This window comes from Kitasatospora sp. SC0581 (assembly GCF_048159585.1).
GTDB lineage: Bacteria > Actinomycetota > Actinomycetes > Streptomycetales > Streptomycetaceae > Kitasatospora.
Genome location: NZ_JBLRWA010000010.1, coordinates 53,020 through 164,762 on the forward strand (window position 1 = coordinate 53,020; position 111,743 = coordinate 164,762).

The following is a 111,743-nucleotide window of genomic DNA, read 5'->3' on the forward strand; positions in this document are numbered from 1 at the left end:
CGCCGGAGGCGTCCTGGGCCTCGGTGATGCCGTCGGTGAGCAGCACCAGCACCCCGTCCCCGGGCAGCGTGAAGCGCCGCTCGGGGCGCGGTTCGCCGGTGGCGGCCAGGGAGGCGAGGCCGAGCGGGAGCCCGGCGTCCAGGGGGACGGGCTCCACCCGGCCGTCGGGGCGCAGCAGGTAGGGGGAGAGGTGGCCGCAGTTGACGGCCCGCACCTCGGTGGCGCGGCCCTCGTCGTCGGTGCCCCCGTCGTTGCTGTCCGGGGCGCGGACGCAGAGCACGGTGGCCGTGACGAACCGTTCCTGCTCGCCGCTCTGCTCCGCGTAGGCGTTGTGCCGCTCCACCGCCGCCTCCAGGGCGTCGGCGACGGCGGTCAGCCGCGGCTCGCGGAAGGCCGCCTCCCGGAAGGCGCTCAGCACCGCGAAGCCCGTCCCGATCGCGAGCAGGCCCTTGCCCTGGACGTCGCCGACCAGCACCCGGGTGCCGTGCGGGGTCTCGGCGACGTCGTACAGGTCGCCGCCGACCATGGCGTCCTGCTCCAGCGGCCGGTACAGCCCGTCCAGGCGCACGTCCGGGGTGGTGACGGGCAGCGGGCGCAGCAGCTGGCGCTGGAGGGCGACGGCGACCTGCCGCATCCGCGACAGCTGCCGCTCGCGCCGCACCCGCCGCGCGCACAGGCCGATCACGGCGGCCTCGGCGGCGACCACGCCCAGCAGGGTGCCCAGGCGGGCCGGCAGGTCCCCGGGCGGGAACAGCACCGAGTGGGCCACCACCACGGCGGTCACCCACACCGAGGCCGCCACCGTCTGGGCGACGGTGCCCAGGCCCGCCAGCAGCGCGGGCAGGAACACCAGCAGCAGCACCAGGCGGGCACTGGTGCCGCTGACCGCCTGGACGAGCAGCACGGCGACGGTCGCGGCCAGCACGCCGAGCACCACCGCCCGGTTGCCGGGCGCGCGCGGGGCGGTGGGCTGCTCGTCCTCGCCGTCCACCCCTGTCGCCCTCTCCGCCGTCCGGCCCCCGCTCCAGGGTGGTCGGCGCGGCGGGGCGGGCGCGAGCGGGCTGCGCCGGGCGGGGGACGGGGTGGACGGATCGGCCGGGCGCCGTCTGTCGGTGGCAGTCGGTACGGTGGCCGGTGTGTCGTCCCCGTCCTCGACCCCGTCTTCTACCTCGTCCCCGTCCGCGGGCCGCGTGCCGCTCGACGACCTCGTGCGGCTGCGCCGGGCCCGGGACCGGATGGACCGCGAGTACGCGCAGCCGCTGGACGTGCCGGCGCTGGCCCGCACCGCGCTGATGTCCTCCGGCCACTTCTCGCGCAGCTTCCGCGCCGCCTACGGCGAGACCCCGTACACCTACCTCATGACCCGCCGGATCGAGCGGGCCAAGGCGCTGCTGCGGCGCGGGGACCTGAGCGTGACCGAGGTCTGCATGGCGGTGGGCTGCACCTCGCTGGGCTCCTTCAGCACCCGCTTCACCGAGCTGGTCGGGCAGAGCCCCAGCGCCTACCGGGCCCGCGACCACGAGCAGGGCGCGGCGATCCCGGCCTGCGTCGCCAAGATCGGCACCCGCCCGGTGCGGCGCGCGGAGGCCAAGGAGGCCAAGGAGGCCAAGGGGGCGAAGGGGAACGGGAGCGACGGCGGCCCCGGTGCTCCCGTAGCGTGACGGGCATGAGCATCGAACTCGCGCAGTGCTTCATCGCCGTCGACGACCACGACCGGGCGCTCGCCTTCTACCGCGACGTCCTCGGCTTCGAAGTGCGCAACGACGTCGGCTTCGAGGGCATGCGCTGGGTCACCGTCGGCTCGCCCGACCAGCCCGGCGTGGAGATCGTCCTGGAGCCCCCGCTGGCCGACCCGCACGCCTCCGAGGCCGACCGCCGGGCCGCCGCCGAACTCCTCGCCAAGGGCCTGCTGCGCGGCGTCATCTTCCGCACCGACGACTGCGACGCCACCTTCGAGCGCATCCGGGCGGCCGGCGCCGAGGTCCTCCAGGAGCCGATGGACCAGCCCTACGGGGTGCGCGACTGCGCCTTCCGCGACCCGTCGGGCAACATGCTGCGCTTCAACCAGCCGCGCACGGCGTAGCCGGGCGGGGGCGTGGGGCCTGAGGCTCAGGCGGTCCGGGCGGGCAGCGTGCGGGCGGGCAGCGGGTAGTCGGGCAGGGCGATGTCGCCGGCCTTGGCGAACTGGGCGGCCAGCACGGGGCGCAGCGGCCAGCGGCCCATCCAGCGCATGGAGGCGGCGCGCAGGCGGATCGCCAGGGCGCTGTCCGGGGCGTAGCCGCGCAGGCCGCCGGGCGGCAGCTCCTGGGCCCGGGTGGCGTAGGGGCGCATCAGCTCCTCGTAGCGGGCGAAGGCGGTGCGGAAGTCGCCTGCGGCGGCGGCGAGTTCACCGGCCAGCAGGTAGGCGCCGACCAGGGCGAGGCTGGTGCCGAGGCCGGTCAGGGGGCTCGGGCTGTACCCGGCGTCGCCGAGCAGGGCGACGCGGCCGCGGCTGTAGTGGTCGAGGTGGACCTGGCCGAAGGAGTCGAAGGCGAAGTCCCCGGCGGTGCGCATCCCGGCGAGCAGCCGGTCCACCTCCCAGCCGGCTCCGGCGAAGCGCTCGGCGAGCAGGCGTCGCTGGGCGGCGGTGTCGCGGCGGTCGTAGGCCGCGGGCGCGCGGCGCAGGCCGAGGGAGGCCTTGACCTCGCCGGGCAGCCGGCCGGGGCGGGCGCCGGCGACCAGGCCGCCGGGGGCGTTGTACATCAGGAACCAGCCGTCGAGCTCGCGGGCGAGGGCGGGGTCGTGGACGGTGAACCAGGCGTGGCAGCCGCCGAGCGGCCGGTAGTGGGCGCCGTCGGTGCCGTCTGGGCCGTCTGGGCCGTCGCCGTCGCCGGGGCGGAAGGCGAGGCGGCGGACGGCGGAGTGCAGCCCGTCCGCGCCGACGACCAGGGCGAAGCGGCGGGCGGGGGCGTTCTCGAAGGTGACGGTGACGCCCCCGGCGTCCTGGTCGAGCGCGGTGACGGTGTCGTCCCAGAGGTACTCGACGCCGTCGGTGGCCTCGCGCAGCAGGTCGGCGAGGTCGCCGCGGAGGATCTCGATCTCGGAGACGATGCCCTCGCCGTCGAACAGCCCGACGGGTATCCGGGCGGTGGCCCGCCCGCGCCGGTCGACCAGGGCGATGCCGTGCTGCTCGACGCGCAGCGCGCGGGCCCGCTCCATCAGCCCCATCCGCTCGATCACGGTGCGCCCGGCGCCGCGCAGGTCGACGGCCTGCCCGCCGGGGCGCGGGCCGGCGGCGCGCTCGACGACGGTGGGGGTGAAGCCGTGGCGGCGCAGCCAGTAGGCGAGGGCGGGGCCGGCGATCCCGGCGCCGGAGACGAGGACGTCGGTGCCGGGGCGGTCGGCGGCAGGGACGTCGGTGGCGGGGGCGTCGGTGCCCGTCGGGTGGTCCAGGTGTTCCATGCCGCCGAATGTACGCCGTACGCGTCGGCGCCAACAAGCCTTGCAGTGGGGCTATTTGAGGAGGGTGCACTAGTGCGGTGGGGTGCTCCGGGGCAGGTCCGGCGGCGCGCGGGGGCGTTCGTGCGGGCAGACGGCCCGACGGGTGCACTAGTGCGGCACCATGGTGCGATGGAGAGCACTCGACAGACAGTCAGTTCCGGCTCGCCCCTCGAACCGCGGATCGGCTTCTCCCGCGCCGTGCGCAAGGGCAACCACGTCGCGGTCGCGGGCACCGCCCCGATCAGCGAGGAGGGCACGACGGTCGGCCAGGGCGACGTCTACGCCCAGACCGTCCGCTGCCTGGACATCGCCGAGGCCGCCCTGCGGGAGGCGGGCGCCACCCTCACGGACGTCGTACGGACCCGCGTCATGCTCACCGACATGAGCCAGTGGCGGGAGGCCGCGCGCGCCCACGGCGAGCGCTTCGCGCAGATCCGCCCGGTCACCACCTTCGTGGAGGTGTCGCGCTTCATCGACGAGCGCTGGCTGGTGGAGGTCGAGGTGGACGCGGTGATCGGCTAGCCGGCGGGGGCGGCCGGCGGGCCGGGGCGGCCGGGGCCGGGGCCGAGGTCGTCGGGGCAGGGGCGGCCGGGGCGGAATGAAAGGCGGGACGGGTGCTGTTGTCGCTGGTCGAGATACCCCCACCCGTATTTTTTCGGGCCTCCGGACCTCCCCGGCGCCCGAGAACGGAGCACCACGTGAACCGCCCCGCCGAAGCCGTACGGCCCGCCGCCCCGCCCCCCGACGCCCCCGGCAGCGGCGGCGCCCCCGAGAACGGCCGACCCGGGCCGCTCGGCCGCCTCGGGGTGTGGTCCACCCGGCACTTCAAGGCCGTCCTGGTCGGCTGGCTGATCGTCGTCATCGGCCTCGGCGCCTTCGCCCCCAAGGTCACCAGCGCGCTGTCCGGCGCCGGCTGGCAGGCCGACGGCTCCCAGTCCGTCCAGGTCCGCGAACTCGCCGAGCGGCACTTCGCCGGCAACGCCTCCTCCGCGATCCAGATCGTCGTCGCCGCCGACCGCCCCGTCACCGACCCGGCCGTCCAGAAGGTGATCACCGAGGCGCACGACCTCGCCGCCGCCGACCCGCGGGTGTCCACCGTCGTCACGCCCCAGCCCGGCGCCACCATCAGCCCCGACGGCCGCACCGCCGTCCTGCTCGCCGGCGCCGCCGCCTCGCCCGACGACATGGTCCGCGCCGCCGACGACCTCAAGGGACCGCTCGGCGCCCTGTCCACGGACGGCGTCAGCGTCCACGCCACCGGCGCCTCCGTCCTGTGGAGCGACTTCAACAAGGCCAACCACGACGCCATGATGAAGTCCGAGGTCATGTCCTGGCCGGTCACCCTCGCCATCCTGGTGCTCGCCTTCGGCTCCCTCGTCGCCGCCGGACTGCCCCTGCTGCTCACCATGGCCGGCCTCGCCGCCTCGGCCGGCTCCCTCGTCCTGATCAGCCACCTCTTCCCGGTGTCCGTCTGGGCGATGAACTTCGCCATGATGTTCGCCCTGGCCCTCGGGATCGACTACGCGCTCTTCCTCGTCATGCGCTTCCGCGCCGCCCGCCGGGCCGACGGCCGTTCCGCCCGCCGCGCCGACGAGGGAGCCGTGCGCGCCGTTGCCGAGACCATGGACACCGCCGGCAAGGCCGTCCTGCTCTCCGGCGCCACCGTCCTGGTCAGCCTCTCCGCCGTGATGCTCGTCCCCTCCCCGGCGTTCCGCTCGATGGCCGGCGGCATCATGCTCGCCGTCCTGTTCGTCCTCGCCGCCACCCTCACCCTGCTGCCCGCCGTCCTCGGCCGCCTCGGCCACCGCGTCGACGCCCTCTCCCTGCCCTGGACCAAGTCCACCCCACCCGCCTCCCCGCGCTTCGCCGCCTGGGGCGAACGCCTCTGGAAGCACCCGCTGCGCTACGGCGCCCTCGCCCTCGCCGCGCTGATCGCCCTCGCCGCCCCCGTCATCGGACTGCGCACCGCGATGCCGTCCATCACCGTCCTGCCCGAGGACGCCAGCGCCCGCGCCGGCTACACCGCCGTCCAGCAGGCCTTCGGCCCCGGCGCCCCCGGCACCCTGCAGATCCTCACCCCCACCGACCGCGCCGCCGAGGTCGCCGCCCGGGTCGCCACCACCCCCGGCATCGCCGCCGCCATGCCCGCCCAGGCCGCCGCCGACGGCTCCGGCTGGTCGATGATCCAGGCCGTGCCCACCGTCGACCCCTCCAGCCCCGACCTCTCCGGCACCGTCCACACCCTGCGCGCCGAACTGCCCGCCGACACCATGGTCGGCGGCGCCGCCGTCGAGAACCTCGACCTGCAGCACCTGCTCACCGAGAAGACCCCGCTGGTCATCGGCGTCGTCATGGCCCTCGGCTTCCTGCTGCTCCTCGCCGCCCTGCGCGCCCCGCTGATCGCCGCCCTCGGCACCGCCGCCAGCCTGCTGTCCACCGGAGCCGCCTTCGGCGTCGCCCGCCTGGTCTTCCAGGACGGCCACGGAGCCGGCCTGCTGGGCTTCACCCCGCAGGGCTTCCTGGACGGCTGGGCACCGGTGTTCTTCTTCGCGATGATCTTCGCCATCGCGATGGACTACACCGTCTTCCTCCTCGCCTCCGCCAAGGAGCACTACGAACGCACCGGCGACCCCAAGGCCGCCATGACCGGAGCCCTGGCCCACTCCGGCCGGGTCGTCTTCGCCGCCGCCGGCGTCATGGTCGCGGTGTTCTTCACCTTCGCCCTGTCCGGCCCGCTCCCGCCCAAGGAGATGGGCATCGTCCTCGGCACCGCCGTCCTCCTCGACGCCGCCCTGGTCCGCCTCGTCCTGCTCCCCGTCCTGCTGCGCCTGACCGGGCACGCCGCCTGGCACACCCCCCGCTGGCTGGACCGGGTGCTGCCGCGGATCACCTTCTCGCACGGCTGACGGCCCGCCCGTCCCCGCGCGGCCCCTGCCCCCCGGCGCACTGCCGGGGGGCAGGGGCCGACCGTTGCCGCCACCGGGTACCCGCTTCGAGCCGCCGGTCCGGCGTCAGGCTCAGGGTGCGGGCGTGGGCGTGGGCGTGGGGGACGGCCCGGCGGTCGGGGTGGGGGCGGTCAGGGCGTGGAGCAGGTCCTCGCCGAGGGTGAGGCCGGTGGCGGAGTGGTCGGGCAGCCCGTAGTCGCCGTACCAGTCGGCCGGGGCTTCGGGGTGCGGGCCGCTGACCGCGACCCGGCCCCGGCCGTACGGGGCGACGGCGGCGGCGGTGCGGCCGTTGGGGTAGCGGGCGAGGACGTCCGTGCCCGGGCCGTCGACGTCGAAGTACGGGCCGTCCTGGAAGTACATCCGCTGCGGGCGGCCGCGCCACAGGACGTCGACCAGGCCGTCCTGTTCGTCGGTGACGGTGGCGTCCGGGGAGCGGATGTACTCGCCGGAGTCGCCGGGCAGGAGGTCGAAGCCGGGGTCGCCGGCCAGGTAGCCGCCCATGCACAGCCCCAGGTAGCGGCCGCCGCCGCGCACGTAGGCGCGCACCAGCTCCGGGGAGAAGCCCGGTTCGCGGGCCAGCAGGTCCCACGCGGTGCCCACCTCCTGCCCGTTGGTGCCGCCCGGCTGCACGTACACCGCCGCGTCGGCCAGCGCCGCCGGGCCGAACCGCACCCGCTCCTCGGGCCCGATGAACCGCACCGCGAACCCGGCCCGCTCCAGCAGCCCCCGCGCCGCCTCCGGGCACCCGTCGCAGGCGGCCGGCCCCCGGTACACCAGCGCCGTCGGCCGCTCCTCGCCCCGTTGCGGCAGGGACCTCTCCGCCGGCTCGCCGCCGCACCCCGCCGTCACCAGCACCGCCGCCGCCACCAGTCCCAGCACCCGCCCGACCCGCACTCCCGCCACCCCTCCCGAAGGCCCCGCGCGGCCGCCCCTCGCCGTCCGCCGTGACGACGCTACGGCCCGCCGGGCGCGCACCGGGCGCGCGCCCCCCGATCGGGCGAACCCGCGCGGCCGGGGTTGACGCGTGGCGGTGCGGAGACACCGATGGCCCCCGCGCCGCCCCGAGGGCACAATGACCTGGTCCGACGGGCGGGAGGGGACCCATGGGGAAGACGGACGGCTTGCGGGGCGGGCGCGGACGGGCGGCCGGCGCGCTGCTGCTGCGCGGCCTGCTCGCCCTGCTGGGCCTGGCGGTTGTGGCGATCGGCTTCGTCCGGTTCGACGCCGCGTACGACGCCCGCGGCGCCTACCTCGACGCACCCGCCTGCGGGGCCCGGGCCGCCGGGCCGCAGGAGGACTGTCTGCGCTCGGAGAGCGGCCGGGTGACGAGGAAGTGGGCGGACCCGGGCAACGACTCGACCTCGTACGGGATCGCGGTGGCGCGCGAGAACGGGCCGAGCGACACCTACCCGGTCAGGGAGTCGTTCTACGACGCCGTGGACGTCGGCTCCGTGGTCGAGCTGAGGCTCTGGCACGGCCGGGTCGCCGACATCGCCTACCAGGGCCGCCGCACCGAGCCGCCGAGCACCCCGTGGCTCGCCATGACCGGGGTCGCGCTGCTGGTCGGCGCGGGCACGACGCTGCTGGTCCGCGGCCTGACCGGGACGTTCCAGAGCGAGGGCGACTGGCGGGTCCCGCTGGGAACCGCGATCTCGCTGTTCCTCGCCACCGGGTTCGGCGGCGCGCTGATGCTGTCCCAGCACTGGCCGTGGGGCCTGGCGATGGCCGTGGCGGCGGCGGCCTGGCTGGCCGCCGCCGCCCTCGCGGTGGTGCTGGCGCTGCTCTGAGCACACCCGCCGGACGGGTGCGGTGATCAGAGGGAGGCGCTGATCGAGGTGCCGGTGTGGTTGCCGGGCACGGCGGTGAGGTCGAGGTACTCCGGGGCGGTCCAGGTGCCGTCGCCGTGACGGGAGGTCAGCAGCACCCTGTTGTCGGCGGTGGTGACGGCGAACCGGGCGTCGGTGTCGACGGGCGCGGCGCTGACGCTGGTCCCGGCGGCGCCGGCGAGGGAGTCGAACGGCCGCCAACTTCCGTTCGCGTAGCGCACGGTGTGGTACTGCCCGCCGCTCGTGACGACGGCGACGTCGAGGTCCCTGTCCTGCGGGGTGACGGCGACGCCGGTCACCGGCGCGGTGGCCCCGGCGGCCCCGGCGACCGACGTCCAGGAGGACCAGGCCCCGGACGCGAAGCGACGGGTGTGGGAGACCTTCCCCCCGGACACGGCGGCGATGTGCAGCTCCCCGCCGCGGACGCCGGCGGTGGCGATCGACGTGATGCCGGTGAGCGGCCCGGTCTCGTCGGTGACCACCCCGAAGACGCTCCACCGGCCGTTCGCGGGGCGGCTGCTGTGCAGGAGCCGCCCGTTCGCCACGACGACGATGTGCAGGGCGCCGTCCACGTTGGCGATGGAGACCTGGGTGATGCCGCCGAGGTCGGCGACGGTGGTGTTGAGGTCGACGAACTTCTGGCCCCAGCCGCCGTCCAGGTTGTGGACGGCGTAGTGCAGGTGCCCGTCACCGCCGAGCGCGAGGACGTGGGTGTCGCCGTCGATGCCGACCGAGGAGACGGCGCGCACACCGCCGATGTTCCCGGCCGCCGCCTGGACGTCCTCGTACGGCGTCCACGAACCGTCGTAGAGACGGGTCGTGAGGTACAGGTCGGCGTCGCCGCGCACCAGGGCCCGGGTCTTCCAGCCCCAGGACCTGGCCCGCACCTGCTGGACCCAGCCGGAGACGTCGTCGACCCGGGCGCCGTACGCGCCGGTGCGGGTCTCGCCGGCGGGGGCGCCCAGGCAGCCGCCCTGCCAGGAGCGGGAGGCGACGGCCACCAGCTCGGCCCTGCCGCCCGTCTCGCGGACCACCGGGGCGCCGGTGTCGCCCTTGCAGACCGCCGCGCCGCCCGTGCCGGTGACGCCGAGGCTCGTCGCGCTCACCGTGTCGAGCGAGAACGCGCCGGTGTGCAGCTTCAGCGGCGCCCACTCGTCCTTGGTGCGCCCGTACCCGGGCACCCGCAGCGGCTGCCCGGCGGCGGGGGCGGTGGAGGCGGCCGCGATCGGGGCGATGCCGTCGACGGGCGTCGCGAGGCGGGCCATGACCAGGTCACGGCCCTGGTACGGCACCAGCTCGGAGACCTCGGACGTCTTGCCGCCGGAGGTGGTCAGGTCGGTGCGGCCGACGGTGGCGGTGGTCTTCCACTTCGGCGCACCGGCGGCCGGGGCCTGCGGCTGCGCCGGGTCGTCGGCGAAGCAGGAGGCCGCGGTGAGCACCCAGTTGCGGTCCACCAGGGCGCCGGTGCAGGTGCGCAGGCCGTCGCCGATCGCCAGGCGGGCGGTGTAGGCATAGGAGCCGTCGGCGGCGGCGTCGCCGACCACGGCGCCGGCCGGCGCGCAGGTGCCCAGCACGCCGGCGGCGGTGGCCGCGGCGAGTACGCCGGTGCGCCAGGAGCGGGACGGGGTCGTGCGGGGCATGGGGATTCCTCTTCGGGTGAGTGGGTGACCGCTTGTCGGGGCCGCGGGGCCGCCGTCGGCTTCGCGCCGGCGGCCCGGGCGGGGTGTGCGAGGGGTGTGCGAGGTCTGCTACCGGCCGGGGACGGCGATGCCCTGGGTGGACTTGCCGCTGCCGCTCCAGTCGCCGGTGACCGGGAACCCGCCGTCGCCGTAGGAGACGGAGGCGGCGGATCCGTCGGCGGTGGCGCCGCGGAAGCGGAAGACGCTGCCGGCGGGGTGGTAGACGCCGACCTGGGTGGTGCCGCTGCCGGTCCAGTCGCCGGCGACGGGCGTGTCCCCCTTGTCGCCGAACGTGAACGTGGTGTCGGCGTCGCCGTCGTGGTCGGAGTTCACGAGGTAGAACGTGGCGGTGTCGGGATTGAACAGCCCCGGGGTGTCGTAGCCCTTGTGCGTCCAGTCCCCGGCGATCGGCTTCCAGTTGCCGCCGTCGCCCAGCATGAAGGTCGTCACGGTGCCGTCGTGGTGGCGCAGCCGGAACTCCGCGGTGCTCGGGCGGTAGGTCCCCACCTCGCTGGTGCGGCCGCCGTCCCAGCGGCCGACCACGGGGACGTCGCCCGGCTCGCCGAACGGGAGGTCGATCGTGGCGGGGCCGCCGTCGAGCGAGTTCGTCAGGTGGAAGCGGGCGGTGGTGGGGTCGTAGGCGCCGGGGGTGTCCCCGCCGACGCCGTCCCAGTTGCCCGTCAGCGGGATCATCGGGCTCTTCCCGAAGTCGAACGTGGCCCGGGTGTTGACGTTGGACTGCGCGGAGTCGGAGAGGAACCAGCGCAGGACGCCGGGCGCCTGGGGCGGCATCGTGCCGGAGCGGAGGAACCTGATCCAGTCGGCGAGGTCGTCGGTGCGGGCGCCGACGGCGCCGTCGCGGGTGGCCTCGGCGCTGCCGAGGCAGCCCTTCTGCCAGGAGGTGCTGCCGACGGCGACGAGCTGGGCGGTGCTGCCGGTCCCGCGCAGGGCCGGTCCACCGGTGTCGCCCTTGCAGAGGGCGGCTCCGGCCGGCGCGGTGCCGGTGATGGCGATGCCGGTGGCGGTGACGCCGTTGACGCCGAAGGCCGCGGTGTGGAGCTTGTCGGGCACCCAGTCGGCCTTGGTGCGGCCGTAGCCGGCGACGCGCAGGGTCTCGCCCGGGGCGGGTGCTGTGGTGGCGACGGCGAGCGGGGTGATGTCGGTGACGGGGGTGGCGAGGCGGGCCATGACCAGGTCACGGTCGGTGCGGGGGACGAGCTCGGCGATGTCGCGGACCTGGCCCGTGGTGGTGGGGTCGGTGCGGCCGACGGTGGCGGTGGTCTTGAGGGTGGGTGGGCCGGCGGGAACGGTTGTCGGCTGGGCGGGGTTGTCGGCGAAGCAGGAGGCGGCGGTGACGATCCAGTACGGGTCGATCAGGGCTCCGCTGCAGGCGCGTTGGCCGTTGCCGATGTCCAGTTTGGCGGTGAAGGCGTAGGAGCCGGCGGGCGCGGCGTCGCCGCTGACGGCGGGTGCGGGCGTGCCGGACAGCAGGCTGCCGGCGAGGACGGCGGCGGTGAGCGTCCCGGCCGTCCATGCGGAGCGCGGGTGCGAGCGGAGCATGGGGTGGTTCTCCAATCCTGGACCTGACGGCGTCTCGGACGGGTACGTCACGGGTGCGCTCAACCGGTCGCGGTCAGCCCGTCGTGGGGATCTGGCCGACGACGGACCAGCCGGACCAGGCCCCGTCGCCGGCCTTGGTGGCATGGGCCATGACGCCGTCGGTGCCCTGGCCGAAGACCTCGGCGGTCCGGGTGTCCGGGTTGTAGACCGCGGCGGGGGAGCCGCCGAACTTCCAGCTGCCGGTCATGGTCCAGGCAGACCAGCCGCCGGCGCGGCTCCACGTCGCCCGGTACATGGAGGCGTCGGTGCCGGTGGCGAACAGGTCGAGGGTGTTGGCGAGCGGGTTGTGGAGGACGGCGGGGGTGCCGGCGAACTTCCAGTCGCTGGGGCCGATCACGTACCAGCCGGACCAGCCCTCGCCGTTGGTGTTGTAGAGGTGGGCCATGGTGCCGTCGGTGGTCAGGGCGAAGACCTCGGCGGTCCGGGTGTCCGGGTTGTACACGGTGGTGGGGACGCCGCGGAACTTCCAGGTGCCGGTCATGATCCACGGTGTCCAGCCGCCGGCCCGGTTCCACGTCGCCCGGTAGATGGACCCGTCGGTGCCGGTGGCGAACACGTCGAGGGTGTTGGTGACCGGGTTGTGGACGACGGCCGGTACGCCGACGAAGGCGCCTCCGGGGTTGAGGGTGAACCAGCCGTGCCAGCCCGCCCCTTCGGTGTTGTAGAGGTGGGCCATGACGCCGTCGGCGCGCAGGGCGAAGACCTCGGCGGTCCGGGTGTCCGGGTTGTAGACGGTGGTGGGGGAGCCGCGGAACTTCCAGTCGGCGGTCATGATCCACGGTCCCCAGCCGGTGGCTCGGCTCCACGTCGCCCGGTAGATGGACCCGTCGGTGCCGGTGGCGAACACGTCGAGGGTGTTGGTGACCGGGTTGTGGACGACGGCCGGGGAACCGGTGAACCGCGCGCCGTCGCCGAGGACGTACCAGCCGGACCAGCCCTCGCCGTTGGTGTTGTAGGCGTGGATCATGGCGCCGTCGCTGCGCAGGGCGAAGGTCTCGGCGGTCCTGGTGTCCGGGTTGTAGACGGTGCTGCGGCCCCCGGAACGGGCGGCGACCACGGCGGACCAGGCGGAGACGGCCTGCTGGATCCAGCCCCCGAGGTCGTCGACCCGGGTCTCGTACGCGCCGGTGCGGGTGGTCGCGGGGGCGCCGAGGCAACCGTTCTGCCAGGAGCGGCTGTTGACGGCGGCGAGCTCGTAGTGGTCGCCGACCTTGCGCAGGGCGGGGCCGCCGGTGTCGCCCTTGCAGACGGCGGCGTCCGCGGGGGATTTGGCGGCGATGGCGAGGCCGGTCGGGTCGACGGCGCCGACGGTGAAGGCGGCGCTGTGGAGCTTGTCGGGCACCCAGTCGGCCTTGGTGCGGCCGTAGCCCGTCACCAGCAGGTCCTCACCGGCGGCGGGGGCGGTGGTGGCCACGGCGAGCGGGGTGATGTCGGTGACGGGGGTGGCGAGCCGGGCCAGGACGAGGTCGCGGTCGGTGCGGGGGACGAGCTCGGCGATGTCGCGGACCTGGCCGGTCGTGGTGGTGAGATCGGTGCGGCCGATGGTGGCGGTCGTTCGGAGCGCGGGCGGGCCGGCGGGGACGGTTGTCGGTTGGGCGGGGTTGTCGGCGAAGCAGGCGGCGGCGGTGATGATCCAGTACGGGTCGACCAGGGCGCCGGTGCAGGCGCGCTGGCCGTTGCCGATGTCCAGCTTGGCGGTGAAGGCGTAGGAGCCGGCGGGCGTGGCGTCGCCGCTGACGGCGGGGGCTGGCGTGCCGGACAACAGGGTGCCGGCGAGGGCGGCGGCGGTGACCGTCCCGGCCGTCCATGCGGATCGTGGGCGTGAGCGAACCATGAGGTGGCTTTCCTTCGTCTGCCGGGCGGTGGCGGTGGCGGTAGCGCCGGGGAAGCGCGGACCGGGGGTCACGCTGTGGCGGTGATCTCCAGCAGGCTGAACAGGCGCCCCTGCGGGTCCGTGCTCTCGCCGACCGACGTCCAGATGTTCTTCTTCACGTCGAAGGACTTGTTCTCGGTGCCCGTCCGCATGTCGAGGCGTACGGCGTAGTCGTTGCCCATGACCATGAAGACGGAGGGGATCTCAAGGCTCAGTCGGCCGGTCGGGCCGCTGACCTGGAAGCAGAACTGGCCGTTGCCGACCGGGTCCGTGACCGCGTTGCCCCGAGCGCGCACCTGGATCAGGCCGGGCCGGCCGTCGCAGGTGACGAGCAGGATGTGGCCGTCGCCGCCCTTCAGCCTGATGCCGCGCTCCTGGAAGATCTTGTCGGCGTTCGGGTAGGCGAAGTCCTCGACGGCCGGAGGCGGGGTGTCGTCCGCAGCGGCGGCCCCGGCGGTGCTCGCGGTTCCGGCGGGCACGGGGGCGGCACCGACCGTGGTCAGACCCGTCAGGGCGACGGCACCGGCGACGGCGCCGACGGTCAGGCAGCGAATCAAAGGCTTCATGCTGGTGGGGCCTCCTCGTGCGGAATTCCACGGGCAAGGGAATGGTGTGATCGAAGTAAACGACGCATCGACCCGGGCCTGCGCAGGGCGCTTCGCCATCGGATCGGAGGCCTATTGGTATCACGGTTGCCGAGTTCCGTAAAAGGGTCGGGTTCGAGCCAATATTGCGGGCGGAGTGGCCTGCGGCGATCCCCTTCGGAATCCGCAAGCTCGGCCGCATGACCCTCTTGAAACGTCTCTGACCAGCTACTTCTTCAGCTCGACGGCCCGGCGTGCTCGATCCGTGGCATGGCTCGTGAATTCAGTATCGGGCCCGTGGGTTCACGACCTGTGCGACAGTTCGACAGGTTGTTGTAGACGGTTCCGAAAAGGCTTCAAATTCCAGTCGAAAAGCACTCAAGGAATTGAGGAGAAATGGTCGATAAATTATCCGGGACCATGTCCCCGCCTATGCGCCTCCGGCGCGCCCGGCTGACCGCGGTGACGGCGCTGTCGCTGGCCATGGCGGTCTTCGGCACGACGGTGGCAGCGGCGGTCCCCGCCGATCCCGGACCGGCGCCGCTGCCCGCGGGCGCGCGTGCCCAGGTGGTCGAGGCGTGGATGGCCGGCGGGTCGGCGGTCAGGGACGCCGCGGCCGCCGCGCTGGTCGGCGGCGATGCCCAGATCGGCGACTTCCTGGCCACCGGCCTGCGGCGGGCGACCGCCGAGGACGAGCGCTTCGCCGTCCTGAAGATGCTCTCCTTCTCCGGTGCCGGGGTGCGGGCCGCCGCCCAGCAGGCGCTGAGCGGTACGGACGAGCAGCTGCACCAGTTCGTGCTGACCGGCTATCAGGCCCCCCTGAAGGAGGACCAGACGGTGGCGACCGTCGCCACCACCAACACGGGTGGCCGTGCGGTCCAGGAGGCGGCACAGAAGGCGCTCAACGACGGTTCTGCCAAGGCGCTGACGGACTTCCTCGGCACGGGTCTCGCCCGGGCCCGCAAGGAGGACGACCAGGTCCAGGTCGCCAGGGTCATGGCGACCGGCGGCCCCGAGGTGCAGAGGCTCGCGCAGCGGGCCCTGAGCGGAACTGCCGACGACATCGCGGACTTCCTGGAGAGCGGGCTGGAGCTGGCCCGTGCGCGTGACCAGGAGACCCTGACGATCAGCCAGCTGGTCGAGGCCGCGACGGAGGCCGGCAAGCGGGCCAAGGCCGAGACCGACGCGGCCAAGGCGGCGGGTGAGCGCGCGCAGGAGGCTTCCCGGCTGGCCAAGGAGGCCGCGCAGAAGGCCGCCCTGGAAGCCGAGGCGGCCAAGAACGACCTCGTGAAGGCGGGGCAGGCCGCGAACCGCGCGGCCGAGGCGGCACAAGGCGCGGCCAACGCCGCGCGGACCGCGATCCAGGCCTCCAGTACGGCGGTGGCCGCGGCCCGGACGGCGGCGAACGCGGCCCGCGGCGCGGCCAGCGCCGCGGCGGCCGCCGGCCAGGCCGCCACGCGCGCCTACCAGGCCGCCTCGGCGGCCCGCCAGGACGCCGGCCAGGCGCAGGCCGCCCGCAACGCGGCGCAGGCCGCCCGGGACGCGGCGGCGGGAGCCCGCAGCGCCGCGGACGCCGCCGCGAGCGCGGCCGTCTCGGGCGCGCAGGCCGGGCTCTCCGCGAGCTCCGCGGCCAGCGCTGCGCGCAACGCGGCGGACGCTGCGGACGCGGCGAGTTCGGCCGGGGTGTCCGCCGGCCAGGCCACGGCGCAGTCCCGGCGGGCGTCGGAGGCGGCCGCACTCGCCCGCAGCGCCTCCGCCTCCGCCGACGCGGCCGCCAAGCGGGCCAACTCGCTGGCCTCCCGCGCGGCTTCGGCCGCGAAGGACGCGCAGGCGGCCGCCAACGGGGCCGCCACCCACGCGGAGAACGCCGCGAAGGCGGCGGACGAGGCCGCCAACCAGGCGGGCAACGCCCAGGACTGGGCGAACAAGGCCACCGAGCACGCCAACGCGGCGGTGGCCGCCGCGAAGGTGGCGAGCGACGCCGTGGCGGTGGCCCAGAACGTGGAGAAGCTCGCCCGGGAGAGCGAGCAGGAGGACCTCGCGGCCGACACCAAGCTGGGTGTCGACGAGGCCACCGCGCTCCGCAAGGACGGCCAGGAGGAGGCACGGTCGCGGGAGACCGCCATGACCCAGGCGGCAGCCGTCGACGAGGCCACCCGGCAACTGGTCGCCAAGGCCGCCGACCCGGCGGTCGACACCGCGACCGCGGTCGCCGCGGGCCGCAAGGCCGCCGTCAACCTGCTCTCCAGCAGCGGCGCGTGGACCAGCCGGGCCGCGCAGAGCGCGCTCTCCGGTACCGACCGGGAGGTGGTCGACTGGGCCGTGTCGCAGTACCCGAAGGCTCTGCGGCAGGACGACCGGGAGAAGGCGCTGCTGTTCTCCACCCTCGGCGGCCCCGGCCTGGCGGAGGCGGCGCAGCGGGCGCTGGCCGCCGACAGCCCGGCACAGATCCAGGCCTTCCTCACCCAGGGTGTCTACGACGTCCAGGCCGACGACAACCGGATCCGGATCCTCAAGCTGATCGACAACGCGGGCAAGGCGGTCACCGCCGCCGGGAACAAGGCCCTGAGCGACCCGTCACCGAAGGCCCTGACCGACTTCCTGGCCACCGGCTACTGGTCGGCCAAGGCCGAGGACGACCAGGTGGCCGCAGCCACCGTCATGGGACGGGGCGGCCCCGTCGTGGCGGCCCTCGGACAGGTCGTCCTGTCCGGACCGGACTCGATGCAGAGCGACTACGTCGCCTGGGGACAGTACCGGGCGGCCCAGAAGGACCAGGACACCGCCGCCCACGTCGCGGCGGTCCGGGCGCTGATCGCGAGTGCCGCCCAGATCGCGGCACAGGCGAACCAGGACGCGGCCGAGGCGTCCGCGGTCGCGGCCCGGGCCCGTTCGGCCGCCGAGGAGGCAGGCCAGTGGGCCGACCGGGCCCGCACGTCGGCCTCGCAGGCCAAGGGCTACGCGGACGAGGCCCGCAACAGGGCCGCGGAGGCCACGGCCTCGGCCTCGGCCGCGGCGTCCTCCGCCCAGCAGGCGAAGACCGCCTCGGCCACGGCGAGGACGGCGAGCCGGCAGGCCAACTACTCCGCGAACCAGGCCGCGGTGTCGGCCCACAGCGCGGTCGCCTCGGCGGCCGGCGCCGCCGCGTCGGCCGCCGAGGCCAGGGGCTCGGCGCTGGCCGCCGGCAAGAGCCAGGAGGAGGCCGCCCAGGCCGCCAACGAGGCCGGGAGCATCGCGGTCCAGAAGCGGGCGCAGGAGCAGGCAGCGGAAGCGGCCAAGGCGGCGGAGCAGGCCCGGCAGAACGCCGCGAACCACGTCAATCCCGCCGACAACCCGGGTAACGACAGTGTCCGGCCGCTTCTGGGCCCCGGCGGCTCCAGCCCCGGCGGCATGGACGGCGCACTCGAGATCATGATCCGCGAGTACGCCCAGTACACCGGCGACCTGAGTACCTGGTTGGGGGCTGCGTCGGCGGCGGTCCTGGTCACTCCGGCCTTTAAGATTTCCCCCGTCCTCTCCCTGGCGTCGTTCGCCACCGGCGGGGTGAGTGTCCTGCTGACCGGGATCGGGCACGGCTGGACCAGCAAGCCGTTCCAGTCCTCCCTCGCCTATTTCGGGCTCAACACCGTCATCGCCACACAGGGCAAAGTGGTCGAGAAGTTCGCGAAACTGGGGCCGAAAGTGGCGGACAAGGGAGCCCAATTCGTCATCGGGACAGGATCGGCTGTCATGAACCTCGTCGCCTCGGATCCCTGGGAGCGGCTCCCCGGCTGGCCGTACTTCTGAGCGCCCGTGCGGCGGTGGCTCCGGCCACCGCCGCACGTCGCCGCGTACCCGGGCGGCGGTCGACGCCCGGCCGCCGCTCCGCCCTCGCCCTACCGGCCGCGCCGCAGCGCCCCCGGCACCGCCGACAGGTCCTGCTCGGCGATCTCCGGGTGCGCCAGCAGCACCTCGCGGGCCGCCGCCAGCACCGGGCCGCCGCCCGCCAGGGCGAGGTCCTTGGCGGCCAGGCGGACCGGGAAGTCCGACCCCGTGCCGAACGCCCGGGTCGCCACCCCCGCGAGCGGCCCGGCCGACAGCACCTCCCGCGCCTGCTCCTGCGGAACGCCCAACTCATCGGCCACCGCCAGGACTTCGCCCAGGACGGTGACGGAGGCGACGATCGCGCCGATCACCACCACCTTCAGTGCCGCGCCCGCGCCCGGGCCGCCGCAGCGCCGTACCCGGCCCAGGTGCTTCAGGACCGGCTGCGCGCGGTCCAGGTCGGCGTCCTCGCCGCCCGCGAAGACCGTCAGGTCGCCGGTGGCCGCAGGGCCCGTGCTGCCCATCACCGGGGCGTCCACCAGGGCGACGCCGTCCGGCAGTTCGGCGCGCAGGGCGGCGGTGGCGCGCGGACCGATCGAGGACATGTCGATCCACAGGGTGCCCGGGGCGAGGTCGGCCGTGAACCGTCCGGCCAGCTCGGCGACGGCCTCCGGGTCGGACAGCATGGTGACGACGACGTCCGCGCCGCGCACGGCCTCCGCCGGAGTGGCGGCCTCGGTGGCCCCGGCCCCGGTGAGGTCACCGGCGCGGCCGGGGGAGCGGTTCCAGACGGTCAACGGGTAGCCGGCGTCGGCGAGTCGGCGGGCCATCGGCAGGCCCATCCGGCCCAGTCCCAGAAAAGCGATCTTCTCCATGGCCGCCACGCTAGGCAGCCACGAGCCAGGCGACAAGCGAATGTCCCGCATGGTAGTCATGCGGAATGGACATGGCTTGGCTGGACGTCTTCCGCACCGTCGCCCACCTGGGCTCCTTCACCGCCGCCGGCGAGCGGCTGGGCTTCACCCAGTCCGCGATCTCCCGCCAGATCGCCACCCTGGAAGCCGAGTTGGGCACACCGCTGTTCGACCGGCTGGCACGCGGGGTGCGGCTCACCGAGCACGGCCGGGCGCTGCTGCCGCACGCCGAGGCGATGCTGGAACGGCTCGACACCACCCGGCGCGACCTCGTCGCCCTCACCGAACTCACCGCCGGACGCCTGCGGGTCGGCGCCTTCGACAGCGCCAACGCCGCCCTCGTCCCCGGCGCCCTCGCCGCCTTCCGCGCCGCGCACCCGGACGTGGCGATCAGCCTCACCGAGGGACTGGCGGCGCACCTGCTGGACCTGCTCGCCGAGGGCGCGATCGACCTCGCCCTGGTCGCCTCGTACACCGAACCCGCCGACACCGGCGAGCAGTTCGACTTCCGGCCGCTCATGGACGACCCGGTGCTCGTCGCCCTCCCGCGCGGCCACCGCCTCGCCAGGCGCCGCCGCCTGCGCCTGGCCGAACTCGCCGACGAACCCTGGATCGCCGCCCGCCGCCACGCCGAGTCCACCCTCCTCGCCGCCTGTGTCCGCAGCGGCTTCCAGCCCCGCATCGAGTACACCGTCGCCGCCTGGACCGCCAAACTCGGCCTGGTGGCCGCCGGGTTGGGCATCACCCTGATCCCCTCCCTCGCCGCCCGCGTCACCCGCCCCGGCATCGCCCTCATCCCGCTGCACCCCGACGACACCCCGGTCCGGCAGGTCTACACGGTCACGCGGCGCGGCCGGCGGGTGCCCCCGGCAGCCGAGGCCTTCGCGGCCCTCCTGCGCGAGGGCGCCGGCTAACGGCGCGCGGCGAGGACGGCGGTCAGGGCGCTGACGGCCGGGCCGCCGAGGAGCAGCACGGCCGGGTGGCGGGGCCGGGACTGCAGGGTCAGGCGGAAGCCGCCGACGCGGAACTCCAGGAACGGGCGAGGGGGACGGGAACGCTGCTGTCGGCGCATGGGGATCTCCGTGGATGGGACGACTTCTCGGTACAGCGCCCATCACAATGGTCTGCACGGTGGTTGCGTCAGGTCGCAACCGGAACTTGCGGTGGGAGAGCGCAACTTGCCGAGGGCGCAACACGAAGACCGGCACGGGGTGCCCGTGCGGAGGGGACTGGCCCCGCTGGACGAGCGGCTGTCGGAGCCGGAGCGGCTCTGTGCGGAGCGCCTGCGCGAGTTGCGAGAGCGGATCGGCCTTACCTCGGAGGAGTTGGCCGACCGGCTGAGCGGGGACGGGATCAGCATCGACAGCACTCGGCTGTCGAAGTTCCTCAACGGCCGGGAGGTGCCCCGCCGGGAGATCGCGGCCCGGCTCCACCTTCTGGTGGCCGAGCGCGAAGGTGTACCGGTCGACGCCGACGAGCTTGCGCGGACCCGGTCGGCCATGTACGCGGCGGCGCGCGTCCGCAGTCCGCTCCAGGCCCGGGAGTTCGAGCTTGCCACGGCCCACGAGGACCTCTGCCGCCACCGTGCCCGGACGGTCCAGGAGCTGGCCGACCTCCGGAACGAGCTCGAAGACGAGCGCAAGCGGCGGAAGGACGCAGAGGCCGCGTTGGAGAACCTCGGCATCCGCAGCCGGGAGGAGGCCCGCATGCTGACCGGGGAACGGGACGCGGCGCTGGACCGCATCGCCCAGCTGGAGAACCAGATCCGGCAGGCGGGGGCCGTGCTCAGGCTCCGTGAGAGGGATGTCGCGGCCCTCGACCAGCTCATGTCCGCAACAGACACCGAACTGGTGCTGTGGGAGATGGGCGGCCCGGGTGGTCTGACGGGGATCCGTGCGGCGGTCGTCTGCCTGCGGGACGCCGACGAGGACGCGGCCGCGGACCGCCTCATCGAGCGTATCGCGTGCGGCTACTCCGTGCGGGACGTCATGCGTCTCGTCGCCGAGTTCGAGGCCATGCGCCGCGTCTACGACAGCACCGGTGTCGAACGAGCGCTTGCCCGGTTGCGAAAGCCCGTCGACCTCTTCCACTGGCTCTCCGGCGAGGGCCGCGAGAGCAAGGCGCGGTCGGATGTACTGACGGCGGTGGCTTCGTTCGCGCCGGTCGAGCACCTGGTGCGGATTCACAAGGCCTGCGTGGAACATGGAAGTTCCGAGCTGGACCAGGCGCTGCGGAAGGCCATGGTCGCGGAGCGGCGAGCGGTCCCGGAGGACATCGACGACGTGTGGGCCGAGGACCTCCGGAAAGGACTGGCCGCCCTGAACGAGTGGAGGGCGACCAGTCCGTAGCCGCCCTTCCTCAGCAGACGGTGTCCGCTGCCGGCAGCGCCCCCGTCGACAGGTAGGCGTCCACCGCCGCGTTCGCGCACGGGCTGTAGCCGTTGAGGGTGAGGGTGTGGACGCGGCCGGGGACGGTGACCAGGCGGGAGCCGGGCAGGCGGGTGTGGAGGGCGAGGGCGCCCTGGTAGGGGGCGTGGGTGTCGCCGGTGGCGTGGAGCTGGAGGGCGGGGACGGCGTTGCGGACCTCGACCGGCGGCTCCAGCGGGGCGCCGCGCCAGGAGGCGCACGGGACGGGGCCGTTGTAGACCGGGCCGAAGACCGGCTCGGTGGCGCGGGAGCGTTCGACGGCGTCGCGGTACCACGCGGCCGAGCGCGGCATCGCCACGTCGTCGCACACGATGGCGACCGTGGACGACAGGCCGGCGCCGGCCTCCGGGCCCGGGGCGAGGAGCATGGTCAGCAGCTGGTGCAGGGCCGGGCCCGCCTGTACCGGCCGGCCGTCGGCGGCGTCCAGCAACTGGCGCAGCGCGTCCGCGTATTCGGCGCTGTCGCGGTCGTCGCTCTGGAAGACCGCGAGCAGGACCGGCAGCAGGGCGCCGTCGAGCCGGTAGCCGTCGACGGCGATCGGCGCCGCCTCGGCCCGGCGGACCAGGCCCTCGACGGTGGACCGCACCGCCGCCGGGGTGGCGCCCAGGTGGTGGGCGGCGTCGCGCGGCGCGGCCCAGGCGGCGAAGTCGTCCAGGGCGCGCTCGTTGGCGCCGCCCATGTCCTGGAACGCCCCGATGCCGTACCGGGCCGGGTCGAGGGCGCTGTCCAGCACCAGCCGGTCGACGCGCCGGGGGAACAGCTGCGCGTACACCGCGCCCAGCATCGCGCCGTAGGACTGCCCGAAGAAGGAGGTCCGCTGCTCGCCCAGCGCGGTGCGCAGCACGTCGACGTCCCGGGCGGTGTTGCGGGTGGTCAGGTGGGGCAGCAGGTCCGGGTACTTGCTCCAGCAGGCGTCCGCGTCGGCCTTGGCCAGGCGCCAGGCCTGCTCGAAGCCGGCCTGGCCGGTGCCGGTCGAGCGCAGCCAGGTGCCGCGCGTGAGGCCGCAGTTGGGGCCGCCGGCGCCGACCCCGCGGGGGTCCATGCCGACGAGGTCGTAGGCCGCCGCCGTCCCGGGCGCCAGCTGCTCCCGCAGCGCGGCCGGCATGTCCAGCCCGCGCTCGCCGGGCCCGCCGGGGTTGGTCTGGAGTATCCCGCGGCGCTTGGCGGGGTCGGCGGAGCGGATCCGGGAGACGGCCAGGGAGAGGGTGCGGCCCCGCGGCTCGCGGTAGTCCAGCGGGACGGTCAGGGCTGCGCACTCGGCGCCGGCGGCGGCCAACTGCGGTTCCTGGCAGGCGGACCAGGCGAGCGGCTGGCGGTGGAAGCGCTCCAGCGGGTCGGCGGCGGGGGAGGCCGAGGACGCGGGGGAGGCGGGGGCGGCCGCGCCGAGTACGGCGGCCGCGGACAGGGCGAGGGCGGCGGCGAGCGCCGGTGCGGTCTTCATGTGGGCCACCCTAGAAGGGAGTTGACCAGCGCAGGGCCCCGGGTCCTGGAACTGCCTTGACCTCAAGGCGGCTTGAGGTCCTACGGTCGGCCGTGTCCTGACGACCAGGTGAAGGAGCACCGGACATGACGATCAAGACCTACGAACCGCAGACCATCGCCGCCCAGCCCATCGGGGCGTGGACCGGCGAGCTCTTCCGCCGCCTGGTGGTGGACGGCCTGCGCGTGCAGCTCGCGGTGGAAGGCCTCACCCAGCCGCACTGGTGGACGCTCAACCACGCCGCCGGCCGGCCCGGCGGGTGGACCCGCAGGACCCTGGCCGAGCGGCTCGCCCCGTACGACGACCAGGGCACCGTCTTCGACGCCGTCTTCGACGACCTGATCGCCCGCGGCTGGCTGACCGAGGACGCCGACGGGGCGTTCACCCTGACCGAGGAGGGCGAGGCCGGCCGCCTGCGCGCCCGCGAGCGCAACCTGGCGGTCAGCGAACGCGCCCACGAGGGCATCGGCACCGAGGAGTTCGTGACCACGATCAACGTGCTGCGCCGGATGGTGGCGAACCTGGGCGGCAACGGGAACCTCCCCGACTGACGGCGCCCGGGCGGCACGGGGGAGGCCGAGGACGCGGGGGAGACGGGTCGGCAGGAGGAAATTGACCCATGGAAACGGTCGCTGATTGCCACCTGATCGTGGGTCTTTCCGGCCATAGGTTGGTCACATGACGACGACGAAGAACACCGCCCCCGCCACCACCGCCGCCCCCGTGCTGACCCGCTGCGCCGAGGCCGAGATCTGCGCCGACCCGAGCTCCACCATGACGCTGCTCGCCGACTCGGCCCCGGGCGAGGGCGGCTTCACCGTCTACCGCTCCACCTTCGCCGCCGGCGCCCCCGGGGCGCCCGCGCACTTCCACACCCGAGCCTGGGAGCTGTTCTTCGTGATCGGCGGCTCGCTGCGGGTGCTGGTCGGCGAGGAGGTCACCGTGCTGGGCGCGGGCGACTTCCTGGCCGTGCCCCCGCACACCCCGCACGCCTTCGCCGCCGCCCCGGGCTCCGAGGCCGACGTGCTCTGCGTGTTCGCGCCCGGCATGGACCGCTTCGACTACCTGCGCCTGCTGGGCAGCGTCATGCGCGGCGAGACCGCGCCGGGGGCGATCGCGGCCTCGTCCGAGCGCTTCGACAACCACTACGTCGACAGCCCCGCCTGGCGCGCGGCCCTGGCGGGCGACGGCGCCTGAGACCCGCGGGCGGCCCGACGGGCCGGGGGCGCTCGACGGGCCGGGGCTGCCCGGGTGTGGAACGGTGGAAGACCGGAAGTGTCCGGCTGCGAGAGGAGTGGCCATGTCGTCGAAGCGCCGCCGCAAGAAGAAGGCCAGGGCCAAGCACGGGGCCAACCACGGCCGCCGCCCCCAGTGCTGAAACGCGGCTGAACGGGTGAGGGTGCCCGGACGGGCCCGGCCGGCCGCCCGGCACCCTCCGCTCGGAGCCGACCGCGCTCCGCGAAGCCGACCGGCACGCCCCGCTCAGAGCCGCCCGCGCCCCGCGAAGCCGCCGCGCGCCACCTTGTGGTACTGGCAGTAGTCGACCCAGCCCGCGCCGAAGGCCAGCTCCAGGACCACGCCCCGCCCGTCCGAACGGGCCTCGTCCAGCAGCCGCGCCGCGTCCGCGTCCGGCGGGGTCTGCTCCAGAGTGAACAGCCGGTTGGGGTACGGGCCCGCCGGGATCGGGTCCCGGGGCGGGATGCCGGGCCGGTCCCAGACCAGCGTCGCGCCGGGGCTGGACAGGCAGGGGGAGTCCATCCGCCAGCCGTTGGCGTCGACGCCGCCGTCGCGGTACCAGCGCAGCGCGTGCTCCAGGCTCCCGTGCGGGTCCGGCCCCTGCCCGTTGGCCTGCCACTCGGCCACGTTCGCCGCCTCGATCCGCCGCAGGACGTCGAGGACGTCCTCCCGGACGACGAAGTAGGCGCGGGCGTGGATCCGGCAGACCAGCAGGGTGTCCCGGGGGTGGTCCAGGCCGTAGGTGGACGGGCGGGTGGACTGGTCCAGCACCTGGGTCAGCAGGTGCTCGACCCCCTCCACCGCCCCCAGCGCCTCGACCAGCGCCCGGATCCGCTCCCGCTCCGCCGCCCGGGCCGCCCGCGCCGTCGGTGAACCGATCAGCCTGAGCTTGCGCCGCTCGGTCGGCCAGTGGTGCGCCCGCAGCGACTGCATGCCGTTGAGGAGCGGGTTCACCAGCATGACGACGAGGTACACGAGGCTCGTCGCCACGTCCTTCAGCAGCTTCTTCACCGGCAGGGATCCTCTCGGGTCGCGCGCGTCCGCGCCCACACCCTGGCCCGCCCGCGCCGCGGCCCGCAATCCGCCCCCGTACTCAACTCCCCAGCGTGCCCGAGCCGTTGCCGAGCGCGAGCGCGAGCGCGAGCACGAGCACGAGCACGAGCACGAACGCGACCGCACGCCGTCCGCCGCCGCCCGGACCGCGTTCGGACGGCGGCGGGACGCTGCCGCTACTTGGTGCAGGTCACGTCGGCCTCCGGCAGGCGCCCGCCCGCCAGGTAGGCGTTGACCGCGTCGTCCACGCACGCGTTGCCGTACGTCCCGTACAGCCCGTGCTGGTCGGCGCCCCGCAGGGTCAGCAGCCGCGAGCTGGGCAGCAGCCCGTGCAGCGCGACGCCGTCCCGGTAGGGGGCGCGCGGGTCGCCGGTGGCGGAGAGGATCAGCGCCCGGGCGTCGCGGCGCACCTCGGTGGGCGCCTCGCGCGGGGCGTCCAGGAAGGCGCACGGGGAGATGTTGTCGAGCAGCGGGCCGGACAGCGGGTAGCGGGCGCGGTCGCGCTCGATCCGGCGCCAGTACTCCTCGGGATCGCGCGGCGCCGCACCGTCCGCGCACAGGATGGCCTGGGAGACGCTGCCGGCCTGCGAGCCCTGCGGGGTGAACAGGAAGTGCAGCAGGGCGGTGGTCTCGGCCGAGGGGGTGACCGGCCGGCCCGCCGCGGCCTCGGCGAGCACCGCCATCAGCTCGGCGAGGCCCGCCCGTTCCGCGTCGGAGTCGCCCTGGAGGTTCCCGAACACCAGCAGCGGCACCCGGGTGTCGTCGAGTTCGAAGGCGTCCGTGCCGGTGCCGAGGACGAGCGGGCGCGCCGAGGCCGCCCCGACCGTCCGCAGCACCCCGGCGACCACCTCCTCGCGGGTGCGGCCCAGCCCGTAGGTGTCGTTGCGCCGCGCCGCCCAGTCCGCCCAGTCGGCGAACGCCCGCTCGTTCGCCCGCACCATGTTGGGGAGCAGCTCCGGCCCGACGTGGTCCGGGGCCAGCGCGCCGTCCAGGACCACCCGGTCGAAGCGGCCGGGGAACATCTGGGAGTACACCGTGCCCAGGTAGGTGCCGTAGGAGAGGCCGAGGTAGGAGATCCGCCGCTCGCCGAGCGCGCCCCGCACCACGTCCATGTCCCGGGCCGCGTCGCGGGTGCTCGCGTGCGGCAGCAGGTCCCCGGCCGCCGAACGGCACCGGGCCGCGAGGTCCCGCTGGAAGGAGACCTGGCGCTCGAAGGAGGCCCGGGTGGTCCCGGCGGAGGTGATGTTGTAGCCGATCGGCCAGTCGCAGTCGAGGGGGGCGCTGCGGCCGGCGAAACGCTGGTCCAGCCCGACGATGTCGAAGCGGGCGGCGGTGTCCTTCAACGCGGCGTGCACCCTCGTCGGCGCGCCGAGCGTCGGACTGCCGGGGCCGCCGTCGTTCAGCAGCAGCGTCCCGATCCGGTGGCGGGTGTCGGTGGCCTTGATCCGGGAGAGCGCGAGGGTGACGGTGCGTCCGCCGGGGTCGCCGTAGTCGAGCGGCACGGTGACCTCCGCGCAGCGGGCGCCGGCCTTCTCCAGGTCGGCGCCCACCTGGTCGTCCGGGCCCTGGACGCAGCTGTGCCAGTCGGGGCGCTGCTGGTAGTAGCGGTCGAGCGCCTGGGCGGTGGCGGCCTGGGCGGGGACGGTCGCGGCGGCCGTGGTCAGGGCGGCGAGGGCGAGGCCGGCCGCGAGGGTGCGGCGGCGGGCGCGCGGCCCGGCGGGGCGTGGTTCGGTGCGGTGTGGCTCGGCGGTGCGGGGGCGTGGTTCGCTCATGACGTCTCCTCGGCGGTGCGGGGCCCGGCGCGGGCCGTGGCGAAGGCAGGGGTCGTGACGACGATCGCGGTACCGGCGGCCGTGTCTACGGAGGACACCTGCACCTGTGCGAGCTGACGGTACGTCAAAAAACGGACGCCGGGGACCGGATGGTCAGTGTCCACGGCATTGACATCCCCGCCCGCCCGAAGTGGAGGTGCTCCCGTCCGGCCCGCCGTCGCCGGGCGGGCCGGACGGCGGGCGAGGCCGCTGTCGGTGGCGTGTCCTACGGTGATGCCGTCGGCGGGTACGCGGTGCCCGCCCGAGCACCGCCCGATGGAGACGACGATGACCCGCACCACCCCGAAGCGCGCCGTGGACCTGGAGCAGCTGTTCCCCGAACTGGTACCGCTGCGCCGCGACGCCGTACGCCTCCACCCGCGCGCCGGCAGCCCGTCCGCGGCCGAGAGCTCGGTCGGCGGGCCGCCGCTGTGGCCCGCCGACGAGCCGTGGCCGCTGTGCCCGAGCACCAGCCACCCGGGGGAGTGGGGCGGGCCCGCCGCGGAGGGGCCGGTGCCGCTGGTCCCCGTCGTCCAGATCCACCGCCGGGACGTGCCCCAACTCGCCTTCCCCGCCGGGACGGACCTGCTCCAGGTGCTCTGGTGCCCGTTCATCATCGGCCGCTGCCCGACCGCGACGCCCCTGGTGCGCTGGCGGAGCTCCGAGGAGGTCGGACCGGCCCTCGCCGCCGTGCCGCCGACCGTGGGCACCGCGCCGAAGGACAGCATCCCGGCACCGTGCGTCCTGCACCCCGAGCCGGTGGTCGACTACCCGAGCTGGGACATGCCGGAGGACCTGGGCCCGGAACTGCGCGTGCGGATGGAGGAACTGCGGGCCCGCACCGGCCTGCGGTACGGCTACCACCTGGCCGAGGCGCCGGGGATCAAGCTCGGAGGGTACCCGGGCTGGACCCAGGAGCCCTGCTGGCCGGACTGCCCGACCTGCGGGCGGACGATGGAGCACCTCCTGACGGTGAGCAGCTGGGAGTACGACGGTCAGTCGTACCGCACCTGGCTCCCGCTGGAGGACCGGGACGTCGAGACCGGCGAGGAGCGCCGGGACGCCGACGGCGGCCGCGGGGCGCACAGCCCCGCCGGGCTGATGATCGGGGACGCGGGCGGGGTGTACGTCTTCGAGTGCCGGTCCTGCCCGGATCGCCCGGTGGACCACCACTGGGACTGCTCCTGAGGCGCCGCCGCCTGCCCGCCGGACCGGACGGGCAGGCCGGAGCCCTTCGCCGGGCCTAGGTCTTCGGCCCGTTACGCCGTCCGTGGCGTCCCGCCTACGGTCCTTGCCGTGGATACGACGAACACGACGGATACGACCGGCATTCTGGACGAGGCGCTCCAACGACTGCACGCCTCCGGGCCCGAGCGGCTCGGACGGCTCACCAACCACGCGCCGATGGCCGTCGAGGCCCTCGCCGCCCACGGACAGGCACGGTCCGTGCACCGCTGGCTCGACCTGTACGCGCGCAAGCTGGAGGACTTCCCGCCGCGCGTCGAGCCGGTCACGGCCGCCAACTGGCGTGCGGCGCTCGGCGATCCGAGCCGCGCGGCCGACTGGATCGACCACTTCGAGGGCCAACTCGCCGACCACCCCTGGCGCGAGGTGCTCGCCCGCTGGTGGCCCCGGCTGCTGCCCGGCCTGTACGGCGGCTCCACGCACCCGGTGATCCGGGTGGGGCACGCCGTGCGCACCCTGCTGTCCGGCGGCGAGGCCACCGGGCCCCGGCTGGCCGAACTCGCCCACGGCCTCGGCTACTGGGCCGCCCGCCACCGGCCCGTCGCCGCCCTCGCCACGCTGCCCGGCGCGCTGTCCGGCGCGGCCGCCGCCCTCGACGCGGTGGTGCCCATCGCCCTCCAGGACGGCGGCTTCCCCGCCCGGCTCGACCGCGTCACCGCCCTGCCGGCGTGGGCGGCCGGGGTCACGCGGCCGCAGGAGGCGGCCGACCGCCTCGCGGAACTCGTCCGGGCGGCGACCCACCGCTACGCCGCCTACGGGCACGGCGAGGAGACCATGCTCGTCCACGCCGCCACCGCGCCCAACGCCGTGCTGCGCGCCCTGCCCGCGCTCCCGCCGGACCTGTGGCCGGCCGGCCTGCGGGCGGCCTGGACGGCGTCGGCGGCCGTCACCGCGATGTACGCGCCGACCGAGCCGGCGGCCTGCACCCCGCCGGGCACCCTCACCCCCGAGGAGGTCTTCGAGCGGGCCCTGGCGCACGGTGACGAGCACGTGATCAAGCTGGCGGACACCGCCCTCGACGTCGGTGACGCCCCCGCCCTGGCGGCGGCGCTGCGCGCGATGGAGCTGAGCGCCCCGCTGGGGTGAGGCGGGCGCGGGGCCGGACGCGGAAAGGAAATCGGTACCGGGGCGCGTCGTCGGATCCGGCGGCTTGAACGTGTACACCGGGGCGGCAACTCCCCGATGGCGCATGCCCTCCGACCCTCCGGCCCCGTCGACCCCCTCCGACCCCGACGGCTCCGACGGCCCCGCCCCGGGGCGTCCGGCACCCCACCGCAGTCCCGCAGGACGGCATGCCCTCCGAAGAACGGCGCCGCCACCGGGTGCTCCGCAACCGCGCACCCCACCACCTTCACCGCGAAGGAGTCCTGACCATGCGGAAGCTCATCGTCGACCTGGTCGAGCGCACCGTCGCCACGTACGCCGTGGCGTTCCTCGGCCTGCTGCTGGCCGACAAGTTCGACCTCACATCGATCGGCTCGCTCAAGGCGGCGGCGGTCGCGGCGCTGCCCGCGGCCCTGACCGTGCTCAAGGGCGCGGTGGCCACCCGCATCGGCGACCCGGACTCGGCCGCCCTGCTGGGCCGCAGCAACCGCGAGTAGCCGGCCCGGCATAGCAGGGGGCGGGGCGCTATCGGGCGCCCCGCCCCCTGTCGTTGATGTCCGGTCAGCTCTCGGCCGGGAACTCGTCCCCCCGGATCGCGGTGATGAAGGAGTCCCAGGCGGCGGCCGGGAAGAGGAGGGCCGGGCCGTGGGGGTCCTTGGAGTCACGCACAGGGACGAGACCGGGAAATCCGGGGGCCACCTCGATGCACTCGCCCGCGTTGTCCCCGCTGTAGCTGCTCTTGCACCACTGCGCCCCGCTCAGCTCGGCGTTCCGCATACCGGTATTCCTCCGTTACTTCGGTCATGAAGGCATGGGAGTCGTCGACCGAGAGTACAGACCCGCGGACAAGGTCGAAGTCCCGGCGGGCCTCCTGCACGATCGAAGGGGCGTCGCTGAAGTGCCCTCGGTACAGGCTCTCCGAGTAGACCCACTCCTTCCCGTCGGGCAGCTCCAACAGCACCACCGATGTGGTCGGCAGCTTCCGCGTCCTGCAGGAGAACGGCGCTACCTGGATCAGAATGTTGGACCGTTCCCCGACGGAGAGGAGGTGCTCCATCTGCCTTCTCATGGTGCCCGGTCCACCGATGACGCTCCGGATCGCGCTCTCATGGAGCACGACGATCATTGACGGCCCGTTGTCGACCAGGTAGCGGTCCTGCCGACTCAGCCGAGCCTCCACCCGCTCGGCCAGCCACTCCGGGTTGTTCCGGGCATCGCCGAGGCGAAACATCTCGTAGGCGTACTCCTCGCACTGAAGCAGCCCGTTGATCCGCATGTACTGGAGCACCCGGGCGGCCACGGCCTCCGCTTCCAGCTCGACGTACTTCTGGAACCAGTCGGGGTGCTCGATGTCCGCATGCCAGTCCACCCGCTCCCAGAGCCGCACCAGCAGGCCCCTCATGCCGAGCAGCTGGTCGGCTCGTTCGACGGTGTCCCTCGGCATCGAGCGCTTGCCGCTCTCGTACCGGGTGATCACCGTTCGGTGGCAGTGCAGGAGTTTGCCCAGTCCTTCCTGCGTGTAGCCCGCCAAATCGCGCGCGAAGCGGAGTGCTTCGCCGAACATCACCGCCGGGCTCGACGTGAGACCGTTCTCCAGACGCCGATGTGGCATCCCAAATCCCCTCAGGTACTGCGGGTTCCGCACTCCGGTGTGATCGTCACCGTAGTCCCGGCATCCTCCGGGTTGTTACCGGAATGCGGTCTTTTGCTTGCACAGCGTCATGGCGCGCGCCCCCGGCGTGCGCCCTTGCCGCCGACCGCTGTTCGGACGGGACGGGCCCGGTCCCCGACAGGCGTGTGCGGGAAGCCGGCCGGGCCGGCTTCCCGCACCGAGGGTGCTCGCGTTCCTCACCTGTGCCGTGGGGCGGTCACTGGTGCCAGTCGACCGTGGAGATGGCGCCGAGATCGCGCGCGACCGTGGAGAGCGGCTGGATGTAGGTGTACGGCCTCGGCGCGCTGCCGGGGGTCGAGCCGCCCGTCACGGTGCCGACGGCGCTGGTGCCGTAGAGGGCCGCGCCTCCGCTGTCACCGTAATCCGACTGCATTCCGGCGACCTTGACCTGGCGGGTCGAGGTATAGGTCTCGTTGCCTATCGTTGTGGTGTAGGTGGAGATGCCGTCGACGAATGTGCCGCACCTCCAGCCGCTCGCCACGCCCGAGGCGCAGATGGTCCCGCCATCGACGATCTGGTTGTCCGCGCTGCGGATGTAGTCGTTGTAGACGTTGTAGCCGTTGGACGTCTTGACCGCGCTCCCGCCGGGGGTCCAGCCCCGCGGGTTGTCCATCGCGATCAGCGCGTAGTCCGAGGCGGGGAACTGCCGGTCGGCGATGTGGCCGATCCGGGTGTTGCCCTGGTTGTCCGGCCAGCTGTCGTCGCGCCGGACCGCCGGGTTCGACTGCCCCAGCCAGCAGTGGCCGGCGGTCACCAGGTAGGTCACACCGGCCTGCTTGATCATGATTCCGGCCGAGCAGGTGCCGGTGTTGTTCTCGTCCCGCAGGCCGTCGCCCCCGACCAGGCCGGTCCGAGCGTAGGCGGTCCCCTGGTGGGTGGTGACGCTGACCTTCGCACGGTCGGCGTCGGTGATGCCGGCCGTCCGCAGCATCGCCTCGGCGTCCGTGCCGGCCGGCACGTCCAGCACGACACGGTTGGTCCGGCTGTCCAGGGACCAGGAGCTGTCGCCCGGCGTCAGCTTCTTCTCCGCGGCCGCGTCGAGCCGCTCGTGCACCTCCCGGAGTTCGGCGGTGGTGTAGGCGGCGCGCTGCGGGATGATGCCGGCGGCCCGGGCCGCGCGCTCCCCCTCGTCGTCCAGCACGTTGGCGTGGACCTCGCCGTCCATCACGTCGAGCCACACGCCCGCGGCCCTGGCGCCCTGGCTGTCGCGGAACGCCCGGGCGGTCTTCGACAGCCCGCCCTCCGCGGCGAGGCGCTGCGCCACCTGCTGCTCGGGGAGCCCGAGTTGCTGCGCCAGCGCGTGGGCGGCGCCGCCCGGGGCGGCCGGGGGCGTCAAGGCGACGGTTCCGGTGGCCGAGGCCACGGCCGGGCTCTGGGCCGCGGCCGGTGCCAGGGTCACCCCGGCGAGCAGGAGCGCGGCTCCGGCCCTGGCGAGGGTCTTCCTGGAGACCTTCATGGTCTTCTCCTTCGTGCGGATCGAACGTGTTGAGGTGAGAGGGGATCGAGCGGGCGCCGGGCCACCGCTCAGGCGAGGATGTTCATCTGCGAGGACATCAGCCGGTACTGGCCGGAGGCGTAGTCGTAGGAGACGTAGCCGGTCCAGTACGCGCCGACCAGCGAGTCGGTGAGCTCCCGGGTGAAGGTGTACGAGGTGCCGTACGAGGCCCACTGCCAGGCGCCCGAGACGTAGGAGTTCACGCCGCACTTGTCCGGATCGCAGTTGTACAGCCCGACCCAGTCGTACTTCCCGACCGGGTTGCCGTTGTAGTTCCAGCCGATCGTGACGACCTGGGTCTCCTTCACGTGGACGGCGGCGGCCCAGGTGCCCGGCGCGGACTGGGCCGCCGCGGCGCCCTGGGCGGGCAGCGCGCCCAGCAGGGCGAGGGCCAGCGCCGCCGCCTTCGTCGACAGGGCCACCGGCTCAGTCGATGTGGGAGCGGTGGGACTCGATGATGCGGTACTGGCTGGAGGCGTAGTCGTAGGAGATGTAGGCCGTCCAGTAGTCGCCGCTGACCGCCGGGACGCTGGTCAGGTACGAGGTGCCGTGGTTGTAGGCCCACTGCCAGGTCTCGTAGTTGTCGATGCCGATGGCGTTCGGGTCGCGCTTGTAGAGGCCGATCCAGTCGTACTTGCCGACGTTGTTCGGCGGGGTCCAGTTGATCTGGACGTAGCCGCCGTTCTTCTCGGCCCAGGTCGTGGGCGCGTCCGCCGCCAGCGTCGAGTTCGGCGCGCCCTGGACGCTCCGGACACCGGCGGGCACCGCCGCCGAGGCGGTGGCCGTACCCGCGAGGGGCAGCGCGACGGCCGTCACCAGGGCCGCGACGGCGGCGGCACGGGTGCGATGGGGAATGCGGGACATGCGAGTCCTCCTGGGTCGTCTGCCGGCGGTGCCACCTGGCGGCCGCCGAGTCCGTGACCGGACCAGGAACACGCTCGTGGACTCCCGCAGACAAGCGGTCAACGTCCTGTCGACGCCCTGGTCACCACGGCCGCAGACACCCCCGACGGGCGCCCGGGTAGACAACCGATGAACGGCGAAACAGTGAACTCCCGTACCACGCCCACGATTTCAGGAGGACAGGCCTCCGCAACGGGAGGGCCGCCACGCGGATCGGAGGCAGTCCGAGGCCGGTCGGAGGGCGGCGCCCGCGGTGGTGTTACGGTCGCACCGCGCCGACCAGCCGGCCGGGCCGAGGACAGTGAGGGAGCAGGGCGTCGTGGACGGACACACGGATCCATACAAGGTGTTCATCGACGTGCTGGCCCACCGCCACGCGGGTGCCCAGCGGCAGGCTCTGACCGGGGAGTCGATCGCCGCCTACACCGAACTGAACCACCTCCTGGGGCGCACCAAGGGAACGCTGGCAAGGACGGTGTGGCTCGACTGCGCCGACGAGCTCGACCGGTGCGTGAGCCTCTACAGAGACGCCTGGATGCGGTTCGCCTCGGTGGTCGGCGACGACTACCCGAACGGTGCGGACACCGCGCCCTCGCCGGAGCTGGGCCCGGAGACGACCCGAGCGTTCCAGGAGGCCGCGGACGGGCTCCGGGCCGCGCTCGCCGTCCTGCGGAGGGAGGCCCGCCTGCTCGGCTGCGAGAGCTGGGCTCGCTAGGGGCTTCCCTCCGACCCGGGTGGCGGCGGGGGATGCGGGGGATGCGGGGAGGGGCGGTGGCGGGGCCTGTCACAAGTGGAGTGCCCGCCACCGCCGGAGTGCAGAGAGACCGCCTCGGGCCACCGGGGCCGGGCGGTCTCTGCTGTTCGGGCGGGCCCATGCGCCAACACGGCCCGCTGCCGATGTTCCCGAGATGTTGGAGTGAACAGCGCCCCCCGGGTTCCGGACCCGCAGGTCCGGGTGACGCCGCTGTCAATCGTCACACCCGGCCAGGACGGCTTACAAGGGCGCGCTGCACAAAGGCGCATCAAAATCCGGTTTCGATTCGTTGAACTGCGGCTTTCTGGTACGACGTTCGCAAGATTTCAGGTAGGGGCCGGGACTGTCGCGCATCAATCCGCGCGATGTTCGCGGAACCGATTGGGATTCACCCATATGCCTGACAGAGTGTCATCCAACGGGCACCCCGTGCGACGCCAACCGCACAAGTGCCCACCCGTTGGAGTGGACAGTGATATAGGAGGGTTCCCTCGATGACGAGGAAGCGGAACAAGCGCGTCCCCATCCCCTGCGCGGACGGCGTCCCGAGGCCCGCGCGCCGCCCGGCCCTGCCCTGGCCGTTCGTGGCCGGACAGTCGTCCGTGACGGCCGTGACGGCCGTGACCGCCGGCCAGGTGGCCGTGGTGATCGTCGTGGTCGTCCTGACCGTCGCGCTCACCGCCGCCCTGGTGGCGACCGGCATGTCCGCCGGAGTGGCGCTCGAACTGACCACCGGGGGCTGGCTGTTGGCCTCCAGGCTGCAAAGGGGACGGGCCTAGGGGAGAGCGCCTGCCTGCGATGGGACGCCGAGAGAACCCGATCGAGACGACCGAGCCGGCGCTGAGCCGACTGGCCGCCTGGCTGCGGGAGCAGCGCGAGCAGGCCGGGTTGACGTACAGTCAGCTCGCCGTTCGGACCAACTACCACGCCACCACCCTGCAACGGGCCGCCAGCGGGCGCTCCCTGCCGAGCTGGAAGGTCGTCGAGGCCGTCACCGGCGAATGCGGCGGCGACCTCAAGACGGCCCGGCGCAAGTGGGTCCACGCCAACTACTGGGCCCACGTGCCCCGCCCCTCGGGGAGCCGGCGGCTGCGCGCACCGAGGCGGGTCGACCCCCAACAGGTCGACTCCTTCGCCGACTTGCGCCGGGCGATGCACGAGATGCGCCGCAAGGCCGACTGGCCCTCCCTGCGGGAACTGGACCGCCGGGCCCGCGACCGGGGCGGGCGCCTGCCCTCCAGCACGCTGGCCCTGGTCCTCAAGGGCGAGGCCCCGCTGCGCAAACCCGTCTTCCTCGCCTACATGGAGGTCTGCGGGGTCCGGGAGGCCCGCCGCGCCCTGTGGGCGGCGGCCTGGGACCGGACGAACAACGCCCGCACCCCGTTCCCGGTCAACTCGCGCACGTACCAGAGCGAGTTCACCCGGGCCATGCAGTCCTCCAGCGCCGGGACGTCGACGGACATCCTGTTCCGGCTCTGGATGACCCTGCGCACCAACCTGGCCGCCGACCGCGACGATGGCCCCGGCCACTCCGGCGCGGCGGGCCGCGGAGGCACCGACGACAACCCGCCGGTGCTCGTGTGACCCGGTCCGCGGCCGGGACGCGCCAGCCGCGTCCCGGCCGCGGGCCCCAGCCATCCACGGACGGGCACCCGCCCGCGTCCCCGTCGCGGGCCGGCATCTGCCTGCGGGCCGGCGCCCGCCCGCGCCACCTGCGGGAAACCTCGGGACACCTCGGGAAACTCGGGACACCACCATGCCGACACCACCACGCCGCCCGGCCGCCCCCGGGCCCGCCCTGGGCCTGTGGGCGCTGCACGACCTCCACCTGCGCCACTACCTGGACTACGCCGCGCTGCTCCTGTCGCCCGCCGACGCGCCCCTGGCCGTCCGCGCCGCGTTCGAGGAGCTCGGCGGCCACTGGCTCGACGCCCTGGCCACCGCCAGCCCGGCCGCCTGCGCCTGGCAGGCGGTGCGCCGCCGCGTCTGCGCCCTGGCCGGCCCCCGGCCGCTCGGCCCGGTCGCCCACCTCACCGCCGCCCAGCAGGACGTCCTGCTGCTGCACCTGGTCCTCGACCTGTCCGCCGCCGAGATCGCCGCCCTCACCGGCACCGAGCCCGCCGCCGTCCACGTCCAGCTCCGCTCCCTGGCGGCCGCCCGCCGCTGAGCGGACCCGCCCGGGGGTGCCCCCGCCGCGCGGCGCCCGGGACAGGGCCGGCGGGCCGGCCCGTACGGCCGGCGGCGCACCCGGAGGTCACCGGTGCGCCGAAGAAGAGCGCCGCGAGAATTCCCGTTTCGGCCCGAGGCCTGTTACGGTCGTAGGAGTTGCAGTTTTGGTTCCCATGAACTCTGTGTGCGCCTGCTGATTCCCATCGCAGGCGTATTTTTTTTCTGAGATCCCGGCGGGTCATCAGTGCGGCGACGAGTAGCCCGCGCAGTGCGGTCTACAGCGCCTTAGAAGGAGAATTTCCCATGGCTTTCGGCACCGTGAAGTGGTTCAACGGGGAAAAGGGCTTCGGCTTCATCCAGCAGGAAGACGGCGGCCCGGACGTGTTCGCCCACTACTCGAACATCAACGCCTCGGGCTTCCGTGAGCTGCTCGAGGGCCAGAAGGTCGAGTACGACGTCACGCAGGGCCAGAAGGGCCTCCAGGCGGAGAACATCCGTCCCGTCGCTCTCTGACATTTCCCGCCGCACGATTCTCGAATCGTAGAGGGAACCGGGGCCCGTACCGCACAGGCGGTACGGGCCCCGGCCCATGTCCGCCCGCCGTCGCCGACCGTTTTCCTTATCCGCGAACCGGAATAAAACGGGCATGAGGGAATCCGCCCACGCGCCGGACTCGGCGGATCGGCCGTACGAGCCGGTCCACGCCTTCCCGCCCTCCGCCGACCGTCCCGTGCAGAAGCCGGCGGTCGCGCCCGCCCCGGGTTGAGCCCGACGGCGGACCGGGACCGTAGACGTGGACGGGGCGCCCGCTGCCGGAGCGGGCGCCGCGGCGCGAGGAGGCAGGCGTGCTCAGGTTCCACGGCGCATGGCGGATCACCGTGGTCGGCACGAGCGCCGACTTCGACCAGCGGGCGGTCGTGCGCGGCGCGTACGGACTGCGGGTGCTGCCGGGGCGGGTCGGCGCCACGATCGCGGTCGACGAGGAGAGCTGGACGCTGTCCCTGGAACACCGCCCGTTGGGCCGCACCTGGCAGCCCAACCTGCGCACCACCCCCGGTCCGGTCACCGAACACGACGGCCTGCGCAGCCAGTTGCTCACCAGCAACGACCGCCACTGGCCGGGCAAGCCGCTCGGCTACGTCAACTTCGTGCTGCGCCTGGAGCAGAGCGTCGCCCCGACCGGCGTCCCCCCGCTGCCGTCGCCGTCGCCGGGGGAGTACGGGCGGGCCACCCGGTAGCCCGACGGCGGGTCCGGGGGCTACCCCCAGGCCGGAGCGGCCCGCTGGCCGGGTGTTGCGGCGGGCGGGCGCCGAGTTGACTGGTCGTATCCGCACCAGCCGACCGACCGAAAGGCCGTCACCCGTGTCGTTCCGCACGACCGTCCGCACCGCCCCCCGTACCACCGCCGCCCGGACGACCGCCGGCGAGCCCGCCTCCCGCCGCCGCGGCGCCCGGATCGCCGCCGTCGCCGCCTTGGCCGCCGCGCTGGGCGCCACCGCCATGAGCGGCAGCGCCTCCGCGATCGTCAACGGCCGTGACTCCACCGAGCGTTACCCCTTCATGGCCACCCTCCCGCTGAGCGCGAAGCAACTCGCCGACGGCGCCTGCGGCGGCACCCTGATCGACCGCCAGTGGGTGCTGACCGCCGCCCACTGCGTGGTGGGCACCGAGGACACCGGCGTCACCCTCAAGGGCACCGTGCGCATCGGCAGCGCCCACCGCGACAGCGGCGGCAGCGTACGGAACGTCGAGCGCGTCGTCGTCCACCCCGGCTTCGGCTTCGGCGACGGCGCCACCCGCCCCAACCACGACGACCTCGCCCTCGTCCGCCTGGACCGCCCCGCCGCCGGGCAGCCCATCCGCATCGCCGACCACCCCGGCACCCCCGGCACCCCCACCCGGCTGCTCGGCTTCGGCACCGTCGTCGACACCCAGGACTACCAGCAGATGGTCTTCCCCGACCGCCTCCAGGAACTGCCCAGCCGCATCGGCGCACCGGCCGACTGCGCCCCCGGCTACGCCGACCCCACCCGCCTGTGCACGCTCAGCCGCGTCCCGCAGGCCATGGCCTGCTTCGGCGACTCCGGCGGCCCCCAGATCCAGCGCGGCCGCGGCGGCCGCTGGGAACTGGTCGGCACCACCTCCGGCCCCGGCGCCCCCGGCGTGCCCTGCGCGGGCGGCCCCGGCCTGTACACCGACGTGCCCGCCTACGCCCCCTGGATCCGCGCCACCATCGCCGCCGGCTGACGGCCCGGCACCACCACGCGGCTAAAGTCCCAGGTGAGAACCGTCGCGCCCGAGGAGAGCCCGCCATGCCGACCGACCCCGCCGCCACCGCAACCCCCGCCCCCGCCGCGCGCCCGCACCCCGCGCGCCTCGGCCTGGGCACGGCGGCCGTCGGCCGGCCCGGCTACATCAACCTCGGGCGCGACACCGACCTGCCCGCCGACCGCACCGTCGACGCCCTGCGCGCCCGCACCCACACCCTGCTCGACGCCGCGTACGCCGCCGGCGTCCGCTACCTCGACACCGCCCGCTCCTACGGCCGCGCCGAGGAGTTCCTCGGCCAGTGGCTCGCCGAACACCCCCGGGCCGCCGCCGAGGTGACGGTCGGCAGCAAGTGGGGCTACACCTACACCGCCGACTGGCGGACCAGCGGAGTCGCCGCGCACGAGGTCAAGGAGCACTCGACGGCCGTCTACGACCGCCAGATCCTCGAGACCCGCGCCCTGCTCGGCGACCACCTGGACGTCTACCTCGTCCACTCCGTCACCCCCGACAGCCCCGCCCTCACCGACCTCGCCCTGCACCGGCGCCTCGCCGCCCTCGCCGCCGACGGCGTGCGGGTCGGCCTGTCCACCAGCGGCCCCGCCCAGGCCGACACCATCCGCCGGGCCCTCGCCGTCACCGCCGACGGCCGCCCGCTGTTCACCGCCGTCCAGGCCACCTGGAACCTGCTGGAGACCTCCGCCGCCCCCGCCCTCGCCGAGGCCCACGCGGCCGGCTGGCTCGTCGTCGTCAAGGAGGCCATGGCCAACGGCCGCCTGGCCGGCCGCAACGCCACCGGCCCCGACACCACCGCCCTGCGCACCCTCGCACAGCACACCGGCGCGACCGCCGACGCCCTCGCCCTGGCCGCGGCCGCCGCCCAGCCCTGGGCCGACACCGTCCTCTCCGGCGCCGCCACCCCCGACCAGCTCACCTCCAACCTCGCCGCCACCCACCTGCGCCCCACCCCCGAGGACCTCACCGCCCTCGCGCCCATGGCCGAGCCCGCCGAGGCCTACTGGCACACGCGGGCCGCACTGCCCTGGTCCTGACGGGGCGCCCGCCGCCGGGCGTTGTCGGTGCCCGCCCCTACGGTGGGCCGCATGATCGAGCACCCGGACCTCGCCACCGCCCTCGCCGCCCTGCCCGTCGACCTGCCGCCCGGCCGACTGGTCACCGAGGAGGACGGGCGGGAGCCGCTGCTGTGGATCAGCGACGACCCCGCGCCCGCCGGGCTGTGGCGGCAGCTGCACCGCGCCCACCCGCAGACCGGACTGTGGCCGCTGCTGCTCAGCCCGCTGGACCGCGACGACGACTACCGGCCCTGGCTGTCCGGCGAGCTGTACCCGGCCGAGGCCTCCGAGCCCTCCCGCTACGACCCGCAGGCGCTGCTGCGCGGCTGGTGGAGGCAGGTCGACGAGGACGGGGACGGGGACGTGAGCGAGGACGCCGGGATCCTGGACGAGGCCCTGGCCCCCTACGGCCGCACCTGGCCCGGCCTCGCCCCCGCCGCCACCGTGCCCGACGGCGCCGCCGGCACCGAGGCCCGGGAACTGGCCGAGGTGCTGGGCTCCGTCAAGGACGTCCGCCTCGGCCTGGTGCGGGCCGGCAGCGGCGCCGAGGCGCTGACGGCCTGCGGCTGGGGCGGCCCGGCGAACCACGCCGGCACCGGCAGGATCGCCGCCGTGCTCGCCGACTGGGAACGCCGCTTCGGCGCCCAGGTGGTCGAAGTCGGCTTCGCCACCCTGGAGTTGAGCGTCCCCGTGCCGCCTGCCACGCTCGCCGAGGCGCTCCCGCTGGCCGCCGAGCACACCGCCTTCTGCCCCGACCTCGTCTTCCAGGGCACCGGCACCCTCACCGCCTACGCCGAGCAGCTGGTGGGCGCCCACCAGTGGTCCTTCTGGTGGGACTGACCTGACCCCGGGGGGTACGGGGCCGGGGGGCCGACGTCCCCGGCCCCCCGGACCCGCCCGGCGGCCGCGCGCCGCCGGTGTGGCATGCTGCGCCGGGCCGCGAACCGAGCGCGAGCACCGACCACACCACCCCCCCCGAGGAGCGCGCCCTGAACACCGCCTGCGCCGAAGCCCTGTCCGCAGGACTGCTGGTGCTCGTCCTGGTCTGCGCCGTCGCCCGGCCCTGGGGCTGGCCGGAGGCCGTCGTCGCCGTGCCGGCCGCCGCCCTGCTGGTGGCGACCGGCGCCGTCCCGCTGGAGCACGCCACCGCCGAAGCCGCCCGCCTCGGACCGGTGATCGGCTTCCTGGCCGCCGTCCTGGTCCTGGCCAAGCTCTGCGACGACGAGGGACTGTTCCGCGCCTGCGGGGCCTGGATGGCGCGCAGCGCCGCCGGACGCCCGCGCCGCCTGCTGGTCCAGGTGTTCACCGTCGCCTCGGTCGTCACCGCCGTGCTCAGCCTGGACGCCACCGTCGTCCTGCTCACCCCCGTCGTCCTCGCCACCGCCGCCCGCCTCGGCGCCCGGCCCGCACCGCACCTGTACGCCTGTGCCCACCTGTCGAACACGGCATCGCTGCTGCTGCCCGTCTCCAACCTGACCAACCTGCTCGCCTTCACCGCCAGCGGCCTGAGCTTCGGCCGCTTCGCCGCCCTCATGACGCTGCCGTGGCTGGCGGCGGTCGGCGTCGAGTACCTGGTGCTGCGCCGCTGCTTCGCCGCCGACCTGGACGCCGCCCCGGCCGAGACCCCCGAGACCGGACCGGCCCCCGCCATGCCGGTCTTCGCCCTGGCCACCGTCGGCTGCACGCTCGCCGGGTTCGTCCTCACCTCCGCGCTGGACGTCAACCCGGCCTGGGCGGCGGCCGCCGGCGCCACCGTCCTGGCCGCCCGCGCCCTGGCCCGCGGCCACGCCACCCCCGCGACGGTGGTGCGCTCGGCTGCCCTGCCGTTCCTGGCGTTCGTCCTCGCCCTGGGCATCGTGGTGCGCGCGGTCGTTGACAACGGCCTGGCCGCCGGCCTCGCCCACCTCGTCCCGTCCGGCACCGCGCTGCCCGCCCTGCTCGCCACCGCCGCCCTGGCCGCCGTCCTCGCCAACGTCATCAACAACCTGCCCGCCACCCTCGCCCTGGTGCCGCTGGCCGCCCCCGTCGGGCCCGGCGCCGTCCTCGCGGTCCTGCTCGGGGTGAACATCGGCCCCAACCTCAGCTACGCCGGCTCGCTGGCCACCCTGCTGTGGCGCGGCATCGTCCGCGACCGCGGCGTACCGGTGGACCTGCGCGAGTTCACCCGCCTCGGCCTGCTCGCCGTCCCCGCCACCCTCACCGCCGCGGTCCTGGCCCTGTGGGCCTCGCTGCGCCTGATCGGGGTCTGAGCGGGGGCCTGACGGGTGCCGGAGTGCTGTGACCGCGCCGGGCCTACGCGGGGCGCAGGACGGGATCGATCCCCGCCAGGACTTCGTGCAGCCGGCGAGCCCCCGAGGCGACGCGGTCGTCAGTGCTCCGCGACATCTCCTCGCACAGCCGCATCGCGTCGTCCCGATCATCGGAGAAGATGCCGAACACGTCGACGACCGCCCTGTGGATCCACTCGCCGTGATTCAGGTCGGCGACTGCCAGCGCGGATGCGACGATCGACAGCCCGGCCCTGTCCTTCCGCCGGAGCAGGGCTTCCGCGGTCACCAGGGTGACGAAGGTGTCACCCTGGTCGAGCACGAGCCCGAGCAGCGGCCCGAGGGCCTCCCGGACGTCGGCGAACCCTGCCAGGCCGTGACCGGCATCCGCCCGGTCCCGGTAGTCACGGCTCCGCCCGAGCTCGCCGAGCGCCGCGACGGCCGCGCGCCTCAGGTCATGCTCCACCTGTTCGCCCACCCTCCCACGATCGTCACCCCTGCCGGCCGCCATCATGCCAAGCCCGGCCTGGTGCCGCCGTGTCGTGGCGGAGCAGGAAGTCGGCGGGTCCGACGTCCCGCGTCGGGGAGTGGCCGGCGGGCCCGGTCCGGTCAGTACTCGGAGCTGGGGGCCGGTGTGAGCGGGCCGAGGTCCGGTGCGTCGCGCAACTCCACAGCCGTGCCGTGGCGTTCGAGTTCCAGGACGACCAGTTCGTTGGCGCCGGCCTGCCACAGTGGGGCGGGGGCGTAGAGGGTGCGCTGGGGGCCGGCGGCGCAGTGGCGGCCGAGCAGGAAGCCGTTGAGCCAGAGCAGTCCGCGGCCCCAGTGGGGCAGGGCGATGAACGCGTCGGCGGGGGAGGGGAGTTCGGCGGTGAAGCGGTGGAAGGCCGGCTCCCCGTCGCGTACCCCGGTGTCGTCGGTGAAGCGCAGCACGGACAGGTCGGTCAGCGGCAGGGGGCGGATCTGCCAGTCGAAGAGCCGCTGGTGGCCGTGCGAGACGCCGCGGGTGATGCCCTTGCGGTCGTCCATCTGCGGGCCGTAGTTCACCCGGCCCAGTGCCTCGACCAGGATGTCCAGCACGACGCCGTCGGCCCCGGTGGCCAGCGGCAGGGTCGCGCCGGGGGAGTTGCGCTCCAGCGTCCCGAGCGGGCGGCCGTCCGCGAAGACCTGCGCCCGGTCGGCCAACCCGTCGATGCGCAGCGGCAGTTCGGGGCGCGGCCCGGGCACGCGGGTGCGGTAGTGGATCAGGCCGCGGTCCTGCCCGACCTGTTCCATCGGCAGCGGTGCGGCGTGCCGGCGCGGCCGCGACAGCGCGTCCAGGGCCTCGGCCAGGGGCGCCCGCCCGTGCGCGCGCTCCAGCCGCTGCGGCGCCACCCGGGCTACGGGGGCGGGCAGTTCGCCGTCCGGCAGGGGCAGGTAGCGGCCGATGACCTCGCGCAGGGCGTGGAACTTCTCGGTCAGTTCGCCGGCCTCGCCGATCGGCGCGTCGTAGTCGTAGCTGGTGACGGTCGGCTCGTAGCCGGCGTCCAGCGGGTGGGCGCCGGAGTGGTTGGCGCCGGACCACAGGCCGAAGCTGGTGCCGCCGTGCGCCATGTAGAGGCTGACGGAGGCGCCGGTGGCGAGGAGTTCGTCGAGCGAGGCGGCGGTCTCCTCGGGGTCGCGGACGTGGTGCGGCAGGCCCCACTGGTCGAACCAGCCGATCCAGAACTCCATGGCGGTCAGCGGGCCTTCGCCCTGGTGGCGGCGGAGCACCGCGAGGCGCTCGGGGGCGCGGGAGCCGAAGGTGGCGGTGGCGAGGTGGCCGGGGATGGCGCCGCCCTGCTGCATGGTGTCGTGGGCGCCGTCGGCGGTGAACAGCAGGCAGTCCACGCCGCGCCGCACCAGGCCGTCGCGCAGGTGGGCGAGGTAGGCGGCGTCGTCGCCGTAGCTGCCGTACTCGTTCTCCACCTGCACCGCCACCACCGGCCCGCCCCGGCTCGACAGCAGCGGCAGCAGCTCGGGCGCCAGCGCGTCGAACCAGCCGTCCACCTCGGCCAGGTACGCCGGGTCCGCGCAGCGCAGCCGCAGCCCGTCCACCGCGAGCAGCCGGGCGGGCAGCCCGCCGAACTCCCACTCCGCGCAGATGTACGGGCCGGGGCGCAGGATCACGTCCAGGCCCAGGCCGCCGGCCAGCCGCACGAACCGGGCCACGTCCCGCCAGCCGGTGAAGTCCACCGTCCCGTCGGGCAGTTCGTGGAAGTTCCACGGGACGTAGGTGTCCACCGTGTTCACGCCCAGCGCCCGCACCCGCCGCAGCCGGTCCTCCCACAGCCGCGGGTGCACCCGGAAGTAGTGCACCGCCCCGGCCACCACCCGGTGCGGCACCCCGTCCCGCACGAACCCGTCCGCGTCGTACCCGAGCATGCGCACACCCCGCCTTCCCGCAGGACACCCCCGCGGGCCCCGGAGGCCCCGGAGACCCGGCACCGCCGAGCCTAGGTCCTCTCTTTCGGATCACGTCGGATCAGCGCGCGGCGTCGGGGTGCGTGCATCGCAAGGCGGAGGAGGGAGTCCATGCGGTGGGGGCACCTCCCGGCCGCCAGGCTGGGGGCCATCGGCGACCGACGACAACGCGGCGAGGTGCGTGCTCCGGCGTCGCGCGCCCGGCATGATCCGAAAGAGAGGACCTGGCGAGGAACCGGCCGTGGGGGCCGCTCGTGCTCAGGTGTCGTAGCAGCCGTTCCAGGGGGCGGAGAAGGCCAGGCCGTCCGGGTGGAGCTCCATCCAGACGCCGTCCTCCTCGTCCTCCTCTTCCTCGTCCACCTCCAGGACCAGGCCGAACAGGGCGCCCTCGAAGCGGACGTCGAAGGGCGCGATGGCGATGTCCTGGTAGCGCCGCCCCGGCAGGGCGTCCAGCCACTGCTCCAGCAGCCGCCGGGCCGCGGCGATCGCCTGCTGCTCGCCGTCCGCCGTCGTGCCGGTGAACTCGATGCGCGAGCCCAGGTGGCGGCCGGCCTCGTCGAAGCGGTGGAGGACGGCGTGCCAGCGCTTCTGCGGCTGCCAGTCGTCGCCGCTCCAGCCCTCGCGGTAGGCCGCGACGACGGTCGCGTAGAACTGGCCGCCCTCGCACCGCCCGATGGTGCGGGTGCGGTAGTCGGGCTGGTAGCCGATCGGGATGACCTTGGGAACGTTCACGGGCCGAACCCTAGGCCCCACCTGCGACAACGCGCGCCGGCGGGGGCCGGCGGAGCAGGGATCCCGACCGCCCCGAGGACGCACACTCCCGCCGCGATGCCCAGGGACCGCCGCCGACGGCGCGGCTCCTCGCCGCCCGCTGCCGCCGTCGAGCCGTCCCGCGTCTGGACCCCGCCCTGCGCTTCCTGTGATCATGCCGCTGAACTGAGCGGATGCCGGCAGTCGCGGTGACACGCGGCCGTAGCCGGGGGCGCGGGAGACCACGAGAGGGAACGACGGTGCACACAACCGACATCAGCGGGCTTCTGGAGCTCATGCCCCCGCCCGAGGGGGCCGGTGAATCCGGTGACTGGGCGGTGGTCGAATCGGCGTGGGGTCTGCGGTTCCCGCGCGACTACGTCGAGTTCGTCGCGCGGTACGGGGCGGGGGAGATCGACCGGTCCCTCGCCGTGTTCGCCCCCGACGAGCTGATGCCGCCGGACGCCCCGCAGCCGGGCATGCGCGGCATGACGGAGGAGGCGCGCCTGCTCTTCGAGGAGGAAGGCGAGCCCACCGGCGAGCTGCGCTCCGCCGGGCAGATCGTCGCCTGGGGAGCGTCCTGCACCGCCGACACGCTGGCCTGGCTGACGGTCGGCGACGACCCCGACGCGTGGCCGGTCCTGGTCCTGGACCGCGACGGGGGCGCGCCCCGGGTCTTCGGCCCGGGCATGGTCGGGTTCCTCCACGGGGTGGTCTCCGGGGCGGTCAGCCCGAGCCCCGTCGGCGCCGTCGTCGCCTGGGGCGAGGAGCCGCCCCGCTTCGTCCACTGGCGGGCGGGGTAGCGGCCGGCCCGGGCCGGAGCCGCGTGCGCCCGCTACCGCGGCGGCAGGCCGAGGGCGGGGAGGTGGTCGGCCATCAGGAGGGCGACGAGTTCGCGGCGGGAGCGGACGCCGGTCTTGTGGAGGATGGCGGTGACGTGCTGCTGGACGGTGGGCACGGTCAGGTGGAGCAGCGCGGCGATGTCCTTCGTACTGGCGCCGCGCACCGCGTGCAGGGCGACCTGCTGTTCGCGCGGGGACAGGCCGTGGGCGAGGATCGCCAGCGGCAGGCGCTGGACGGGGGAGGCCGGGGAGGCGACGACGGCGACGCCGCCGCGCCGGCCGTCCAGCGGGGAGGCGTGCAGGGACAGCCACTGGCCGTCGGGGGTGCACACCCGCACCTCGGCGGGGCCGCCGCGGCGGGCGGCCTGGCGGGCGACGGTGAGGAAGCCGCTGGGCACCCCGCCGGTGTGGGCGGTGGGTTCGGCCATCCGTCCGATCAGGTCGCGGGCCGCCGCGTCCGCCGAGCGCAGCCGCCCGTACCGGTCCAGGATGGCGACGGCCGGTGCGGGGACGGGCGGCAGGGGGCGGGCGCCGCGCAGGGCGGCGAGGTGGGTGTCGCGCAGGGCGGCGCCGATCGGGGCGGCGACGCGTTCGGCCAGGCGCAGGTCGGGCAGGTCGTAGCGGCCGCGGGCGCGTTCGCGCATGAACGCCGCGGAGCCCCAACGGCCGCCGCCCACATCGAAGTTGATCCGCAGCTCGTCGCCGTATCCGCAGGGGTTGAGCAACTCCCGGTAGCGGACGCTGCGTTCGGGGCGGCCGTCGGTGGCCCGGTCGACGGTCTGCGCCCGGTGGCCGGCGGTGCGGATCGCGGTGAAGGTGGTGGAGTCCTCGCCCTGGAGCTCCAGGTGCACGGCCTGCTCGAACTGGGCGGGGTCCAGGCCGTCGGCGACGGTGGAGGTGGGGAACCCGGTGACCGGGTCGTTGCCGTGCCAGCAGCCGCCGTCGTAGCCGAGCGGTTCCAGCAGCAGGGTGTGCAGCTCGCGGAACAGCGCGGCCGCGAGTAACCCGGAGGACGCCAACTCGCCTATGGAACCCAGGACTTCCCGCTCAACCTCACGTCGTTTGGCCACGGACGGAATCCTACGGACGCAGGGTCTCCGTGTCCGGTGAACGGACGAGGAAGGACGGGTACGGAGCGATGGGGAGAGGCGCCCGCCCCCGCCGGTGACCGGCGTTCCCGTCCGTCACCGGCCGTCGCGCTCGCGCCACCAGGCGACCGTGGCCCGCAGCTGCTCCTCCAGCGGCGTGGCGCGCACCGTGAACGCGGCCTCGTACGCGGAGCAGTCCACCGTGAACGGCCGGTCGAACTGGTAGCGCGTCTCCCGCAGTTCGCGCAGCAGCGGGGAGAACAGCCCCGCCACGGCCAGCGCCGCCGCGGGCAGGCGGCGCACCGCGACCGGGCCGCCGCCGGCCTCGGCGGCCAGCCGCTCGACCATCGCGCGCACCGACAGGGGAGGGGCGGTGGGCACGTGCCAGGCCCGGCCCCAGGCCCGCTCCTCGCCCGCGAGCTCGGCCATCGCCCGGGCCACGTCCGGCAGGTAGGTCCAGCTGTGCGGGGCGTCCGGGTCGCCGAGCGTCGCGACCGGGCGGCCCTTGAGCAGGTTGGGCATCACCCGCGCGGCCAGGTGGCCGCCGTCGGTGACGCCGGGGCCGAAGAAGTCCGAGGCCCGCACCTCCACCGCCCGGATCCGCCCGGCCTCGTGCAGCGCCCGCGCCCGCTCCCAGGCCGCCGCCCGCACCCGCCCCTTGGGGCCGGTCGCGGCGAGCGGCAGGTCCTCGGTCAGCGGCCCCGTCACCGGCCCGTAGCCGTACAGGTTGCCGAGCATGACCAGCACCGCGCCGCTCTCCTCGGCCGCCGCGCACAGCGAGGCGCTCAGCGCCGGCCAGAGCCGCGCCCACTGCGGCAGCGGCGGCGCGGCGCAGCCGTGGACGGCGACGGCACCGCGGGCGGCCCGCGCCAGGGCCGCGGGGTCGCTCGCGTCCAGGGGGAGGTGCTCGACGCCGGGGACGGACGGCCCGGCGGGGCGTCCGGTACGGGTGGCGACCCGGACCTCGTGGCCCTGTTCGGCCAGCAGGCGGGCGGTGGCGGCCCCGGCGGGCCCGTGTCCGACGACCAGGTGGAAGCTCATCCGCCACACCCTAGTGGTGGCCCCGGACGGGCGGGGCGCGGTGCGATATGTAGCCGGGTGGGGGGAATGGGAGATTCGGCAAATAATTGGTATGGCAGTCGTAAAAGTAGATCTATGCTGTTGGCGTTTCATGATCCTTCGTACAAAGCAGGTCTTGCTCAAGATGAAGCTGCCCCGGGTGTCCGCCGTCGTCGCGGCCGCCGTTCTGGCCCCCGCCGTCCTCTTCCCCACCACGGCCTCGGCCACCGACACCCCCAAGCCGACCGGCGTCTCCGGCCCCGACACCGGCTCCGACTCCGCCAAGGACACCGCGCCCCAGGCCGACGGCCAGGAGCAGCGCGACCGCGCCGAGGTCAAGCGCATCCTCGCCGACCCGAAGAGCGGCGTCGGCGTGCGCGAGGCGGCCGAGAAGGCCCTCAAGGGCGGCGCCGCCGAACTGCGCCACTTCCTGGACGTCGAGTTCGACGAGCAGACCAGGATCGACAACCAGGTCCGGGTCTCCCAGATCTACGCCGTCGGCGGCCCGGCCGTGAAGGCGGCCGCCAAGGCCGCCCTCCGCGGCACCGACGAGGACATCACCGCGTTCCTGACCACCGGCCAGTACGTCGCCCGCGCCGAGGACGAGGACCGCGCCAAGATCGCGGCCATCATCGCCGACCCGCTCACCGGCCCCAAGGTCCGCGAGGCCGCCGAGAAGGCCCTCAAGGGCGGCGCCGCCGAGCTGCGCCACTTCCTCGAGGTCGAACTCGCCGAGAAGCAGCAGCCCGACAACCTGCTGCGCCTCACCCGGATCGCCGACGGCGCCGAAGGGGCCGGCCCCGCGCTGCGCCTCGCCGCCGCCGTGGCGCTGAACGGCAGCTACCAGGACGTCCTCGACTTCCTGGCGACCGGCCAGTACGCCGCCCGCGCCGAGGACGAGGACCGCGCCAAGGTCGAGGCCCTGGTGGCCGACCCCAAGACCGGCCCCGGCGTGCGCGAGGGCGCCGAGCAGGCCCTCAAGGGCGGCGCGGCCGACCTGCGGACCTTCCTGACGACCAAGCTGCCCAGGCTGCGCAGCGACGACAACCGGGTCAAGCTCAGCCAGCTCATGGACCAGGGCGGCCCGGCCGTGCGCGAGGCGGCCAGCAAGGCGCTGGACGCCGGCACCGACGCGGCCGTCGACGCCTTCCTCAACGAGGGCTTCGCCAAGGCCCAGTTCGAGGACGACCGGGTCGAGGTGCTGCGCGTCATCGCCGACAAGGAGACCGGCCCGCACACCGCCGCGGCCGCCCAGAAGGCCATGGACGGCAACGCCGAGGACGTGCGGCGCTTCCTGACCGTCGAGCTGCCGAACCTGCGCTTCAGCGACAACCGGCTGAAGGTCTCCCAGATCATCGAGACCGGCGGCCCCGCGGTGAAGAAGGCCGCCATGGCCGCCTACGAGGGCAGCTACGCGGACCTCCTGGCCTTCCTCAAGGACGGCTGGGCCAAGGCCCAGGCCGAGGACCAGGCCGCGGCGGCCAAGCAGGGCAACGGCGCGGGCAGCGGTACGGGGACGGGCGCGGGCACCGGTGGCACCGGGCAGCAGCCGCAGACCGTGCAGCCGGCCGGCCTCACCACCGGCACCGGGACCGGCACCCGTACGGGCGGCGGCACCACCGGCACCACCGGTTCCGGCGCGCTCGCCGCCACCGGCACCGACGGGCTCGGCTGGGAGGCCGGCGGCGCCGCCGCGGCCCTCGCCGCGGGCGCGGCGCTGGTCGTGGCCGCCCGCCGCCGCTCCACCGAGAGCTGACACCCGGGAGCAGAACCCGGGAGCTGAATCCGGAAGCAGAACCCGGGGGCTGACACCCCCTCGCGTCCCCGTCCACCGCCCACCCGGGCTGCGGACGGGGACGCGCTCGCGCTCAGGGGCCCGGGCCGTCCGACCGCCCCGCGAAGGCGGCGCCGGGCCGCCCCGTCCAACCCCAGGCAGCCCGGCCCCCCGCCCCCGGCCGACGCGGCGGCTGGCGCGCCGCCTCGAAAACGGCCCGGCGCCGGGTCCCGCCCGGACGTCGACGGCTCAGTTGCCGCCCCCGCCACCGTCCATGTAGCTGCCCCCGCCGTTGTTGCCCACCTGACGGCGCCGGCGGCGCTGTGCGCTACGCAGCGCGTTGCCGGCACCGAGGGTGAGGGCGGCGGCCACCCGGGTCCAGCGCGGCCCGCCGCGATCGGCCCACACCACGCAGCCGCACCCCGCGACCACCAGGACCAGAATCCCCACCAGAACCGCACCGACCATCACGGCCACCCGCCTTTCCCTTGACGCCCTACTGCCTGGTAGGACGTGCGGACCGTCCCACCCGGTTCGGCCACGAGGCCGGACGCTGTGCCAGGATGCGGGTGCCGAACGGCCCAGGTCACCGTACCGGTCGTACGGGAACCGTACCGACCAGCACCACCCGCCACCCACCCGTCAGCCGTACCCCGAGGAGTCACCGTGGCCACTGCCCGGTTCGCCACCCTGCACACCACGGCGGGCCCGATCCGCCTGGAGCTGTTCCCGTTCCACGCGCCGAAGACGGTCCGCAACTTCGCCGAACTCGCCGAGGGCACCCGGGAGTACACCGATCCGCGCACCGGCGAGCCGGGCCAGGGCCCGTACTACGACGGCACGCTGTTCCACCGGGTGATCAAGGGCTTCATGATCCAGGGCGGCGACCCGACCGGCACCGGCACCGGCGGCCCGGGCTACGCCTTCGCGGACGAGTTCCACCCGGAGCTGTTCTTCACCAAGCCGTACCTGCTCGCGATGGCCAACGCCGGCCCGGGCACCAACGGTTCGCAGTTCTTCATCACGGTGGGCACCCCCGCCCACCTCAACCGCAAGCACACCATCTTCGGTCAGGTCGCCGACGCCGCCTCCAAGGCCGTGGTCGACGCGATCGCCGCCGCCCCGACCGAGGACGAGCGCCCGGTCGAGGACGTGGTGATCACCTCCGTGGAGATCGAGCAGTCCTGACCCGCAGCCCGCCGGCCCTCCCGTCCGGCCGGCGGAAACGCGAAGCCGCCGCCCGGCGCGGTGCGCGGGCGGCGGCCGTGGAGCGGGCGCGGTGTCAGGAGCAGCTGTTGAACGTCGCGCTGGTGTTGGCGATGTAGAGGGTGGCGCCGCCGTTGGGGTCGGAGGTGACCGGGATGGTGATGGTGTCGTCGGCGGTCCACGGGAAGCCCTGGGCGTCGAAGGTCCAGGTGCCGGTGACCTTGCGGGCGAGCTCGGCGAGCGTCACCCAGCCGTACTGCTGCTGCGGGACGGTGACGGTGACGGAGTTGTTGACGCTGCGCGAGCCGCTCCAGACGTTCTGGAAGCTGATGCCGGTCTTGACCGAGGCCTTGAACACTCCTTCGGCGCCGCCGCCGATGTCGCTGCCCAGCTCGGTGCCGATGGTGTTGGACCAGCCGCTGGTGTCGGTGACCGCGAAGGACTGCTGGACGGTGCTGCTGGTGTTGTTGAACCAGATCGCGGAGGCGCACACCCGCGGCAGCGGCGCGGCGGGGGCCTCGCTCTTCGTGGCCCAGGAGCAGGCGGAGATGTTCTTCTGGCACTGCTTGGCGGCGTGGTCGACGGCCAGGTTGCGGGCGGCCTGCGCGAAGCCGGTGGCCCACTGCTGGTTGGCGGTGCCGTTGCAGGCGTACTGGTCGGTCCAGGCGTCGTCGTAGTTGCCGCCGAGCAGCAGGTCCAGGCAGGTGTTGTCGCCGGCGTGGCGGATCATGAACGCGTCGCCGCCGCCGGGCGCGGGCTGGAGGAACCAGCGCTGGCTGGCCTGCCCGGCGCAGGTCTGCTGGCGCAGGGCCGGGGTGAGGAAGGCCAGGTCGATGCACTTGCCGGTGTCGTTGTTGACGATGGTGAAGGTGTAGTCCGAGGGGTCGACGTTCAGCCGCCAGGACTGGTGGTAGCCGGGGGCGGAGTTGGTGACGATGTAGGCGCCGTCGCCCATGTTGCCGTTCTGGACGTCGAGTTGGCGCCCGTTGCTGAGCGACTTGATGGTCAGGCACTGCTGCGGCGAGGCGCAGGCGGCGAGCGGGGCGGACGGCGCGGGCGCGGCGGCGCGGGCGGGGGCGGCGGCCAGGCCCAGGGCGGCGCAACAGGTCACCAGGAGGGCCGCGAGCAGGCGCAGCCAGGGCGCGGTGCGTCCGAGGGGCAGGGTGGGCAAGGGGTGTCCTTTCGTCGGGGGAGAGGGTGGGGAGAGGAGGCCAGAGGTCAGGAGGCGGCGGCGAAGGCCGCCTCCAGGCGCGGGACGTAGTCCACGAGGTCCTGCGCCCAGCAGCCCGCGGTGTGGCCGCCGTGGCAGTCGGCGCCCCAGCCGGTGCCGTCGCCGTAGTCGGTGAAGCGGTACGGCAGGCCGAGCGCGTCCAGGCGCTGCTTGAGGCGCTTGGCGGTGCCCTCGGCCCAGAACTCCATGTCGCCGGGGCTGTTGTTGCCGTTGCCGGTGTAGACGGCGATGCCGGTGTGGTCGAGCACGGCGGCGCGCGCGACGGGGTCGGCGGCGTTCCAGCGCCAGTCGGCGTTGAACACCGGGTACGGGCTGCCGAAGATCGCGTCGCTGGAGACGGTGGGGCCGAAGTCCAGGCCGCAGGGGTGGCCGTCGCTGGGGCCGCAGAGCACGGTGCCGGCGTTGACCAGGGTGGCGACCACGGCACCGCGGATGATCATCTCGTCGGTGGACAGGTCGTTGGCGCCGGACATGGTGAGGACCTGGCCGAACAGGTCGGGGCGGTCCTGGGCGTAGTGCAGGGCGCCGAAACCGCCCATGGACAGCCCGCCGACGGCCCGGTGGGCGCGGTCGGTGCGGGTGCGCAGGTTGGCGTCGACGAACGGGAGGACCTGGGTGAGGTGGAAGGTCTCCCAGTTCTGCGCGCCGGCGGCGGTGCCCTGGTCGAGCCAGTCGGCGTACCAGCCGCGCAGGCCGCCGTCCGGGATGACGGTGATCATCGACTGGGCGGCGGTCAGCGCGGGGTAGGCCAGCGCCGGGTCGCTCGGGTTGTCCGACGCGCCGTGCAGGAAGTACAGCACCGGGTAGCGCTTGTCCGGCCGGGACGCGTAGTCGGCGGGCAGCAGGATGCGGATGGTGTGCGGCCCGGCGACCTGCGGGGTGGTGACGGTGATGACGAAGTTGGTGGCGCTGCCGGTGGGGGTGCCGACCTGGGTGAGGCCGAAGCCGTCGGTCAGCGGGGGCGGCGCGTCGGCCCCTGCCCCGGCCCGTACGGAGGCGGTTGCCGAGGCGGACGCGGGTGCGGCGGGTGCGGCGAGCGGGAGCAGGCAGGCGGCCAGGGCGGCGAGAGCCGCGCGGGCGCGCCGGAGCCGGGCAGGGGGCATGGGCGTCCTCGGCCTTCCGTCGTGTCTTCCGTCGTGTGACTGATCGCCGTCAACTCTTGCCAGGGGCCCCGCCCGGACGCCAGAGCCCCCCGGTGGCGCACCTGGGCCACCGGCGCATGTGCGCCGCCGCTGCGGGTAGGCTCCCCCGGCTCCGCCCGGGGCGGGTACGAGGGGCGGAGCACACCGTGACATTGGGGGGTGTCGTGCACGACGTACTGGAACCGGACTCCGAACGCGGCCGCGTCTACCACTGCCTGGTCGGCCGGCCGCGCGCCCGCGTACCCGAACTGGCGCGGGAGGCGGGCCTGGACGAGGAGGCCGTCCTCGCCGTGCTGCGCGACCTCGCCGACGAGGGCGTCGCGGTGGCCTTCGACACCACCGACAGCGCCGACGACCGCGACCACGCCTGGGAGGCCCTGCCGCCCGCCCGGGTGGTCGAGGCGGTGCTGCAGCACGACGCGCTGCGCCAGGCCGCCGCCCGCCGGGCCGGCGCCGAACTGGAACGGCTCTACCGCTTCGCCCGCCGCGACACCGGCAGCTACGGCGCGCTGGAGGTCGTCGACGACCCGGCCGAGGTGCTGGCCGCCAGCCACCGCCTCCAACTGGCCGCCCGCCACCAGGTGCGGGTCATCGACGTGCCGCCGTACTCCGGCAGCCGCGCCCACTACCTCGACCAGGAGGTGCTGCAGCGCCGCCGGATGGCCGCGGGCGTCGTCTACCGCGCCATCTACCAGGGGTGCGCGTTCCAGGACCCGGTGGCCGGGCCCAACATGGCCCGGATGATCGAGGCGGGCGAGCAGGCGCGGACACTGGACGAGCCGCCGCTCAAACTCGCCATCGGGGACGACGACCTGGCCATCGTCACGCTGCGCGCCGACGACGGACCGGGCGTCGTCTCACTGCTGATCCGGCCCTCCGGGCTGCTGAACGCGCTGAGCGCGGTCTTCGAGACGCTGTGGCGCCTGGCCGTACCCGCCTCCATGGCCGGCGTCGACCCGCGCATCGACGAACGCGACCGGCGGATCCTCACGTTGATGGCCGGAGGCGCGACGGACGACGCGATCGCCCGCCGGCTGGGGCTGGGACGGCGCACGGTGGTGCGGCGGGTCTCCACCCTGCTGGCGCACCTCGGGGCCACCACCCGTTTTCAGGCGGGGGTGCAGGCCGCGCGGAGGGGGTGGCTGTAGGCGGGGGCGGCTTCTGGTGCGGAGGTGAGGGAGTGGGAAGTCGGACCGGCCGACTTCTGGTGCGGGCCGCGTGGAGGGGCTGGCTGTAGGCGGGGCGCCGGCCTGACGTCTGACGCGGTGCGTCGGCGCGGAGGGGCGCGAGAAGTCGGATCGGCCGACTTCTCGCGGCGGGCGGCGACGCGGCCGTCGTCGAAGTGGAGCGGGGAGTGGACCGGCCGGTGCTGAGGCGGCGGTCCGGGCTGGGGGCCGACCGGGTCTCAGCGCCGGACGTGGTCGATCACGTGGGCTGCTGGGCGGGGTTGGCCCAGCTGATGCGGATCTCGCGGTCGCCGGTGGGGATGACGAGGACGGGTTCGTCGGCGAGGTCGCGGATGAGGTCGCGCCGGGCGCAGGGGCCGGTGAGGCGGCGCTCCAGAGCGTAGTGCTGGAAGCGGGACATCGGGCGGTAGCGGACCGAGTCCCAGAGCCGGCGCAGGAGGTCGTCGCTGAGGGTGTGGACGGCGGGCGGCTGGTGGTCCGGGATCTCCACGAGGACGTCGTGATCGGCCCTCACGCGGTCACCTCCGACCAGACGATCTTGCCGGTGTGCTCGCGCGGGGAGCAACCCGTGCGGGTGGAGAGGGACTTGACGAGGTGGAGGCCGCGTCCGGCCTCGCCGTCGAGGGTGAGGGCGCGCAGGACCGGTTCGCGGTTCCGCCGGGCGTCGTGCACCTCGATGCGGAGGCGGGCGGGGTCGAGGTCGAGGGAGAGGTAGATGCGGTGGCCGGGCGGCGTCCCGTGGACGAGGGCGTTGGTGACGAGCTCCGAGACGATCAGGAGCCCGGAGTCGCGGTACGACTCACCGGCGGGGGTGGAGGCGAGGAGCGAGGCGAGGAGGGAGCGCCCCTCGCCGGGGGAGCGGCGGCTGCGCGGCAGCCAGGTGGTGGAGGAGTGGCAGGACATGGCGAATCCACCTTCCAGACGCGGAGTTTGAAGCCATGCGGAAGTCGGGCGGAGGCATGGGGATGCCCGGCAGCAGGTCAGTCATGGTCACTCAGGAGACCTGAATCGCTACTCCCGGTAGCATGCTCTGCGATGGCTTCATTGCGCAAGCGCACTCCCGCGCAATTGCGTGGGATCGCAAGAGTCTTGTGATCACCGAGGGAGGTGGCAGACTGTGACCCGACGTCAACCAAGAGGGAGCGACGAGCGTGGACAGTCCAACCGTGCTGCGCCGTAGGCTCGGCTCCGAGCTGCGACGATTGCGCGAACGGACCGGGCGTCAGGCCAAGTCCGTTGCGGACGAACTCGGCTTCAGTGCAACCAAGGTGTCGCGGATCGAGTCGGGTCAGACGACTCTGAAGGAATCAGACATTCGCGCGATGCTCGAACTGTACGGCGTCAGCGACGAGGCCGAGTTGCGGCAGTTCATCTCGCTGACCCGCCGCAGCACGCAGCGCGGCTGGTGGCACGACTACGCGGACACCCTGCCGGACTGGTTTCAGACCTACGTGGGCCTTGAGGCCGACGCCGCGCGGATTCGCTCGTACGAGACGGAGTTGATTCCGGGGCTCTTCCAGACTCCCGAATACTCCCGCGCGATCTTCCGCGCTTCCCTGGTGGGGCAGGACGGCGACATAGAGGGCGCTGTCGATCGCCGGTCGCAACTCAGGCTGCAACGGCAGGAAGTCCTCCACCGGACGGACCCGCCCGTCATCCACGCGGTTCTCAACGAAGTGGCGCTGAGTCGGCCCATCGGCGGCCCCGGGGTGATGCGCGACCAGATCCTGCATCTCCTGAAGCTTGTCGAGCGACCGAACCTCTCCGTCCGGGTGCTGCCGCTCAGCGCTGGCGCGCACGCCGCGATGAGCATGTCGTTCCGCATCCTGTCGTTCTCGGACGTGCCCGGTCACCTCGTCTACGTCGAAGCGCTGACCAGCAGCCTCTATCTGGAGAGGGAAGCTGATATCGCGCGGCACGAGTTCGTTTTCGACCGGCTGACCGAGATGGCAATGAGCCCGCAGGAGTCCGCTACCTGGATGGCTCGGCTACTGAAGGAGAACTATCGCAATGACAGCTGACCTGGCATGGCGTAAGAGCAGCTACAGCGGCGGCGAAGGCGGCGATTGCATCGAGGTCGCCAGCGGGCTTCTGGACTCCGTCCCCGTCCGCGACAGCAAGGACCCCCACGGCCCGGCTCTCACCTTCGCCCCCGAGGCGTGGCAGTCCTTCGTCGCCGGTGTCCGGGCGGGCGACTTTCCGTCCGGTTCCTGAGGCGTTTCTTGCCGGGCGGCCCTGCGGAGCACGCAGGGCTGCCCGGTCTGCTTGATGCGCTGGGCCAGCGTGAGGGCCCTCGGAGCGCCTCGACCTCGCAGCGGGGGACGGGCGGAAAACCTGAAGCCTCCACGCCTCCTCGTGACTACTGTGCTGCCGGGTAGGCCGCCCCGACCGCTGGAGGCTGATTCGTGCTGACCGATTCGCACCCGCCGTAGGTACCTCTGGAGAGCCCGGAGGGCCCTACGGAGGCCCCTGATGTCCCGAACCGTCCGTACGACTCCCCGACAACTCCGCGTCCAAGAAGGCGCATCGCACTCCATGTCCTTGTACGACCTGCGCTACACCCGCGCCGAACTGGCCCGGGCCGCCCGCGAAGGCCGCCGCCCCGCCCCCAAGAAGACGCGCCGCCGGATCACCTCCTGGCAGTGGCAGGTGCTCGACTGCAGGACGGGGTACTTCTCCACCGAGATCGCCACGGCCGAAGGCCGGGCCCGCCTTCAGGGCCGGCTCGACGCCCAGCGGATCTGCGGACTGCACCGCGCCGGCCACGACCTCGCCGGCGCGGACATCCCCCCGGTCCGCCACCGCCACGACGCACTCTGGCACGCCTGGTAGCCACGAAGCACCCTCTGCGGCCCGCTCCTCGGCTTCGCCCCGGATGCGTCGCGGTCCTTCGTCGAGGGCGTCCGGGTGGATGGCTTCCCGGTGGTCGGCTGGCCCAGTACCGTGGGCTGCCCCGCGCCGCGCGGGGCAGCCCACCACCGACTGAGGGCCCAGGAGGTCATCCGCATGACAGCTGGCCTGGCATGGCGCAAGAGCAGCTACAGCGGCGGCGAAGGCGGCGACTGCGTCGAGGTCGCCAGCGGGCTTCTGGACTCCGTCCCCGTCCGTGACAGCAAGGACCCCCACGGCCCGGCTCTCACCTTCGCCTCCGAGGCGTGGCGGTCCTTCGTCGCCGGTGTCCAGGCCGGCGACTTTCCGGCCAGTTCCTGAAGCGTCCTTGTCGGGCGGCTCTGCGGAGTACGCAGGAAGTCGGCGGGTCCGACTTCCTGCGCGCCCGTCACCGGTATCTCGGTTGGGGGTCAACTCGTCCGGGTTGACGCTGACTTGACGTTCCCGCGCCTACCATCGAGCCGTGCTGAAGCGATGGGGGAGCCAGGTGCGCCGGCATCCGGTGCTGGGGGCGGTCGGGGTCGCGGTCGTCTGGCAGGCGGTGATCGTGGTGGTGGCGAAGGTGCTGCCGCCGTTGGAGCCTGGGTGGTTCCCGCAGTTGGGGCCGACCGTGGTCAATCTGGCGGGCGCGGCGGTGGTGCTGGTGCTGCTCCGGGTCTGGGGGCTGTTGGCGACCGGCGGGGTGGCGGGCCTCGGGGTGATGGCGCGCTGGCCGGTGCTGCTGCCGCTGGTCGTGGTGGCGGGGCTGGCGGCGCTGCCCGGGATCGAGGGCGGCACGGCGACCCTGGTGGGCGGGGTGGTGCTGATGCTCGCCATCGGGGTCAGCGAGGAACTGAGCAGCCGGGCACTGGTGTTGGAGGTCGCGCGGCCGCTCGGCCCGGTGCGCGCGGCGGTGCTGACGGCGGTGCTGTTCGGGGTCGGGCACCTCGGCAACTGGCTGTTCTTTGGCGCGCCCCTGGGCAACACGCTGTGGCAGGTCCTGGAGGCCGGCGCGTTCGGCTTCTGCCTGTGCGGGGCGCGCCTGTACATCGGGAGCGTCTGGCCGCTGGTGCTGGTGCACGCGCTGTCCGACTACCTGGAGATCTACTCGCCGGGGAAGACGGCCGACTGGCTGCAGGCACTGGGCCTGGCCGTCGACCTGGGGCTCGGGATCGGGCTGCTCCTGCTGCTCCGGGCCCGTACGGCTCCCGCTCCGGCCGCTTCCTGAAGCGCTCATCCGCCCCCGGGGACGCGAGCGATTCGTTCAAGACGCGGCCCCAACCACCCGACCACACTGGCCGGATGACACCGACCGACACCTTCACCCCCGCCGCCGGGCGCCTCGCCCTCGGGCTCTACGACCCGATCGTCTCGCTCACCCGCGAACGCCTGTGGCGCAGCCTGCTCGCCATGCACGCCGCCCCGCGCCCCGGGGACGTCATCGTTGACGTCGGCTGCGGCACCGGGTCCTTCGCCGTCCTGCTGGGCCGCGCCGAACCGCAGGCCACCGTCGTCGGCGTCGACCCCGACCCCGCCGTGCTGCGCCTGGCCCGCCGCAAGGCCGCCGCGGCCGGGATCGAACCCGACTTCCGAACCGGCATGGGTGACGCGGTGGACGAGGTCGTCGGCGCCGGGACCGCCGACACCGTCGTGTCCAGCCTCGTCCTGCACCAGTGCCCCGTCCCGATGAAGCAGGCCGTCCTCGCCGCCATGCACCGCACGCTGCGCCCCGGCGGGAAGCTGGTGATCGCCGACTACGGGCGGCAGCGCACGGCGGCCATGCGGCTGGCCTTCCGGATCGTCCAGTTCGCCGACGGCAAGGAGGACACCCAGCCGAACGCCGACGGCATCCTGCCCCGGCTGATCGCGGAGGCCGGCTTCGAAGGGGTGCGCGAGGTGGACACCGTCGCGACGGTGACCGGCTCGATGTCCTTCTACACCGCACGCCGTCCGGCCTGAACCGCCGTTCCGCGTAGGGCGGGCAGCACCTGCGAGGGTGTCAGACCCGTCAACTCCCGCATCCACCGGGTGAGATGGGCCTGGTCGGCGAACCCGCCCGCGAGCGCCGCCTGCGCCAGGGAGCACCCCTCGCCGAGGGCCAGTGCCGCCCGGGACAGTCGCTGCCAGCTGCGCCAGCGCGCCAGCGGCACCCCCAACTGCCGCCGTGCCAGGGCCCGCAGGCGTTGCGGGGACAGTCCGACGCGCGCGGCCAGGCCCTCCAGCGGCTCCCGGCCGTCGGCGGCCAGCGCCGCCATCGCCGCGCGCAGCCGAGGGTCCAGCCCGGTGGCGGGCAGCCCGCCACCGGGCCGGACGTCCCGCTCGGTCAGGCCCCGCCACTGCGGGGCGACGGCGACCCCCGGTGCGCAGCCCGCGCGCAGCCGGTCGGCGAAGGCGCAGTGCGGGTCGACGTAGAAGGTCAGCACCTCCCGGGTCGGGGCCATCCGGTGGCGCACCATCGGCGCCACCACGAGCGCGGGCCCGCGGTGGCGCCGCCCGGTGTCGTCGTCGATGGCCACCGTGCGGGCGGCGGCCGCGACGGCGACCTGGAAGGTGGCGTGCCGGTGGAAGCCGCTGTCCGCCAACGGCCCCTGGTAGAGGGCGTATCCGGGGCCGACGGCGAACCGCGGGGCCCCGGCCCCGGCGGCCCCGGCCGCCGGCCCGCCTCCCGCGCCGGGCCGGGCCGGGTCGGCGCGGGCTGGATCGGGCCGATCGAACGGCACCCCGCGGCCGTCCGGGTCCGGCCCGCTGACCGGGCACTCCTCGCCACACGCTTGTCCGTCCACGGTCCAACGGTAGGCGCAGCCGTCCGCCCGCGGGCCCGGACCGCCGCCCGGCCCGGCCCGTACGGCCACGGGGACGTCAGGGAGCGAGGTGCTCCAGGGTGAACACGGCCACCCGGTCGGAGTACTGGGCGATGGCCGAGCCGGCGCTGCCGGACTGGTCGCCGAGGGCCGCGTAGAAGCCGCTGTGCGCGAGCCTGAGGATCACCTGGCTGGTGTTGCCAGGGTTGGGGTACAGGAAGTGGAAGATCTGGTTGCCGTAGATCCAGCCCTGGCAGTCGAACACGTTGAGGTTGGCGCCCTCGCCGCCGGTGGCGCCGTCGTTCGGGTTCTGCTTCCACAGGCCGAGGCACTCGCCCTCGTTCCGCCGGCTGCGGAAGATGAACGACTGGTTGTCGGTGTTGTAGTGGCAGAGCTTCCACTGCTGGTTGTAGCCGCCGGTGTCGGGGTTCTGGATGGCCTGCCCCCAGGCGCTGTACTGGTTGCGCTCGACGAGCTGGTTGAAAGGCGTCTTGATCCGGTAGTAGCCGTCGTCGCAGACGTAGCCGTGCCACTCGCTGGAGGCCAGGCCCTGGGTGGCGGCCGAGGCGGGGGCGGCGGGCAGGGTCAGGGCGGACAGTGCGGCGAGGGCGGTGGCGCCGAGGGCGCGCAGCACGGTGCTGCGGCGTGGGTTCGTCACGGGACCTCCAAGGGTCGTCGGGTCGGGGCCGTCGGGGCCGGCGCTGCGGGCCGGGCCCGTGGTGGGGTGGGGGGAGGTCACCCGGCGAGGTGTTCCAGGGTGAACGCGGTCGCCCGGTAGCCGTACTGGGTCACCGGTGAGCCCGCGCCGCCGTTCGGGTCGGCGATGGTGAGCATGCTCCCGCTGTGGGAGATCCGGATCAGAACCTGCTGGGAGCCGGCCGTGGGGTGGATCAGCCCGAAGACCTGGTTGCTGTAGATCAGGCCCGTGCAGTCGAACACGGAGAGGACGGCGCCGTCGACGAACCCCTCGGTCGGGTCGGCAGGGTTCTCCTTCCACAGGCCCAGGCAGAAGTTCTCGTTCTGCCGGTTGCGGAAGATGAACGCCTGGCTGTCGTCCCGGTGGTGGCAGAGCTTCCACTGCTGGTTGTAGCCGCCGGTGTCGGGGTTCTGGACGGCCTGTGCCCAGGTGCTGTACTGGTTGCGCTCGACGAGCTGGTTGAAGGGCGTCCTGATCCGGGTGTAGCCGTCGTCGCAGACGTAGCCGTGCCACTCGGTTGAGGCCAGGCCCTGGGGCGCGGCCGTGGCGGGGGCGGCGGGCAGGGTCAGGGCGGACAGTGCGGCGAGGGTGGTGGCGCCGAGGGCGCGCAGCACGGTGCTGCGGCGTGGGTTCGTCACGGGATCTCCAAGGGCTGTCGGGTCGGCGGGGCGGTCAGCAGCTGCTGATGAGGAGCTGGGCGGCGCGGCGCACGGTGCCGGCGGGTTCGGCGGGCGCGCAGACGACCGAGCCGATCTCCGGGGCCTCGTAGGTGGTGAAGGTGCCGGGGCTGGGCGAGGTGGTGACCCAGATGCCGGTGTTGGGGCCGCCGGTCTGGGCGCAGACGCGGTTGACGTACTGGCCGCTGACGACCCGGGTGCCGCGGTAGAGGCCGTACCGGCCAGGGGAGTTGAGGTTCCAGGTGTCGCTGACGGTGGTGCTGGTGGTGGTGGAGGTGGTCTTCTGGACGGAGAAGCCGACCTTGGCCTCGACCTTGAGGAACAGGACGCTCGCGCTGGCGGTGATCTCGGTCCTGTTGTCGACGGTGGTGGTCACCGAGTTGACCCGGGTCAGGGTCTCGCTGTGCTGCCCGGTGGCGCCCGGGGCGACGTTGAAGATCAGGAAGTCGGTGATGACGGGGTTCACCTGCACGTTGAGGGTCTCCGTGGTGGTGTGGTCCACGGCCGGGTTGCACAGGGTCGGGAGGGTGTCGGCGTGGGCGGCCGGCGCCGCGCCGAGGCTCAGCAGCCCGACGGCGAGGGCGGTGGTGGCGGAGGCGGCGAGGGTGCGGCGCCGGCGGGTCCTGCGGGCGATGGTCATCCGTGCTCCTGGAGCGGTCGTGGAAGGTAAGGGGGGAGGGTGTGCACGCGGCGAAGCCCGGGCGCGCACCCCGTGGAGAGACGGTGGAGAGTCTCGCGGGCGCGCGCCGGTCGCCAGTAGTGGCTGATGCCATGAACCGGCCGGGCGGTGTCACGGTCGGTTTATGACAACTGTCATGATCTATTGGCTGGTTCGGCTACAGACAGGGCCCGGCGACGGCCTCTACGCTGGCCGGACATGAGCACCTCATTCGCGGTGGCCGGTGTGGTCGATCCGGGTCGGCTGGGCCTCCTCACCCGCCGGACGTTGCTCGCCCTGGGGCCCCTGTGGCTGCTGCTGGCCGCGAACGACGTCGTCTTCAACCTGGACCCGGTGCGTACGGCGCTGACGGCCCCGGTGATCGTCGCCGTCCTGGTCCAGCACACCCGGCTCGTCCGCCGGGCGGTGCCGCCTCGCGCCGTGGGTCGGGAGCCCGGTGCCGGCCCGCCGGAGGGACAGGGGTACGGCCCCCGCCGCCCCTCCGCGGCCGAGTGGCGGTGGAGCCTCGCGCTGCTGGCCGTGGCGGTCGCCACCTGGGGCGAGATGGCGGACCGTCCGTACACCGCGCTCGACTGGGCGATGGTGCCCGGGGCCATGACGGCGGCCCTGGCCCTGTCCCTGCCGGCCCGGGCGCGGCGCCGGCTGCTGACGGCGGTCGCACTGGTCTGCGCGGTGCTGGGCGAGGCGGTGGCGCAGTGGCGCCACGAGACCCCCGGCCTCCTGCCCGGGGTGCCGGCGGCGACCGGCGCCGGGATGCTGCTGTTCGTCGCCGCGGTGGAGCTGGTCCTGCTCCGGCTGTGGCGGGCGGTGCTGGAGGCCGAGCAGGTCCGCGAAGCCACGGCCGACCTGGCTGTGGCGGAGGAGCGGATGCGCTTCGCCGCGGACCTGCACGACCTCCAGGGCCACCGGCTCCAGGCCATCACGCTCAAGGGGGAGTTGGCCGAGCGGCTGATCGGCCGCAGCGACCATGAGGCGCGCGCCCAGCTCCGGGAGATCACCGAACTGGCGCGCGCCGCCCTGGAGGAGTCCCGGGCCGTGGTCCACGGCTACCGGAGCGCCAGCCTGGGCACCGAACTGGCCAACGCCGTGGGGCTCCTGGAGGCCGCCGGGATCCGAACCGCCGTCGACGGCGACGCCGAACGCGTCCCGCACCAGCTCCAGCCGGCCTTCGCCGCCCTGGTCCGCGAGGGCGTCACCAACATCCTGCGCCACAGCCGCGCCCGGCACTGCCGGATCACCGTCACCGCGGACGCGGGCCGGGTCCGCGTCCTGCTGTGCAACGACGGCGCCCCGGCGCACCCCGCCACCGACCGCGGCAGTGGTAACGGCAGCGGCCTGGCCGGGCTGCGGGAACGCTTCCACGCCATCGGCGGGCACGTCGGCACCACCACCCACCCCGACGGCCGCTTCGAACTGGCCGGCCACACCGACCGGGAGGCCCCCGCGTGATCCGCATCCTGCTCGCCGAGGACGAGGACCTCACCCGCGGCGCCCTCGCGGCGCTCCTCGACCTCGAACCCGACCTGACCGTCACCGCCCAGGCCTGCGACGGCCCCGCGGCCGTCCGGGCCGCCGCCGACCACCCGGTCGACATCGCCCTGCTGGACCTGGAGATGCCCCACCTGGACGGCGTCGGCGCCGCCCAGGCCATCCGCCGCCGCCACCCCGTCCCCGTCGTCCTCGTCACCCGCCACGCCCGGCCCGGCGTACTGCGCCGGGCACTGGCGGCGGGCATCCAGGGCTTCGTGCCCAAGACCACCCCCGCCACCCGACTGGCCGACATCCTGCGCGACGTCCACGGCGGCGGCCGCTACATCGACCACCGGCTCGCCACCCACGCCCTCACCGAGACGCCCTGCCCGCTGACCCCGCGCGAACTGGACGTGCTGCGCGCCGTCCACCGGGGCCAGCCGATCAGCGCGCTGGCCGAGCAGCACCACCTCGCCCCCGGCACCGTCCGCAACTACCTCTCGGGGGCCATCACCAAGCTCGCCGTGCGCACCCGCCACGAGGCGGCGCGGCGGGCCTGGGAGGAAGGGTGGATCTGACGGCACCGGTCCGGCCCCCTGAACCGGCGGGGCGGAAGTAGGCCGTGTTCGAATCGATGTGTCGACACAGCGTCATCACCGCAGGACAGCGCCCATTGCGGTTCGATCACGGTGTGTCCGATTCGTCGAACATTGGGGGAAAGTGTGGCGGTTGATTGTTTTGGCAGTGGTGTCGGCGGCCTTTCATAATTCCTGCCGACACGCGTGACGGAATGCCCGGAGAACCCGCTGGGGGAGTGGTTCCCGTGAGGAGCCCGCGCGTGGGATTCCGCATTCTTCACTGGGGGGATTTCCTTGCCTGAGCCCGAGAACGAGGGCGCCGCCGCCGGACCTCCGGCACCGGCCGAGCCGGCCGCCGCGCCGGGGGCCGCCGCTCCCGAGGCCGCCGCTCCCGAGGCCGCCGCGCCCGCCGCTGCCGCGCCCGACGCCCAGGCCGGCGCCGCCGTACCGCCCGCACCGGAGCAGGCCCCGCGCCGGCTGCCGCGCGCCGTCGGCGTCGCGCTGGCCACCGCCGGACTGCTCGCCGTCACCGCGGCCAGCGCCGCCGTGACCGTCGCCGTCGGCAAGCCCGACACCCGCCCGGCCGCCGCGGCCGCCCCGGCCCCGTCGAAGGCGAGCGCGGGCGCGAGCGCCGCCGCGAGCGCGACGCCCTCGGCCGCGCCCGCCCCGGTGCCCACCGCCGTCCCGGCCGAGCCCGCCCCCGTCAGCACCGTCAAGGGCACCGTCAGCGGCGGCAAGCACGAGGGCGACCTGCGCTACTTCCTGCTCCCCATCCCGGCCGGCGGCGAGTCCTACGGGCCCGTGGACGGGATGGCCATGAGCGACGACGACGTCGCCGACCTCTTCGGCAAGCAGGACGGCATCATGGACATCCTCAAGTCCTACGGCTACAAGGGCGGCGCGAACCGGATGTACCGGACCGCCGACGGCAAGGCCGAAGTCACCGTCACCCTGCTGAAGTTCGGCTCCACCGCGATGGCGTCCGACTTCGCCAAGAACTACAAGATCAAGTCGCTGGACCCGTTCGACATCGACGGCGACTCCGGCGGCCGCGGCTACCTGAAGGCCCCCAAGCAGCAGGCCTACACCGGCTCGATGAGCGGCATCTCCAGCCAGGGCGACGTCCAGTACACGATCGACGTCGACGTGAAGGGGACGCCCGACAAGGCGCTGCTGAACGAGCTGATGAAGCGCCAGCGCGAGTGGCTCACCACCGGCGGCTGAGCCCGGCTCCGCCCTTTCCCCGTCCTCTTCTTCCTCCTCCTCTGGAGCCACTTCCGTGACCACCGAACCCGCGGAGCCGGTGCCCGCCGCGCCCGCCGTTCCGCCGCCGCCCGCCGCACCGCCCGTCGCGCCCGAACCCGCCGTACCCGCCGCGCCGTTCGCACCCGAGGCCGGCGCCCCGAAGGCCCCGCGCGGCCCGCGCCGCCCCCGCCCCGTGCTGCTGACCGCCTGCGCCCTGGTGCTGGGCACCCTGGCCGGCGGCGGCGTCGGCTACGCCGTGCAGGCCCAGCGCCCGCCCACGCCGCTGCCGCCGCTCCAGGCCGCCCGCCCGGCCTACCCGGCCGAGCGGGTCGACCCGGCCGCCCTCGCCGCCGAGCAGCCCGCGCCGATCGGCATCGACGGCGACCTGACCAAGCTGCTGATCGGCGCCCCCGAGGGCAGCGCCCCCTGGGACGACCACCCGGACAAGCCGAGCTGGATCTCGATCGGCGAACTCGCCGAGGAGAAGGGCGGTTCGGCTAAGAGGTTCAAGGACTTCGCCTCGCGCGGCTTCCGGCGCGCGGCCGAGGTGGACTGGAAGAAGGACGGCGTCTTCTACCGCGTCCAGCTGGTCCAGTTCACCGAGGACCGCTCCGACGAGGCGAAGACCGGTCCCGGTTACTGGCCGCTGCCGTTCGCCGAGGGCGCCAGCGGCGGCTACAAGGTGGACACCGTGCCCAGCCACTGGGCCGAGAGCACCGAGCAGTACTACTACGGCGGGGCCAGCGCCAAGCGCGGGTCGGTGCAGATGACGATCGAGGTCCTCGACACCAAGCCGGTGAACCCCGACACCCTCAAGGACCTCGCCAAGCGGCAGTGGGAGCGGCTCGCGTGAACGACGACACCATGACCACCGCCGCCGCCCCGGGCGCGCCCGAACCGGCACCCGAGGGTTCGCCCATCGGGTCCGCCGCGCCCGCCGCACCCGCCGCGCCCGCAGGCCCGAGCCCCGCCTCCCGCCGCCTGCTGCGCGCGGGGGCCGCGACCGCCGCGGCCGCGCTGGTCGGCGTGGCCGTCGGCGTGGGCATCATCAAGACCCAGTACGACGACCCCGCGCCGGCCACCGCCGCCGCGCCGTCCACCGGTCCCACCCCCACCGCGACCGCCACGCCGTACGGTGCCAAGTCCAACGGCAGCCACTTCGGTTCGATGCGCGACCTGCTGCTGCCCGTGCCGGCCGGCTACCGGCCCGGCCCGGACGACGGCGGCTACGGCCACGACAGCGAGCAGAACGGCGAGCAGCTGTCCGCCGAGATGGACGCCGACCTCCAGCAGCTCCCCAAGGACAAGCGCGACAAGATGCGCGCCTACTGGGAGGGCATGCACGTCAAGGCCTCCGGCGTGCGCACCTACCTCGCCGACGGGGACGACCTGGTGATCGGCCTGAAGCTGCGCCAGTTCAACCAGCAGGAAGTGCAGCGGATCAACGAGTACACCGCGGTCTTCACCGGCGACACCGGCCTGTTCCGGGTCGGCCCGGCCGTCCCCGGGCACCCCGAGGCGCACTGCTACCTGATGCCGGCGCCGCCGTCCGCGCCGATCGACTACCTGGAGTGCTCGGCCGCCGAGGGCGACCTCCTGGTGGTCATGAGCGCCGAGGGCGTGGCGCCGCTGCCCAAGGACAAGATCGTCGCCCTGTTCACCCTCCAGCTCGACCGCCTCGCCCGCCCCGGAGCCTCCGTATGACCGACCACGCCACCCCGCCGCCCGCGCCCGCGAACGCGCCCGTGCCCGGGAAGGGGGCCGATCCGGTCCTGGAGGCGCTCGCCGCGCCCGTCGCCGAGCCCTTCGCCGCCGCCGAGGACCCCGCGGCCCTCGCGGAGCAGGAGGCCCGCCGCACCCGGCGCCGCAAGGCCGCGGTGCGCTGGAGCGGCGCCGTCCTGGTGTTCGCCCTTGCCGGCACCGGCAGCGCGCTGGCCGTCACCGCCCCCGACCGGACCGACCTGCCGGGCCTGGCCACCGCGAGCGACGGCCGCTACACCTTCGCGCCGCTGACGCTGCCTCCGCTGCCCGCGGGCCAGGAGGCCCCGGACGACAAGGGCAAGTCCCCGCACCACGCGGACCTGCGCTACCTGCTGCTGCCCGCGCCCAAGGAGGCCGGCGGCTCGCTGACCCCGCCGGTCTTCCCGGCGCCCACCGCGGCCGCCACCCCCTCGGGCTCGCCGACCGCCGCCCCGTCGGCCCCGGCCTCCCCGGCGCCCTCGGACTCCGCCTCCGCTGCCGGATCCGCGTTCGGCCAGTGGGTGCCCTGCGACGCGATCGCCGACGAGCAGCAGGACCCGGTCAAGATGCGCTCCGTGCTGCTGGAGCACGCCTGCCGCGCGGCCACCGTCCGGGAGTGGACCGCCTCCGACGGCACCCGCACCCAGATCCGGCTGCTGCGCTTCGGCTCCGTCCGGGAGTCCTGGGGCGCCTTCGCCGACGTGCGCTCCAAGGGCGGCCCCAAGGCCGCACCCTCCACCAAGGGCACCCCCCACGACGACTGGGACGCCCTCGACGGCAGCAGCCTGACCCTCGTGGAGTCCACCACGGCCGGCACCAAGGGCGCCCCCACCGCCCGCGTCGCCTACCTCTCCGCCGCCGACGTCGTCGCCGTCATCACCATGACCAACCCCGCCGGCGTGCCCACCGCGCCCTTCCGGCAGGTCGTCACCCTCCAGGGCGAACTGCTCGGCTGACCCGCCCCGTTCCACCGGGCCGGCCCCCTTCCTGCGGGGGCCGGCCCGGCGGCGTTCCCCGCCCCCGCGTCGTCCAACACCCCGTCCGTACAAGCCTTCTGACACAGGCCTTCTGGGACAGGATCGGGATATTTCCCGCACCGGCCCGTGAACGACCCGCCCGTACGGTGATCACACGCCGGTGAACCGCACCGCCGGGACGACAGCAGGAGAACCCCCATGCGCACGCGCCGCCTCGCCCTCACCGCCGCCGCCGTCGCGGCGATCGCCGCCACCGCCACGGCCTGCGGACCGGACAACAGCGACGCGGCCGCCCCCACCGCTCCCGTGACCAAGGCCGCCGCGCCCTCCGAGCCCGCCGCGCCCGCCACGGCCGCGCCGGCCGGAGCCGCACCGACGAAGACCGCCCCGCCCAAGTCCCCTGCCGCGCCCGCCGGTTCGGCATCCGCCGCACCCGGCGACAAGAGCGGGTACGGCCAGGTCTGCGGCGCCAACGACCTGGACTTCGGCGCGAAGGCCGAAACCCAGGCCGGCGGCTACCTCCTGATCAGCGCCAAGGCCAAGTCGGGCATCACCTGCACGCTCCCTGCAGGCCACCCCGTCATCGCGTTCGGCTCGGGCGGCATCGAGGCCGCCGCCTTCGAGCGTGGAGCGGGAGAGCAGATCACCCTGAGCGGCGCCAAGACCGTGTACGCGGGCATCATGACCAAGACCACCAAGGGCAACCAGGCGGTCCAGTACACCGACGTCATCATCGGCATCGGCACCCCCGACCCGAACCCGGTGACCGTCCCCGTCGGCACCACCCCGGTCGACAAGCCGGTCGTCACCAACTGGCACACCCTGCCGAAGGACGCCGTCCCCATCGGCTGACACATCGTCATCTCACGGTTCCCACAGGTGAGATGAAGGTTGACGTCAGCGCGGTGACAGTGCGGCCCGGCACCTTCGAGAGGTCCGGACCCACCCCTCGCGAGGAGCACCCATGACGGTCACCCTCCGGCCGGGAAGCACCGTGCTGTTCACCGGCGACTCGACCACCGACTGCCGCCGCCGGGAGAGCGGGGACGGCCTCGGACACGGCTACCCGCTGCGGGTCGCGGGCGAGTGGGCCCACCGCCACCCCGACCGGCCCGGTGACCTGGCTGAACACCGCGAACGCGGGCGACAAGGTGACGGACCTGGAAGCCCGCTGGCAGACGGACGTCCTCGACGCGCGCCCGGACGTCGTCTCGATCCTCGTCGGGGTCAACGACGCGGGCCGGCACATCCTCGACCCGCGGGGGTACCCGATCCCCGCCGAACGCTTCGAGGCGGGCTACGACCGCCTCCTCGCGCCCCTCGCCGAAGCGGGCACGGAACTCGTCCTCATCGAGCCGTTCCTCCTGCCGATCCGCGGCACCGTCGAGGCCGGCGCCGCGCTCATCGGCGAGAAGGAACGCGAGCGGTGGCGCGCCGACCTGGACCCGAAGATCCAGGCCGTCCGCAGGCTCGCCCGCCGTTACGGGGCCCACCTGCTCGCCGCCGACGGCAGGTTCGCCGAACTCGCCGCGACGAGCGGGGCCGAGCACTGGGCCGAGGACGGCGTCCACCCGACGCCGGCCGGCCACGCCGCCCTCGCGGCGGCCTGGCTTCGGCTGGTCGCCTGACCGGGCGCGGGCCTGCCGCCGGGCCCCCGCCGTCACCCCCGCAGCCGTGCCGCCACCGGGCGGTGGTCGCTGGGGGTGGCGGGCAGGGTCCAGGTGGCGGTGGCGGGGAGATCGCGGGTGAGGATGTGGTCGATCCGGGCCAGGGGGAGGGCGGACGGCCAGCTGAAGCCGAAGCCGCTGCGCGCGGGGGTGAGGCGGCTGGTGAGCGGGGCGAGGGCGCGGTCGTCGGCGGCGGTGTTGAGGTCGCCCAGCAGCAGGACCCGGCGCAGTGGTTCGGCGTCCAGGGCCTGGCCGAGGGCGGCGATGTCGCGGTCGCGGTGGGCGGTGGCGAAGCCGGTGGCGGTCATCCGCACCGAGGCGAGGTGGGCGACGTAGACGGCCAACGGCCCGCCAGGGGCGCTGACTTCGGCCCGCAGGGAGCGGTTCCAGCCGGGGTCGATGACCAGCCGCCGGGACTCCGTCACCGGGTAGCGGCTCCACAGCGCGACGGTGCCGGTGCGGGCGTGGTGGGGCAGCGCCTTGTCCAGCACGCCCTGGTAGGCGGGCAGGGCGGCGTCGGTGACCTCCTCCAGCGCGACCAGGTCCGGGCTGGCGGCGAGCAGGGCGCGGGCGGTGCCGGCCGGGTCCGGGTTGGCGGCGTTCACGTTGTGGGTGACCACCGTCAGCCCCGGCCCGCCGGCCCCGCCCGTCGACGCCCCGTGCGCCGGAGCCCCGCCGCCCAGCAGCAGCGGCCCGAACGCCACCGCCCACACCACCGCCAGCACCCCGCCCGCGCAGGCCGCCGCCGGTGCCCGGCGCAGCGCCGCGCACAGCAGCGCCGCCACCGCCACCAGGGCGCTCCAGGGCAGGGCGCTCTCCCACAGGCTGCCCAGGCCCACGCCCAGTTCCGGCACCAGCCGGTGGCCGCCCAGGGCGAGCGCGGTGAGCAGCCCGAGCGCGGCGGGCACGCGCCCGCGCCGCCACCGGGGGACGGCGCGCCAGCGGGGCACGGCCCGTCGGCGGGGTGCGGCTTGTCGCCCCCGTGCGGCCCGTCGCCCTCGTGCGATCGGCCACCGGGGTGCGGCCAGCCACCGGCGTACGGCCCACCACCCGGGTGCGGACCGTCGCCGGGACGGCCGGGCGGCCCCGGCGGGCGCCCCGTCGGGTGCCTCGGCGGGCGTGTCGGAACCGGCGGGAGCGGTCACGGCGCGCCCCCTCACCCTGCGGCGTCCGGCAGCGGCGCCGGGCAGGTCCCGCCCGGCGTCGTGAGCAGTTCGAAGTGCCAGATCTCGTTGGCGTACACCTGGCACAGCCCGTACCGGGCGCCGTTCTGGATCAGCCAGTAGTCGGCGCTGGTCGGGCCGACGTCCACCGCCTTGCCGCTGACGTGCGCGGACTTCTCCGGCGTGTTGACGAACTTCCGGGCCTGCTCCAGGCTCCCGTACGTGACCACCCCCCGGTCCAGCAGCCGCTGCTGGTAGGCCTTGCTGCGCCAGCCGGAGGTGACGGTCATCTCGATGCCCTTGGCCCGCGCGTCGACGGCCGCCTGCTGCAGGGCCTCGCGCAGCGGACCGTCCAGGTTGCCCACGGCGGGGGAGCCGGTGTCGGAGGGGGTCAGCGTCCGGCCGTCGGGTATCTCCCCGTCCGCCTCCGCCTCCGTCGTGACGGGCTGGGCGGTGACGGGCTGGGCGGTGACGGTGGCCGCCAGGGTGCGCAGGACGGCCTCGGTGCCCGGCGGGTCGGCGGCGCACGCCCCGGCCAGGGCCAGCACCGCCGTCGCGGCGGCGCCCGCGGCCAGCCGCCGCTGCCGTCCGCTCCGCGCGGCCGTCCCCGTCCTCGTCTCCGTGCCCGTGGCCGTGCTGGTCCCCGTCTCCGTCGGGGTGTCCGTCGTGCCCATTTCCTGCCTCCCGGTGGTGCTCGTCCGTTGCCGGACCATTGGAGGAAAGTCGGTGTTGCGAGGACGTCTGCGCAGGCCGATACGTTTTCGATAGGCCCCATCGGGTCCAATGGGTACGAACAGCGGAGCGAGGGAGAACGGCACGTGCGGGTCCTGGTGGTGGAGGACGAGATCTACCTCGCGGAGGCGGTCCAGGCCGGACTGCGGCTGGAGGCGATGGCCTGCGACATCGTCACCGACGGCGACGCGGCGCTGGAGCGCCTGGCCGTCCACAGCTACGACGTCGTCGTCCTCGACCGCGACATCCCCGGCACCCACGGCGACGACGTCTGCCGCAGCATCGTCGAGCAGGGCCTGGGCTGCCGGGTGCTGATGCTCACCGCCGCCGCCCGCCTGAACGAGAAGGTCGCCGGCTTCGAACTCGGCGCCGACGACTACCTCACCAAGCCCTTCGACCTCGCCGAACTCGTCGTCCGGCTGCGCTCCCTGGCCCGCCGCCCGGCCCAGGCCGCGCCGCCCGTCCTGGAGTACGCCGGGCTGCGCCTGGACCCCTTCCGCCGCGAGGTCTACCGCGACGACCGCTACGTGGGCCTGTCCCGCAAGCAGTTCGCCGTCCTGGAGGTCCTGATGGCGGCGCACGGCGGCGTCATCAGCGCCGAGGACCTGCTGGAACGCGCCTGGGACGAGAACGCCGACCCCTTCACCAACGCGGTCCGCATCACCATCTCCGGCCTGCGCAAACGCCTCGGCGACCCGTGGGTGATCCAGACCGTGCCGGGCGTGGGCTACCGCCTCACCGACCCGCGCCAGGAAGGCACCCCGCAGTGAACCCCGACCCCGACCCCGCCTCCGCCCCCGGGCGCCGTACGGGCGGACGCCGCACCGGAACCCGCCCGCGCCGACTGACCGCCCGGATGCGCCTGACCCTCAGCTACACCCTCTTCGCCGTCACCGCCGGCGTCCTCTGCCTCGCCGTCGTCTACGTCGGCATGCGCTACGTGCCCAACTACCCCCTCACCTCCTCCAACCCGCGCTACCGCTCCGACGCCCCCTCCCGCCAGGAGATCCTGCGCTCCCTGCTCACCGCCAGCGGCTACGCCCTGGCCCTGCTGACCGCCGTCGGCCTGGTCGGCGGCTGGCTGATCGCCGGCCGGGTGCTGCGCCCGCTGCAGGACATCACCCGCGCCGCCCACCGCGCCGCGGGCGGCGCGCTGGAACACCGCATCGCCCTCACCGGGCCGCGCGACGAGTTCACCGACCTCTCCGACGCCTTCGACGAGATGCTCGCCCGCCTCCAGCACTCCTTCGAGGCCCAGCAGCGCTTCGCCGCCAACGCCTCCCACGAACTGCGCACCCCGCTGGCGATCACCCGCACCATGCTCCAGGTCGCCGCCGCCGACCCGGCCGGCCAGGACTGGGGCCGGCTCGTCAGCCGCCTCCAGGACACCAACCAGCGCGGCATCGAGATCAGCGAGGCCCTGCTCCAGCTCGCCGACCTCGGCCACGCCCCGCCCGACCTCGCCCCCACCGACCTCGCCACCGCCACCGGCGAGGCACTGGCCGCCGTCCGCGACGAGGCCCGGACCCTCGGCGTCACCCTCACCGCCGACCTGCGCCCCGCCCCGACCACCGGCAACCCCGTCCTGCTGCGCCAGGCGGCCGTCAACCTGCTGCACAACGCGCTGCGGCACAACCTGCCGACCGGCGGGCGGGTCACCGTCGCCACCGGGGCCGACCCCGAACGGCCCGGGCGGGTGCGCCTGACCGTCGCCAACACCGGCCCCCAGCTGACGGCGGAGGCCGTGGCCACCTTCACCGAACCGTTCCTGCGCGGGCGCGGACGCACCGCCGAGACCGACCCGGCCCGCCGCGGCCACGGCCTGGGCCTGGCCATCGTCGCCGCCGTCACCGACGCCCACCACGGGGCCCTCCACCTCGCCCCCGAACCCGCCGGCGGCCTCCGCGCCACCCTCGACCTGCCGGGCCTGCCCGGTCTGCCCGGTTCTCGTTGACGTCACGGTGGAAGAGCCGTGTGGGAAGGTGGCGGTCATGCCGCAGCTCGGTCGCCGCCTCCGTTCCCTCCGGTTCACGCTCGGGCTCGCTCCGACGGGCTTCGCCGCAAGCCGGGAGACCGGCGACCCGGCCCTGGAGCACGCCCTGGCCGGCCCGGCGACGCTCTGCGGCATCCCCCGGCGCCGGGTGACGGTCTACCGGCATCCGTTCGTCGCGAGGAAGCGGCGCGGAAGCTGCCCGCGGTGCAGGGCGAAGGCCGTCGACGCCCCGTCCGGGCCCTGAGCGGAGCCGGCTTTGAAGCAGACTTCGGAGCCGACCGGGACGGCCGTACCGCCTGCCGTCGCCGAGTACGACCGGTCGCCGAGCACGACCCGCAGGCGTCCGCCGCCGATCGTCCTCAGCCGGTCACGGGGAAGCGGTCGATGTTGCGTTCCACCCAGGTGCGCAGGTGCGCCAGCGGGGCGCAGGCGTCCACGCCCAGCGGGGTGAGGCTGTACTCGACCCGCGGGGGGACCTCGGCGTGGATCTCGCGGTGGACCAGGCCGTGCTCCTCCAGCCTGCGCAGGGTCTGGGTGAGGACCTTCGGGCTGACGCCCTGCAGGCGGGTACGCAGTGCGCCGAAGCGCTGCGGGCCGTCCTCCAGGGCGCCCAGGGCGAGGGCGCTCCACTTGTTGGCCAGCAGGTCGAGCATGTCGCGGCAGGGGCAGGCCGCGGCGTAGACGGACTTGGGGTCGGTGCAGTCGGGGGCGTGGGTCTTCGCCGTACGGGTCGTCGTCACGCGCCGATGGTACCCATTGGTACCCGTTGGGTACTGCTTCGGTACCCAACGGGTACCAATGGTCCTTGCGGGTAACCACTACCTTCCGCATACCGTCTCCGACGTGCCCGGACACCCCGGGTGGCCCGAGGAGGAGAGCCCTGATGACCGCCGTGCCCGCGACGCCCCCGACGCCCGAGACCGCCGGGATCCCGGCGACGATGCCCGCCGTCGCCTACCGCCGGAGCCTGCCGGTCGACGACCCGCAGAGCCTGCTCGACGTCGAGCTGCCGGTGCCCCGGCCGGGCCCGCGCGACCTGCTGGTGCGGGTCGAGGCGGTGGGCGTCAACCCGGTGGACCACAAGGTCCGCCAGAGCGCCGACCCGGGCGGCGAGCCGCGGGTGCTGGGCTGGGACGCGGCCGGCACCGTGGTCGCGGTCGGCCCGCAGACGGAGCTGTTCCGGGTCGGCGACGAGGTGTACTACGCCGGCGCCCTGGACCGGCCCGGCGCCGACTCCCGCTACCACGCGGTGGACGAGCGCCTGGTCGGACGCAAGCCCGCCACCCTCTCCTTCGCCGGGGCCGCCGCGCTCCCGCTGACCGCGCTCACCGCCTGGGAGGGCCTCTTCGAACGCCTCGGCCTGGGCACCGGCGGACCGGAGCAGGGCGGCACCCTGCTGGTGACCGCCGCCGCGGGCGGCGTCGGCTCCCTCGTCACCCAACTCGCCCGCGCCCTCACCGGCCTGACCGTGATCGGCACCGCCTCCCGCCCGGAATCGGCCGACTTCGCCCGCCGCATGGGCGCCGACCACGTGATCGACCACAGCCGCCCGCTCGGCCCGCAGCTGGCCGAGGTCGCCCCCGGCGGCCTCGACCACGTCTTCAGCACCGTCGCCACCGACCGCAACCTCACCGCCTACGCCGGGGCCCTGAAGCCCTTCGGCGGCATCGTCGCCGTCGACGACTTCGACTCCCTGGACATCGGCGTCCTCAAGGGCAAGAGCATCTCCTTCCACTGGGAGTTCATGTTCACCCGCTCCCTGCACGCCACCGCCGACCGGGCGGTGCAGCATCGCATCCTCGACCGGGTCGCCCGCCTGGTGGACGCGGGCGTCCTCACCACCACCGCCACCCGCGACCTCGGCCCCGTCAACGCCGCCAACCTCCGGGCGGCCCACCGCCTCCAGGAGTCCGGTACGGCGATCGGCAAGACGACCCTCACCGGGTTCTGAGCCGGTGCCCTCCCGCCGCACCGGCCAGATCGAGGCCCTCATCGCCACCGGCGCCGGGGCGGTGGCGGCCCTGGCCGCCCGGGCCCTGCTGTCCGGCGTCTACCAGCACCACGGGCAGGACCCGGCCGTGCCCGCCTGGCTCGACGCCGCCGTCCTGGCCACCGGCGCCGCCACGGCCGCCCTGCTCTACCGATGGCTGCGCCGCCGCCCGGGAGACTGACCCCCGCCCCCGCCCGCGCCCGCCGGATCCCCGTTCAGCCCGTGCCGGCGCGGGCGCCCTCGGCGGGCGCGGGGGAGCGGGGGAGCGGAAGTGGCGGTGGATCCGGTGCGGGTCTGCCAGGCTGTTCCGGTGTTCGAATTCCGTCTCTGGCTTGCCGCGTTCCCGGAACCCGTACCCGAAGCCGAAGCCCGCAGCTACTGGAACCTGAAGGACCACCCCACCCCGCACCTCGACGGAGCCCTTAGGCGCGCGGACTACGTCTACGTCGGCGCCTGGGGGGACAGCCACCTGTCGGACGAGCCGCAGTCCGGCCGCTGCCCCGCCGTCAGGATCTTCGACTGGTTGTTCTACCGCGGGACCATCGACAGCTACCAAGCGCCGCTTCTCGACGCCCGGTTGAGGGACGAACTCATCAGGATCCACCAGCCCCGCCCGGGTGACCTGCCCGCGGAGTCCACCGACGCGGAGACGATCGCCGCGTTCCTCACGGCGCACCTCGGCCGGTACCTGCTGCCCGAGGAGGAGCCACCGGCCACGGCATGAAACGTCGGCCGGGCCGGCTTCCCGCTCCGGCACGCGGGGCGGGGCCTCCCGGTCAGGGGACGGGCCGTCCCGCCAACCGGCCGGTGTGGCGCGGGAAGTCGGACGGGCCGACTTCCCGCGCCGGGCGGCTGCCGAGGGCGCGGCGCAGGTGCCGGATCTCCGCGTGGGCCTCGGCGAGTTGGCGGCGGACGTCGGGCTGGGAGGACGGCGGGGGCGGCGCCCCGGTGGTGCGGCGCAGGGCCGCGACCCACTCGCCCTCCTCCGCCGGGCCCACCCCGCAGGCCCGGACGAACTCGACGAGGACCCGCTCGGTGCAGTCCCGCTCGCCCGCCAGCACCCCGTGCAGGGTGCTGCGCGGCAGGTGGCTCACCGCGCCCCGCACCGCGCGGGTCTCCAGCTCGCGCAGGGTCGGGCTCCCGGCGCGCAGCCGCAACCGCCGCATGGCGACGAGCAGTTCGGAACGCTCCGTGACGTACCGCAGGGCCCGGTGCGCGGCCGGTCCGCAGCCCGCGACCTTCCCCCTCCGGCCGGGCCGGCGGGCGTCGGCGCGCAGCCACAGCCGCTCGGCGGTGCGCACCGAGCCGCCGCAGGCCCGGACGTAGGCCTCGGTGACCGGCCAGGTCGGCACCGTACGGCCCTCGTCCGCGCGGGAGAGGGTGGCGAGGGAGACGGGCCGGGTGAATTCGACGGTCTTGCACGCCATCTGGCTGTAGGTGAGGCCGGAGCGCTCGCGCAGTCCGCGCAGCCACCGCGCGAGCGTCCGGACCTCCTTGTCCTGCTCAGCCAGGGCGCTGTTCAGGCGCCCCACCGGCCGCCTCCTAGCGGGCCCGGTGGACGGTGAGCGCCTCGGCCAGGCGGCGGACCAGCTCTATGCCGAGCAGTCCGGCGCCGGCCAGGGTGGCGACGGCGGTGCGGGCGGGGGTGCCGAGGGTGGTCAGGGCGGTGGTGAGGAGGAGGACGACGACCACGAGCACGGTGGCCGGGACCGGCACCGGGATGCCGGGGGCCGTCCGGACCTCGACGCACGCCGCGTTCGCGGCCGGGGTGTACTGCTGTTCCATGCGGTCTCCGCTTCGCTGGGTTGCGGTTGCTGCCACTCGACCGGGGTCCTCACGCGCCCGTCCGGCCTTCCAGAGCCGGGCGGGCTGGACACCCACGCACAGGGTCGCCGTGTACCACGGGGGCGGTCCAACGGTTTACGCCGCCGTTTCTCGCCTTGTCCCAGTCGAAATTGAAAAACCGTCAGAAGGAATTCGCAGCTCACGGACGTCCGGCCGTCCGCACCCCCGGGTCCCGCTACCCGCCGCGTCCGACCTCCCGCGCACTTTCGGGCTTGCCGCGAGGAAATCGAAACGCCATCCTCAGTGGATATCGGCGGGGTGAGCGCCCCGCACCAGCCCAGCCCCGGCCAGGAGCCGGAGGCGCCAGGGCCCGGCGCGGCATTGGCCTGTCGCGCCCCATGCACGCGGTCTCCCCGGCCGTTGCCACTCGACACCATCCAGGGGATCCGGCTTGCCCTGTTCCAGCAGGGCGGGCCAGCTGCGGCACCCTCTGCCGCGCCGAAGTCCGCACCACCGGGCCGGTCGGTCCGTCGGCCGGCTGCCGGTCAGTCGGTCGGCCGGCCCGCCTGCCGGTCCGTCGGCCGGTCCTCCCGCCGGTCGTCCCGCTGGTCGTCCTGCCGGTCCGCCGCGACCGGCAGCAGGCCGCGCTCGCCGAACACCTTCTTGGCGACGAAGGTGGCGTTCAGGGCCTTCGGGAAGCCGCAGTAGCCGGCGGAGTGCAGCAGCGCCTCGACGATCTCCTGCGGCGTGAGCCCGACGTTCAGCGAGGCGTTGACATGGACCTCCAGCTGCGGCTCGCACCCGCCGAGCGCGGTGAGCATGCCCAGGGTGACCAACTGCCGATCGCGCGGCGGCAGCCCCGGCCGGCTGTAGATCTCCCCGAACCCCCAGGCGACCACCTGGTGCCCGAGCTCCGGACTGACGTCGCCCAGCGCGTCCACCACCCGCCGCCCGACCTCGCCGTCGATCCGCTCCAGCACCTCCAACCCGTGCGCGAAACGCTCCCGGCGGACCTCGGCCTCGTGCGCGGACCTGCTCATCGGCGCCGCTCCTCTCCCGTTCCCGCGCCGCCGACCACGTGCGGCGGCGACCACGGCAGAAACCGTAGAACTTGGAGTGCGCTCCAACTCAAATCCGACACGCACCCCGCCCCGCAGGAAAATTTGCGGTCCAGACCCCCTGAAATGCCATCACTGCGCCCTGGCTGAGCCGAAAGATTTCCTGCGGCCGTACCATCCGAGGGAACGGTCGCAGCCCCCTGCGGCCGCGCCCAGAGTCCCGAGTCCCGCGAGACGGAGTCGCCATGCCCCCGAACGTCTTCCGCAACGGCATCGGACGGCTGCTCCCCGCCCGCGGTCCTGACGGCCTGAGAGTCTGGAGCATCGACCAGGCACCGAGGAGCACGCTGTACGGCGCCCCCGTCGAGGCCAACATCCTGCTCGAAGACACCGACGACCTCGACCGGGCCGACCTCCCCCTGGTCGCCGAGGTCCTCGGCAGGATCGACCACTACCTCGAGACGGCGCTCCACTTCGTGCGCGAGGCAGTGGCGGCCGACCCGGCCCTCTTCGGCCTCACCGAAGCGGAGTCACAGCCCTACCTCCGCCTGCCGGCCGCGGACCTCCCACTGGACTCCCCCCAGCTCAACTTCTACCTCGACGAGTGGCACCTCCACTTCGCCGAAGGCCGCCTGCCCATCTGCGACCCCTACGGCCTCGCGGTCGTCTTCGACGGCCAACAGCCACTGAGAGTGGAAGACCTGAGCGACGCCAGCCCCATCGACCCCGACACCACCGAGATCCCGGGCCGGCAGAACACCTGACCCACCCCTCGCCCACCCCGACTTTCCACGCCATGCCACTCCCGCCACCCCTCGCCCACCCGCAGTTCCCGGGCCCCAGCCCGCACAGAATGGAGGGTGGGCGCGCGGGCCGGAGCGGAAAGTCAGCGGGCCCGACTTCCTGCTTCGTTGCTCCGGACCCCTCGCCCCTGCCCCGCTGGGTGGGGATGTGGGCGGGGTGATTGAGAAGTCGGTGGGCTCGACTTCCTGTGTGCGACACTCCCATCACCCACACACACACCGCTCTGCCGGGTGGGGGCGGGGGTTGGAATGGAGTGAGAAGTAGGAGGAGTCGACTTCTCGTGCCGCATCGATGTTCGCCGGCTGCAGCTCGGTCAGCCTCGCTCGTCCGCCCGCAGGTTGGCTGGCAGTCCCTCTTTTTGGGCCCCGGCCTGCGCGGCGTGGCGGATGAGCACGGAGGCTGGAGTGGGAAGTCGGCGGGTCCGACTTCTCGTGCTGCGCGACTCCGTTCCCTTCTGGCTTCGCTGGGTGAGGGCGGGTGAAATGGGAGTCGGATGGCTCAACTTCCCACGCTGTGCTGGTCCGTTGGTGGCTGCGGCGAGCGGATCGGAGTGAGAAGTCGATGGGGCCGACTTCCTGTGCTTCGCTGCTCTGGGCCCTCGCCCCTGCTCCGTTGGCTGGGGATGTGTGGGCGGGTGAGTGGGAAGTCGGTAGGGCCAAGGTCGCGTGCGCGCGGGGCGGCTGGTGGGGGAGCGCCCGTGCGAGGTGGGGTGGGAAGTCGGTGGGCTCGACTTCCTGTGCTGCGTTGGGAAGTTGGTGGAGTGAATGCGGTGAGCGGGCCGGATTGGGAAGTCGGCGGGGCCGACTTCCCATGCTGCGCGGGCGGTTGGTGGGGAAGTGCACGTGCGAGGTGGATCGGGAAGTCGGTCGGGCCGACTTCCCGCGTTGCGCTGGGCGGGGCGGGGGTCAGGAGCGGTGGTACTGGATGGGGGTGGTGACTTCGGCGCCGAGGGTGGTGGCGGCGTGGCGGGCCCAGTAGGGGTCGCGCAGCAGTTCGCGGCCGATCAGGACGGCGTCGGTGCGGCCTTCGGTGAGGAGGGCCTGGGCCTGGGTGGGGTCGGTGATCAGGCCGACGGCGGCCACCGGCAGGTCGGTCTCGCGGCGTACGGCCTCGGCGAAGGGCACCTGGAAGCCGGGCGCGGCCTCGATCCGGGCGTCGGGGACGAGGCCGCCGGTGGAGACGTCGAGCAGGTCGACGCCGTGGGCCCGGAGCTCCTTGGCGAGGCGGACGGTGTCCTGGGAGGTCCAGCCCTCGCGGCCGTCCTCCGGGTTCTCGGTGAGCCAGTCGGTCGCGGAGACGCGGAAGAAGACCGGCAGGTTCTCGGGCCACACCGAGCGGACGGCGTCGACGACCTCCAGCGCGAAGCGGATGCGGCCCTCGAAGGAGCCGCCGTAGCCGTCGGTGCGCCGGTTGGTGTGGGGGGAGAGGAACTGGTGCACGAGGTAGCCGTGGGCGCCGTGGACCTCGGCGACCTGGAAGCCTGCGTCGAGCGCGCGCCGGGCGGCGTCGGCGAACTGCCGCACGATCTCGCCGATCTGCTCCTCGGTGAGCTCGTCCGGCGTGGTGTGGGCGGGGGAGAAGGCCTCGGTGCCAGGGCCGACCGGGGTCCAGCCGTGCTCCTCGTCCGGGGCGACGGGGCGTCCGCGGTCGACCCAGGTGCGCTCGGTGGAGGCCTTGCGGCCGGCGTGGGCGAGCTGGATGGCCGGGACGGTGCCCTGGCTCTTCAGGAACGCGGTGATCCGGCGGAAGGCGGCGGCCTGCTCGTCGTTCCAGATGCCGAGGTCGTACGGGCTGATGCGTCCCTCGGGGCTGACCGCGGTGGCTTCCGTGATGATCAGCCCGGTGCCGCCGGCGGCGCGGGCCGCGAGGTGGGTGAAGTGCCAGTCGGTCGGGACGCCGGCCGCGGCGCCGTCCGGGGCCGCGCTGTACTGGCACATCGCCGGCATCCAGATCCGGTTGGGGACGGTCAGGGACCGCAGGGTGAGCGGGGCGAAGAGAGAGGTGCTCATGTCGGACTCCCGGTGGGGTCGGCTGACGCCAGGACGCAGGTGAAGCAAGGATGCGGGGTGGAGCAAGGGACGCAGGGCGATGCAAGGGCGAGCATGCAACTTTTGCAGCTGCATTTACACTCGTAAACAATAGTTGCGTGCGCACGGACTCGCAAGGGTTCCCCGTCGGCGCGCCCTCCCGACACCCTCCCACCTGCGACAATCGCTTCCATGATCGAATCCGCAGCCACCAGCATCCCGGAAACGCCCCTCACCGTCGCCGCCGCCGCGATCATCCAGGACGGCCGGCTCCTGGTCGTCAGCAAGCAGGCCGCCCCCGAGGTCTTCTACCTCCCCGGCGGCAAGCCCGACCCCGGCGAGGACGCCCTCCAGGCGCTGGCCCGCGAACTGGGCGAGGAGCTCGGCGCGGCCCCGGTCGACCCCCGCCACCTCACCGACATCCGCGCCACCGCCGCCCTCGAAGGCGTGCCCATGCTGATGACCGTCTTCACCGCCACCCTGGACCGCGAGCCCGTCCCCGCCGCCGAACTCGCCGACCTGCGCTGGACCGACGGCCGCGACGACACCCTGCGCCTGGCCCCCGCCGTCCGCGACCACCTCCTGCCCCTGCTGCGCGAACGCGGCGACCTGGCCTGACCCGCAGGCCCGGCCCGCCCAGAGGCCCGGAGACCCGAAGACCCGCAGGCCCGCAGACCGCGACGGCCCCCGCCCGGGCGGGCGGGGGCCGAAACGGCACGGACGGTCCTCCGTCAGCGCGCCGTCTGCGCCACCCGCTGCGCCGGAACGGCGCCCCGCGCGGCCCGCACACCGGCGGAGGCACCAGCAGGGGCGGCAGGGGAAGCCGGGGAGGCGCCCAGTGCGGTGCCGCGGGTCTCCTCCGCCCACGCCACGCAGACCAGCAGCCCGAGGGCGGTGACCCCGGCGGCGATCAGCATGGTCGGGCCGGTGCCCAGCCCGGTCAGCGACAGCGGCAGCAGGTAGGTGCCGACGGCCGCGCCGATCCGGCTCACCGAGGTGGCGACGCCCACGGCGGTGGCCCGGATCTCGGTCGGGAACAGCTCGTTTGGGTACGTCCAGTCGAGCACGTTGGGCCCGCCGCACAGGAAGGCGTAAGCGCACAGCGCCAGCAGCGCGATCGCGGCCGGGGCGGTGGGCCACACGCCCAGCAGTGCCAGCGGGACGGTCATCAGCGCGAAGGACCAGATGATGACGGGCCGGCGGCCGCGGGTGTCGATCAGGCGCAGCGCCGGGTAGCAGCCGAGCAGGAAGACGAGGCTGATCAGGCCGGTGCCGAGGGTCTCCATCACGGTGCCGCCCGGCATGCCGAAGGAGGAGAGGATCTGCGGGCCGAAGGTGAGCATCGCGAACAGCGGGCCGACCTGGCACATGAAGAACAGGCCGCAGAACAGGGTGCGGCGCCGGTAGGGCTGGGTCATCAGCAGGCGCAGTCCGGCGGGGCGGCCGCGCTCGGCCGGATCGGGCATCAGCTCCCGGCCGTCGACCCGGACCCCGAGGTGCTTCTCGACCACCCGCACCGCGTCACCGACCCGCCCGTTGGCGGCCAGCCAGCGCGGCGACTCCGGCGAGCCGCGGCGGATCACCAGGAACACCACGCACAGCACCGTGGAGCTCGCCAGCATCCACCGCCAGCTGCCCGGCCCGGCCAGCTCCAGGAACAGGTAGCCCACCACGTAGGCGAGCACCGAGCCGGCGTACCAGGCGACGATCTGCTGCCCGAGCAGGCGGCCGCGCTTCTTGGCGGGCAGCCACTCGGCGAGCAGCGACGTGGCGATGGGGTAGTCGGCGGCCACGGCCATGCCGAGTACGAAGCGCAGCAGGGTGATCGCCCACACCGCGTCCACCCAGAAGGAGAGCACCGAGCAGGCGACCATCACGAGCAGGTCGGCGGTGTACATCACCTCCCGGCCGATCTTGTCGGTCAGCACGCCGAAGAGCGCGCCTCCGACGAACATGCCGACCAGGGCGGCGGCGCCGATCAGGCTGACCTCGGCGGTGGAGAGTCCGAGGTCCGGGCGCATCCCGATCAGGGCGACGCCGACGATGCTCAGGATGTAGCCGTCGAGCAGGGGTCCGCCCGAACAGGCGAGGGCCAGCCTGCGGTGGAACGCGGTATACGGGGCGTTGTCGATGGTCTGGGACATGTACTTGGGGTCCTCCGGAGCGTACGGCACGCACTGCGCACCGTGCGCCGGGTAGACGGCAGGGGAAGACGCCGCCCACCTCGGACGGCGCCACCGCCCGGTCACAACGGGCGACCGTCCACGGTTGCCCCGGTTCCGAGGGGGCGCCACCGGGGCGAAGGTCGAGGGGATTCGCGACCAAGGTCCCGAAGCGGACGGGCCCTTCGCCCGTGCCGCCACGGCGCCCGCCCAGTCCCGCCACGGGGCCGCGCCGCCGGGCGCCGCGAACGCGCGCCGGACGTGACCCTGGTCACTTCGGACCGTCAACGACCCCTGGAATGTGGCCCATTCCACACCGGGGCGGTGCCCGTCCGTACGGGACCGACCCCGCCGCGTCACCGCCGGGGCGCCGTCACGAGCCCGCCGTGAGCGCGGCGTCAGCCCGTTGTGAGCCCGTCGTCAGCTCCTCCCGGAGGGCCGCCCGAGACCGCGACCGCCAGCGGCACGGCGACGTCCGCGACGTGCTCCAGCGGCCCGGCGGTCGCCCAGTTCGGGTGGTACACCTCCCGGTTCGGCCCGCCCCGCCCGTACCCGCGGGCGGCGACCCAGGCGGCGACCGCGTCGTGGGCGGCGGCCATCGCGGCGGTGCGCCGGCGGGTCAGGGCGGTGTACGCCTCGCGGTGCGCGGGCTCGACGCGCACCGCGAACGGGCCGTGCGGCCCGACGCCGTGCGGCCCGACCGCGTCCGGGGTGGGGGCGCAGACCTCGACCAGGGCCTCGCAGTCCTCGCCCACCAGGCCGTGGTAGACCGCGAACAGCGGCCCCGACAGGCACGCCCCCGCCTCCCGCAGCCGGCCGAGCAGCAGCCCGGAGGCCTCGGCGAGGAAGCCGGGCAGCGCGGCGGCGTCCACGTGCCGCCGGACGAACAGGACGTGCTGCTCGGGCACGTCGCGCTCGGCGACCTCGAACACGGCGGTGCCCCGTCCGGCCAGGACCTCGCGGGCGTAGCCCACCGCCTCCCGGCGGGCCGCGTGCTCGGCCTCCCGCTCCCGCCAGTACGCCAGCAGCTCCCGTTCGCCCGCGTCGCCGTCCGACTCGGCCGCGTCCAGCACCGCCGCGATCCGCGCCAGCGGCAGCCCGGCGGCGCGCAGCAGCGCGATCCGCCGGGCCCGCTCGACCTGCGCCGGGCCGTACCGCCGCACGCCGGTGCGCGGGTCGACCAGGGCGGGCGGCAGCAGCCCCCGCGCGCCGTAGAGCCGCAGGGCCTTGAGGCTGAGCCTGGTCCGGGCGGCGAGTTCGCCGATGGTGATCGTGTCGTCCTGCACGCCCGCCACTGTGCCCCCTGCCCCAGGGGGAGAGGCAAACGCCGAACACGGAAGGGGACGAACACGGAAGGGGGCGGACACGGAGAGGCAAGCCGCACCCCCTTTGTGGCGGTACGTCAGCCTTCCCACCGGATCCGCCCGCCTGTTCGCGGCGCCGAGCGGGCCGGTTCACCGGCGCGTGAACTGGAGGCCGTCCGTGCACGGTTGACTGCCCGCGGCCTGGGAGGAAACGCCCCCGGGCCGCACCGTCCGCGGGCGAACGGCACTTCCGGCGCCCCGCACGCCGCCGGAGACGCCCGAGCCCGCCGCCGCACGAGGAGACCCCCATGCCACCCCCGCCCGCCGGCACCCGCACCCGCACCCGCCGCCGCGCCCTGGGCGCGCTCGCGCTGGCCACCGCGCTGGCCGCCGGCCTGCCCGGCCTCGCCGCACCCGCCTGGGCCGCACCGGTCCCCGCGCCGAGCCGGGCGCAAGCCGACCCCGACCTGGTCCTGGATCGCCCCGGGGAGTCGGTGGTCACCCGCCGCGAGGTCACCCCCATCGCCCCCGGCCTGACCATGACCTCCTTCGACCGCCTCGGCGGCCCGGGCTGGATCCGCGGCAAGGTCCTCGTCGCCGACCTGGACACCGAGGGCCTGAGCGTCGACTACCTGTCCTCCGGCAAGGTGACCACCCGCCAGAGCGTCACCGACATGGCCCGCGGCGCCGGAGCCGTCGCCGCGATCAACGGCGACTACTTCGACATGAACGCCTCCGAGGCCCCCCTCGGCGTCGGCGTCTCCCGCAAGGACGGCCTGGTCCAGGCCCCCGTCGAGGGCTGGAACCAGGCCGTCACCGTCGGCACCGACGGCCTCGCCCGGATGGCCCAGGTCTTCCTGGAGGGCCACGCGAGCCTGCCCGGCGGCCGCGAGCTGACGCTGAACGGCGTCAACACCTACGGCCTGCCCGCCGACGGCGTCGGCGTCTTCACCCCCGCCTGGGGCGACGCCACCCGCGGCAACGTCGCCAACGGCTCCGCCGAGGTCGCCGAGGTCGAACTGCGCGACGGCCGGGTCACCGCCGTCCGCGACACGCTCGGCGCCGCCGTCCCCGAGGGCGCCACCGTCCTGGTCGGCCGCGAGGCCGGCGCCCGCGCCCTGCGCGACCTCAGGCCCGGCGACCGGGTCTCCGTCGGCTACCGCCCGCGCGCCTCCTTCGGCGAGGTCGCCGTCGCCGTCGGCGGCTACCAGGTCCTGGTCGCCGACGGCGTCGCCCAGCGCTCCGGCGAGAACGACGGCAACGAGCTCAACGCCCGTACCGCCGTGGGCTTCTCGGCCGACAACCGGCGCATGTACCTGGTCACCGTCGACGGCCGGCAGGCCGACAGCCCCGGCATCAGCCTCCCCGACCTCGCCGTCCTGCTGCGCGACATGGGCGCCCACAACGCGCTCAACATGGACGGCGGCGGCTCCGCCGCGATGGCCGCCCGCCTGCCCGGCGCCGAGCGCGCCGGCACCGTCAGCAGCCCCTCCGACAACGGCGGGGAGCGCGCCGTCGCCAACGGCCTCGGCCTGTTCTCCACCCCCGGATCCGGCCAGGCCAAGGGCTTCCGGCTGCGCCCGGCCCCGGCCGTGGACACCGCCGCCCGCCTCTTCCCCGGCCTGCACCGCACCGTGCGTGCCCTGCCCCACGACGAGGCGTACGGCGCCGTCACCGCGACGCCGCCCGCCACCGCGTGGTCCACCGCCACCGGCGCCACCGCGAGCGTCGAGGGCCGCGGCCTGGACGCGGTCGTCACCGGCCGCGCCCCCGGCGCCGCCGAGGTCGCCGTCACCGCCACCGGCGCCGCGAAGGCCGTCCTGCCGCTGACCGTGCTCGGCCCGGCGGTACGCGTCAGCGCCGGCAGCGCGCCGATCGCCCTCGAAGGCGCCGGCGCCACCGCCCGCCTCACCGTCACCGGCTACGACGCGCTCGGCCACACCGCACCCGTCGAGGCCGCCGACGTCAAGGTCACCGGCGGCGAGGGCGTGGTCGAGACGAGCGCCGCCCCCGACGGCACCATCGCCCTCAAGGCCCTGGCCGACGGGAAGTCCGCCACCCTCAAACTGACCGTCGGCACCCTGGAGAGCGCCGTCGCCGTCACCGTCGGCATGACCGAGAAGCCGTTCGCCGACTTCTCCGACGCCGCCGCCTGGAAATCCGGCAACGACCGCGCCCCCGGCGGCTCGACGGCCCCCGCCCCCGGCCCCGACGGCACCCACGGCCTGCGCCTGGCCTACGACTTCACCCACTCCACCGGCACCCGCGGCCAGTACGCCATCGCCCCCGAGGGCATCGTGCTGCCCGGCCAGCCCCGCTCGATCACGATGTGGATCGAGGGCGACGGCAACGGCGCCTGGCCGCGCGTCCAGTACCGCACCGCCGCCGGCGTCACCGCCAACCTCGACGCCCCGATGGTCACCTGGACCGGCTGGCGCAAGGTCGAGTTCCCCGTCCCCGCCGGCGTCCAGTACCCGCTCACCTTCCAGCGCTTCCGCCTGATGGAGACCAGCGCCGCCCGCTCCTACACCGGCGCCCTCACCCTCTCCGACCTGCGCGTCAAGGTCGCCCCCGACGTCGAACTGCCCGTCCAGCCCAAGGTCACCGACCCCGTCGTGCTCACCCACGGCACCGTCGACGGCCGCCCGCTGCGCGTCGCCGTCATGTCCGACGCCCAGTTCATCGCCCGCAGCCCCGACAGCGACATCGTCCAGGCCGCCCGCCGCACCCTGCGCGACATCGCCGCCGCCAAACCCGAACTCCTCGTCATCGACGGCGACTTCGTCGACGAGGCCGCCCCCGCCGACTTCGCCCTCGCCCGCACGCTCCTCGACGAGTTCGACCAGCTCACCGGCCACACCGTCCCCTGGCACTACGTGCCCGGCAACCACGAGGTCATGGGCCCCGGCACCATCGACAACTTCAAGGCCGCCTTCGGCGACACCACCCAGGTCTTCGACGTCAAGGGCACCCGCTTCGTCACCCTCAACAGCTCGCTCGGCACCCTGCGCGGCAGCGGCTTCGACCAGATCGCCACCCTGCGCACCGCCCTCGACGGCGCCGCCCAGGACCCGTCCGTCACCGGCCTGCTGCTCTTCGAGCACCACCCCACCCGCGACCCGCTGCCCGACCAGGGCAGCCAACTCGGCGACCGCAAGGAGGCCGCCCTCGTCGAGCAGTGGCTCGCCGACTTCCGCACCAAGGGCAAGTCCGCCGCCATGGTCACCGGCCACGTCGGCGCCTTCCACGCCCAGAGCATCGACGGCGTCCCGCACCTGATCAACGGCAACTCCGGCAAGGGCCCCGCCGCCGAACCCGACCGCGGCGGCTTCACCGGCTGGACGATGCTCGGCGTCAACCCCGCCGCCGGCCGCGTCACCGACCCCTACGCCACCGCCGACGACGCCTCCGCCTGGCTGCGCGCCGAGGTCCGCGCCCGCGCCGACACCGTCGACCTCCAGGCCCCCACCGCCCTCGGCCTGCTCGAAACCGCCCCCGTCCACGCCACCTTCACCCAGGACGGCGAGCGCACCGTGCCCGTCGCCTGGCCCGTCACCGCCCAGTGGGGCGGCACCGCCGTCCACATCGGCACCGCCGCGAGCGCCCCGCGCACCGCCGTCGCCGCCTACGACCCGGCCACCGCCACCCTGACCGGGCTGCGCCCCGGCAGCGGGACGCTGAGCGTCACCGTCGGCGGGGTGAAGGCCGAACAGCCGCTCACCGTCGGCGCGTTGCCCGCCTGCACCACCACCGTGCGCGGCCGGCACTCCTCGCTCGCCGTCACCTCGGGCGTCACCTGCCTCCAGGGCGCCACCGTCGACGGCCCGGTCCTGGTGCAGCCCGGAGCCTCCCTGGTCGCGCTGGACTCCGTCCTGTCCGGCCCGCTCTCCGCCCGCGGCGCGAACACCCTGGTGCTGAGCGACACCACCGTCAACGGCCCGGTCGCCGTCAGCGGCACCACCGGCACCACGGCGATCCTGCGCGCCACCCTGTCCGGCCCGCTCCACCTCGCGCTCAACAAGGGCGCCACCCTGCTGGCCGGCACTACCGTGCGCGGCCCGCTGGACTGCTCCGGCAACACCCCGGCCCCGGTGAACGGCGGCCTCGCCAACACCGTGAGCGGCCCGAAGGGCGGCCAGTGCGCGAAGCTGTGACCGACCGTCGGTGACACGCCGCCAGTGACCCACCGCAGGCCCGGACCGTGACGCACGGTCCGGGCCTGCGGTGCCGTGTCCTACGTGGCCCGGTGGCTCTTGACGAGGTCCTGCACGGACGTGGGGACGGGGGTGCCCGGCGGGACGTGCTTGTCGGGGACGGGATCGCCGTACGTCTGGCGCACGGTGAGGACGCCGCCCCAGGCGTGGGGGTAGTCCAAGTCCCGCTGGGTCTCGTGTTCGGGCCCCTCGGGGTGGGTCGCGATCTTGGCGTGGACGGTCGTCTCCTTCTCGTCGAGGTCGATGGAGAGGACTCCGATGGTGGGGTGATCGTGCCCGTCCGTGTCCAGGTCGGTGTCGTCGATGGGGCGCAGCTCGCTCCAGCGATTGGGGATGACCTGGTCGCTCAGCGCCTGGAAGGTCTTCGCGCGGGCGGAGGGGGCGACCTTCCTGGCGACGCCGTTGACGACGACGGAGCGGTAGTCGAGGGAGGTGCTGATGGCCGCGCGTCCGACGACGAGGCCGTCGACGACGGTGGCGGTCAGGCTGACGGACACGCCGTCACCGCTCCACAGGTGCTTCAGTGAGACCGGGAGCCAGTCCGGGTAGTAGATGGACCCGTGCAGGTAGAGGAGCCTCCTGCCGCCTTCCTCGTGGTAGGCGTAGACCATGGGGACGCATCGGGGCCTGATCGTCAGCTGGCCGTCCAGGGTGGTGATCTCGAGGTGCGCGACGGTGCAGACGAAGCCCGCCTGGAGGATGGGGACCCAGTCGTTCGGGTCGGTGCTCACCTGAGTCCTCTTGGCGAACGCCGCGGCGTCCGACGACCCTGTGACGGTTTCCGGCTCCTGGGGCACGGCGGCTCCTTCGAAGTGAGGGACGGGAGGTCGGGCTCTGCCGGTGACGGGAGCGGGCCCTGGACACGGGTCATGACTACGGCATGGCGGGCGCCCGACGGGCCCCAACGTGCGCGCGGCGGTGGCGGATCACCCCGCCAGAGCAACCCCCCCCCGGCCGGCAGGGCCCGCAGGGTGCCTGGACGTTCCTATGCGCCATTCGGCCGTCCGCCGTTGGAGCGGGAGCACCTCGTGGCCATGGCGGTCGGTCCGACCGGTTGGCTGACGGGGGCCGGTCACCACGACCGGAAGAACGTTTCGGCTCTTCCGGTCGGTTGCTGGAGAGGGTAATTCCTCATACCGGCAAGGGGATTCACGGACCGGTGACGCTCATGCGTGTCCGCCCCGGCCGCGGGCCGGGGCGGAACCATACTCGTGGACGCCGAGATCAGCGAGGTGATCCGAAAGGGGACGCCTCCGCGGCGGATGCGAAAGGGAGAGCCATGCCGGACAACGGTGAGTTCTCGAATTCCCTCGAAGAGTTCCTCAAGAAGATCGATGGCTGGTACCGCGACAATCACGAGGGCTTCAAGACCCTGTTCGACGCGACGATCGCCAACGTGGTGAAGTGCCCGGCCGACCCGAAGGCACCCGAGGACGAGAACGTGTACTACGACTGGCGGGGGGCGACGATCGAGGACCTGAAGAAGTTCTTCACGAACTGGTACGACGACTGGTACAAGACGAAGCCCAACTCGGGCCTGAACTACATCGAGAAGTTCAGCTGGCTCACCTACGAGAACGACTACGGGATGGTCTTCGTGACCTGTGGTCCCGGCCTGGAGATGACCGAGGACTTCACCAGGCTGCAGGGCGGGCAGATGGATGACACGGGGAAGGACGGGCAGAAGCTCATCAAGCTCTGGGAGAGCGAACTCGGCACGAGGATGGCGGACTTCAAGGACGGCCCCTGGGCCACCTTCAACCAGTTCTTCATCCGGGAACTGAAGGACGGCAAGCGGCCGATCGATGCCCCGGACGACAACAGCGTGGTGGTCGCCCCGACCGACTGCGTCATCAACATGATCGTCGACGACCTGGCCGAGGAGACGCCGATCCCGGTCAAGACGGTCACCATGAACGTCAAGCAGCTGCTCGCCGGTTCCGATTACTACAAGAGGTTCGTCCCCAGGGAGGAGGGCGGCAGGATGCTCCCCGGGGGCACGGCCGTGTCGTGCATCCTGATGCCCGACACCTACCACTGGTACCACGCGCCGGTAGCGGGTGAGGTCGTGGAGTCCCACGACGACGTCCACGGAATCTACTACGGGATGCGGGACTTCCCCGAGCTCCTCAACAAGGGGAACGTCGGCTACGGGTTCGACTACGAGATGTTCGACACCTTCCGCCGCGGATACCTCATCTTCAGGACGATGTTCACCGACCCCAGGGGGGGCAAGCACGAGACGCACGTGGCGATGGTGACCGTCGGCCTCAACTCGATCGGCTCCGTGCAGTACGAAGCGGACTTCAAGAACCCCCAGAAGCCCGTCCCGGTGACGAAGGGCCAGAAGATCGGGAACTTCCAGTACGGCGGCTCCCTGAACATCCTGCTGTTCGAGCACGGCCGCTTCCCGGCCCTGCAGCTGCACATGGGGCAGCGCATCGGGACCCTTGAGGACCCGGGGCGGACGAACGGGCTGTTCAGCCACCCCCACCACGCGCAGTCCCGCCGGGGCATCCCGTTCGCCCGGTGATCCTGCTGATCCCGTCGATCCCGTTGATCCGCTCCCGAATGAAGGACTGAACCATGGAACCGGACGATCTCGTCACGTCGATCCCGGCGAACCTCCTCGACACCAAGAGCCTCGAGCTGGGGATCCGCTCCTACGCGGGGCGCGTACAGCTCGACGGCACGGGCACCGCGAAGAACAACCTCTTCTACTGGTTCTTCGAGAGCCAGACCTGCAGCCCCCACGTGCCCGTCGCCGACCAGCAGGACCTGATCAGCGCCACACCGCTGGTGATCTGGCTCAACGGAGGCCCCGGCGCCTCCTCACTGATCGGGCTCTTCCTGGAGAACGGCCCGCTGACCATCACCGAGGACACCGTCGGGACCGTGTCGCTGACCACCACCAGCTGGAACCAGGAGGCGCACCTCCTCTACTGGGACCAGCCCCTGGGCGCCGGGTACAGCCACTCCGACGACCCCAAGCACGACGAGTACGTCGAGGACGAGGCCGAACTCGGCCACATGTTCTGGCAGGCGCTCCAGAAGTTCTTCCAGCTGCACCCCGAGTACGCGAAGTGCCCGCTGTACGTCTGCGGCGAGAGCTACGCCGGCAAGTACGTGCCGGCGATCGCCCTGGAGATCGACAAGCAGAACGGGCGGAAGGCGGGACAGCACATCGACCTGCGCGGGATCGCGGTGGGCAACGGCTGGATCACCCCCGAGCTCTCGCTGGGCCTCATGATCGACTACGTCTACACCACCGGATTCATCGGCCTCGGCCAGCGCGAGGAACTGCTCCGGGACTACGCGAAGGTCCAGGCCGAGATCAAGGAAGGCAGCATGGTCCAGGCCACCAAGGACGGCAACGCCCTGGTGGACAAGACCCTGGCCTACGGCGGGAACTTCGACATCTACGACGCCCGGGGCTGGAAGGGCCTGCCCTGGGAGACGCTGAAGGCGTACCTGAACACCGATCCCGTCAGGAAGGCCCTGCACGTGCCGCTCGGGCTCGAGTGGACGTGCGAGGACAACAGCGGCCCGGTGGCCGATGCCCTGGTAGAGGACAACATGGCGGACGCGTCCGACAAGTACGGCGCGCTCATCGACAGGAGCGACGGGGGCATCAAGCGCTACAAGGTGCTGCTCTACACCGGGAACTTCGACACCGCCTGCGGCTTCCGGAGCACCGAGGAGATCCTCGACAGGCTCATGCGGGACCGCGACCCGGAGTGGCACGGCGCGCCCCGCCTGATCTGGCAGCAGCCGCCGGGCGACCCCAAGGGCTTCGTCCGCCAGCGCGGCAACCTGACGCAGGTGTCCATCCCCGACTCCGGTCACGAGGTGCCGGCGTACCAGCCGGAGACCTGTCGGGAGATGCTCTACAACTGGCTCTTCGAGCGTCCCTTCCACGGGCACGACCCGCAGGGACCGCTCGCGTAGCGGACCGGCGACGGCGCCGGGGAGTTGATCGGACGGCGGGGCGGCACTGCGGTGCCGCCCCGCCGTTCGTGGTGCCGCGGGCGCGGGGTGGTGATGGCCTGAGCTGAACATCATTCATATGATGGCAAGTCAGTAACTATCAGCCGGTGCCACGATCCTCGGAGGGCGTCCCGGACCAGGGCGCGCCCAGGGGACCGGGCCGGCCCCCGGATCCGCTCCGGCCCCCTCGGGCTCGATTCAGGGAGAAGCATTGCGCGGCACCGTGCTCGCCGACCGCTACCGGCTGGTGGACTGGCTCGGCGGCGGGTCGATGGGCGACGTGTGGCTCGCCGAGGACGAGGTCCTGGGCCGCCGGGTGGCGGTCAAGGTGGTGAAGCCGGCCCTGCTGGACGAGCCCGGCTTCGCCGAGCGCTTCCACGCCGAGGCCCGCGTCATGGCCCGGCTGCGGCACCCGGGCATCGTCGGCGTGTACGACTACGGGCACAGCGGCGGCGACGGGGCCAGCGGCGACGCGCACGGCGACGGGCACGGCGGTGCGTACGGTGCCGGGACCGGTCGGCGCCCGGTCGGCTACCTGGTGATGGAGCTGATCGACGGTCAGCCGCTGAGCGCCGTCCTGGAACGGCGCGGAGCCCTGCCGGTGGCCGAGGCCCTGCGGCTGGCCCTCCAGGTGCTGGAGGCGCTGGAGGCCGCGCACGCGTCCGGGGTGGTCCACCAGGACATCAAACCCGCCAACCTGATGGTCAACGGCGACCGGACGGTGATCGCGGACTTCGGCATCGCCGGCCCCGCCTGCGACCCCCGGTTCACCGTACCCGGGGTGGTGCTGGGCACCGCCGCCTACCAGGCACCGGAACAGGCCTCCACCGGGACGGTCACCGCCTCGGCGGACCTCTACGCGCTCGGCGTGGTCCTCTACGAATGCCTCGCCGGGAGGCTCCCGTACGACGGGGAGACCGCCCTCGAACTGATCCTCAAGCACCTGACGGAGCCCGTCCCGCCGCTGCCCGGGGACGTGCCCGCGCCGGTGCGCGCGGTGGTCGAGCGGGCGATGGCCAAGGACCCCGGCGAGCGCTGGCCCGACGCGGCGACGATGGCTGCGGCGTTGCGCCAGGCCCTCGCGGCGGGCGAGGCGGCGGTGTCGCCGTCGGGCCCGGAGCGGCCCGTCGCCCGGCCCGTCGCCCGGCAGGCGCCGAGGGCCCGGCGCATACCCCGCCCCGGGCGCCGCCTGCGGGCGCTGGCCGGGGTGACGGCACTGACGCTGCTCTGCGTGGCCGGGGCCGCCGGGGCGACGGTGGTACGGCCCGGCCGGGACGCCACGCCGCCCGGCGCCGCCGTCGCCGGGCCCGCGGCCGGGTCCGCGGTGGCGGGCGCCGCCGCCCTCGTCGAGGCCGGCCGCCCGCCCGCCGGACAGCCGTCCGCCCCCGCGCAGGCCCCCGTACCGTCGGGCGGACCGGGCACGGGCGAGAGCCCCGCGCCCGCCGCCGGGCCCGGACCGGCCACCGCCCCGCCGTACGCCACGTCCGCAGCCCCGCCGCCCGCGCCGGTCCCCGCCGCGCCCGCCGCCCCGGCCCCCGCCCCCGCCGCGGGCCAGAGCCCGGCCGCGCCCGCGCCGACCTCCGCCGCCCCCGACCGCCCCGCCCCCGGCGAAACGGCCACCCCCACGACGCCCGCGACCCCGACGCAGTCCGCCCAGCCCACGCCGCAGCCCAAACCGCAACTGCCCGCCGAGGCGCGGATCACCGGCACCAACGGCGCGCTGGACAACTACTCCTCCAACGACCAGGACGGCAACACCGTCGGCACCTACTTCGCCAACGGCACGGCGGCGCAGCTCTGGCGGCTGGACCGGGTCGCCGACGGGATGTACTACCTGCGCAACGCCTCCAGCAACTTCACCAAGGTGCTGGACCAGGACCGCAGGAGCGGACTGGTGCAGATCTGGACGAGCCCGCCGGCCGACTGGAACCAGGTCTGGGCCATCGCGCAGGTCCCGGGCGGCTACCGGATCGCCAACGTCGCCACCCAGCTGTGCCTGACGTCCGAGGGCATCGGCGTCGGGACCCACGTGGCGTCCTGCACGGGCGCGCAGAACCAGGTGTGGACGTTCAACTGAGCCGCCGGGAGCCGACTGCCCGGCTCCGACCGGAGACCGCCGTCGACCGGGGCCGCGACGGCGAGCTGTACGACTGCGACGCGGACGACGCCGGGTTCGTCCGCGATCCGGGGGCCGGGGCGGCGCTGTGGGCGGTGCCACGGCCCCGGGTCACCACGGGGCCATCACCAGCTCGCCGATCACCTGGAGGCCGACTCGTGCCGCCAGCCACGGGGCGCGTTCGGCCTCGACATGCTTGACGTGCACGAACACCGTGTGGTCGGCCGCCGGCTCCGTCAGGTCGAGGTCCCGGGCATGCGCGCAGACCGTCACGTAGGCGCCCCTGGGACCTCCGGCACCGAGGCCGATGTCGGGAGCCTCCGGCCAGCCGGAGAAGTCCCAGCGGACCGACACCGGGCATGCCCCCGCCGCCGCCAGGACCGGCCGCACCACGTCCGCGGACATGCCCCAGCCCATCAACCGGACCGGGAGGTGGGCCGACGGCGGGTCACCCCTGTCGGAGGAGCCGTGTCCGGCGCCGTCGGCCCACCACTCGGCACCCGGCAGGAGGCCCAGGAGCCGTTCGAGGGCCCGCGCGTCGGGAACGCGCGCGTCGAAGTCGACCTCGAGCTCCCGGGTGTCGGCGAGATCCAGCAACCGCCCGGCGGCCCGCAGGGCCTCGTCGAGGTCCGCCGTCCTCAGGACCGGTCGCGCGTAGGAGTTGGCCATGGCGGGGAGTCTGCCAGGGCGCCCGCACTCGGAGATACCGGTTTTGTCCGCGCCCTGGACCTGCCGGCGTCCCCCTGTCCTCCCGCGGAGGCGCCCCCAGGTCGGCTCGCCGGACCGGGCGGACCTCAGGCGGGTCACGCCGGCAGCCAGGACGGCCACTGCCGGCGCGGCCGGACGGCGGGCCGGGCCGGGCCGATCAGCTCGCGCAGCCGGGCGGCCTCGGGGGAGCCGATGGAGGCCAGGATGTCGTAGGCCTCCGACCGGTGCGCCCGGGCCGCCTCCCCGGCGGCATCCCCGGCATCCCCGGTGCCCTCGGCGGCTGCGCGGTCGGCGAGCGCGTCGCCGAGCGCCGCCAGGGCCAGCCCCCGCCCCCGGCGGTCGCCGTCGAGCGTCAGCACCTCCACCGCCCGCCCGGCCGCCGCCACCGCCTCCTCGCCGCGGCCGACGGCGCGCAGCGACTCGGCGAGCCGCAGCAGCGTACGGCCGGTGCGGCGCCGGTCGTCCGGCCGCAGCAGGGCCAGGGCGTTGCGGTGGTGGCGCAGGGCCTGCTCGTACTCGCCGCGGTCGTGGGCGATCGTCCCCAACGAGTCCAGGGCGAGCGCCTGGAGCTCGTGGTCGGCGAGCTCGTGGCAGATCAGCAGGGACTGGTCGACGACGCGCACCGCCGCCTCGGACCGGCCGAGCCCGGTGAACGCGCCTGCCAGGTTGAGCAGTTCGGCCGCCACCGAGCGCCGGTCGCCGAGTCGATCCCACACCGAGATCGCCGCCGTGAAGCCGTCGACGGCGTCGCCCGGCCGGCCGACCTGGGCGAACAGGGCGGCCAGCGAGGCGTGGGCCAGGGCGAGCAGCGGCCCCGGCAGGTCGTGGGCGGTGCACAGGTCGCGGGCCCTGAATAGCTCGGCGAGGGCCGCCGGTTCGGAGCCGACCTCGGTCAGCAGCCGTCCGAGCACCAGCCGGGCCCTGACCTCGCCCGTCCGGTCGCCCGCGCGGACGGCGGCGTGGAGCAGCACCTTGGCCGCGTGCCCGAGCGGCCGGGCGGCCTGGCCGGTCTCGCACAACAGGACGTAGCCGAGCAGCAGTTCGGCCGCCAGGTCGAGCCGGGGCGGCTCGGGGAGGGCGGCGTACTGGCCGACCAGCGCGCCGATGCCGCGGTAGTCGCCGCGGCCGTGGGCCGCTGCCGTACCGCAGCCACCGCCACGGGCGGCGGCGCCGGTGAACGGCAGGGCGGCGCGGGCGGCGGCCGGGCCGAGGGCCGCGACGGTCTCGCCGTGGTGGCGGGCCATCAGGCGGGTGAGGACGGCGGCCGGCCGGTCCCCCTCCGCCTCCGCTTCCCCCTCCGGGGCGAGTTGCAGGGCGAAGGCGCGCAGCAGGTCGTGGTACCGGTAGCGGTCCGGCGGCGCGGTCTCCAGCATCGAGCAGTCGACCAGCGACTCGGCCAGCTCCTCGGCCTCCCGCTCGGGCAGGCCGAGCACCGCCGCGACCGCCCCCGGCGACAGGTCGGGCACCTCCGGCACCGCCAACAGGCGGAAGGCCCGGGCCTGTTCGGGCGTCAGCTGGTCGTAGCCGAAGCGGAACGCCGACTCGACGGCGAGGTCCCCGGCGCGCAGCACGTCCAGCCGCCGGCGGTCCCCGGCCAGCTTGTCGAGCAGCCGGGCCATCGACCAGCCCGGCCGGCAGGCGAGGCGCGCGGCGAGGATCCGTACGGCCAGCGGCAGGTGGCCGCAGAGCCGCACGAGCTCCCCGGCCGTGTCCGCCTCGGCCCGCAGCCGCTGCCCGCCGACCACCCGTTCGAGCAGGCCCAGGGCCTCCTGCGGGGCGAACGCGGTCAGCTCGACGACGTGCGCGTTGGGAAGCGAACCGAGCCTGGCCCGGCTGGTGACGAGCACGGCGCAGCCCGCCCGGCCGGGCAGCAGCGGCCTGATCTGTTCGGCGTCCCGGGCGTTGTCGAGGACCACCAGCACCCGCCGGCCGGATAGCAACGAGCGGAACTGGGCGGAGCGTTCGGCGAGCCCGGGCGCCAGCCCCTCCGGCGGCACGCCCAGGGACCGCAGGAAGGCGCCCACCGCCTCCTCGGGCCGGGTCGGGCGGCCGTCGGCCCCGTGCAGGTCCAGGTAGAGCTGGCCGTCGGGGAAGTCGGCGGCCAGCGTGTGCGCGACGTGGACGGCCAGCGCCGTCTTGCCCACGCCGCCCAGGCCCGACACCGTCGCCACGGGCATGGTGCCGGGGGAGAGCAGGACGGCCCGCAGCGCCTCGGTCTGCGCCTCGCGACCGGTGAAGTCGGCGAGGTCGGCCGGGACTTGGGTCGGCCGGACCGCCGCCGGGTACGGCGCACGGGCCGCGGCGGCGGGCCGGGCCGTCGTCGGTGCGGGCGAGGAGGTGGGCGTGGCCGAGGGCGAGGACGTGGACGCCGAGGTGGGCGCGGGCGCCACGAGCGCGGCGTCGGCCACCAGGATCCGCCGCTGCAACTCGCGCAACCCGGGCCCGGCCGAGACGCCGAGCTGCGCCCGCAGCCGCCGGTCCGCCGCGCGGTACACGCCCAGGGCCTCCGCCTGCCGGCCGGTCCGGTAGAGGGCGAGCATCAGCAGTTCGGAGAACCGCTCCCGGAGCGGGTACTCGGCCACCACGGCGGCCAGTTCGGGGACGGCCTCGCCGGACGGCCCGGCCTCGACCTCGGCCTCCAGACAGGACTCCAGGACGGTCACCCGGCGCTCGGCCCACTCGCCGCGCTGCCGCTCGGCGTACGGGCCGGGCAGCCCGGTCATCGGCTCGCCCTGCCACAGCGCCAGCGCCGAGCGGAGCACGGCGGCGGCGCGGGCGTGCTGCCCGCCGGCGCGCAGCTCCCTCGCCTCGCCGAGGAGTTCCTCGACCCGGTGGGTGTCCAGCCCGCCGGCGTCCAGGGCGAACAGGTAGCCCCCGCTGAGCGTGGTCGGCGCGGCGGGCCCCAGGACGCGGCGCAGGCGGTGGACGTACGTCCGGATCACGGCGGAGGGCTTGGCGGGCGGATCATCGCCCCACAGGTCGTCGACCAACTGACCGGTCGACACCGGGTGGTTGGCCCTCAGCAGCAGCGCGAGCAACAGGCTCCGCTGCTGCGGCGATCCGAGCACGAGCTCGCCGCCGTCCCGCCACCCCCGCAGCGGCCCCAGCACCGTGAACCGTAAACCACCCACCGGCCAATCCCCCTCCGCCCGCACACGATCCCCCGGCCGCGCATTTTACCGACCGCATCACCCCTGGTCAGGGACGAGGCCCCGGGCCCGTCCGGGAGTACGGGGATACCCTGGCCGCTGGCCCGGGAACGAGGGGGAGACCATGACGCACGCGACGGCACCGGACGGCACCCGGATCGCCTACCAGTTGCGCGGCGAAGGGGCGCCACTGGTCCTGCTGGCCGGCCAGGCCAACGACCACCACTGGTGGGACGCGGTCCGCGCCGACTTCCACCCCGCCCGCGCCACCCTCACCCTCGACCACCGCGGCACCGGCGGCAGCGACAAGCCCGACACCCCGTACAGCACCGAACAGTTCGCCCGGGACGTCGTCGCCGTCCTCGACGACCTCGGCATCGACCGGGCCGACGTCTACGGCACGTCCATGGGCGGACGGGTGGCCCAGCAGCTCGCCGCCCGCCACCCGCACCGGGTGCGCGCCCTGGTCCTCGGCTGCACCTCACCCGGCGGCCCGCACGGCGTCGAACGCGGCGCCGACGTCCGCCGCGCCCTGGCGCAACCCGACCCTGAGGCCGCGCGACAGGCCCTGCTGGAGCTGATGTACACCCCCCGGTGGCTCGACTCCCACCCCGGCCCGCACCACACCCTCGGCGACCCCGCCATGCCCGCCCACGCCCGCCGCCGCCACCTCGCCGCCAGCAACCGGCACGACGCCTGGGACCTCCTGCCGGCCATCGGCGCCCCCACCCTGGTCGTCCACGGCGCCGACGACCGGCTCAACCCCGCTGCCAACGCCCCCCTGCTCGCCGCCCGCATCCCCGGCGCCCGCCTGCACCTGCTCCCCGGCGCCCGGCACGCCTACTTCGAGGAGTTCCGCACCACCGCGAGCCCCCTCGTCCTGGACTTCCTCACCAGCGCCCGGTAGGCAAGCGGAAGGACCGGTTTCGGCCAGTCGTGTCGCCGGTGGATACAACCGATCACATCTTCGGCATGCTGACCGCTCACGTTGTCCGGACACACGACAAGGGAGAAGGCCATGCGTCGAATCGCGGCTCTGGGGGCGGGTGCGGCACTGCTGGTGGCCGCCGGTGTGATGGCGGCGCCGACCGCCTCGGCGACCTCGTACTGCAGCACCACCCAGGGGACGAACTGGGGCTCGGTGAGCTGCCAGACCACTGCCACGAAGAACCACTGGCAGCTGGTGCTGGTCTGCAACAACGACAACGTCAAGGGCAGCCAGGCGACCGTCAACGGCCTCTGGCACATGGGCAACGGCAGTGACACCCTCTACTGCCCGACCGGCTACAGCGCGGCCTACACCAAGGTCAACAACGACAACTGACCCTCCGGCCCCGGGAGTCGGCCCCCGCCGAATCGCGGCGGGGGCCGACTCCTTGGGGAAGACCGGTCACGGCAGGACCCGGACGAGCGGGCCCGAAGTCTTCGGGTGCGTGAAAGCGGGCCGGAGCGCCTCCCCGGGGCTCGGTCGCCCCGGGGAGGCTGAGCGGGCAGCGTCCGTCACCGGTTGCGGCGGCGTGCCTCGTTCAGGGCCTCGGTCGCCCGAAGAACCTCCCTGGCGGCTTCCTTGATTTCCTGCGAGGCTTCCTTGAGTTCCCAGGACTGGCCTTCCAGGTTCCCCAGCTTGTTCGCGGCGCTCGCCAGCATGCTCGCGATGCTCTCCAGGCCCCGCAGCCGTTGGGCGGCCGCCGCGAGCGCCGCCGCGTTGCCTTCCAGGCCCTTCAGCCCGTCTGCGGCATCCGCCAGGGTGCAAGCGCTGTCCTCCAAACCCTTCAGGTCGCGTGCCGCCCGGCTGAGCGTGTTGGCGTTGTCCTCCAGCCCGTGCAGCGAGCGGGCGGCATCCTGCAGGAGCATGGCGGTGTCTTCGGAAACGCCGCCGCGGTGGTTGCGCAGCTCCGCGAACTCGGAGGTGGCCAGCTTGAGGACGGAGGCGAGTTCTGGGGCCGACTTCGCGAACTCGTCGAGGGCCGGGCCGAGGCGTTCGGCGAACTCGGCCTGGGCCTCACGGATGAGCTCGCCGAGGTCGGCCTTGGTGAGGTCCCCGAGCCCTTCGAGCGCGTCGACCCCGTCGGCCTCGCGAGCCTTCTTCCAGTCGAGAAGCAACTCGACCGAGAACGCCCCGCTGCGAGGGCCGTCGATCACCTTGTGGTGGACGGTGCAGAGCAGGATCAGGTTGGAGAAATGGTTGCGCTCGGCTTCCGACCAGGTGGGCTCGGCGCGGGGGCCGTTGTCCTCCAGTGCACGGATGTGGGCGATCTGAAGGTTCTGGATGGGATCGCCCTCGACCATACGGACGGTGGGCTCCTTGCATTCGGGCCAGTAGCAGCCGCCGCGGGCCAGGGTGAGGAGCCCGGCGACGGTGCCGCTGCTGTAGTTGCGGCGTGGCTTCTTCGGCGAAGTCATGTTCTTCTCCTATCGATTGACTGTGTCTCGGTAACCGTAGGAGTCACCACTGACACTCAAAGTGTCCATGGCGTCACGCTTGGTGCCTGGCTGAGTGGTTGTCACACGAAACCGGTCCGCACGGGTGCGCCGGCCGGTGCCGTCGGAGCGGGCCGTTCGGCGCGCCGGGGGCCGGAAGCATCCCGGCTCCACTCCGACCGGCCGCGATGCTGCACAGGAAGTCGGTGAGGTCGACTTCCTGTGCGGGAGTCAGGGGCGGGGTGGTGTTGGCGGTGTGGGTGCGGGCATGGCGAAGCGGCTGCGTGGATGTCGGCTGCCGACAGCGGCAGGTCGGCGGTGTTCACGGTCGGTACCCGTTCGCCCGGGCAGCGGCGAGCATGGTCTGGATCAGGGTGTCGTAGCTGATCCCGGCGGCTGCGGCCATGGTGGCGAGGTTGCCGTGGGTGGAGAGTCCGGGGAGCGTGTTGATCTCCAGCCAGTGGGCCTCGCCGTCGGGGGTGACGAGGAAGTCCGAGCGCGAGTGGCCCGAGCAGTGCAGCACCTGGTGGGCGCGGACGGCCGCGCGGGAGATGGTGGCGAGGGCGGCGTCCGGGAGTTGGGCGGGGCAGCGGTAGCGGTGGCCGGCGGGGTCGCGCTTGGCCTTGTGGTCGTAGAACTCGGCGGTGGTGGGGACGGTCTCCAGCGGCGGGAGCACGACCAGGGCGCCGTCCTTCTCCAGGACGCCGCAGGTTACGGCGCTGCCTTCCTTGAACGGTTCGACGAACCACTCGCCGCCGCGGGTGTCGTGGGTGAGCGTGGCGGTGAGCGAGTTGAGGTCCCTGAAGACGCGCATGCCGATCGATCCGCCCTCCGAGGTGGGCTTGAGGATGACCGGCAGGCCCACTCCTCCACGCACGCCCGGGCGGTTTCCTCGGGGTCGTCGTGGCCCCGGAACGGGATGTGCGGCAGCACGGTGACGCCGCCGGCGAGGACGAGGGTCTTGGCGGTGGGCTTGTGCATCGCCATCGCGCTGGCCAGGACCCCGGAGCCCGTGTAGGGGACGCCGAGGCTGTCCAGGAGGCCCTGGAGCTTGCCGTCCTCGGCCCATTGGCCGGCGAGGGCGAGGAACGCGACGTCGGCTTCGCGGACGCGGTCGGCGAAGTCCTCGTCGGTGGGGTTGAGGACGAAGTGCGGCAGGCCCTGGCGGGCCAGGGACTCACGTACGGCCTCGCCGGAGATCAGCGAGCGGTCGCGTTCGCCGGAGCGGCCGCCGGTGACGAGAGCGATACGACGTTCAGCTGCAGACATGCTCATCTTCCTTTTGTCGCAGTCTGGTTCGGAATGCGCCGGATGACGGGAGGGGCGTCGGGGAGCCGCTAGCGTCGAGGGCAGGCCGCCCCGGGACGAGCGGGCGGGTGCGTCGACGGATCGGAGCCACCATGGTCCCCATGACCCTGCAAGAGATCGCCGAGGCTGTCGGGGGCGCTCCGCACGACGCCCCCGATCCGGGTGCCGTGGTGGACCGGCCCGGGGTGATCGACTCGCGGCTGGTGGAGCCGGGGGCGCTGTTCATCGCGCTGCCGGGCGAGCACACGGACGGGCACCGGTTCGCCGAGGCCGCCGTCCGCGCCGGGGCGACGGCGGTGCTGGCGGCCCGGCCGGTCGGGGTGCCGGCGATCGTGGTGCCGGACGTCCAGGACGCGATGGGCGCGCTGGCCCGCGCGGTGCTGGACCGGCTGAAGGCGCCGACGGTGATCGGGCTGACCGGCTCGGCCGGGAAGACCAGCACCAAGGACCTGCTGGCCCAGGTGCTGGAGACCATGGACACCACCGTGGCCACGCCGCTGTCGTTCAACGGCGAGATCGGCCTGCCGCTGACCGTCTTCCGGGCGGACGAGAGCACCCGCCTGCTGGTGCTGGAGATGGGCTCGCGCGGCGCCGGGCACATCAAGTACCTGACGGGGATCGTCCCGCCGAAGGTCGGCCTGGTGCTGAACGTCGGGACCGCGCACGTGGGCGAGTTCGGCGGCGGGAAGGAGTCGATCGCCGTCGCGAAGGGCGAACTCGTCGAGGCCTTGCCCGTCGACGGCTTGGCGGTGCTGAACGCCGACGACCCGTACGTCATGTCGATGGCGCCGCGTACGGTCGCGCCGGTCCTGACGTTCGGGGCGCGGGCCGGGGACGTGCGGGCCGTCGACATCGAGCTGGACGGAGCGGGCCGGCCCTCGTTCACCCTCACGTACAGGGGCGAGAGCGCCCCGGTGAAGCTGGGGCTGTACGGCGCCCACCACGTGTCCAACGCGACGGCCGCCGCCGCGGTGGCGATCGGGCTGGGTGCGAGCGTGCGGCAGGCGGCGGAGGCGCTGACCGGTGCCCGGCAGCTGACGCCGGGCCGGATGGACGTCACCGAGCGGCCGGACGGCGTGACGGTGATCAACGACGCGTTCAACGCGAACCCCGAATCGATGGCCGTGGCCTTGTCCGCGCTCACCGCCATGGCCGGCGGCGGACGCAGGACGGTGGCGGTGCTGGGCGAGATGCGGGAGTTGGGCGAGGAGTCCGACGCCCACCACGCGGAGCTGGGCCGCATGGTGGCCCGGAACGGTGTCACGGACCTGATCGCGGTCGGCGGCGCGGAGGCCGCCCTGGTTCACGCGAGCGCGGTCGACGGCGGAGTGACGGCGACGCTGGTCCCGGACCGCGACGCCGCCCTCGACCTGCTGCTGACCTACCTCAAGCCCGGAGACGTGGTGCTGGTGAAGGGCTCCCACAGCGTCGGGCTTGAGGACGCCGCGATGCGGCTCGCCAAACCCGACGCCATGGGACTCACCGGCTGACTACGCGGCCCGGACCGTCGCCGGGGCCTCGGCCAGCCGCAGCAGGACCGCCCTGCCGACGCGGCCGGCGGTCCCGGTGCCCATCGTCACCACCAGGTCGCCGGGCCCGGCCAGCTCGGCGACCACATCCGCCGCATCGCGCCCGTCACCCGCGGTGTGGGCCCGGCCGCCGCAGGCGACGACCTGCGCGGCCATCGGCGCGGTGCTGACCCCGGTGAGCGGGGACTCGACCGAAGCGTGCACGTCCAGGAGGACGACCTCGTCGGCCGCCGCGAGCCGACGCCCCATCTCCTCGCCGAGGGCGGCGGTACGGGTCCAGCCGGTGGGCTCGAACACCGCGATCACCCGGCCCTCGGTGAGCATCCGGGCGGTGGCCAGGTCGGCGGTGATCTCACTCGGGTGGTGGGCGTAGGAGTCCAGCACCGTCACCCCGGCGTGGGTGCCGGTGGTGGTGAGCCTGCGCTTGATGCCCTGGAAGGCGTTGATGCCGGCCACCAGGTCGGCGGGTTCGGTGCCGAGCACCCGGCCGGTAGCGAACGCGGCGGCGGCGTTCAGCGCGTTGTGCCGCCCGGGGACGGCCACGGTGAACTCGTGCCACGACCCGTCCGTGTCCTGCACGGTGACGTGGCTGGCGGCCCCGTCCCACAGCACGCGCAGCACCCGCACGTCGGCGTCCTTGGCCTCGCCGACCGTGACCACGCGCGGGCCGGGCGCCGCCTGCAGGCGCTCGATCAGCAGCCGGGCGCCCGGGTCGTCGGAGGAGACGACCAGGATGGAGCTGTTGCGGGCCAGTCGCTCGAAGACGTCCAGGACGTCGTTCAGGTCGACGTACTGCTCGGGGTGGTCGTCGTCCACGTTCAGGACGACGGCGACCTGCGGGTGGTAGCGGCCGGCGGTGCGGTCGCTCTCGTCCGCCTCGGCGACCAGGAGGCCGCCGAAGCCCTGGTGGGCGTTGGGGTGGTCGACCGGGGTGCCGCCGATGGCGTACGAGGGGTCGAGGTGGGCCAGGGCGGCGCTGAGGATGCCGGTGGTCATGGTCTTGCCGTGGGTGCCTGCCACGGCGACGGACTGCTCGGCGGCGGCGATCACGCGGGCCAGCACGTCCGAGCGGTGCACCACCGGGATGCCGGAGCGGCGGGCAGCGGCGACCTCGGGGTTGCCCGGGGTCACCGCGCTGGACCACACGAGGACGGTGGCGTCGGCGGGGAGGTTGCCGGCGGTGTGGCCGATGGCGACCGAGGCACCGGCGTCCTCCAGCTCGCGCAGGGCGGTGGTGTCGTCGGTGTCGGAGCCGGACACCCGGCTACCGCTTTCCAGCAGGAGGCGGGCGAGGGCCGACATGCCGGCGCCGCCGACGCCCACGAAGTGCGGGCGGGTCAAGTCGATGGGGCCGTCGTGGACGGGGACGATCACGTTCCTGGTTTCCATGCTGTGCGCTCCAGTTCGGAGTCCAGCCCGTGAAGGGCGATGAGTGGAAGGGCGCTGCGCGCAGGTGCCGCCGTCCCGCGCCGAGTCGGCCGCCGGGTGAGCACCGAGTCGGGCCGAATCGAAGTCGTCGTGCACGATGACGCCGAGGACCGCGCCGGCCGGATCGCGATGCTGACCTCGGTGGCGGGACGGGGCTCGTACACGGCCAACCCCTCTCGGCAGAACGGAAGGTGGGCGGTTGGTACTGGTCAGGCGCTTGAAGTGCGGGCCCGATGGGGCAATGACAACCGGAGGCAGGACCGTGACGGGATGGTGAGCTAAGGTCACTCACGGTTCATTCATCACTCACTGGGGGCGGAGCGGATGGAACCGACGGCCAGCCACGACGCGGTCGACCAGGCCATGGAGGCGTTCGCCGCCGAAGTCGCCCACTGGCGCGAGGTGCGCGGCCTCTCCAAACGCGCGCTGGCCGGGAAGATGGGCTTCGACCCCTCGTACGTCAGCCACGTGGAGTCCGGCCGCCACAAGCCGACCGAGGAGTTCGCCCGCCTCGCCGACGAGACCCTCAATGCCGGGAAAGCCGTTTGGCGGCGCTGGCTCGACTACGACGCAGCCCGCTCCCGAAGCCGCACCCCGACCGCCCCGCCGACACCTCGCCGAGCCGATCAGCCCTACGCCTCCGGGGCCGCGATCGTGGTCGAACATGACGAGGCCGCACTCCAATTCGACGGCTCCACCTACCGGTTGACCATGCGCCGCCGCCTACGGAACACGGGCGCCGAGCCCATCACCCGCTACCTCATCCGCATCGCCGTCGACCGCTACCCCGGCGAACCCGAGCGCTCCAACGCCCACTACCGTGGGCACCCACTGACCTGGGACGAACTGGCGCTCAGCGCCTCGTGCCAGGGCGAGGACATGCGGTGGCAGGCCAAGCACGACCGCGACGCCTTCAAGGAGGTCTGGCTCCTGTTCGACAACGAGCACGGCCGCTTCCCGCTCTACCCGGGCGACGCGACCTGGATCGAGTACGCCTACAGCGTCGGCGCCGACAAGTGGGGCCACTGGTTCCAGCGCGCCGTCCGCCTGCCCACCGAACACCTCGCCGTCCGCCTCGACTTCCCCAGCGCCCTCGACCCGGTCGTGTGGGGCACCGAGACCTCCATGACCGCCGAGGCCGTTCCCCTGCGCACCGCCGTCAGCCGCCATGACGACGGCGAGCGCCGGCACTTCGCCTGGGCCACAGACGACCCACCGCTGCACGCCCGCTTCCGCCTCGAATGGCGCTTCCGCGCCACCGCCGACAACCAGCAACAGACCAAGGAGACCAGGTGATCGAGGTGCGGCCAAGCCAGCAGATGCAGTCCCTCGGCGTGATCCAGCAAGGCACCCCCATCCTCAACCACCCCGCCCAGCCCTTCGACCTACCGGCCGAACGCACCGCCGCCCAGGACGTCATCGACGAACTGTTCACCGCCGTCGACCGCATCGGCCGCGTCCACTCCTTCGCCAAGGGCATGGGGCTCGCCGCCCCACAGATCGGCATCCCCCGCGCCGCCGCCCTCGTCCTTCCCCCGACCGCCGACGCCGACCCGATCATCCTGCTCAACCCCAAGGTCACCGCCGTCTCCGACGAGACCGACGAACAGTACGAGGGCTGCCTCAGCTTCTTCGACGTCCGCGGCATGGTCCCCCGCCCGCTGCGCATGGACGTCGCCGCCGCCACCCTCGACGGTGCCATCACCACAGCCACCTACGAGTTCGGCCTCGCCCGCCTCATCGCCCACGAGATCGACCACCTCGACGGCCTCCTCTACACCGACCGCATGCGCCCCGATGTCCACCCGATTCCGGTCGAGGAGTACCGGGGAACCGGCTCAACCTGGGCCTACTGACCAATGCCGCTGCAGCGCCCCGGGCTGCGTCACGGCCTGCCGGTCGGAAGAGTGGCAGCGTACCCCTTCGAGCCGGGGGGCGAGGAGGCGCCTGTGTCTCGGGGCCTGTCGGAGCCTTGGTATAGCTGGTTCGGTGGAGCTCTCCAGTCTGACGGCGAATTCACGCCAGCCTGAGCTCGCCGTTCGGTCGTGGTTGGGGACGCGCTAGTCGAACAGCATCCGCCTGGCGCCCATCGAAGACTGTGCGAGTGTCGGGAAGTGTGCCGTGTGCAGGATTCGAACGAGTGCGGGCCGCCCACTCGGCACGCTGGAGCCTCCAAGGACGGGATCCAGTCGATGTGCACGTTCCGCTTGTGTGATGTCACGCTCCGTTCGCATTCTTTCGGGATGTGGCCCATCGTCTCGGGCCGGATGAGAGGTGAGCGATGAGTGCTGCCGAGATCGACATGATGGACCTGGCGACGCGTGCGTCCGAGGCGCTGGCTGCGGAGGTGGCTCGATCCGGGTGGGGCTTGGTCCGGGAAAAGATCGCCCGTTTCCTGCGACGTGATGAACCAGCGGTGGTGGAGCGGCAGTTGGCAGAACTGGACGTCGCCGGCGAGAGATGCGGCCCGAACGGTGACGGGGACCCGGAGGCGCTGAGGGCGCAGTGCTTCTGGCAACTTGGAATGTATCTGCAGCGTAACCCCGACGCGGTTGAAGAGCTGGAGCAACTGCTTACTGACCTGGGAGTTGGGGGCAGGGCTGCGGGCGCGGTGATGAACGCGAACGGGAACACCAACAGCGTGGTCATTCAGGCTGGTGGCAACGTGAGTACGGGGAAGGGCTCCATCACCGCTTCCACGCGGCCCAGGAGGTAACAGTGGAGCGGCTGATGGAGGAGCCCGGCCTTGAGTCCTTCGGGGGCCAACGAGCTGATGGCAATCACCGGTCGGTGGTCGTCCAGGCCCAGGCTGCCGACGGGGCCAACGCGGTCGCCGTGGTCAACATCCATGAGAAGGAACTGCTGCCCGTCCACTCCGTCGAGCCATCGGTGATCTCGGTGGTGCGGCAGGCATGGGTCAGGATCGATCGCGATGGTGAAGAGGTCCTCGCCGCAGAAGCCGTCCGTGACGTGCTCCTTCGTGGAGGCGGGCTGGCAGTTGTGGCCGGCGACGAAGGCACTGGCCGTTATGCCACCGCTGTCCGGGCCCTGACCATGATGGACAAGCCTCGTCGGAGCGAGGGCAGGCCCTCGCTGGAGCTTTGGCAGATCACGCCGGACTGGGACCCGCCGGACAGCAGCCTGCTCCCGATCGGGGAGAACTGCGGATATCTCTTGAACGTCTCCGCCGAGATCGCCGACTGGTCGAAGGAGATGCCGTCGAAGCTGAGCGGCCACGGCCGTCGGCTCGCGGAGATCGGATCCTGCCTGATCGTGATCGCCGGCCGCGACGGCTGGCCCACCATGGGACATGAAGCGGCCGCCGTAGTCCAGGCTCGACCGCCCGCACCCCGACACCTGGTCAGCTCGCACCTCAGCTTGTTTCACCGTCGTACGGAACTCGTCGAGCGGCTGCAGTCCGGATACGAGCCCAAGGAGAACCAGCAGGACCTTGCCCAGCTGGTGACTGACGGCATGCACCCGGCAGATGCCGCCGAACTCGCCCGGCTGCTCGCAGGCGCAGCCGACAGCGAGCAGGAGCTCGCAGCGGCAGTCGAACGGTTCACCGGATGGCGCGACTACGTCACCGGGTTCTTCGGGCGGACCGTCGAACGACCGGAGGACCGCGCCCTGCTCCTGGCAGCGGTGCTCTTGGAAGGGGCCAGCCCCTCCCAAGTGCACCAAGCCGCCCGAGATCTACTCGGAGAGAAAGTCGACGACAGCGTGCGCAACGCCCTGTCGGGTCTGGATTTGGGAAGCCGTCTGCGTGACGCAGGAGCAAAGGTCAGCGACAATAAGGTGACCTTCACCCACCGGCCCGGCTACGGCTATGCGGTGCTCAGGCACATCTGGACCGAACTTGCCGACGCACAGAGCCACATCAGAAAGTGGATCGCGCGGATCACGGCCAAGGGAGAGATCGGGGCTGACCGGCTCGACACCATTGCCGAGCTGCTGGCGAAACTGGCAGCCGAGCACAATGACAGCACTGTCCTGCCCAGCCCGGCCACCCGGAGTGCTCCAGCGGCGCTCAGCCGTGGCGACGCCGCTGCCCGGATGCTCTCCTCCGCAGCGCAGCATCCGGTTCTCGGTGCGACGGTGCGCAAGCAACTGCGGGAGAACTGGGCGCAGAGCAAAGACCAAGAGGTCGCCAGAGTCGCCGCCCTGGTGTGCCAGGGCACGTTCGCCGCGAGATTTCCCGGTCAAGCTCTGGTACGCCTCCGGCACATCCTCGCTCGGGACGCTGACGATCAGGCCAACGGCGAGGCGGGAAGGGCGCTGCGCGCGTTGGTGAGCGAGCACGGCAAGCTGGCCTTGACCTGGGCAGCCGTCAATGACTGGATCGGACCACCGGACAGCAGCACACCCGGCAGGGCCAGCAGGTCACGCGCTGGCCGACGGGCCTTCCTCGCCCTGGCAGACCTGACCGCCGATCCGTACCCGACGGAGCTCCTGCTTGCCGCAGCGCGCCACGACGAGTCCGTCACTGACAAGATCGTCGCAGGATGGAATGACACCCTGCCAGACAAGGCCCTCGCTCATACCTGTGAGAGCACCCTCGCGGCCTGGGCCGAGGCCAGTATCGACGGCTCTCTGCCGGGCGAGCAGGTTCTCGACCTCGTGGAGCGGATTGTCAGCGGTCGCATCGGACTCGATCCGGTTGCGGCCATCGTCGTTGGCCGTGAGATCGATGCCGAGACGAAGGCCATGCGTGAGTTCCGCCGACGGTTGATCAGCCGGCGCTTCCCGGCCGCCCGGCCGGAGCCATCGTGAGCCAGCCCGGCGCGACCCGTGCGCAGCGGCGGGCACTGCGGCGTGAGGTGACCGCGTTCCCTGCCGTCCTGCCCACCTGCTACCCGGACATCGCCTTCACTGCGGAGATCACTGCCACCGCGTACCCCGACCACCTGCCGGGATACGACAGACCGGCCCTCGCACGGCTCATCCGCACTTCGCTTCGTAGAGCGGCAGTGGATGCCGCCGCTCAGCTGGATCCGGCCGACCTGCCAGGTGCGAGGGATGCCCTGGCCGACCATCTGGCAGGTCCGCGTCCGTTGGCCGGATACCCGGATCACGTCCTGAGGGCCGAGGCCACCGTGGTTCTGGACCGCGCCGCCACCGAAGCTACTGCTGCAGTGATGCGCGCCCGCCAGAATCAGGGAGTGGAGGACGCCGTCTTCCTCCAGGCGGCCAGAGCTCGCGCCCTCGCGCTTGCCGACCCGGCGATCCTGGCCGCAGCTCTGACCATGCCCGACACGGGAACGTGGGCGGATCATCTCAAAGACTTCAAGTTGACCGATGAGGATTCCAGGACCCACTTCACCAAGGCTCTGGCCGGTCTGTCGCAGTTGCTCGCGACCGCCCGCAAACCGTCCACTGATCCGACCGATCTCCAAGTTCTGGAGATCTTGCGCACGTTCTTCTCCCGTTTCGACCAGCTGCATCAGCGGAGGCTGCTCGTCACCTTCACGTCCGACTACATGAGGACTGCCGGCCACGGCGACCTTGCGACCGAGCTTGAAGAGGCCCTCGACATCCACGACGGTGCCGAGTCGGCGGAGGAGGCCGACCGGCCGGAGCCGGCGAGATGAGAACCACCCTCCTGCGCTGGTTGCTCGCCCCACGGACTAGCTGGTGCGCCTGGCGCCTCACCCGGGCGGCCTCCGAGCAGATCGATTTCGATACCGCCTGGCGAGCTGCCCGGGTGCGATTGCACCGTGACGAGCTTGAGTTCCGAGCTCACGGGCACCGGTCGCCCGGGAAACCAGGAGGCCCAGTCGAGCGGTCGGCGACGCCACACAGCCTCGACTGACGGTTTCCGTCGACCCCGTGCGCGTGGCCTCGGAGCAACTGTTCATAGACGAGGCCGTGGAACTCGCTCATGAGCGGCGTTGCCGACTCATGCCGGCTCCTGGCCTGCCAGTGGGCGGCACGGATCAGGCGTGGTCGGCCGCGGAGTATGCGGCCCGGAACTCCTGGGTGGTCACGAAGGCCGAACCGCGTACCGCATGCGGCCGGCCGGTGGCGACGAGCTGCCAGGCCGCCTCGGCGGCGGCTCGCTGCTTGT

The 111,743-nt window shown here is 73.8% G+C and carries 108 protein-coding genes and 1 pseudogene (2 of these 109 only partly in view); 61 read left to right on the forward strand and 48 right to left on the reverse strand.

Annotation, left to right across the window (positions count from 1 at the left end; genetic code table 11):
* A protein-coding gene (locus ACLWS4_RS18055) for a PP2C family protein-serine/threonine phosphatase (protein ID WP_416874589.1) crosses the window boundary here: on the reverse strand, positions 1-991 show its 5' portion. 182 nt of this gene lie to the left of the window's left edge; only the first 991 of its 1,173 coding nucleotides appear in the window; the start codon lies at positions 989-991; the stop codon falls past the left edge of the window.
* Positions 992-1,235: 244 nt separating this feature from the next.
* Between ACLWS4_RS18055 and ACLWS4_RS18060 the strand changes: the two genes are divergently transcribed.
* Both ACLWS4_RS18060 and ACLWS4_RS18065 read left to right on the forward strand, forming a co-directional pair.
* Complete coding sequence (locus tag ACLWS4_RS18060) at positions 1,236-1,661, forward strand: helix-turn-helix transcriptional regulator (RefSeq protein WP_416874687.1); 426 nt, start codon at positions 1,236-1,238, stop codon at positions 1,659-1,661.
* A 5-nt stretch (positions 1,662-1,666) separates the two neighbouring features.
* Complete coding sequence (locus ACLWS4_RS18065; RefSeq protein WP_049654179.1) at positions 1,667-2,083, forward strand: VOC family protein; 417 nt, start codon at positions 1,667-1,669, stop codon at positions 2,081-2,083.
* A 26-nt stretch (positions 2,084-2,109) separates the two neighbouring features.
* Here ACLWS4_RS18065 and ACLWS4_RS18070 read toward each other — a convergent pair whose 3' ends face one another.
* The gene (locus tag ACLWS4_RS18070; RefSeq protein WP_416874590.1) at positions 2,110-3,441 is read right to left on the reverse strand and encodes an FAD-dependent monooxygenase; all 1,332 of its coding nucleotides are present in this window, start codon (positions 3,439-3,441) and stop codon (positions 2,110-2,112) included.
* 168 nt (positions 3,442-3,609) lie between these two features.
* Here ACLWS4_RS18070 and ACLWS4_RS18075 point away from each other — a divergent pair, with 168 nt between their 5' ends.
* Positions 3,610-4,002 (forward strand): RidA family protein, encoded by a 393-nt coding sequence (locus ACLWS4_RS18075; protein ID WP_049654170.1) that lies wholly within the window; start codon positions 3,610-3,612, stop codon positions 4,000-4,002.
* Positions 4,003-4,178: 176 nt separating this feature from the next.
* Positions 4,179-6,386 (forward strand): MMPL family transporter, encoded by a 2,208-nt coding sequence (locus tag ACLWS4_RS18080; RefSeq protein WP_416874591.1) that lies wholly within the window; start codon positions 4,179-4,181, stop codon positions 6,384-6,386.
* A 111-nt stretch (positions 6,387-6,497) separates the two neighbouring features.
* On the opposite strand, the gene ACLWS4_RS18085 is transcribed toward ACLWS4_RS18080, so the two are convergent.
* The gene (locus tag ACLWS4_RS18085) at positions 6,498-7,319 is read right to left on the reverse strand and encodes a hypothetical protein (protein ID WP_416874592.1); all 822 of its coding nucleotides are present in this window, start codon (positions 7,317-7,319) and stop codon (positions 6,498-6,500) included.
* Between the two features lie 209 nt (positions 7,320-7,528).
* On the opposite strand from ACLWS4_RS18085, the gene ACLWS4_RS18090 reads away from it, so the two are divergent.
* Complete coding sequence (locus tag ACLWS4_RS18090) at positions 7,529-8,212, forward strand: hypothetical protein (protein ID WP_416874593.1); 684 nt, start codon at positions 7,529-7,531, stop codon at positions 8,210-8,212.
* Positions 8,213-8,238: 26 nt separating this feature from the next.
* Here ACLWS4_RS18090 and ACLWS4_RS18095 read toward each other — a convergent pair whose 3' ends face one another.
* From ACLWS4_RS18095 to ACLWS4_RS18110, 4 genes are all read right to left on the reverse strand, one after another.
* A complete protein-coding gene (locus tag ACLWS4_RS18095) occupies positions 8,239-9,891 on the reverse strand; it encodes a trypsin-like serine protease (protein WP_416874594.1) in 1,653 nt (550 codons plus the stop codon).
* 108 nt (positions 9,892-9,999) lie between these two features.
* Positions 10,000-11,490: a S1 family peptidase gene (locus ACLWS4_RS18100; RefSeq protein WP_416874595.1), complete on the reverse strand. Its 1,491-nt coding sequence runs from the start codon at positions 11,488-11,490 to the stop codon at positions 10,000-10,002.
* 73 nt (positions 11,491-11,563) lie between these two features.
* Positions 11,564-13,384: a trypsin-like serine protease gene (locus ACLWS4_RS18105; protein ID WP_416874596.1), complete on the reverse strand. Its 1,821-nt coding sequence runs from the start codon at positions 13,382-13,384 to the stop codon at positions 11,564-11,566.
* Positions 13,385-13,452: 68 nt separating this feature from the next.
* Complete coding sequence (locus ACLWS4_RS18110) at positions 13,453-13,989, reverse strand: hypothetical protein (RefSeq protein WP_416874597.1); 537 nt, start codon at positions 13,987-13,989, stop codon at positions 13,453-13,455.
* A 450-nt stretch (positions 13,990-14,439) separates the two neighbouring features.
* Here ACLWS4_RS18110 and ACLWS4_RS18115 point away from each other — a divergent pair, with 450 nt between their 5' ends.
* A complete protein-coding gene (locus ACLWS4_RS18115) occupies positions 14,440-17,793 on the forward strand; it encodes an ALF repeat-containing protein (RefSeq protein WP_416874598.1) in 3,354 nt (1,117 codons plus the stop codon).
* An 89-nt stretch (positions 17,794-17,882) separates the two neighbouring features.
* Here ACLWS4_RS18115 and ACLWS4_RS18120 read toward each other — a convergent pair whose 3' ends face one another.
* Entirely contained in the window at positions 17,883-18,686 is an 804-nt protein-coding gene (locus ACLWS4_RS18120) for an NAD(P)-dependent oxidoreductase (protein ID WP_416874599.1), read from the reverse strand.
* Between the two features lie 71 nt (positions 18,687-18,757).
* On the opposite strand from ACLWS4_RS18120, the gene ACLWS4_RS18125 reads away from it, so the two are divergent.
* The gene (locus ACLWS4_RS18125) at positions 18,758-19,639 is read left to right on the forward strand and encodes a LysR family transcriptional regulator (protein WP_241852733.1); all 882 of its coding nucleotides are present in this window, start codon (positions 18,758-18,760) and stop codon (positions 19,637-19,639) included.
* Here ACLWS4_RS18125 and ACLWS4_RS18130 read toward each other — a convergent pair.
* Positions 19,636-19,797, reverse strand: coding sequence for a hypothetical protein (locus ACLWS4_RS18130; RefSeq protein WP_159028502.1), 162 nt, complete (start codon positions 19,795-19,797; stop codon positions 19,636-19,638). The genes ACLWS4_RS18125 and ACLWS4_RS18130 overlap by 4 nt on opposite strands.
* A gap of 91 nt (positions 19,798-19,888) precedes the next feature.
* Here ACLWS4_RS18130 and ACLWS4_RS18135 point away from each other — a divergent pair, with 91 nt between their 5' ends.
* Complete coding sequence (locus ACLWS4_RS18135) at positions 19,889-21,073, forward strand: helix-turn-helix domain-containing protein (protein ID WP_416874600.1); 1,185 nt, start codon at positions 19,889-19,891, stop codon at positions 21,071-21,073.
* Between the two features lie 10 nt (positions 21,074-21,083).
* On the opposite strand, the gene ACLWS4_RS18140 is transcribed toward ACLWS4_RS18135, so the two are convergent.
* The gene (locus tag ACLWS4_RS18140; RefSeq protein WP_416874601.1) at positions 21,084-22,592 is read right to left on the reverse strand and encodes an alpha/beta hydrolase; all 1,509 of its coding nucleotides are present in this window, start codon (positions 22,590-22,592) and stop codon (positions 21,084-21,086) included.
* 125 nt (positions 22,593-22,717) lie between these two features.
* Between ACLWS4_RS18140 and ACLWS4_RS18145 the strand changes: the two genes are divergently transcribed.
* Positions 22,718-23,182 (forward strand): MarR family winged helix-turn-helix transcriptional regulator, encoded by a 465-nt coding sequence (locus ACLWS4_RS18145; RefSeq protein WP_416874602.1) that lies wholly within the window; start codon positions 22,718-22,720, stop codon positions 23,180-23,182.
* A gap of 127 nt (positions 23,183-23,309) precedes the next feature.
* Entirely contained in the window at positions 23,310-23,828 is a 519-nt protein-coding gene (locus tag ACLWS4_RS18150; protein ID WP_416874603.1) for a cupin domain-containing protein, read from the forward strand.
* A 285-nt stretch (positions 23,829-24,113) separates the two neighbouring features.
* Here ACLWS4_RS18150 and ACLWS4_RS18155 read toward each other — a convergent pair whose 3' ends face one another.
* A complete protein-coding gene (locus ACLWS4_RS18155; RefSeq protein ID WP_416874604.1) occupies positions 24,114-24,878 on the reverse strand; it encodes a hypothetical protein in 765 nt (254 codons plus the stop codon).
* Between the two features lie 218 nt (positions 24,879-25,096).
* Entirely contained in the window at positions 25,097-26,692 is a 1,596-nt protein-coding gene (locus ACLWS4_RS18160; RefSeq protein WP_416874605.1) for an alpha/beta fold hydrolase, read from the reverse strand.
* Between the two features lie 327 nt (positions 26,693-27,019).
* On the opposite strand from ACLWS4_RS18160, the gene ACLWS4_RS18165 reads away from it, so the two are divergent.
* The 3 genes from ACLWS4_RS18165 to ACLWS4_RS18175 all read left to right on the forward strand — a co-directional run bounded on the left by ACLWS4_RS18165 (position 27,020) and on the right by ACLWS4_RS18175 (position 29,577).
* Complete coding sequence (locus ACLWS4_RS18165; RefSeq protein ID WP_416874606.1) at positions 27,020-27,919, forward strand: DUF1963 domain-containing protein; 900 nt, start codon at positions 27,020-27,022, stop codon at positions 27,917-27,919.
* A 108-nt stretch (positions 27,920-28,027) separates the two neighbouring features.
* Positions 28,028-29,062: a questin oxidase family protein gene (locus tag ACLWS4_RS18170; RefSeq protein ID WP_416874607.1), complete on the forward strand. Its 1,035-nt coding sequence runs from the start codon at positions 28,028-28,030 to the stop codon at positions 29,060-29,062.
* A 287-nt stretch (positions 29,063-29,349) separates the two neighbouring features.
* Entirely contained in the window at positions 29,350-29,577 is a 228-nt protein-coding gene (locus tag ACLWS4_RS18175) for a holin (protein WP_049657972.1), read from the forward strand.
* Between the two features lie 64 nt (positions 29,578-29,641).
* Here the strand turns inward: ACLWS4_RS18175 and ACLWS4_RS18180 are convergent, their stop codons facing one another.
* The 5 genes from ACLWS4_RS18180 to ACLWS4_RS18200 all read right to left on the reverse strand — a co-directional run bounded on the left by ACLWS4_RS18180 (position 29,642) and on the right by ACLWS4_RS18200 (position 33,111).
* The gene (locus ACLWS4_RS18180; protein ID WP_387969190.1) at positions 29,642-29,779 is read right to left on the reverse strand and encodes a DUF397 domain-containing protein; all 138 of its coding nucleotides are present in this window, start codon (positions 29,777-29,779) and stop codon (positions 29,642-29,644) included.
* Positions 29,742-30,725, reverse strand: coding sequence for a helix-turn-helix domain-containing protein (locus tag ACLWS4_RS18185; protein WP_416874608.1), 984 nt, complete (start codon positions 30,723-30,725; stop codon positions 29,742-29,744). The genes ACLWS4_RS18180 and ACLWS4_RS18185 overlap by 38 nt, the downstream gene beginning before the upstream one ends.
* A 223-nt stretch (positions 30,726-30,948) precedes the next feature.
* The gene (locus ACLWS4_RS18190; protein ID WP_416874609.1) at positions 30,949-32,208 is read right to left on the reverse strand and encodes a S1 family peptidase; all 1,260 of its coding nucleotides are present in this window, start codon (positions 32,206-32,208) and stop codon (positions 30,949-30,951) included.
* A gap of 68 nt (positions 32,209-32,276) precedes the next feature.
* A complete protein-coding gene (locus tag ACLWS4_RS18195; RefSeq protein WP_049657962.1) occupies positions 32,277-32,669 on the reverse strand; it encodes a hypothetical protein in 393 nt (130 codons plus the stop codon).
* 4 nt (positions 32,670-32,673) lie between these two features.
* Positions 32,674-33,111, reverse strand: a complete 438-nt coding sequence (locus ACLWS4_RS18200; protein ID WP_049657959.1) for a hypothetical protein — start codon at positions 33,109-33,111, stop codon at positions 32,674-32,676.
* 358 nt (positions 33,112-33,469) lie between these two features.
* Between ACLWS4_RS18200 and ACLWS4_RS18205 the strand changes: the two genes are divergently transcribed.
* The 10 genes from ACLWS4_RS18205 (at position 33,470) to ACLWS4_RS18250 (ending at position 41,663) form a co-directional block, all read left to right on the forward strand.
* The gene (locus tag ACLWS4_RS18205) at positions 33,470-33,865 is read left to right on the forward strand and encodes a hypothetical protein (RefSeq protein WP_416874610.1); all 396 of its coding nucleotides are present in this window, start codon (positions 33,470-33,472) and stop codon (positions 33,863-33,865) included.
* Between the two features lie 533 nt (positions 33,866-34,398).
* Positions 34,399-34,683 carry a hypothetical protein gene (locus ACLWS4_RS18210; RefSeq protein ID WP_387821092.1) on the forward strand — a complete coding sequence of 95 codons (285 nt, stop codon included), beginning with the start codon at positions 34,399-34,401 and terminating at the stop codon, positions 34,681-34,683.
* 19 nt (positions 34,684-34,702) lie between these two features.
* Positions 34,703-35,488 (forward strand): helix-turn-helix domain-containing protein, encoded by a 786-nt coding sequence (locus tag ACLWS4_RS18215; RefSeq protein WP_049657953.1) that lies wholly within the window; start codon positions 34,703-34,705, stop codon positions 35,486-35,488.
* 172 nt (positions 35,489-35,660) lie between these two features.
* Complete coding sequence (locus ACLWS4_RS18220; RefSeq protein ID WP_074001055.1) at positions 35,661-36,071, forward strand: sigma factor-like helix-turn-helix DNA-binding protein; 411 nt, start codon at positions 35,661-35,663, stop codon at positions 36,069-36,071.
* A gap of 305 nt (positions 36,072-36,376) precedes the next feature.
* On the forward strand, positions 36,377-36,586 hold the full coding sequence (locus tag ACLWS4_RS18225) for a cold-shock protein (protein WP_049660537.1): 210 nt from the start codon (positions 36,377-36,379) through the stop codon (positions 36,584-36,586).
* Positions 36,587-36,918: 332 nt separating this feature from the next.
* On the forward strand, positions 36,919-37,311 hold the full coding sequence (locus tag ACLWS4_RS18230; RefSeq protein WP_375874349.1) for a hypothetical protein: 393 nt from the start codon (positions 36,919-36,921) through the stop codon (positions 37,309-37,311).
* A 124-nt stretch (positions 37,312-37,435) separates the two neighbouring features.
* The gene (locus ACLWS4_RS18235) at positions 37,436-38,320 is read left to right on the forward strand and encodes a S1 family peptidase (protein ID WP_416874611.1); all 885 of its coding nucleotides are present in this window, start codon (positions 37,436-37,438) and stop codon (positions 38,318-38,320) included.
* A gap of 65 nt (positions 38,321-38,385) precedes the next feature.
* On the forward strand, positions 38,386-39,393 hold the full coding sequence (locus ACLWS4_RS18240) for an aldo/keto reductase (protein ID WP_416874612.1): 1,008 nt from the start codon (positions 38,386-38,388) through the stop codon (positions 39,391-39,393).
* A gap of 51 nt (positions 39,394-39,444) precedes the next feature.
* Positions 39,445-40,254, forward strand: coding sequence for a DUF4253 domain-containing protein (locus ACLWS4_RS18245; protein ID WP_416874613.1), 810 nt, complete (start codon positions 39,445-39,447; stop codon positions 40,252-40,254).
* A gap of 149 nt (positions 40,255-40,403) precedes the next feature.
* Positions 40,404-41,663: an SLC13 family permease gene (locus ACLWS4_RS18250; protein WP_387969316.1), complete on the forward strand. Its 1,260-nt coding sequence runs from the start codon at positions 40,404-40,406 to the stop codon at positions 41,661-41,663.
* 43 nt (positions 41,664-41,706) lie between these two features.
* Here the strand turns inward: ACLWS4_RS18250 and ACLWS4_RS18255 are convergent, their stop codons facing one another.
* From ACLWS4_RS18255 to ACLWS4_RS18265, 3 genes are all read right to left on the reverse strand, one after another.
* Complete coding sequence (locus ACLWS4_RS18255) at positions 41,707-42,159, reverse strand: hypothetical protein (RefSeq protein ID WP_416874614.1); 453 nt, start codon at positions 42,157-42,159, stop codon at positions 41,707-41,709.
* Positions 42,160-42,290: 131 nt separating this feature from the next.
* Entirely contained in the window at positions 42,291-44,081 is a 1,791-nt protein-coding gene (locus ACLWS4_RS18260; protein ID WP_416874615.1) for a glycoside hydrolase family 35 protein, read from the reverse strand.
* A gap of 297 nt (positions 44,082-44,378) precedes the next feature.
* A complete protein-coding gene (locus tag ACLWS4_RS18265; protein ID WP_416874616.1) occupies positions 44,379-44,852 on the reverse strand; it encodes a hypothetical protein in 474 nt (157 codons plus the stop codon).
* Between the two features lie 278 nt (positions 44,853-45,130).
* Here ACLWS4_RS18265 and ACLWS4_RS18270 point away from each other — a divergent pair, with 278 nt between their 5' ends.
* Positions 45,131-45,673: a hypothetical protein gene (locus tag ACLWS4_RS18270; RefSeq protein WP_416874617.1), complete on the forward strand. Its 543-nt coding sequence runs from the start codon at positions 45,131-45,133 to the stop codon at positions 45,671-45,673.
* A gap of 32 nt (positions 45,674-45,705) precedes the next feature.
* Here the strand turns inward: ACLWS4_RS18270 and ACLWS4_RS18275 are convergent, their stop codons facing one another.
* Together ACLWS4_RS18275 and ACLWS4_RS18280 are read right to left on the reverse strand one after the other, a co-directional pair.
* Complete coding sequence (locus ACLWS4_RS18275; protein WP_416874618.1) at positions 45,706-46,782, reverse strand: response regulator transcription factor; 1,077 nt, start codon at positions 46,780-46,782, stop codon at positions 45,706-45,708.
* Between the two features lie 114 nt (positions 46,783-46,896).
* Positions 46,897-47,841: an NAD-dependent epimerase/dehydratase family protein gene (locus ACLWS4_RS18280; RefSeq protein ID WP_416874619.1), complete on the reverse strand. Its 945-nt coding sequence runs from the start codon at positions 47,839-47,841 to the stop codon at positions 46,897-46,899.
* 163 nt (positions 47,842-48,004) lie between these two features.
* Here ACLWS4_RS18280 and ACLWS4_RS18285 point away from each other — a divergent pair, with 163 nt between their 5' ends.
* Positions 48,005-49,615 (forward strand): ALF repeat-containing protein, encoded by a 1,611-nt coding sequence (locus tag ACLWS4_RS18285; RefSeq protein ID WP_416874688.1) that lies wholly within the window; start codon positions 48,005-48,007, stop codon positions 49,613-49,615.
* A 267-nt stretch (positions 49,616-49,882) separates the two neighbouring features.
* Here ACLWS4_RS18285 and ACLWS4_RS18290 read toward each other — a convergent pair whose 3' ends face one another.
* The gene (locus tag ACLWS4_RS18290; protein WP_380781291.1) at positions 49,883-50,083 is read right to left on the reverse strand and encodes a hypothetical protein; all 201 of its coding nucleotides are present in this window, start codon (positions 50,081-50,083) and stop codon (positions 49,883-49,885) included.
* Positions 50,084-50,299: 216 nt separating this feature from the next.
* Here ACLWS4_RS18290 and ACLWS4_RS18295 point away from each other — a divergent pair, with 216 nt between their 5' ends.
* Positions 50,300-50,821, forward strand: a complete 522-nt coding sequence (locus tag ACLWS4_RS18295; RefSeq protein ID WP_049655493.1) for a peptidylprolyl isomerase — start codon at positions 50,300-50,302, stop codon at positions 50,819-50,821.
* Between the two features lie 94 nt (positions 50,822-50,915).
* Here the strand turns inward: ACLWS4_RS18295 and ACLWS4_RS18300 are convergent, their stop codons facing one another.
* Positions 50,916-52,010 (reverse strand): RICIN domain-containing protein, encoded by a 1,095-nt coding sequence (locus ACLWS4_RS18300; RefSeq protein ID WP_387821138.1) that lies wholly within the window; start codon positions 52,008-52,010, stop codon positions 50,916-50,918.
* 47 nt (positions 52,011-52,057) lie between these two features.
* Positions 52,058-53,173, reverse strand: a complete 1,116-nt coding sequence (locus ACLWS4_RS18305) for an alpha/beta hydrolase (RefSeq protein WP_387821141.1) — start codon at positions 53,171-53,173, stop codon at positions 52,058-52,060.
* A gap of 203 nt (positions 53,174-53,376) precedes the next feature.
* Here ACLWS4_RS18305 and ACLWS4_RS18310 point away from each other — a divergent pair, with 203 nt between their 5' ends.
* Positions 53,377-54,360: a helix-turn-helix domain-containing protein gene (locus ACLWS4_RS18310; protein ID WP_049655487.1), complete on the forward strand. Its 984-nt coding sequence runs from the start codon at positions 53,377-53,379 to the stop codon at positions 54,358-54,360.
* A 277-nt stretch (positions 54,361-54,637) separates the two neighbouring features.
* Here the strand turns inward: ACLWS4_RS18310 and ACLWS4_RS18315 are convergent, their stop codons facing one another.
* Together ACLWS4_RS18315 and ACLWS4_RS18320 are read right to left on the reverse strand one after the other, a co-directional pair.
* Positions 54,638-54,913, reverse strand: coding sequence for a hypothetical protein (locus tag ACLWS4_RS18315; RefSeq protein ID WP_416874620.1), 276 nt, complete (start codon positions 54,911-54,913; stop codon positions 54,638-54,640).
* Positions 54,910-55,302: an ATP-binding protein gene (locus ACLWS4_RS18320; RefSeq protein ID WP_416874621.1), complete on the reverse strand. Its 393-nt coding sequence runs from the start codon at positions 55,300-55,302 to the stop codon at positions 54,910-54,912. The genes ACLWS4_RS18315 and ACLWS4_RS18320 overlap by 4 nt, the downstream gene beginning before the upstream one ends.
* A gap of 248 nt (positions 55,303-55,550) precedes the next feature.
* On the opposite strand from ACLWS4_RS18320, the gene ACLWS4_RS18325 reads away from it, so the two are divergent.
* The 6 genes from ACLWS4_RS18325 to ACLWS4_RS18350 all read left to right on the forward strand — a co-directional run bounded on the left by ACLWS4_RS18325 (position 55,551) and on the right by ACLWS4_RS18350 (position 59,226).
* Positions 55,551-56,420, forward strand: coding sequence for a helix-turn-helix domain-containing protein (locus tag ACLWS4_RS18325; protein ID WP_416874622.1), 870 nt, complete (start codon positions 55,551-55,553; stop codon positions 56,418-56,420).
* Positions 56,410-56,613, forward strand: a complete 204-nt coding sequence (locus ACLWS4_RS18330) for a DUF397 domain-containing protein (protein WP_416874623.1) — start codon at positions 56,410-56,412, stop codon at positions 56,611-56,613. The genes ACLWS4_RS18325 and ACLWS4_RS18330 overlap by 11 nt, the downstream gene beginning before the upstream one ends.
* A 321-nt stretch (positions 56,614-56,934) precedes the next feature.
* Positions 56,935-57,231, forward strand: coding sequence for a hypothetical protein (locus ACLWS4_RS18335; RefSeq protein ID WP_416874624.1), 297 nt, complete (start codon positions 56,935-56,937; stop codon positions 57,229-57,231).
* A 174-nt stretch (positions 57,232-57,405) separates the two neighbouring features.
* A complete protein-coding gene (locus tag ACLWS4_RS18340) occupies positions 57,406-57,609 on the forward strand; it encodes a DUF397 domain-containing protein (RefSeq protein WP_416874625.1) in 204 nt (67 codons plus the stop codon).
* A 142-nt stretch (positions 57,610-57,751) separates the two neighbouring features.
* On the forward strand, positions 57,752-58,495 hold the full coding sequence (locus ACLWS4_RS18345; RefSeq protein WP_416874626.1) for a CPBP family intramembrane glutamic endopeptidase: 744 nt from the start codon (positions 57,752-57,754) through the stop codon (positions 58,493-58,495).
* Positions 58,496-58,569: 74 nt separating this feature from the next.
* A complete protein-coding gene (locus ACLWS4_RS18350) occupies positions 58,570-59,226 on the forward strand; it encodes a class I SAM-dependent methyltransferase (protein WP_380782864.1) in 657 nt (218 codons plus the stop codon).
* On the opposite strand, the gene ACLWS4_RS18355 is transcribed toward ACLWS4_RS18350, so the two are convergent.
* The 4 genes from ACLWS4_RS18355 to ACLWS4_RS18370 form a co-directional block, all read right to left on the reverse strand.
* The gene (locus ACLWS4_RS18355; RefSeq protein WP_416874627.1) at positions 59,202-60,050 is read right to left on the reverse strand and encodes a helix-turn-helix domain-containing protein; all 849 of its coding nucleotides are present in this window, start codon (positions 60,048-60,050) and stop codon (positions 59,202-59,204) included. The two genes, ACLWS4_RS18350 and ACLWS4_RS18355, sit on opposite strands and share 25 nt — an antisense overlap.
* 76 nt (positions 60,051-60,126) lie before the next feature.
* Positions 60,127-60,726: an RICIN domain-containing protein gene (locus ACLWS4_RS18360; protein WP_387969256.1), complete on the reverse strand. Its 600-nt coding sequence runs from the start codon at positions 60,724-60,726 to the stop codon at positions 60,127-60,129.
* A gap of 77 nt (positions 60,727-60,803) precedes the next feature.
* Positions 60,804-61,403: an RICIN domain-containing protein gene (locus tag ACLWS4_RS18365; RefSeq protein WP_380740506.1), complete on the reverse strand. Its 600-nt coding sequence runs from the start codon at positions 61,401-61,403 to the stop codon at positions 60,804-60,806.
* A 34-nt stretch (positions 61,404-61,437) separates the two neighbouring features.
* Positions 61,438-62,082 (reverse strand): hypothetical protein, encoded by a 645-nt coding sequence (locus ACLWS4_RS18370; RefSeq protein ID WP_380740504.1) that lies wholly within the window; start codon positions 62,080-62,082, stop codon positions 61,438-61,440.
* A gap of 237 nt (positions 62,083-62,319) precedes the next feature.
* Here ACLWS4_RS18370 and ACLWS4_RS18375 point away from each other — a divergent pair, with 237 nt between their 5' ends.
* The 8 genes from ACLWS4_RS18375 (at position 62,320) to ACLWS4_RS18410 (ending at position 69,759) form a co-directional block, all read left to right on the forward strand.
* Complete coding sequence (locus tag ACLWS4_RS18375) at positions 62,320-63,570, forward strand: sensor histidine kinase (RefSeq protein ID WP_416874628.1); 1,251 nt, start codon at positions 62,320-62,322, stop codon at positions 63,568-63,570.
* Positions 63,567-64,169 carry a response regulator transcription factor gene (locus tag ACLWS4_RS18380; protein ID WP_074005297.1) on the forward strand — a complete coding sequence of 201 codons (603 nt, stop codon included), beginning with the start codon at positions 63,567-63,569 and terminating at the stop codon, positions 64,167-64,169. The genes ACLWS4_RS18375 and ACLWS4_RS18380 overlap by 4 nt, the downstream gene beginning before the upstream one ends.
* A gap of 294 nt (positions 64,170-64,463) precedes the next feature.
* A complete protein-coding gene (locus ACLWS4_RS18385) occupies positions 64,464-65,393 on the forward strand; it encodes a hypothetical protein (RefSeq protein ID WP_416874629.1) in 930 nt (309 codons plus the stop codon).
* A 55-nt stretch (positions 65,394-65,448) separates the two neighbouring features.
* Positions 65,449-66,267, forward strand: a complete 819-nt coding sequence (locus ACLWS4_RS18390) for a hypothetical protein (RefSeq protein ID WP_380740498.1) — start codon at positions 65,449-65,451, stop codon at positions 66,265-66,267.
* The gene (locus ACLWS4_RS18395; protein ID WP_416874630.1) at positions 66,264-67,118 is read left to right on the forward strand and encodes a hypothetical protein; all 855 of its coding nucleotides are present in this window, start codon (positions 66,264-66,266) and stop codon (positions 67,116-67,118) included. Before ACLWS4_RS18390 ends, ACLWS4_RS18395 begins: the two co-directional genes overlap by 4 nt.
* Positions 67,115-68,110, forward strand: a complete 996-nt coding sequence (locus ACLWS4_RS18400) for a hypothetical protein (protein WP_416874631.1) — start codon at positions 67,115-67,117, stop codon at positions 68,108-68,110. Before ACLWS4_RS18395 ends, ACLWS4_RS18400 begins: the two co-directional genes overlap by 4 nt.
* A 219-nt stretch (positions 68,111-68,329) precedes the next feature.
* Complete coding sequence (locus tag ACLWS4_RS18405) at positions 68,330-68,983, forward strand: hypothetical protein (RefSeq protein WP_416874632.1); 654 nt, start codon at positions 68,330-68,332, stop codon at positions 68,981-68,983.
* Positions 68,984-69,246: 263 nt separating this feature from the next.
* Complete coding sequence (locus ACLWS4_RS18410) at positions 69,247-69,759, forward strand: GDSL-type esterase/lipase family protein (protein ID WP_416874633.1); 513 nt, start codon at positions 69,247-69,249, stop codon at positions 69,757-69,759.
* A 32-nt stretch (positions 69,760-69,791) separates the two neighbouring features.
* On the opposite strand, the gene ACLWS4_RS18415 is transcribed toward ACLWS4_RS18410, so the two are convergent.
* Both ACLWS4_RS18415 and ACLWS4_RS18420 read right to left on the reverse strand, forming a co-directional pair.
* Positions 69,792-70,706 (reverse strand): endonuclease/exonuclease/phosphatase family protein, encoded by a 915-nt coding sequence (locus ACLWS4_RS18415; protein WP_416874634.1) that lies wholly within the window; start codon positions 70,704-70,706, stop codon positions 69,792-69,794.
* Positions 70,707-70,954: 248 nt separating this feature from the next.
* The gene (locus ACLWS4_RS18420) at positions 70,955-71,635 is read right to left on the reverse strand and encodes a M15 family metallopeptidase (RefSeq protein ID WP_416874635.1); all 681 of its coding nucleotides are present in this window, start codon (positions 71,633-71,635) and stop codon (positions 70,955-70,957) included.
* A gap of 144 nt (positions 71,636-71,779) precedes the next feature.
* Here ACLWS4_RS18420 and ACLWS4_RS18425 point away from each other — a divergent pair, with 144 nt between their 5' ends.
* From ACLWS4_RS18425 to ACLWS4_RS18435, 3 genes are read left to right on the forward strand one after another with little or no spacing between them, the layout of a single operon-like run.
* Entirely contained in the window at positions 71,780-72,463 is a 684-nt protein-coding gene (locus tag ACLWS4_RS18425) for a response regulator transcription factor (protein ID WP_416874636.1), read from the forward strand.
* A complete protein-coding gene (locus tag ACLWS4_RS18430) occupies positions 72,460-73,647 on the forward strand; it encodes a sensor histidine kinase (RefSeq protein ID WP_416874637.1) in 1,188 nt (395 codons plus the stop codon). Before ACLWS4_RS18425 ends, ACLWS4_RS18430 begins: the two co-directional genes overlap by 4 nt.
* A gap of 37 nt (positions 73,648-73,684) precedes the next feature.
* Complete coding sequence (locus tag ACLWS4_RS18435) at positions 73,685-73,930, forward strand: hypothetical protein (RefSeq protein ID WP_388048250.1); 246 nt, start codon at positions 73,685-73,687, stop codon at positions 73,928-73,930.
* A 115-nt stretch (positions 73,931-74,045) separates the two neighbouring features.
* On the opposite strand, the gene ACLWS4_RS18440 is transcribed toward ACLWS4_RS18435, so the two are convergent.
* A complete protein-coding gene (locus tag ACLWS4_RS18440) occupies positions 74,046-74,426 on the reverse strand; it encodes a winged helix-turn-helix transcriptional regulator (RefSeq protein WP_074005307.1) in 381 nt (126 codons plus the stop codon).
* A gap of 200 nt (positions 74,427-74,626) precedes the next feature.
* On the opposite strand from ACLWS4_RS18440, the gene ACLWS4_RS18445 reads away from it, so the two are divergent.
* From ACLWS4_RS18445 to ACLWS4_RS18455, 3 genes are all read left to right on the forward strand, one after another.
* A complete protein-coding gene (locus tag ACLWS4_RS18445; RefSeq protein WP_416874689.1) occupies positions 74,627-75,637 on the forward strand; it encodes a zinc-binding alcohol dehydrogenase family protein in 1,011 nt (336 codons plus the stop codon).
* A 4-nt stretch (positions 75,638-75,641) separates the two neighbouring features.
* Positions 75,642-75,857, forward strand: a complete 216-nt coding sequence (locus tag ACLWS4_RS18450) for a hypothetical protein (protein ID WP_416874638.1) — start codon at positions 75,642-75,644, stop codon at positions 75,855-75,857.
* Positions 75,858-75,986: 129 nt separating this feature from the next.
* Positions 75,987-76,400 carry a hypothetical protein gene (locus tag ACLWS4_RS18455; RefSeq protein WP_380777536.1) on the forward strand — a complete coding sequence of 138 codons (414 nt, stop codon included), beginning with the start codon at positions 75,987-75,989 and terminating at the stop codon, positions 76,398-76,400.
* A gap of 52 nt (positions 76,401-76,452) precedes the next feature.
* Here the strand turns inward: ACLWS4_RS18455 and ACLWS4_RS18460 are convergent, their stop codons facing one another.
* The 3 genes from ACLWS4_RS18460 to ACLWS4_RS18470 form a co-directional block, all read right to left on the reverse strand.
* Positions 76,453-77,208 carry a helix-turn-helix domain-containing protein gene (locus ACLWS4_RS18460; RefSeq protein WP_416874639.1) on the reverse strand — a complete coding sequence of 252 codons (756 nt, stop codon included), beginning with the start codon at positions 77,206-77,208 and terminating at the stop codon, positions 76,453-76,455.
* Between the two features lie 10 nt (positions 77,209-77,218).
* Positions 77,219-77,461, reverse strand: a complete 243-nt coding sequence (locus ACLWS4_RS18465) for a hypothetical protein (protein WP_049649932.1) — start codon at positions 77,459-77,461, stop codon at positions 77,219-77,221.
* A 545-nt stretch (positions 77,462-78,006) separates the two neighbouring features.
* Positions 78,007-78,501: a carboxymuconolactone decarboxylase family protein gene (locus ACLWS4_RS18470; protein WP_416874640.1), complete on the reverse strand. Its 495-nt coding sequence runs from the start codon at positions 78,499-78,501 to the stop codon at positions 78,007-78,009.
* Positions 78,502-78,764: 263 nt separating this feature from the next.
* Here ACLWS4_RS18470 and ACLWS4_RS18475 point away from each other — a divergent pair, with 263 nt between their 5' ends.
* Positions 78,765-79,283 (forward strand): hypothetical protein, encoded by a 519-nt coding sequence (locus ACLWS4_RS18475; protein WP_416874641.1) that lies wholly within the window; start codon positions 78,765-78,767, stop codon positions 79,281-79,283.
* Positions 79,284-80,228: 945 nt separating this feature from the next.
* Here the strand turns inward: ACLWS4_RS18475 and ACLWS4_RS18480 are convergent.
* Positions 80,229-81,332, reverse strand: coding sequence for an NADH:flavin oxidoreductase/NADH oxidase (locus ACLWS4_RS18480; protein ID WP_416874642.1), 1,104 nt, complete (start codon positions 81,330-81,332; stop codon positions 80,229-80,231).
* A gap of 210 nt (positions 81,333-81,542) precedes the next feature.
* On the opposite strand from ACLWS4_RS18480, the gene ACLWS4_RS18485 reads away from it, so the two are divergent.
* Positions 81,543-81,968, forward strand: a complete 426-nt coding sequence (locus ACLWS4_RS18485) for an NUDIX hydrolase (RefSeq protein WP_074005315.1) — start codon at positions 81,543-81,545, stop codon at positions 81,966-81,968.
* 113 nt (positions 81,969-82,081) lie between these two features.
* Here ACLWS4_RS18485 and ACLWS4_RS18490 read toward each other — a convergent pair whose 3' ends face one another.
* Both ACLWS4_RS18490 and ACLWS4_RS18495 read right to left on the reverse strand, forming a co-directional pair.
* A complete protein-coding gene (locus tag ACLWS4_RS18490) occupies positions 82,082-83,494 on the reverse strand; it encodes an MFS transporter (protein WP_416874643.1) in 1,413 nt (470 codons plus the stop codon).
* Between the two features lie 416 nt (positions 83,495-83,910).
* Positions 83,911-84,798 (reverse strand): MerR family transcriptional regulator, encoded by an 888-nt coding sequence (locus ACLWS4_RS18495; protein WP_416874644.1) that lies wholly within the window; start codon positions 84,796-84,798, stop codon positions 83,911-83,913.
* Between the two features lie 326 nt (positions 84,799-85,124).
* On the opposite strand from ACLWS4_RS18495, the gene ACLWS4_RS18500 reads away from it, so the two are divergent.
* Positions 85,125-88,970, forward strand: a complete 3,846-nt coding sequence (locus tag ACLWS4_RS18500) for a phosphodiester glycosidase family protein (RefSeq protein ID WP_416874645.1) — start codon at positions 85,125-85,127, stop codon at positions 88,968-88,970.
* Between the two features lie 80 nt (positions 88,971-89,050).
* On the opposite strand, the gene ACLWS4_RS18505 is transcribed toward ACLWS4_RS18500, so the two are convergent.
* On the reverse strand, positions 89,051-89,761 hold the full coding sequence (locus tag ACLWS4_RS18505) for a pyridoxamine 5'-phosphate oxidase family protein (RefSeq protein ID WP_416874646.1): 711 nt from the start codon (positions 89,759-89,761) through the stop codon (positions 89,051-89,053).
* 548 nt (positions 89,762-90,309) lie between these two features.
* Here ACLWS4_RS18505 and ACLWS4_RS18510 point away from each other — a divergent pair.
* The 3 genes from ACLWS4_RS18510 (at position 90,310) to ACLWS4_RS18520 (ending at position 95,094) form a co-directional block, all read left to right on the forward strand.
* On the forward strand, positions 90,310-91,563 hold the full coding sequence (locus ACLWS4_RS18510) for a phosphatidylserine decarboxylase (protein ID WP_416874647.1): 1,254 nt from the start codon (positions 90,310-90,312) through the stop codon (positions 91,561-91,563).
* 53 nt (positions 91,564-91,616) lie between these two features.
* On the forward strand, positions 91,617-92,978 hold the full coding sequence (locus ACLWS4_RS18515; protein ID WP_416874648.1) for a S10 family serine carboxypeptidase-like protein: 1,362 nt from the start codon (positions 91,617-91,619) through the stop codon (positions 92,976-92,978).
* 250 nt (positions 92,979-93,228) lie between these two features.
* Positions 93,229-95,094, forward strand: coding sequence for a serine/threonine protein kinase (locus tag ACLWS4_RS18520; protein WP_416874649.1), 1,866 nt, complete (start codon positions 93,229-93,231; stop codon positions 95,092-95,094).
* A gap of 150 nt (positions 95,095-95,244) precedes the next feature.
* Here the strand turns inward: ACLWS4_RS18520 and ACLWS4_RS18525 are convergent, their stop codons facing one another.
* Positions 95,245-95,802: a hypothetical protein gene (locus ACLWS4_RS18525; RefSeq protein WP_049661056.1), complete on the reverse strand. Its 558-nt coding sequence runs from the start codon at positions 95,800-95,802 to the stop codon at positions 95,245-95,247.
* 134 nt (positions 95,803-95,936) lie between these two features.
* Positions 95,937-98,972 (reverse strand): AfsR/SARP family transcriptional regulator, encoded by a 3,036-nt coding sequence (locus tag ACLWS4_RS18530; RefSeq protein WP_416874650.1) that lies wholly within the window; start codon positions 98,970-98,972, stop codon positions 95,937-95,939.
* A gap of 142 nt (positions 98,973-99,114) precedes the next feature.
* Between ACLWS4_RS18530 and ACLWS4_RS18535 the strand changes: the two genes are divergently transcribed.
* Both ACLWS4_RS18535 and ACLWS4_RS18540 read left to right on the forward strand, forming a co-directional pair.
* On the forward strand, positions 99,115-99,897 hold the full coding sequence (locus tag ACLWS4_RS18535) for an alpha/beta fold hydrolase (protein ID WP_416874651.1): 783 nt from the start codon (positions 99,115-99,117) through the stop codon (positions 99,895-99,897).
* 111 nt (positions 99,898-100,008) lie between these two features.
* The gene (locus ACLWS4_RS18540; protein WP_074005326.1) at positions 100,009-100,314 is read left to right on the forward strand and encodes a hypothetical protein; all 306 of its coding nucleotides are present in this window, start codon (positions 100,009-100,011) and stop codon (positions 100,312-100,314) included.
* Positions 100,315-100,490: 176 nt separating this feature from the next.
* Here ACLWS4_RS18540 and ACLWS4_RS18545 read toward each other — a convergent pair whose 3' ends face one another.
* The 3 genes and pseudogenes from ACLWS4_RS18545 to ACLWS4_RS18555 form a co-directional block, all read right to left on the reverse strand.
* Entirely contained in the window at positions 100,491-101,393 is a 903-nt protein-coding gene (locus ACLWS4_RS18545) for a hypothetical protein (RefSeq protein ID WP_074005327.1), read from the reverse strand.
* A gap of 340 nt (positions 101,394-101,733) precedes the next feature.
* A complete protein-coding gene (locus ACLWS4_RS18550) occupies positions 101,734-102,288 on the reverse strand; it encodes a D-alanine--D-alanine ligase family protein (protein WP_416874652.1) in 555 nt (184 codons plus the stop codon).
* 188 nt (positions 102,289-102,476) lie between these two features.
* Positions 102,477-102,686, reverse strand: a pseudogene (locus tag ACLWS4_RS18555) (hypothetical protein); the annotation flags it as partial.
* Positions 102,687-102,811: 125 nt separating this feature from the next.
* On the opposite strand from ACLWS4_RS18555, the gene ACLWS4_RS18560 reads away from it, so the two are divergent.
* Entirely contained in the window at positions 102,812-104,209 is a 1,398-nt protein-coding gene (locus ACLWS4_RS18560) for a UDP-N-acetylmuramoyl-tripeptide--D-alanyl-D-alanine ligase (RefSeq protein ID WP_049653214.1), read from the forward strand.
* Here the strand turns inward: ACLWS4_RS18560 and murC are convergent, their stop codons facing one another.
* On the reverse strand, positions 104,210-105,637 hold the full coding sequence (gene murC, locus ACLWS4_RS18565) for a UDP-N-acetylmuramate--L-alanine ligase (protein ID WP_074005329.1): 1,428 nt from the start codon (positions 105,635-105,637) through the stop codon (positions 104,210-104,212).
* Positions 105,638-106,000: 363 nt separating this feature from the next.
* Here murC and ACLWS4_RS18570 point away from each other — a divergent pair, with 363 nt between their 5' ends.
* From ACLWS4_RS18570 to ACLWS4_RS18590, 5 genes are all read left to right on the forward strand, one after another.
* The gene (locus ACLWS4_RS18570) at positions 106,001-106,972 is read left to right on the forward strand and encodes a helix-turn-helix domain-containing protein (RefSeq protein ID WP_049653211.1); all 972 of its coding nucleotides are present in this window, start codon (positions 106,001-106,003) and stop codon (positions 106,970-106,972) included.
* Entirely contained in the window at positions 106,969-107,532 is a 564-nt protein-coding gene (locus ACLWS4_RS18575) for a peptide deformylase (RefSeq protein WP_074005331.1), read from the forward strand. The genes ACLWS4_RS18570 and ACLWS4_RS18575 overlap by 4 nt, the downstream gene beginning before the upstream one ends.
* Before the next feature lie 425 nt (positions 107,533-107,957).
* Entirely contained in the window at positions 107,958-108,392 is a 435-nt protein-coding gene (locus tag ACLWS4_RS18580; protein ID WP_049653206.1) for a hypothetical protein, read from the forward strand.
* Between the two features lie 2 nt (positions 108,393-108,394).
* The gene (locus ACLWS4_RS18585) at positions 108,395-110,449 is read left to right on the forward strand and encodes a hypothetical protein (RefSeq protein ID WP_074005332.1); all 2,055 of its coding nucleotides are present in this window, start codon (positions 108,395-108,397) and stop codon (positions 110,447-110,449) included.
* A complete protein-coding gene (locus ACLWS4_RS18590) occupies positions 110,446-111,267 on the forward strand; it encodes a hypothetical protein (protein ID WP_049653200.1) in 822 nt (273 codons plus the stop codon). Before ACLWS4_RS18585 ends, ACLWS4_RS18590 begins: the two co-directional genes overlap by 4 nt.
* A gap of 345 nt (positions 111,268-111,612) precedes the next feature.
* Here ACLWS4_RS18590 and ACLWS4_RS18595 read toward each other — a convergent pair whose 3' ends face one another.
* Positions 111,613-111,743, reverse strand: the end of a protein-coding gene (locus tag ACLWS4_RS18595) for a hypothetical protein (RefSeq protein ID WP_049653198.1). 316 nt of this gene lie beyond the right edge of the window; the window shows 131 of its 447 coding nt (coding positions 317-447); the start codon falls outside the window, past its right edge; the stop codon is at positions 111,613-111,615.

Bases quoted from the DNA above. Each gene is read 5' to 3' on its own strand.
- ACLWS4_RS18060 (WP_416874687.1), top strand. From the start codon at position 1,236: ATGGACCGCGAGTACGCGCAGCCGCTGGACGTGCCGGCGCTGGCCCGC.
- ACLWS4_RS18065 (WP_049654179.1), top strand. From the start codon at position 1,667: ATGAGCATCGAACTCGCGCAGTGCTTCATCGCCGTCGACGACCACGAC.
- ACLWS4_RS18070 (WP_416874590.1), bottom strand. From the start codon at position 3,441: ATGGAACACCTGGACCACCCGACGGGCACCGACGCCCCCGCCACCGAC.
- ACLWS4_RS18075 (WP_049654170.1), top strand. From the start codon at position 3,610: ATGGAGAGCACTCGACAGACAGTCAGTTCCGGCTCGCCCCTCGAACCG.
- ACLWS4_RS18090 (WP_416874593.1), top strand. From the start codon at position 7,529: ATGGGGAAGACGGACGGCTTGCGGGGCGGGCGCGGACGGGCGGCCGGC.
- ACLWS4_RS18095 (WP_416874594.1), bottom strand. From the start codon at position 9,891: ATGCCCCGCACGACCCCGTCCCGCTCCTGGCGCACCGGCGTACTCGCC.
- ACLWS4_RS18100 (WP_416874595.1), bottom strand. From the start codon at position 11,490: ATGCTCCGCTCGCACCCGCGCTCCGCATGGACGGCCGGGACGCTCACC.
- ACLWS4_RS18105 (WP_416874596.1), bottom strand. From the start codon at position 13,384: ATGGTTCGCTCACGCCCACGATCCGCATGGACGGCCGGGACGGTCACC.
- ACLWS4_RS18110 (WP_416874597.1), bottom strand. From the start codon at position 13,989: ATGAAGCCTTTGATTCGCTGCCTGACCGTCGGCGCCGTCGCCGGTGCC.
- ACLWS4_RS18115 (WP_416874598.1), top strand. From the start codon at position 14,440: ATGCGCCTCCGGCGCGCCCGGCTGACCGCGGTGACGGCGCTGTCGCTG.
- ACLWS4_RS18120 (WP_416874599.1), bottom strand. From the start codon at position 18,686: ATGGAGAAGATCGCTTTTCTGGGACTGGGCCGGATGGGCCTGCCGATG.
- ACLWS4_RS18125 (WP_241852733.1), top strand. From the start codon at position 18,758: ATGGCTTGGCTGGACGTCTTCCGCACCGTCGCCCACCTGGGCTCCTTC.
- ACLWS4_RS18130 (WP_159028502.1), bottom strand. From the start codon at position 19,797: ATGCGCCGACAGCAGCGTTCCCGTCCCCCTCGCCCGTTCCTGGAGTTC.
- ACLWS4_RS18140 (WP_416874601.1), bottom strand. From the start codon at position 22,592: ATGAAGACCGCACCGGCGCTCGCCGCCGCCCTCGCCCTGTCCGCGGCC.
- ACLWS4_RS18145 (WP_416874602.1), top strand. From the start codon at position 22,718: ATGACGATCAAGACCTACGAACCGCAGACCATCGCCGCCCAGCCCATC.
- ACLWS4_RS18150 (WP_416874603.1), top strand. From the start codon at position 23,310: ATGACGACGACGAAGAACACCGCCCCCGCCACCACCGCCGCCCCCGTG.
- ACLWS4_RS18160 (WP_416874605.1), bottom strand. From the start codon at position 26,692: ATGAGCGAACCACGCCCCCGCACCGCCGAGCCACACCGCACCGAACCA.
- ACLWS4_RS18165 (WP_416874606.1), top strand. From the start codon at position 27,020: ATGACCCGCACCACCCCGAAGCGCGCCGTGGACCTGGAGCAGCTGTTC.
- ACLWS4_RS18175 (WP_049657972.1), top strand. From the start codon at position 29,350: ATGCGGAAGCTCATCGTCGACCTGGTCGAGCGCACCGTCGCCACGTAC.
- ACLWS4_RS18190 (WP_416874609.1), bottom strand. From the start codon at position 32,208: ATGAAGGTCTCCAGGAAGACCCTCGCCAGGGCCGGAGCCGCGCTCCTG.
- ACLWS4_RS18200 (WP_049657959.1), bottom strand. From the start codon at position 33,111: ATGTCCCGCATTCCCCATCGCACCCGTGCCGCCGCCGTCGCGGCCCTG.
- ACLWS4_RS18210 (WP_387821092.1), top strand. From the start codon at position 34,399: ATGACGAGGAAGCGGAACAAGCGCGTCCCCATCCCCTGCGCGGACGGC.
- ACLWS4_RS18215 (WP_049657953.1), top strand. From the start codon at position 34,703: ATGGGACGCCGAGAGAACCCGATCGAGACGACCGAGCCGGCGCTGAGC.
- ACLWS4_RS18220 (WP_074001055.1), top strand. From the start codon at position 35,661: ATGCCGACACCACCACGCCGCCCGGCCGCCCCCGGGCCCGCCCTGGGC.
- ACLWS4_RS18225 (WP_049660537.1), top strand. From the start codon at position 36,377: ATGGCTTTCGGCACCGTGAAGTGGTTCAACGGGGAAAAGGGCTTCGGC.
- ACLWS4_RS18240 (WP_416874612.1), top strand. From the start codon at position 38,386: ATGCCGACCGACCCCGCCGCCACCGCAACCCCCGCCCCCGCCGCGCGC.
- ACLWS4_RS18245 (WP_416874613.1), top strand. From the start codon at position 39,445: ATGATCGAGCACCCGGACCTCGCCACCGCCCTCGCCGCCCTGCCCGTC.
- ACLWS4_RS18260 (WP_416874615.1), bottom strand. From the start codon at position 44,081: ATGCTCGGGTACGACGCGGACGGGTTCGTGCGGGACGGGGTGCCGCAC.
- ACLWS4_RS18280 (WP_416874619.1), bottom strand. From the start codon at position 47,841: ATGAGCTTCCACCTGGTCGTCGGACACGGGCCCGCCGGGGCCGCCACC.
- ACLWS4_RS18285 (WP_416874688.1), top strand. From the start codon at position 48,005: ATGAAGCTGCCCCGGGTGTCCGCCGTCGTCGCGGCCGCCGTTCTGGCC.
- ACLWS4_RS18305 (WP_387821141.1), bottom strand. From the start codon at position 53,173: ATGCCCCCTGCCCGGCTCCGGCGCGCCCGCGCGGCTCTCGCCGCCCTG.
- ACLWS4_RS18320 (WP_416874621.1), bottom strand. From the start codon at position 55,302: ATGTCCTGCCACTCCTCCACCACCTGGCTGCCGCGCAGCCGCCGCTCC.
- ACLWS4_RS18330 (WP_416874623.1), top strand. From the start codon at position 56,410: ATGACAGCTGACCTGGCATGGCGTAAGAGCAGCTACAGCGGCGGCGAA.
- ACLWS4_RS18335 (WP_416874624.1), top strand. From the start codon at position 56,935: ATGTCCTTGTACGACCTGCGCTACACCCGCGCCGAACTGGCCCGGGCC.
- ACLWS4_RS18340 (WP_416874625.1), top strand. From the start codon at position 57,406: ATGACAGCTGGCCTGGCATGGCGCAAGAGCAGCTACAGCGGCGGCGAA.
- ACLWS4_RS18350 (WP_380782864.1), top strand. From the start codon at position 58,570: ATGACACCGACCGACACCTTCACCCCCGCCGCCGGGCGCCTCGCCCTC.
- ACLWS4_RS18370 (WP_380740504.1), bottom strand. From the start codon at position 62,082: ATGACCATCGCCCGCAGGACCCGCCGGCGCCGCACCCTCGCCGCCTCC.
- ACLWS4_RS18375 (WP_416874628.1), top strand. From the start codon at position 62,320: ATGAGCACCTCATTCGCGGTGGCCGGTGTGGTCGATCCGGGTCGGCTG.
- ACLWS4_RS18400 (WP_416874631.1), top strand. From the start codon at position 67,115: ATGACCGACCACGCCACCCCGCCGCCCGCGCCCGCGAACGCGCCCGTG.
- ACLWS4_RS18405 (WP_416874632.1), top strand. From the start codon at position 68,330: ATGCGCACGCGCCGCCTCGCCCTCACCGCCGCCGCCGTCGCGGCGATC.
- ACLWS4_RS18420 (WP_416874635.1), bottom strand. From the start codon at position 71,635: ATGGGCACGACGGACACCCCGACGGAGACGGGGACCAGCACGGCCACG.
- ACLWS4_RS18435 (WP_388048250.1), top strand. From the start codon at position 73,685: ATGCCGCAGCTCGGTCGCCGCCTCCGTTCCCTCCGGTTCACGCTCGGG.
- ACLWS4_RS18445 (WP_416874689.1), top strand. From the start codon at position 74,627: ATGCCCGCCGTCGCCTACCGCCGGAGCCTGCCGGTCGACGACCCGCAG.
- ACLWS4_RS18465 (WP_049649932.1), bottom strand. From the start codon at position 77,461: ATGGAACAGCAGTACACCCCGGCCGCGAACGCGGCGTGCGTCGAGGTC.
- ACLWS4_RS18470 (WP_416874640.1), bottom strand. From the start codon at position 78,501: ATGAGCAGGTCCGCGCACGAGGCCGAGGTCCGCCGGGAGCGTTTCGCG.
- ACLWS4_RS18475 (WP_416874641.1), top strand. From the start codon at position 78,765: ATGCCCCCGAACGTCTTCCGCAACGGCATCGGACGGCTGCTCCCCGCC.
- ACLWS4_RS18480 (WP_416874642.1), bottom strand. From the start codon at position 81,332: ATGAGCACCTCTCTCTTCGCCCCGCTCACCCTGCGGTCCCTGACCGTC.
- ACLWS4_RS18485 (WP_074005315.1), top strand. From the start codon at position 81,543: ATGATCGAATCCGCAGCCACCAGCATCCCGGAAACGCCCCTCACCGTC.
- ACLWS4_RS18490 (WP_416874643.1), bottom strand. From the start codon at position 83,494: ATGTCCCAGACCATCGACAACGCCCCGTATACCGCGTTCCACCGCAGG.
- ACLWS4_RS18500 (WP_416874645.1), top strand. From the start codon at position 85,125: ATGCCACCCCCGCCCGCCGGCACCCGCACCCGCACCCGCCGCCGCGCC.
- ACLWS4_RS18510 (WP_416874647.1), top strand. From the start codon at position 90,310: ATGCCGGACAACGGTGAGTTCTCGAATTCCCTCGAAGAGTTCCTCAAG.
- ACLWS4_RS18515 (WP_416874648.1), top strand. From the start codon at position 91,617: ATGGAACCGGACGATCTCGTCACGTCGATCCCGGCGAACCTCCTCGAC.
- ACLWS4_RS18525 (WP_049661056.1), bottom strand. From the start codon at position 95,802: ATGGCCAACTCCTACGCGCGACCGGTCCTGAGGACGGCGGACCTCGAC.
- ACLWS4_RS18535 (WP_416874651.1), top strand. From the start codon at position 99,115: ATGACGCACGCGACGGCACCGGACGGCACCCGGATCGCCTACCAGTTG.
- ACLWS4_RS18540 (WP_074005326.1), top strand. From the start codon at position 100,009: ATGCGTCGAATCGCGGCTCTGGGGGCGGGTGCGGCACTGCTGGTGGCC.
- ACLWS4_RS18545 (WP_074005327.1), bottom strand. From the start codon at position 101,393: ATGACTTCGCCGAAGAAGCCACGCCGCAACTACAGCAGCGGCACCGTC.
- ACLWS4_RS18560 (WP_049653214.1), top strand. From the start codon at position 102,812: ATGGTCCCCATGACCCTGCAAGAGATCGCCGAGGCTGTCGGGGGCGCT.
- murC (WP_074005329.1), bottom strand. From the start codon at position 105,637: ATGGAAACCAGGAACGTGATCGTCCCCGTCCACGACGGCCCCATCGAC.
- ACLWS4_RS18570 (WP_049653211.1), top strand. From the start codon at position 106,001: ATGGAACCGACGGCCAGCCACGACGCGGTCGACCAGGCCATGGAGGCG.
- ACLWS4_RS18580 (WP_049653206.1), top strand. From the start codon at position 107,958: ATGAGTGCTGCCGAGATCGACATGATGGACCTGGCGACGCGTGCGTCC.